Below are 113,353 nucleotides of genomic sequence, written 5' to 3' on the forward strand. Positions count from 1 at the left end.
TTCGGACTGGTCAATTGCAAGATCGCGGCCCGGACCCTCTGCGTGGACCTGACCTATTGCCGCCAACCGTATCTGGCGAACGTGCAGTTCGACGCGGACCTGGACAAGCCGCCCACCGAACTGCGGATCGATTGGCAGGGGTGCCCGGAAGGCACTGCGGTGAGCCTCATTTCGAGCTCGGCTCGCGATATCGATCCCGCGACGTTCCCCACCGGATGGCATGTGATCGGGCGGGACCGGATGCTGGGGGCGCGGTTCGCGGGGACCACGGTCGCGCAGGCGGGCCGCCCGGACACCGACATCCTCCAGGTGCAGGCCGCCGACGGTGCGGTGGCGGCGGCGGTGCTGTCCAGCGGCGCTTGGCTTTCCGATCGCGCCGAGGGCGGCATCGTGCTCAAGGACGCGGACGGCGGGTACTGGCGGCTGATGGTCGGGCCCACCGGCGTGGTGAGCGCCGCGCCGCTGGGCCGGGACAGGCCCACGAGGTGAGGCCGTGAACGCTGTCGTCGACGCCCCCGATGCACCGCGGCGTGCTCCGCGCCGGATGCGGCGTGCGCTGCTCGGTGCCGCAGCGCTGATCGCCGTCGTCGCCGCGGTGGCGGCGCTGGGCCGTCCGCTGTACGTGCGACCGCAGGTGGATCCGTTGCGGCCCGCCGACGCCATCGTCGTGCTCGGCGGGACGCCGTACGAACGCTTCGACGTGGGCCTCGATCTCGCGCAGCGCGGCTATGCCCGGCAACTGCTGATCTCGCGCTCCACCGGCGCCGACGATCCCGCCATGGACAAGTATTGCGCCGGGCACTTCGCTTTCCAGGTCAGCTGTTTCGTCCCCGACCCGTGGACCACTCAGGGCGAAGCGCAGGAAATCGGCCGCAGGGCAAAGCAATACGGCTGGCGGCACATCATCGTGGTGACCTTCACTCCGCATGTGTCGCGCGCGCGGTACATCGTGCAGAAGTGCTTCGCCGGCGAAGTGACGATGGTCGCCAGCCCCAGTCCGTCGGGGCCGGCCTTCTGGGCGTGGATGTACCTGCGCCAATCGGCCGGCTATCTCAAAGCGTTCACCGAACGCGGGTGTTGAAGGAATGAGGAACGTGCGTGACGAGTCTCGACAGCCGACGTGATTTCGCTCGTAGCAACGGCATCCAAGCGCGGTTGCACGACCTGATACCGGGTGGCGCGCACACCTATGCGCGCGGCGCCGACCAGTACCCCGACCACATGGCCCCGATTCTGGTGCGCGGCAACGGCTGCCGGGTGTGGGACAGCGACGGAAACGAGTACGTCGAGTACGGCATGGGCCTGCGCTCGGTGACGCTCGGGCACGGCTATCGGCCGGTGGTCGAGGCGGTGACCGCCGCCATCACCGACGGTGTGAACTTCTCCCGGCCCACGGAGCTGGAATTGCGTGCCGCCGAGGACTTCCTGTCCTTGGTCCCCGGGGCCGACATGGTCAAGTTCGCCAAGAACGGCTCGGACGCCACCACCGCGGCGGTCCGGCTGGCCCGCGCCGCCACCGGCCGTGTGGTGGTCGCGGTGTGTGATCAACCGTTCTTCTCCGTGGACGACTGGTTCATCGGCACCACGGAGATGGACAGCGGCACCGACGACACGGCCACGGTGAAGTTCCCGTACAACGATCTCGGCGCGCTGGCCGACGTGCTGGCCGCGGTGCCGGTGGCGTGCGTGGTCATGGAGGCGGCGACCGCACTGGCCGAACCCGGCAGCGGGTATCTGAACGGTGTTCGCGCCCTGTGTGACCGGTACGGTGCGTTGCTCGTGTTCGACGAGATGATCACCGGGTTCCGCTGGTCGGCCGGTGGGGCGCAACAGGTGTACGGTGTGCGTCCGGATCTGTCGTGCTGGGGGAAGGCGATGGGCAACGGGTTCCCGATCTCGGCGTTGGCGGGCAAGCGCGAATACATGGAGCTGGGCGGGCTGCGGACCGACCGGGACCGGGTGTTTCTGCTCTCGACCACGCACGGGCCGGAATCCGCGGGACTGGCCGCGTTCCGCGCGGTAGTCCGCGCCTACGCGGACACCGATCCGATCGGGCGGATGGAACGGGCCGGACGACGGCTCGCCGACGCGGTGAATGCCATTGCCGCCGAGCTGGGTATCGCCGATTTCCTCCAGGTCGCCGGGCGGCCGTCGTGCCTGGTCTATCTCACCAGAGACCCGCGCGGCAGGCCGTCGCAAGCGTTCCGGACGCTGTTGCTGCAGGAGTTGCTGGCCCGCGGGGTGCTGGGGCAATCGTTCGTCACCTCGGCGGCGCACACCGACGACGCTGTGGACGCGACGGTCTCCGCCTGCCGGGAAGCGGCGCTCGTCTACCGTCGCGCCCTCGAACAAGGGAGTGTCGCAGGGCTTTTGGCGGGACGACCGGTCGCGCCGGCCCTCCGGCGGACCGCTGCGCCGCGCCGGGTCGATGCCGCCGCGCAAGGCGGAGCGCAGCACTCGTGACCGCACCGCGAATCGGGCTCGTGCATGAGCGATTCACCGAATACGGCGGATCCGAAGCGGTGGTCGCGGAGTTCCTCCGCACCTGGCCGGGCGCCCCGGTGTTCGCGCCGATCGTCAGTCGTGCGGGGCGGGCGGCGCTCGCGGCGCAATGTGTTGCGGGAGAGTTGGATTCGATTCAGGGCAGCTGGCTCAGCGGGGTACATGCCGCATCGGGCGCGCACGCTCCGCTGCTGCCCTTCGTGCCCCGGGCGTTGCGTCGACTCCCACTGGCCGGGCGGTTCGACGCGGTGGTCGTCAGCCATCACGCGTTCGCCACCCAGGCCGTCTTCGCCACGGACGCACCGGTGATCGCGTATGTGCACAGTCCGGCGCGTTGGGCGTGGGACAGTGCTTTCCGCGCTCAGGAAGCCGGTGGGCGGTCCGGTCAGCTCGCCTTGGCTGCCCTCGGCCGTTTCGCCCGTCGCGCCGAATTGCGGGCCGCGCCGCGGCTGGCGCGGGTGATCGCCAACTCGCACGCGGTCGCGGCGCGCGTGCGTGATTGGTGGGGGCTGCCCGCGACTGTGATCAATCCGCCGGTGCGGATAGATCGGTTCACTCCGGACCCGTCGCTACCGCGCGAGGACTTCTTTCTGTTCGCCGGTCGTCTCGTGCCCTACAAGCGGGCAGACCTCGCGATCAGGGCGGCGCAACAGGCGGGTCGTCGGCTGGTCGTGCTCGGCGACGGCAGGCATCGCCCCTACCTCGAGTCCCTCGCCGGACCGGAGACCACATTTCTCGGCGCCGCCTCCGACGCGGTCCTGCTGGACAATTATCGACGCTGCCAGGCTCTGCTCATGCCGGGCGTCGAGGATTTCGGCATCGTCCCGGTGGAGGCGATGGCCTGCGGCACCCCCGTCCTCGCGGTCGGCGCGGGCGGCGCACTCGACACCGTCTTCCCCGGCCGCACCGGCGAGTATCTCGACCCAGGCGACGACCAGTCCGTCATCGACAGCCTCGCCCACCACCTGCGCGTTTTCGATTCCACCACTTACGACCCCGCCGCCATCCGCGCCCACGCCACCACCTTCACCCCCGAAGCCTTCCGCACCCGCCTCTCCGCCACAGTCGCCCAAACCCTCACCCAGGGCGTCCGGAGTTGACACCTGTCGATCGCTACCACTTCGGCAGGAGGTGTGGTGGCGGGATCGCGAACGTCGCGGTTGTATGGATTGTCTGATTCATCCCGTGCGTGCGTGAAACCGCTTATATGTTCTTCTAATTCGATTGTCATCGCGTTAGCAAAATTACGGAATCGGAGCTGTAATCCGCGTCACATTGTCCGATTTGCTGGTAGTCGTCCGGTTGCCGCCATGTTCGAATGTGCTGAGCGGGGCTAAGTATCAGGTTTCAGTGGGATTTGCCGGAAGATCCAGGAGATCGGATGTTCGTCTCAACGCTCGGCAGACTGCAAGTCACCGTGGACGATGGTGAGATTACACCGACGGCGCCGAAGTTGCGCAGCCTGCTCGCGCTGCTCGCGGTGCGGCGAAACCGAATCGTGCCCACCGGAGTTCTGGTCGAAGAACTCTGGAACGACGAGGCGCCGATCAGTGCGCTCGCGACTTTGCAGACCTACGTCTATCAACTGCGGAAACTGTTGCAGGCGCACGGCGCCAACGGGCGTGATGTGCTGCGCTGGCATCCGCTGGGCTATGAGATCCGGCTGGCCGACCACGAACTCGATATCGCCGCGTTCGAGCAACTCGCCGAGCGGGCACGCGATCAGCTGTCCGACGGCGCGGTGGTGGAAGCCTTGCAGTCCGCCTCGAACGCGGCCGCGTTGTGCACCGGCACGCCGCTGTACGACATCTGTGCCGGTCCGATCCTGGAACCGGAGATCAACCGGTTGCGTGAGTCGTTGTTGCAGGTCACGCAGTTGCGGGTGGAGGCGCGGATGCGTCTGGGTCATCACCGGGATCTGATCGGTGAGCTGAAACTGCTGTGCGGCGAGCACCCCTATCACGAAGGCTTGCACGGCAATCTGATGACGTGCCTGCATCGGTGCGGCCGCAGGTCCGAGGCGCTCGAGGTGTACCACCTGCTGCGCTCGAACCTGAGCGCCGAGTTGGGCATCGAACCGTCCGCCGCCATCCAGGAGTTGCAGCGCGGATTGCTCGACGGCGCACCGGAACAGGCCACCGCCGAGGTGCGCACCGCGGTAGCGCCCGCGCAATTGCCGCGCGATCTGTCCGATTTCTCCGGTCGTGCCGACGAAAAGAAACGACTCACCGAACTGCTGACCAGTGATGTGGCCGTCACCGCCGCCGTGGTCACCGTCTCCGGCGGGCCCGGTGTCGGCAAATCGGCGTTGGCGATCCACGCGGGACATTCGGTGCGCAGCCATTTTCCGGACGGTCAGCTCTATGTCGATTTTCGCGAAGGCACGCACGGTTCGTTCCGTATTCTCGGACGGTTCCTGCGCGCGGTGGGTTTCGCCGCCGGACATTTGCCCGATGAACTCGACGAGCGCGCGGAGTTGTTCCGCAGCTGGGCCGCCGGCCGCCGGGTGCTCATTGTGCTCGACAATGTCACCACCCGTGGTCAGGTGCGGCAACTGCTCGCGGGCGGTCCCGGTAGCGCGGTGCTGATCACCGGCACCTTCCGCGCGGTCGCGGGTATCGAAGGCGCGGCGCCGATCGAATTGGAAGCGCCGGACGCGGGACAGAGCAACGAGATACTCTCCGCGATCATCGGTCCGGATCGGATGAGTGCGGAAACCGATGCCGCGGAACGCATCATCGCCTACTGCGATCGAAATCCGCTGGCATTGCGCATCGTCGGCGCGAAATTGGTGACCAATCGATTGCTGTCGTTGTCCATGCTCGCTGACCGGCTCGCGGATCCGCGGCGGCGGCTGCACCAGCTGGAGTTCCTCGACTGGAGCATGACCCGCACGGTGTCGGCGGGCTATCGCGAATTGGACGCGCCCGCGCGTGCGCTGCTCAACGCCGCGGTCGCCGCGGGTACGCGCACGCTCACCATGACGCGCGCCGAACAGCTGTGCGCGCCGGGGCAGTGGTCGGCGGACAGCGCGATCGAGCAGCTGATCCAGAACGGGCTGGTGCGCTGCAACTGGGGTGTCGTCGGGGTGGACAGCTTCGATATCCCGGACCTCGTCGCCTGCTATGTGGCCGAGGTGGCGGGCCCGAACACCGAGGCTTGTTGACCGGACTCGTGCAACGCGCCCGCCAAGGCGCCGAGTGTTGTTGCCGCGAAGAACATTTCGTGCGGGATCGCGGTGTCGAGCGCGCCCTCCAGGCGAGCGTGCACCTGCACCATCTGCACCGAGGTGCGTCCCAGCGCGCTGAGGGGTGTGTGCGCCGACAGCGGCAGGCCGGTGAATCCGTCCAGCGCCCGGATCATGTGCCCGAGGGTCGCCACGGCCACCGGTGCCAGATCGGCCTGCGGTGCCGTCCCGGCCGGTTCGGTCAGCGCGAGGTCGCGGGCGTCGTCGACTAATGCGCGCACATCGGTGCCACGCCGGTCGATGCCGATCTGATAGTCGCCGGGCGGCCGGCACAGCGTCTCCGCGGTCAAGCGGACCGCGTCGTCGGGCCGCAGCGCGAGGAAACCCCGTGCGGCCGCGGCGGCTTCGTACCGATTTCCGGCGTTGACGCCGGTCTCGCGCCAGAGGCTCCAGGCGAGCCGGGTGATCGGCGTGCCGTCTCGTCGGCGCAGTTCCGCGGTGAGCGCGCGCGACAGCGCGTTCGTGGCGGCGTACGCCGCGCAGCCCGCCGCGGGAAACTCGCCCATCAGTGAGGAGCCGATGATCAACCGGGAGCCGGGGCGCTCCCGGACGAGTGCCGCGGCCACCAGCAGGCCGCGAATGTGACCGGCGGCGGTGAGGTCCCAGTCGGCGGATCGCTCGGCACGCAGCGCGCGCAGGCGGTACTCGCCGGCCAGGTGGATCACGCCGTCCAGCGGTGCACCCCATCGGTTTTCGGCGGCCGCCACCGCCGCCCGGACGGCGGCCTCATCGCGAAGATCGACGGCCGCGTAATCGGCCTGTGCGGAGGCATCCCAGAGCTTGCGCCAATTGGCCTGCAATGCTGTGTTGTTCGGTGCGTCGAGCGCGCGCCTGCCGAGTATCAGAAACTGGGCGCGCGAGGTGGCGGCAAGGTTGCGCACCAGTTCGGTGCCGATACCGCCCGCGCCGCCCAGCACGAGGTAGCGTCCATTCGCACGCAGGGGCCTCGGTTCGGTGATGGGTGCGTCGACTCGAGTCAGGGCGGGGACATACGGACGGCCCTGTCGCCAGGCGAGTTCCGGGTAGGCGGTGCTGTGATCGGCGAGCGCAATGGCCAGGTCCCTGGCGGTGCGTTCCGGTGCACTCTCGGCCAGATCGATGTGCACCGCCTCACTACCGGGATACTCCTGCCGGTACACGGCGGTGACGGCCGCGGTGGCCGCGGCCGCGACGATGCCGGACTCGGTTCCGATCAGCACGCGCGCGCCCCGGCTCACCGTGATCAGTCTCGGGCCCGCGCCGTCATGCGTGCAGCACTGGATGGCGCTGACGAGATGTTTTGCACACGAATCTATTTCGGCGGCAATGCTCCACAGGTAGACGACTGTCTGGGGCGTGCCGAGCGCGGACCGAACCGCCGCCCAATGCTCATCGAGATCCGGATCGATGACGTAGCCGTCCTCGGTACGCCGGAAGGTCGCACCCCGCCGCACGAGCAGGTAGCTACCCGGCACCTGCCTCGTGAATTCCTCCGCGACACCGGACTCGTCGGCGAACAGCACGATGGGTCCGCGCAAACCGGTGACGTGCCGCGGAGACGGCGGCACCGACCGCCACTCGGTGACATAGACACAGTCGGGCGTCGTGCCGGACACACCGCCGATGCCGTCGACGACGCGGTCGGCGAGTTCGCCGTCGGCGAGCCGTCGCGCCAGGACGGCCCGCTGGATCTTTCCGCCGGTGGTACGCGGGAATTCGGCCGTCGTGATCGCGGCGATCACGCCGACCGGCAGACCGAGCCGCTCGCCGACCGTCGCCGTGATCCGTGCCGCGGTCCGCCGTTGGTCACCGGAATCGGTTGGTACGTAACAGATACCGAGCAGTTCGGTGCCCAGCTCGGGATCGGCCACGCCTACCGCGGCGGCGTACCCGCGCCGGACGCCCTCGATCTCGTGCACCAGCTCTTCGATGGTGTGACTGTGATATTTGGCCCCGTTGACCACCACCACGTCCTTGGCGCGACCGGTGATCACGAGCTTGCCGTCGGCGAGGAACGCCAGGTCGCCGGTGTCGAGCCAGCCGTCGACGGTGAACGCGGCGGCGTTGGCCTCCGGGCTGTCGAGATACCCCGGCGTCACCCTGCTGCCGCACACCTGTAGCCGGCCGATCGTGTATTCGTCTTGCGGAAGCAGGTTTTCGTCGACGATACGCAACCGGCTGCCGGGCGCGGGGGCGCCCATGCTGATGTAGTCGATGCCCGAGTGGGTCACGATATTGTCCGCGGCGTCGAAGTATGCGCACGAGGCGGCCGTCGCGGTTTCCGCCATGCCCCACATGTGCACGAAGCTCGCTGCCGTGATGCCGAAACGCCCCAGCTCCCTGAGGAATCCGTCGACAACGGCCGGGATGCACTGCTCCCCGGCATTGAGCAGGGTGCGCAGCGCCGAGAGATCCCACCGCCGCTGCGGCGCCTGTTCGAGGGCCGCGGTGAGCATCCGGTAGCCGAAGTTGGCCGACCAGGTGTGCGCCACTCGGTGCCGCTCCAGCAGGTCGAGCCAGCGCAGCGGTGCCGCGGTGATGTAGCTGGTGCTCGCGTGCACACTCGTGCAGCCCAGCACCGCGTCGCGCAGCAGATACATCACCAGGGCGGGGGCATGGTCGAAGGGCAGCCAATTGAGGCTGGTCTCACCGGCGCGGATCAGGTCGACCTGGCGAGCCGCCAACGCGTTCTCCACGATCGCGCGATGGGTGAGTGGAATCAGCTTGGGGCGCCCGGTGCTACCGGAGGAGAGCACGAGCACCGCGACGTCGTCCGGGTCCGGCGCGTGCACCTCGGTCACGGGCAGCGCTGCCGCCGTGCACAATTCGCCGACGCTGACGGCCGGTTCCAGCGGTTCGGCGAGCGCAGGGGAGGTGAGTATCGGCGCATCCGCCAGGCGTTGCGACAGCGCGACGAGCACACCCACGTCGTCGCGCTTCGGCTCGACCGTGGTGACCGGCACGAAACCGCCGAGCAGACAACCCCAGACCGCCACGACGTAATCGGCGAGATCATGCAGCGCCAGTACGACTTTCGCACCGGGCAGCAACCCTCGCCCGGACAGTCCGGCGGCGAGGCGCAGTCCGCGTTCCAGCAATCGGTCGTAGGGCAGGTGGGTCTCGCCGTCCGGCCCGACGGTCACCACCGCATGCGCGGTGGCCGACGCCGCGCGCAGCGCCTCCGGGAGAGTGCGCGGATCGGCGCGGGTGACAACGAGTTCGGGACCTGCCGCCTGTGCGAGCCGCCGGACCGTGGGCGACGCGTGGTCCTGCGCTGGGTGGTGGAACCCGACCCGGCGGTGACCCAGCGGATAACGCACCGGCACCCAGTCCTGCGCCGCCTGTGCCTCGGGCAGTGCCGCGAGGTCGGGCTCGCCGTCGGGTAGCCGCGGAATCCGGCGTAGCACGCGGACCGCGATCTTCGGTGTCCGGCTCAGCTCCCGCTGTACTTCGATCGGATCGGCGTCGGCCGAGGGCACGACGTAGACACGGTATTCACCGGGCACCTCGGCGGGAATCGCAAGGCAGTCCAGCACATCCGGCCTGGCGAAGATCTGCTGGACGAAGGCGGTGCTCATCGGGTCGCGTCGGCGTCGGCTCCGGCGCGGGCCGGCGCCCAGTCGTCCCGGAAGCGTTGCGCCGACCATTCGGTGACCACGCGCTGCCACAACGTTTCCCGCTCGTCGCGCGCCGCGGGGACCGTCAGCTGGAAGACGGTGGCCAGGGTGTCGAAATAGTCGTCCTGGTCACCGATCGTGCGGACGGCGCGACCCGCCGCGGTGACCTTCGACAGCTGCGTGCCGATCAACTCGTCGAAACCGGACTCGTCGTGCCGCTTCACCCACCCGTAGCGGAAGAAGATCGCCATATCGGTCTCCGCCATCCGGGTGTAGATCTCGGCCAGTTCGGCGTAGGCCACCTCGGTCAGCGCGAAATCGACGCCGCGGCAGGACTCGTGCCGGTCGTAGTCGAAGCGCCACCAGCCCGGGTCGAGATCGGACGGACGCAGCCGATAGCGGAACTCGCCGCGCGCGTAGTCGCCCGCGATCAGCGGAATCGGCCGCGAAAAGCCCTCGCCCGCCCCGACATCGAGCAGCCAGCGCCCGGCCGGATGGTCCGCCGTGGGCAGGTTGTCGACGGTGAGCACGACGTGCGTGCCGGTGGGCGGCTGGGCGCCCGGGGGCGAACCGGCTCTGGGTGGCCGCCGGACGCAGCCGTGCGTCGTAGCCGAGCCGGTCCAGCAACCAGCCGAACGCGCCGTTGAGGTGGTAGCAGATGCCGCCCAGGCCCTGCTGGGCGATGCGGTCGACCGCATCGTCGACCGCGATCGACGGTGTGTGCCAAAGCGTTTCGAACGGCACCCGGGCCGCGTGGGCGGCGTGCAACTCGGCGAGCGCCGCGACCGAACGCTCGGGGATCCCGTCGAATCCGAGCCTGCGCAGGTAGGCGCCCACTCGTGGGTCGTCAGTGGCTGCGGACATGCTCCACCTCCCGTAACGCGCTCGTGCAGCGGGACAATTCGGTGAGCCACAGCTCGCGCAGCGAGTCGACGCGCTCGCGGGTCAGGATGTCGGTGCGATACCAAAGGCGGCCCTTGGGTTCCGCGCCGGACCACACCTCGAGCGTCAACTCGTACGACGACTCCTGTTTGGGCCGGTGCAGGTATTCGACCTCGGTGCCGGCGAGCGCGAGGGTGACGCTCGCGCCGGTCTGCACGACGAACCCGGCTTGGCAGAACGGCATCCGGCGGGGATCACGCTGCGGGTCGAGCCGGATGATCTGCTCGAGCGGCATGAACTGGTAGTCCATCGCGTGCAGCAGACCGGTTGTCGCGGTGGCGAGGTCGATGTGCGGATCGTCGTCTCCGGTGTAGCGGAACCGCAGCGCGATCGCCGAGGCGAAGCAGCCGACCGCGTTGATGCTCGACTCGGCCGCCCGGCCGTTCACCGGCACACCGATCGCGAAATCGGCTGCGCCGGTGAACGCGCGCAATGCCCGGGCCCACGCGGCGAGCATGATCATGCTCGGTGTGGTGCTGCCGATGTTGCGAAAAGCCGTGCCCGGCAGGGCGAACCACAACTCATCCACGGCCCCGCTGCTGAGTTCGGTGCCTGGCGAGTCCGGGTGCGGGAGCGGCAGATCCGGCACCCCCACGAGCTGGCGCCCCCAGCGCAACAGCTCGTCCTGATCGTCCGGGCCCGCCGAGCGCTCCTGTTCGGCCCAACTGGCGCGGAAATCGGTGGGTGCCGGGACCGGATCGGGCTGTCCCGCGAGCGCACGGGCGTACGCCGCGCCGAGCGCGTCGAACAGGATGATCGCCGACCAGCCGTCGAACGCGGTGTGGTGCACGCTCACGACGAACAGGTGCCGGTTGTCGTCGGTGCACAGCAGCGCGCGGATCGGCAGTTCGGCAGCCAATCGGAAGGGCGTGGCCACGAAGGCACGCACAGACGGCGAGTCGGCTTCGGGCTCGACCCGGTGCACCGTCAGCACCGAAGGCGTCGCTTCCGGTGCGATCACCTCGACCCGGGTATCCCGAGCCCCGACCCGGATTATCTTGGTGCGCAACGCGCTATGGCTCGCGATCACCCAGCGCAACGCCCGATCCAGGGCGTCGGCGGACACTTCGCCGCCGATCCGGAAGGCGAAGGTATCGATGCCGTCGCGATAGCCGGGCTGCTTCTGCTCGCGATACCAGAACCGCCACTGCGGCACGGGAAGTCCGGCCAGCCAGCGAATCCCCGAGGTGTCGGTCATCGGGGAGCTTCCGCTCGCTGGGGTGCGCCGGCGCGCGCCAGCCGCTCCAATTGTTCGACCACGGCCAGCGGAGTCGGCCGCGCCAGCATATCGTCGCGCAACTCGCCTGCCGCGGTGTGGAATTCGCTCTCGAACAGCCGATCCACAGCGGCCGCGATTTCGGCGTCGGCGAGATCCGTGCCGGGCAGATTCAACCCGGCTCCGCTGTCGCGTACACGATGACCGTGGAACACCTCGTCCGGCATCTGCGAAATGACCAGTTGCGGCAGGCCGTTCACCAGCGCGGTCAGCACGCCGCCCGCGCCGCCCTGGTCGACCAGTACCGAGCAGGTCGAGGCGAGCTGATGCAGCGGGGCCGGGCCCAGGTGCACCACATTGTCGGGGACGTGTTCGAACAGCTTGCGCTGGTCGGCCGTGACCGCGACGGCCAGTTCGACGTCGTGGCGCGCGAGCGCCCGCACCACGCGGGGCGCGAGCACCATGTGGTCGAAACCGAGGCGGCTCTGCGAAGTACCCCAGGTGATGCCCACTCGGGGCCGGGCGGGCGGTTCGAGCAGCCATGGTTCGAGTACCGCGGGGCCGTTGTAGGGGACGAAGCGAATCGGGTCGCGCACTTGGCGATCCGCGACCTGCAGGCGCGTCGGCGCGGGATCGAGGGTGCTGTCGCCGTTCACGCCGATGCGGGTCAGCCCGTAGGGCGCGGCGAGTTCCCCGATGAGATCCTCTTCGAATTCCGCGATGGGCGCGGTGAAGTCGATGCTCCACAGGTGTCGCACGGTAGGGACGTCGAGCAAGGTCCCGATCAGCGGGCCGACGAAACCGGCGGGCTCGAAGACGATCAGATCCGGCTGCCAGCGCCGCGCGAACGCGACCGCTTCGGGCGCCTGCGCCTGCGCGGCGGCCGCGGCGAGCCGGAAACCGTTGAGCCGTCGGCGTCGGGCCCGCTCCGCGGCGGCGGCCGGATCCGAGGTCGGCTCGGGCGCGGCGGGTTTCCAGGAGCGGCGCTCGAGTTCGTCCCGCAGCCGGGCATAGGAGTCGAACTCCGGGCCCGCGCCCAGCGCGGGCAGACCGGCGCCGACGATCGCGGGCACCAGATCCGGATTGCTCACCACCACGACGTCGTGACCGCTGGCGCGCAACGCCCAGCCGAGCGGCACCATCGGGTACAGATGGCCCGGCATGTTCCACGTCGCCAGCAGGACGCGCATCCTTCGCCTCCGTCCGAGAGAGAGTCGGTGCGCCCAGCGTCCACGGGCCCGCTCGAAGATCACTCCAGCACCGCTGTGCGGCTGCGTCGGCGCGAGACCGGCAGCGGCCTCGTCGAGTACGGCACGGTTGATCCTCGAGTGCCGCGGCGGATCGTTCGACCTCGCAGTACCCGGCACGACGAGGAGAAACGATGCGGCTCGCGGTGTTCCTGACCCCACGACACGCCCTCCGCCTCGCTCCCGCCGCCGAACGACTGGGGCTCGAGTACGCGCTCGCACCCGAAGGGTTTCGCGGTGACGGCGTGAGCGTGCTCGGCGCCGCCGCGGCGGTCACCTCGCGGCTCACCCTGGCCTCCGGGCTGTTCCAGGCGCCGGCCCGCAGCCCGGTGCTGACCGCGCTGACCGCGCTGACCCTCGACGAACTGTCCGGCGGGCGATTCGAGCTGGGGCTAGGCGTATCGGCCGCGGACGTGGCGCGTGGCTGGTACGCGGCCGACATCCGTCGGCCGCTCGCCTGGCTGCGCGAATACGTGGAGGTGGTGCGCTGCGCGCTGTCCGGCGCACCGGTGCGCTACGCGGGTACGCACTGGCGGTTACCACCGGACGATCCGGACGGCACCGCGGCCGTGGCCCAGTTGCGAGCCTTCGAACCACGCCCCGAACTGCCCATACTCCTGGGCGGTGTCGGCCCGCGCGCGCTCGAGCTGGCCGGGGCGATCGCCGACGGCTGGATCGGCGCGTTCTGCTCACCCGAACGCATCTCGTGGGCGCTCGAACACGTCCGGACCGGCCGGTCCCGCTCCGGCGCGAGCCTCGACGGCTTCCGGGTGCTGCCGTCGATCCCCATCGGCGTCGGACCCGATGCCGCATCCGCCGCGGTCGGGCTGCGGCCCTACTACGCGAATTTCCTTGCGCTCGGGCGTGGTACGGGCGTCTACGCGGCGGTGGCGACCGACATGGGTTACGGCGCGCAGGTCCAGCGGGTCCATCGACTGGTGGCGGCCGGTGACCGGGCCGGCGCGGCAGCGGCGGTACCACTGGAGCTGATCCGGCGTACCGCGCTCCTCGGCGACGCGAACAGCATCGGCGCGCGAATGGCCGAGTACGCGGCGGCCGGGGTGACCACTCTCGGCTTGACCGTGCTCGCCGCTGATTTCGACGACCAGCTCGACGTACTGCGCACCGCCACGCAGGCACTGGATCTCGCACAGGGGGTCAGCCGGTGACCCGAACGAATCGCGCGTTGCTGATCGGTGATTCGACCGAACCGCCCGCCGACTGGCCCCGCACCCTCCCGGCGGCGCTGGATCGGGCGGCGCGGGACCTCAGCCGGGGCATCACCTACGTCGACGACGAAGGGCTGGAACGGTTTCAGAACTATCGGCACCTGCGTCGCGCGGCCGGGGCGCTGGGCGAATACCTGGCGGAGCAGCTGCGGCCCGGAACGCCGGTCTTGATCGCCGCCGGTGACGCCCGGGTGCAGTTGACCGCGTTCTGGGGTTGCGTGCTCGCGGGGGCGGTGCCGGTCCCGGTGGGCCGGACAGGTGCGCTGGGTACGGTGAGCGCGGTCGGTGAACGTATTCGCGCGGCACACGAATTGCTCGGTCACCCAGTGGTTCTCGTGGACGACCCGGTGGCCGCCGTCGCCGTCGATAGTCAGATCGCCGTCGGCGCGGAGGGCACGGCGCGACCGCTCGGCGGTCGGCCCGCGGACCGGACGGCCGCACCACCGATGGCAGCCGACATCGCCCTCGGGCTGCTGACCTCCGGCAGCACCGGACGGCCCAAATGCGTGCTGCTGACCCATTCCGCCCTGGCCCACCGTGCTTGGGCGGCGGCCGAATTCAACAATCTGCGGGCCTCGGACGTGGCCTTGAACTGGATGCCCCTCGATCATGTCGGCGGCATCGTGATGTGGGCGACGCAGGCGGTCTTCCTCGGCTGCTCACTCGTGCAGGTGGACACCGCGCGCGTGCTCGCCGATCCGCTCGCCTGGCTGGACCTGCTCGAAGCGCACCGCGCCGGCACCACCTGGGCGCCGAACTTCGGTTTCGCGCTGGTCTGTTCGGCGCTGCGGCGCGCGCCGCACCGGCGTTGGCGGCTGCACCGGCTGCGTCATGTACTCGACGGCGGCGAGGCGGTGGTGGCGGCAGTCGCGGACGAATTCATCGATCTGCTCGCGCCGCACGGGCTTTCCCGTGCCGCGTTCCGGCCGGCGTGGGGTATGTCGGAAACCGGTTCCGGCGTGGTCTATTCGCGACCTTCCCCGGACGACCCCGGCATTCCGGCGGTGCGGGTGCGGATGACGGCCGATGAACGCGTGCGGCATGAGGCACCGGGTCGGGGCGGAGCACTGGAGCTGGCGGTGACCGGTACGCCGGTGCCGGGCGTGCGGATTCGGGTGGTGCGGCCCGATGGTTCGGTATGCGACGAAGACCAACTCGGCGCGGTACAGGTGGCCGGTGCGACGCTGTTCGCGGGTTATCTCGGCGCGGACGCGGCGCTGCGTGACGGCTGGTTCACCACCGGTGACCAAGGTTTCGTCACCGGTGGCGCGCTGGTCGTGACGGGACGCGACGACGATGTGGTGGTCATCAACGGGGGCAATATCCCGTGCCAGGAGATCGAAGCGGTGGTGGCGCAGGTCGACGGCGTGCTGGACGGCTACGCGGCGTTCACCGTGCTGGAGCACCCGGACGGCCCGCCGCGGCGTGCGGTGTTCGTGAGTGTGCGCCCCGATGCCGAGGTGGCGGACGCGATTCGGGAGCGGGTCGCGCTGCGGTTCGGCTTCGCCGTCGACGAGGTCCGGGTCCTGTCGACCGCCGATTTTCCCCGGACGGCGACCGGCAAGATCCAGCGGGCACGTCTGCGTGCCGGGCACCGTGCGCCGTACCCGGAAACGACTGTGCGCCGTCGTGTCTCGCTCGTGCGCCGCCGAGATCCGCTGGCCGCGCAGGTGTCCGAGGTCTGGGCCGATCTGCTCGGCGAGCCGCCCCGCCCGGCCACCTCGTTCTTCGCCGCGGGCGGCACCTCGATGGCGGCGGTGCGATGTGCGGCCACCCTCGGCACGCTGCTCGGTCGCCGCGTGCCGGTCGGGTTGCTCTACGAGCACCCGACTTTCGCGGAATTCATCGCGGCCCTCGAGCCTTCACCCCGTGGCGCCGAGCCGGTACCCGCGCTGGTCGAACAGGGGAGCCCCGGATGAACGCGGCGGACCCGGCGTTCCCGATGCGCCGACCGAACCCGTTCGATCTGCCCGCCGAGTATCGCGCCCTGCGCGCGGAATGCCCGGTCGGGCGGGCCACCCTGCGCGACGGCAGGCCGGTCCGGCTGGTGACCCGCTACGCCGATGTCCGGGCCGTGCTCACCGACCCCGGCCTCAGTGCCGATCGCTGCGCTCCTGGGTTTCCGTTCTTGACCGCGGAGTCGGAATACCTGCGCCGCATAAAGGTTTTCGTGGGCATGGACGGCGCGGAGCACGGCGTGCACCGGCGGATGTTCACCCCGGAGTTCAGCGCGCGAAAGGTGGCCGCGTTACGGCCCTACATCCAGCGGTGCGTGGACGAACGTCTCGACCGATTGCTCGACGCCGGCCCGCCCGCGGACCTGGTACGCACGATCGCGCTGCCGGTGCCGGCACTGGCCATCGGCCGCATTCTCGGCGTACCGGAAGCCGATACCGCGTCGTTCGAGGAACTCACCGTGCGCGTGATCACGCATGGCGGCGCAGCGCCTTTCGAAGCGCTGGTCGACTACGTGAAGCAACTGGTACGCGACAAACACGGATCGACCGCCGACGACCTGATCTCCCGCGTGCTGCGCGAGCACGTCGCACCGGGCCACCTGGACCTGCGCGCGCTGACCATCGTGCTCATCCTGATCCTGCTGGCCGGATACGAGACGACGGCGAACACCATCTCGGTCGGCCTGCTCGCGCTGCTGCGTCATCCGGACCAGTTGGCCGCGCTACGGGCGGACCCGTCCGCGATGCCGGGCGCCATCGCGGAGCTGCTGCGCTACACCTCGGTCGCCGAGTTGGCCACCTGCCGCGCCGCCACGCGGGATATCGAGGTCGCGGGCACCATCATCCCGGCCGGTGCGGGCGTGATCCCGTTGGCGGCCGCCGCCAACCGGGATCCCTCGGTGTTCCCCGATCCCGAAGTGCTCGACATCCATCGAGACGCGCAGCGGCACCTCGCCTTCGGCTACGGCGCGCACGCCTGCATGGGTGCTGCGTTGGCTCAGCTCGAGCTGGACATCGTGTTCAGCACCGTACTAGCTCGTTTGCCCGAACTGCGGCTGGACGGTGAACTACCCGATGCGGCAGTCAAATACGACTCGGTCCTGTTCGGTCTGCACGAGCTGCCGGTCACGTGGTGACGACGGCGGTCAGGCGGTCAGTCCGCCCGCGAGCGGCATGTCGTGCCATTGGTCGATGAGCGGTCGCAGGAACTCCACCAGGGCGGGCAGCTGCGGGGTGAGGGTGAGGACGGCGATCGCGCGCAGTACGCCGACGGCGTTCACGAAGCGCAGCACCTCGTCGTCCAACGGCCGCATGCCGTTACGTCGCGCACCGCGGTTGTACGCGGCTTCGAGGTCGGGGCCGAGCGCGGCGAGATCCCATTCGACCGGGCCCAGTGTGACGAGTTCGAAGTCGGAATAGAGGTCGCCGGCCGTCCCGTTGAAGATGTTCGCAGGCGGAGAGTCGCCGTGAACGGGCTGCACGTCGATCCCGGGGAACCGGGTCTCGAACGCGTCGCGGGACTGGACCAGCGGTGCCAGCACCCGCCACTCGCGGCGCGCGCGGTCCAGGTCGGACGCATCGATCAGGTCCGGCCGGTCCTGCAGCAGCGCAAGGCTTTCGGTGACGAACCGCGGTTCGGCCGAGGACAGGAACGACAGTTCTCCCGGGTAGCCGCGCATCGCGGCGTGCAGGTCGGCCGTGCGTTCCGAATTCGCCGCGTAGTCGGGCTCTTTGTCGCGATCCTCGGTGACGAACTGCCAGAACGTCATCGAAAGGCCTTCGCGCTGTATCGGTTCCAGCGGGACGAGCGGGCTGGGCGGAATCACCGGTGTCCCTTGCTCGCTCAACCACCGGGCCACGTCCAGCTCGGCCCGCTGCCGCCGCGCCAAGGTCGCGAGGTCCGTGGTGGGCGACAGCACCACCGGGATCCGCGCCACCACCGGCGCGGGCGCGAGATGCACGACTACCGAGAACAAATCGTGCAACACCACGGCATCGGTCACCGTCAGTCCCAGCTCGCGGCCCACCGCCACCGCCGCGTCGACCGCTCTGCCCGTCCTGCTCGCGATTTCGTCCACCGCGCGATCCTGCCATAGGCGCCGAGCGCGGCACCGCCTCCGGCACGCGATCAGTGCGCGCGGACCTCGGCGGCGGGGCCGGATTCCGGAACGCGCTGCTGGACCTGATCGACGATCTTGGAGAGGCGCGGGATGAAGGCGACCATGATGACGATGACCAGGACGACCATGACGATCGCTGCGCCGTTGGAGACCAGGAAGGAACGGTCCAAATCGCTGGCGGGGGAGCTGTACACGATGCCGATGCGCAGACCCGAATCGAGGAACATGGTGAGGCCGACGCCGAGGGTCATCAGCCGCTCCAGCTTGCGGAACCGCGGTTCCTCGTCCCATGCGCGGTGGTAAGCCTCGGTGCGGCGGGGTTCGCCGCCATTGGTCGCCATGGGCGTGGCGAGCAAATACATGACCGGTTTGCCGACCACGCAGGTGAAGAGGAAGAAGCCACCGGTGGTCAGCATGTAGAGCGCCGGTCGGATCGCCGCGATGCGCGGATCGTCGGTGACGAAGGCCAGCCCGAGCGAGACGACGAGCTCCACCAGCACCAGCGCGCCGATGACGTCCAGCGAGCGACGCCGGATGCTGCCGACCGTGGTGGTGACGGCGACGACGATGCCGGGGATGGCCAGCGACCAGATCTCGCTGAAGCCGATCGCGCGCAGCACGAAATACAGCACGGTCGACACGATCACGTTGCCGAACAGCGGCAACAGCGCCTTGAACCGGCTCGTCTTCTTCGGCGTCGGTGCCGTCATCGCGGTCTCCTGATCGGTGGGGGTCGGTGGCGATTTCAGGCTATTGGCCGCCCTCGGCGCGCTGTAGAGACGAAACCGCCGATTCGGCCAGGAGTTATCTCCTGTGCGGGCGGTTCTCAGACCAGCCAGCGACCACCCGACATCAGGGTGCGGTCGCCGATCTCGGCCATCGATTGCCACGCCTGGATCCGGTCGGGCCGCAGCCGCAGACCGACGCTGCCCGGCACCCGCCGACCCATCGGCAGCGTGTCCAGCAGTGCGCCGAGTTGTCCGGTGACGGCCTGCGGATCGAAGAAGGTGGTGGTGCCGTCGATGAGCACCACGTCCCGGGTGTCGCCGAGCGCGGCCCTGGCCCGGCTCGCGCCGCGCAGGCTGCGCACGGTCCTGGTGCCTGGTTTCGTCACCATCAGCAAATCGCCCTCGCCGTAGGCGAAGGCCAGCGGCACCAGGTGCGGCAGCGATTCGGCCGCGGTCGCGAGCCACAGGTGTCCCGGTCCGGCGAGCAGCTCCAGGACATGCTGTTTGCGGTCGGTCAGTGCGCGCGGGGCTGCTTGTCTCACCGTGGTCCCTTTCCGAGTTCCAGCAGGTCGGGTGCGATCTGCGCGGGGGTCGGCTGGGCCCGCAGTTCGGCGCGCAGCACTTGGGTCGCGGCGCGTTCGGGGCTGTCGCCGACGAGCCGGACCACCAGGTCGCGCACCACGGCGCGATCGAATTCGGCGACCGGCAGCACGGCCGCCGCGCCGGTGCCGCGCAACTGCTCGGCGGGCAGCATGTGATGGGGGAACTGGGGCAGCAGCAGTTGCGGTACGCCGGCGTCGACCGCGGTGAGCATGGTGCCGAAACCGCCCTGATGGATCACCAGCGCGCAGGACGGCATGAGCAGGTGCAGGGCGAGCCCGGAGACGGCGCGCACATTGCTCGGCAGCGGGCCGAGGTGTTCGATCTCGGCGGGCCGCACCGTGACGACCACGTCCAGCTCGAGGCCGTCGAGTGCGGCGAGCACCTCGGGCAGCAGGAATTCCCCGCCCTGCGCGGTCACCGTGGTGCCCCAGGTCAGGCAGATGCGCGGCACGGTGGGCGGTTCGGCGAGCCAGGCCGGGATGGTCGCGGGTCCGTTGTACGGGATATAGCGCACGGTGGTCGAGGTGGTGTCGGTCGCGATCTGCAGCGACGGCGGGCACGGGTCGACGGTGTGGCTGCCGAGCAGGTTCGGCAGCGCGATGCCGAGTTGCTCGGCCAGCGGCGCCACCAAGGCCGGCGTCGCGCCCCTGGCCCGATAGGTCATGTCCACACCGTGGATGTGCCGGATCGCGGGCACCCCGAGCAGCGCGGCGACCAGCGGTCCCGCGAAACTGGTCGGCTCGAAGAAGACCAGATCGGGTTGCCAGCGTTCGGCGAGGGCGACGGTGTCGTCCAGCATCAGCCGGGCACGTTCGGCGAACACCGCGAAAACCTGTGTCATTCTGGCGTTTTCGTCGACATTCCAGATATCGGCCACCGGCGGTGCGGCCGCCGCCGTGCGGGCCCGGATCGCGGAGTGGTCTACGTCGGCACCGGCCGGGGTGAAGGGCAGCCCGGCGTCGGTGACGATCCGTTGCAGCAGCGGCTGACTCGCCACCCGGACCTCCGCGCCCGCCGCGCGCAGCGCCGACAGCACCGGCACCAGCGGCATGAAGTGCGACGGCCACGCCCAGTTCACACAGAGAACCCGCATCTCACCACTCCACCGGGATGCCGAGGAAGCCCTCCAGCAGCGCGCCCTCTTGTCTGCGTAATTCGCTGGCGGGCACCGCGAGTCGCAGCGTCGGGAAACGGGCGAGCAGCCGCCCGATCGCGGTGGTGAGTTCGGCGCGGGCGAGTCCGGCGCCGATGCAGAAGTGCGGCCCCCGGCTCAACGTGAGGTGGTCGTTGTCGGTGCGGGTGATGTCGAAACGTTCGGGGTGATCGAATACCGCGGGGTCGAAGTTCCCGGCGTCGACGGCGGGAATCACGCTCGTGCCCGCCGCGATGGTGTAGCCGTCCAGGTCGACGTCGGCGGTGGTGTAGCGCAGCATCGACACCGAGGAGCCGACGAGTTTCCAGCGCAACGCCTCCTCGACCGCGCGGGGCACCAGGCTCGGATCGTCGCGCACCAGCGCGAGCTGATCTGGGCGCGAAAGCAGCAGCGCCACCGTGCCGCCCAGCTGACTCGCGGTGGTCTCGTAACCGACGAGCAGCAGCAGCCGGCACCACCAGTGCAATTCGTAACCGGTGAGCCTGCCGTCGTCCGCGTCGTGCGCGGCGATCATATCGCTGACCAGATCGTCGCCGGGCGCAACGCGTTTGGCTTCGATCAACGCCGCGATGTACTCGTTCAGCTCCCGCATCGCCGCGCCGATCTCGGGACCGCTGAACTGACTGACCGACAGGAAATGCTCGGTCCAGCCGCGGAAGCGCGCCTGGTCCTGCTCCGGTACCCCGAGCAGCCGGCACAGCACCCGGATCGGCAGCGGGAACGCCAGCGCTTGATTGAGATCGACCGGCCCGCCGTGGGTTTCCATCGCGTCGAGCAGTTCGTCGACCACTTCGGTGACGAACGGTTCCAGCGCCGCGACTCGGGCCGGACTGAACGCCTGCATGACCAGCCGGCGCACCCGGGTGTGCTCGGGCGGGTCGGGATCCATTTTCGAATCCTGGAACATGCTGTTGTGCTTGCTGATTCGTGCGGCATCGGGCCGGTTCAGATTGCGGCTCACGGCCGGATGCACGAGCAGCGCGCGGATGTCGGCGTGCCGGGTGACCAGCACCGCGTCGTCGCCGCTCGGCAGCCGGACCGGAACCATCGGGCAGCCGGACAAGCCGAACAGCTCGCGCGGCGGTTCCAGCGCGGCAGGCCGGGTGAACGGATAGGGGACGGGTTCTGCGGCGGTCATGCGCACCTTCCTGCTGTTCACCAGCGCACGGGAACCGTGCGGAAGCCCTGGAAGAAATGATCGTCGACGCGGTCGAGGCGCTCGGGCGCGACCGCGAGTCGCAGCGTCGGGAAGCGTTCGATCAATGCGCCGATACCGATCTGCAGCTGTGCCCGCGCCAGCGGCGCACCGGGGCAGAAGTGCCGCCCGACGCTGAACGTGAGCTGTGGCGCGTCGCGCCGGGTAAGGTCGATCCGGCCCGGGTCGGCGAAGACCGCCGGATCGTGATTGGCGCATTCGAGCGCGGGAATGATGCTGGTGCCCTGCGCAATGACGTGATCGTCGACGGTGACGTCCTCGGTGACGTAGCGCAACATGGACAGCGACGTGCCGACCACCTGGCAGCGCAGCAGTTCCTCCACCGCACCGGTGATCAACGCCGGATCCGCGCGCAGCAGCGCCAATTGGTCGCGATGGTGCAGCAGCAGCACGACACCGCCCGCGAGCTGGTTCGCCGTCGTCTCGTAGCCGGCGAGCAGCAGCAGAGTCGACCAGAAATGCAGTTCGTCGGGGGTGAGGCGGCCGTCCTCGGCATCGGTCACCGCGATGAGGGCGCTGATCAGATCCGAATCGGGTTGCCGCCGTTTGCGTTCGATGAGCTCGCGGATGTAGTCCCACGGCGGATTGCTGGTGTCGCCGAAACGATGACGCTCCTGTGCGGGGACGCCGAGCAGCTCGCAGATCACCTGGATCGACAGCGGAAACGCGAAGGCGGTGTTCAGATCCACCGGCTCCGCCGCGCCACCGGCCGCCATCCGGTCGAGCAACTCCTCGACGATGGCCGCGATCCGCGGGCGCAGGGTTTCGACTCGGGCGGCGGTGAATTCGCGCGCGATCAGCCGCCGCATCCTGGCGTGCGCGGGCGGGGACATGTCGACCCGGCGCTGAAACACCTTCTGCGGCCGGGTGGTCATCTTCGCCACGCCGGATCGATTGCGGTCCTTGCTGATTCGCGGATCGGCGAGCAATGCCCGGATGGTCTGGTAGCGGGTGGCCAGCACGGCGGCGTCGCCGCTGGGCAGGGTGACCGTGCGGAACGGGTCGCGGTGAGCCTGCAGCAGTGCGTCCGGCTGGGCCGGGCCGGCGGGCCAGGCGAACGGGAACGGGCAGCCGCTCATCGCGGCGTCCGCGGAATCGGCCTGGCCTTGATCAACCAGTGCGGCGGTGCGGTGCGCACCGTGTCGACCAGCTCGAAATCGGCCTGCGCGAACAGGTCTCGCCACTCGGCGAGTTCGCGCTCCTTGCCGCCCAGACTCACCGCCATGGCGATGTCCATCGCCTTGCTGAAATGCCATTCGCCGGCGCCGGGCACGACCGCCTCGATCACGTAGACCCGGGTGTCCTCGGTGCTGACCGCGCGGATGTTGCGCAGGATGCGGACCGAGTCGGCGTCGTTCCAATCGTGCAGGATCGCCTTGAGCAGATACGCGTCGGCCCCGGCGGGCACGCTGTCGAAGAAATCGCCGACCACGCACTCGACCCGATCGCGCACCCCGAACTCGGTGAGCACGGGATCCGCTCCGCCGATGGCGGATTCGGTATCGAAGAGCACGCCGCGCTGCTGCGGGTTGGCGGCGAGAATGGCCGACAGCAGCCGGCCCTGCCCGCCGCCGATATCGGCGATCGTCCGGTACCGGCCGAAGTCATAGCTCGCGGCCACCTCCGGCGCCCGGTTGCTCACGCCGGTCATCGCGCGGTGGAAGACCTCCGCGTACTCGGGGCTGTCGGCCATGTACTCGAACCAGCCGCGCCCGCCACGCAACGCCGGGCCCGCGGGTTTGCCGGTGCGCAGGGTGTCGGCGGCGTAGGCGAAGCAGTTCCAGACGCTCTCCTCGCCGTAGAGGTAGGCCAGGTAGCGCAGCGAACCGTCCACATCCGAGCGCAGCAGCGCGCCGGTCTCGGTGAGTCCGAACGACCGGTCCGCGTGCTCGCTGAACAGGCCGACGCCGGCGGCGGTGCGCAGGAATCGGTAGAGCATGTCCGGGTCGGTGCCGGTGGCCGTGGCCAGCTCGGACACCGGTCGGGGCCCCTCGGTGAGGTGATCGGCGAGGCCGATCCGCGCCAGCGTGCAGATGGTCGCGGAGACCATCTTCCCGGCCAGCAATCCGAGCAGCTGCTGCTGCGCCTGCCCACGCGCGGTGATCTCGGTCGACATGGCAGCGATCGTCGGTTCGCGCGCTCCACGATCACTGGTGTCGTCCTCGATCGCGCTGCGCACGCGGTGTCCTCGATCGCTCCCACAGTGCGCCTCGATCACGGGGTGCCAGAGTCCACGAATCTCATTGGGCCAGTTGAGCAACATGAGGAGAGGTCGAGATGTCGGAGCTCAGTCTGATCGTGGCGCGGATGCGACCGGGGGACAGCGAGCAGGTCGCCGAGTTGTTCGCGCGCTCGGACCAGACCGAACTCCCCGCCCTGGTGGGCGTGCGGCGGCGCACCCTGTTCACCTTCCACGACCTGTATTTCCATTTGATCGAGGCCGACGCGGCGGTGGCCGAGCGGGTCGCCGAGGTGCGGACCCATCCGCTGTTCCAGGAGATCAACGAAGGGCTACTGCCCTTCATCCAGCCCTATTCGCCGAGCTGGCGCAGCCCGGCCGACGCGATGGCCCGGCCCTTCTACCAGTGGACCCGGCCGTGACGCGGGTGGTGGCGGCGGCCGATATCGCGCCGAATGCCCGGCGCGGGGGCGACCTGCGGGTGCTGCTGAGCCCGCGCACGGTCGAGTCGACCGCGGGTTTCCTGGGCGTGTTGCGGCTCGCGCCGGGAGAGTTCGTCAGCGAGCACTATCACCCGTATTCGGAAGAGTTCCTCTATGTCGTCGCGGGCTCGCTGACCGTGCTGCTGGACGGCGCGCCGGTCGAGGTGGCCCAGGGCAGTGCGGTTTTCGTCCCGATCGGCGTCCGGCATCGGGTGCAGAACGACGGCTCGGCGCCGGCCGAGGCCGTGTTCCAGCTGGCCCCGCTGGCCCCGGAACCCGCACTCGGTCATGTCGATACCGAGCCGCTGCCCGATCCGGACGCCGCGCAGCCGAAAGTGTCCGGCTGATCATGGACGAGCGCACGCCGGTGATCACCGGACTCGGGGTGGTGGCGCCCGGCGGAATCGGCAGCAAGGACTTCTGGCAGCTGCTGGTCGACGGCCGCACCGCGACCCGGCCGATCACGCTGTTCGATGCCTCGGGCTTCCGTTCGCGGATCGCGGCCGAGGTCGATTTCGATCCCGCGGCGCACGGTCTGGACCCGCGCCGCGTTGCGGACCTGGACCGGATGACCCAGTTCGCGCTGGTCAGCGCCGCGGAGGCGGTCGCGGACAGCGGACTGGAACTCGCCGAATGCGCCGCGGAGACCGCCGTGGTGATCGGCAGCGCGGTGGGGGCGACCACCAGCCTGGAACGTGAGTTCGTCGGGATCAGCGGGTCCGGCGCGAGCTGGGTGGTCGATCCCCGGACGCTGTCCCCGCACGGCTACTCCTATCTCGTGCCGTCGGCGACGGTCGCCGAGGTCGCCCGCGCGGTCGGCGCGGGCGGACCGAGCGCGCTGATCTCGACCGGCTGCACCGCGGGCATCGACGCGGTCGCCCATGCCGCGGAACTGATCAGGGAGGGATCGGCGCAGGTCGCGGTGGTCGGCGCGACCGAGGCCCCGATCTCGCCGATCTCGTCCGCGTCGTTCGACGCCATCCTGGCCACCACCGCCGACGACGCCGATCCCGCCAGCGCCTCGCGGCCGTTCGATCGGCGCCGCAGCGGCTTCGTGCTGGCCGAGGGCGCGGCGATGTTCGTGCTGGAGACCGCGGGGCGGGCCCGGCGCCGCGGTGCCGAGATCTACTGTGCCCTGCCCGGAGAAGCGCGGCGGGCCAACGCTTTTCATATGACCGGGCTGCGGCCGGACGGGCTGGAGCTGGCCGGCGCGATCCGCGCGGCGCTCGACCACGCCCGGCTGGACCCGACCGCCGTCGACTATGTGAGCGCGCACGGTTCGGGCACCCAGCAGAACGATCGGCACGAGACCATGGCGCTCAAGCGCGCGCTCGGACCGCACGCGTACCGGGTGCCGGTCAGCTCGATCAAATCGATGGTGGGGCATTCGCTCGGCGCCATCGGCTCGATCGAGATCGCGGCCTGCGCTTTGGCTTTGCGGCATCAGGTGGTGCCGCCGACGGCGAATCTGGCCGAGCCGGACCCGTTCTGCGACCTGGACTATGTGCCGCGCACCGCCCGCGACGTGCGGCTGCGCTCGGTGCTCACCGTCGGCAGCGGTTTCGGCGGCTTCCAGTCCGCGATGGTGCTGTCGGATGTGGGGGCGCTGGCATGAACGTCGAACTGGCCGTTGCGCGCCCGCGTACCGCCGACGCGGTGGTGACCGGGATCGGTGTCATCGCACCGACCGGGATCGGCGCGGACGCGCACTGGCAGGCCTGCTTGGCGGGCGCCAGCGGGATTCAGGTCAGCACGCAGTATCGCGACGCGGGCTACTCGAGCGTGCTGCATGCGCCGGTCGCCGAATTCGTTGCCAAGCAGCATATTCCGCGCCGTCTGTCGGTGCAGACCGACCGCTGGACCGGCTTCGGGCTCGCCGCCACGGCGGCGGCGCTCGCCGACGCCGGTATCGAACCGGCCGCGACGGCGGGCGAATCCGTCGGCGTCGTCACCGGGAGTTCCTCCGGCGGCAACGAATTCGGTCAGCGCGAGATCGCGCGCCTGTGGACCGGCGGGCCCGCCGAGGTGAGCGCGTACCAGTCGATCGCCTGGTTCTACGCGGCGACCACGGGTCAGATCTCGATCCGCAACGGTGCGAAGGGACCGTGTTCGGTCGTGGTGACCGAGCAGGCGGCCGGACTGGACGCGCTCGGGCAGGCCCGCCGGGAGTTGCGCCGCGGCACCGGGCTGATGCTCGCGGGCGGCACCGAGGCGCCGCTGTCCCCCTACGCCTACTCGTGCCAGCTCGCGAGTGGATTGCTCAGTACGGCAACCGATCCCGAGCGGGGCTATCTGCCTTTCGATGCGGCGGCCGCGGGCTACGTCCCCGGTGAAGGCGGCGCGATGTTCACCGTGGAGCCCGCCGCCGCGGCGGCCGCGCGCGGCGCGACAGGCTACGGCCGGATCGCCGGTTACGCCGCCGCCTTCGACGCGACGCCCGCGACCGGCACCGGACTGCATCGAGTGCTGGTGCGCGCCATGGCCGATGCCGGTTGTGCGCCGGACGAGGTGGACGTGGTGTTCGCCGATGCGATGGCCGTGCCGGAATTGGACGCGGCCGAGGCGGCGGTGCTCACCGCGGTGTTCGGCCGGCGTGCGGTGCCGGTGACCGCGCCCAAAACCCTGACCGGGCGGCTGTACGCGGGCGGTTCGGCGCTCGATGTGGCGACCGCACTGCTCGCCCTGCGGCATCAGACGATCCCGCCGACGCCGGGTGCGATCCGTTCGGCCTACCCCGAGCTGGACCTGGTGGTGGACGGACCACGGTCGCGCCCGCTGCGGCACGCGGTGGTGCTCGCCCGCGGCCACGGCGGCTTCGCCGCGGCACTCGTGCTGGCCGGGCCGTCATGAACGGCACGGCCGCAACATATCTCGTTGCACAGCTAACAGGAGGGACGACGATGGCAGAGTTCACGATCGACGATCTGAGACCGATTCTGGTCCAGGCCTTCGGCGAACTGGACGAGGAGTTCGACACCACCGGCGACATCGCGGATGTCGAGTTCGAAGAACTCGGCCTGGATTCGCTGGCGCTGATCGAAACCCAGGCGCTGATCCGGCGCCGGTTCGGGGTGCGGCTGGAGGACGGCCAGGTCGTCGGCACCAGCACCCCGGCGGAACTGGTGGCGGCGGTCAACGCCCAGCTCGCCGCCGAACTCGTCCCGGTGCGGCCGCAATGAGCACCGACGGCGTCGAGATCGGCGCGGTCTTCGCGGACGCGGCCACCGGCGGCGTGGTCACCGAGAACGCGGTGGTCATCAACGCGCCGCTGGAGCTGGTCTGGGCCGACACCAACGACGTGTCCGCGTGGCCCGGACTGTTCAGCGAGTACGCGGCGGTCGAAATACTGGAACAGCGACCGGATTACGTGCGCTTCCGGCTGACCATGCACCCGGATCCGAACGGCGCGGTCTGGAGCTGGGTCTCCGAACGACTGCTCGACGCCGACGGCGGTGTGGTACATGCCAGGCGGGTGGAGACCGGGCCGTTCGAATTCATGTACCTGCGTTGGGAATACACGCCGGACGCGGAGGGGGTGCGGATGCGCTGGAGCCAGCGCTTCCGCCTGAAGCCGACCGCGCCGATCAGCGACGAGCAGATGGCCGAACGGATCAACGTCAACTCGCCGCGGGAGATGCGCCGGATCAAGCAGATCCTGGAGGCACGCCATACCGCGGGCGGCGCGGGCTGATGTCCGCGTCCACGGGCCCGGCGGGGGCGTTGCTGCTGGCGGCGGGGCTCGCCGCGAACGGGCTGGGGACCGGGATCATGCTCGCCACGGTGATCGGTGTCGCGCCCTACCAGGGCGTGCAGTCCTACCGGGAGTACGTCAGCGGGGTGCGGTTCATGTGGCCGCGTTTCGATCCGGCCATGCCGCTGCTGAACATCACCGCGTTGCTGGCGTATCTGGTGCACGCGGTCGTGCTGGACGAGTCCGCCATGGCGCGTTCCGGTTTCGCGATCGCGTCGGCGCTGCTGCTGTGCACCGTCGGCATCTCCGTGACGAAGAACCTGCCGGTGAATCGCTATGTGGCGGGCCTGGATCCGGCGCATCAACCCGTGGACTGGGCCGACCGCGACCCGCGCAGGCGCTGGCGGCGCTGGAATGTCGTGCGCACCGGCTCGGCCCTGACCGCTTTCGTCGTCGCGGTGCTGACCACCGCGCTCGCCGGGTGAAACCGGCCCGAGTACAAGAGGAGTCGAGATGGGGCAAGCACTGGCGAACAAGACCGCGCTGGTGACCGGTGGCGTGCGCGGTATCGGCGCGTCGATCACCAAGACCCTGGCCGAGGCCGGGGCGCAGGTCATCGCCTGCTATCACACGCCGGGAGACCACGTCGACGTGCTGGCGAAGGAACTCGCCGCGATCGGCGGCGACCATCACCTGATGCTGACCGACGTGACCGACCCCGAGCAGGTGCTCGCGCTGGCGCAGACCTGCCGGGAACGCTACGGCCGGCTCGATGTGGTGGTCAACAACGCGGGCGCGATCAGCCACGTGCCGTTCGCGGAACTGCCGCTGGCGGAATGGCATCGGGTCCTCGACACCGGCCTGACCGCCGCCTTCCACGTCACCCAGCAGGTGTTGCCGCTGCTGGATCGCGGTGCGTCGGTGATCAATATCGGCTCCCGCGTCGCCACCGTCGGCATCCCGCTGCGCGCGCACTACACCGCGGCCAAGGCCGGGCTGATCGGACTGACTCGGTCGCTGGCGAAAGAGCTGGGGCCGCAGGGTATCCGGGTGAACGTGGTGGCGCCCGGCGTCACCGCCACCGAGGTCGAACTACCTGCCGAGGTCACCGCGCGCTACGAGGGGATGACCGCGCTGCGCCGGCTCGGCACGACCGACGACATCGCGGCCGTGGTCGCCTTTCTCGCCGGTGACGGCGCCGCGTACGTCACGGGCGAGACCATTCACGTCGACGGAGGGATCTGATGACCGACACGATCGCGGGCACGGTGTTCCGGGTGATGCTGCGCATGGAGGTGATCCCCGGGCAGGAGGCCGCGTTCGAGCAGGCTTGGCTCGACGGCGCCTCGATCATCACCGATCAACCGGCCAACCTGGGGCAGTGGCTGTCCCGCAGCACCGAGGAGGCGGCGGTGTACTACATCGTCAGCGACTGGGTGGACGAGGCATCGTTCCGGGTCTACGAGCGCAGCGAACAGCATCTGCACCACCGCGCCCGGCTGCACCCGTACCGCAGCAAGGGTTCCATGGCGGTGGCCACGGTGCTGCACGCCCTGACCGGCGCCGCGTCCGCCCGGCAGGGGACCGCGCCGTGACCGGACACGTTCGAGTGCTGGTGTACCTCACTATCACCGAGGCCGACGCCGCGGCGGTCACCGACGCATACCACCGGATCAGCACCGAATTGGCGGGCACGCCGGGCTTGCTCGGCAACGAACTGCTGCGCGGCGCGGGCGACAGCGGCGCGGTGCTGAGCGAGTGGGAGTCTTTCGCCGCCTTCCGCAACTGGGAGCACGGGTTATCGCATCGCGGCGCCACCTCGCCGCTGCGGCCGTATCAGGATGCCTCGCGCGGCAAGGTGTTCGAGGTGTTCGAGGTGGCCGCCGCGCATCGAGCACCGGGAGCGGAGTAGCCGTGGCCAACGTCATCGCGTTCGCGCAGCTGGATCTCGGCGACACCGAGCGCGTCGGCCGAAAAGCCGCCGTCCTGGCCCGGTTACGACGGGCGGGCTATCCGGTGCCGGATGGTTTCGCGATCGAGTGGCAGGCGGCGACGGCGGGGGAGAGCGCCGCGGCGGTGCCCGAACTCGTCGCGGAGATCGCGACCGCGCTGGCGGAGCTGGACGCGAACGGGGTCGGCGTCGCCGTGCGGTCCTCCGGTATCGAAGAGGATCTCGCGGGCAAATCGTTTGCGGGACAGTACGAGTCGGTCCTCGGCGTCAAAGGGATCGATGCCGTGCTGGCCGCCGTGGACACCTGCTGGCGCTCGGCGCGCGCACAACGGGTCGCCGTGTACCGCGGCTCGGCCGACGCCGACGAGCTGACGCCGCGGATGGGCGTGCTGGTGCAGCGCATGGTCGAGGCGCGCGCGGCGGGCGCGGCGTTCAGCGTGAACCCGGTGACCGGCGATCCGGACGAGGCCGTGGTGAGCGCGGTGTCCGGTCTCGCCGAACAGTTGATGGACGGCTCCGCCGTCGCCGACGAATGGGCCGTGCGGGACGGGCAGGCCACGTTGCGTTCCGGCACCGGCGCAGCGAGTCTGACCCCCGACGAGGCCGCCGAGATCGCCGCACTGGCCACCAGGGTGGCGGCCGAATTCGAAGCGCCCCAGGACATCGAATGGGCCCTCGACGAGACCGGTCTGTGGCTCGTGCAGGCGCGGCCGATCACCACGTCGGCCGCGGCGGTCGCACCGGTGCCGATTCCGGTGGTGGTGCCCGAGGGGTTCTCGGTGCGCGACGCGCGGGTGAGCGCGCCGTGGACGCCCGTGCAGGAGTCTATCTTCCTGCCGGTGTTCGCGGCCGCCGCACCCGGTGTGTTCGCCTTCACCACCGGAAACCAATTGTCGGTGCACGCGATCGGCGGCTGGATCTACACCACGACGCCGCCGGACACGATGCCCGCGTTGATCGAGCGGCTGGAACGGATCGCGGATGAGCTCGCCGAGGGCGCACCGGAGCAGCTTGTCGCCCAGTGGCATTCGACGCAGCGACGCGAGTTCACCGAGCGGATCGCGGCACTGCGCACGGTGTCGTTCACCCTGCCGGAACTGGACGACGCCGCCTTCCGTGCGCATTTCGCGGCGCTACTGGAGCTGTTCACCGAATTGCACATGGCCTACTTCCGGCTCACCGGCGCGGGCGTCTGCCTCAACGGGCAACTGGGTGTGCTCGCCGGGGAACTGCTCGGCTGGTCGGCCGCCGAAACCCTGTCCCTGCGTGGCGGGTTGACCGGAGCGCATATGGCGGCGGCGGTGGGGCTCGGTGCCCTCGCCCGGCTGGCCGCCACGAAACCCGCTGTGCGCGAGGCGCTCACGGCCGGCACCCGGGAGGCCGCCGCCCGGCTGCCGCAGATCGACACCGAGTTCGCGGCGGCCTTCGCCGACTACGTCCGCGCGCACGGCCATCGCACCCTCGGATTCGAGCTCGCCGAGCCGACCTTCGCCGAACAGCCCGAGATACTGCTGAACCTGGTGCTCGCACAGATCGACGCGCCGTTCGACCTCGAGCGCGAACAAGCGGCGTTGCGCGCGCGGATCGACAAGGCGCTGGACACGGCAGCGGCGGGACTCGCCGACGCCTCGGCCGAGCAGCGTGAGCAGTTCCACCGGGCCGTGGCGGCGGCCGAAGCGGTGGCGCCGGTGCGTGACGAGAAGGTCTATCTAGCGGTGTCCGCGTGGGCTTTGGTCCGCTATGCCGTCCTGGACCTGGGCCGAAGGCTGGTCGCGCGCAGCGTGATCGAGCGTGTCGACGACGTTTTCTACTTGGACCACCACGCCGCGCTGACCTCGCTCACCGAGACCGGCGATCGCACCGCGAGCGTGCGAGACGGACGCGGCAGACACCTGTGGGCGGCCACGCACCCCGGGCCGGAACACTATGGGACACCGCCGCGGCCGCTGGTGCTCGAACCCGGCATGACGCCGCCCTCGGCGGCCGCGTCCCATGTCATGGACATCGCGACCTGGTCGATGAGCCTGTTCGGCGCGCAACGCGGCGACACGGTCGCCGCCGACGGCACGCTGGCCGGTGTCGCCGCTGCCGCGGGAAAGTACCGTGGGCCCGCTCGAATAGTGCTGGGGGCCGCGGACTTCGGCAAGATTCGCGCCGGCGATGTGCTGGTGTGCCCGGAGACCACCGCCCAGTGGTCGGTGGTGTTCCCCAGCCTCGGCGCATTGATCGCCGACAAAGGCAGCCTGCTCTCGCATCCGGCGATCATCGCCCGCGAGTACGGCATACCGGCCGTCGTGGCGGCCGCGGGCGCGACCGAGCGGCTGCGGGACGGCCAACTGGTCGAGGTCGACGGCACCGCCGGGGTGGTGCGGGTGCTCGACGCCGACGGCGGAGTCGTGCGATGACACCGGGTCGCATCGACGTCCACCATCACGCCATCGTGCCGCGGATCGCCGCGCTGATGCGCCGCATGGGCGCGCCGTTCAAGATTCCGTGGACCCTCGCCGAGACCTTCGAGGTGCTCGCCGAACAACGCATCGACTATGCAGTGATCTCCAATCCCATTCCGGTGGAATATCTTCCGGACGCCGAGACCGCGAAGTTCTTCTGCCGGGAAGCCAACGAGGCCGTCGCCGAGTTCGCCGCCGCGCACCCAGGGCGGTTCGGTCTGCTTGCCGCGCTGCCGATCCCGCACATCGACGCGGCACTGGCCGAGATCGAGTATGCGCGTGAGACGTTGGGTGCCGACGGGTTCGTGCTGATCCCGCACTCCGGGTCCGACTATCTCGGTGACGCGCTGTTCGAGCCGGTGCTCGCCGAACTCGACCGCCGCGGTGCGGTGGTCCTGGTACATCCGATGATGCCGCCGGACTCGGCCGGCTCGTCGGTGCCCGCGGTGCTCGCCGATTTCCTGCTCGACACGACGCGGGGCGCGATCGGGTTGGTGCTCTCGGATGCCCTGGACCGCTATCCGAACATCTCGTTCGTGCTCGCGCACGCGGGCGGCTTCCTGCCGTACGCGGCGTTCCGGGTGGAAGCGCTGGCGCACGGCTTCTTCGGCGCCGATCCGGTCCGGATCCGCGAACAGCTGGGGCGCTTCTACTACGACACCGCGCTGGCCGGTCCGTCGGCGCTGCCCGGCCTGTTCGCCACGGTGCCGCCCGACCGGATCCTGTTCGGGACCGACTGGTGCGCCGCACCGCACGCCGCCGTCACCGCCGCGGGCCGCGCGCTCGAAGAGCAGTACGCGCGGTTGCCCGGCGCGGCGGCAGCCGGGGAGCGGGCCGCCCGGCGGCTGTTCACCGGCTGGGCCGCCAGCGCGGCTCCGAGTCCGGATCCAGTGATGTCCGAACAGTAGCGGGCACCGTATGACCATGTCCGGCCGAGCGAAGGGAACTGGAAGCTGATGCATGTGGTGATCGCGGGCGCCGGCGTCGGCGGACTGTGCCTGGCCCAGGGGCTGCGCAAGAACGGGATCGAGGCCACCGTGCTCGAGCGCGACCCGTCCGCGCACGCGCGGTTCCAAGGTCTGCGGCTGCGCATCGACGCGCACGGGCGCGCGGCCCTGGCGGCCTGCCTGCCCGACAATCTCTACGAGCTGGCCATGGCCACCGCGAACCCGCTCTACATGTCCCGCGGCATCGGGCTGGACGAGCAACTGCACGAGATCTTCTCGGTAGAGCATCCCGGGGGACCTGTCGATCCCGCGCGGGCCAGCACCGTCGTGAATCGCAAGACCTTGCGTCAGATCCTGCTGACCGGGCTCGGCGACCACGTCCACTTCGACACCGCCGTGGTCGGATACGAGACCGGCGACCGGGTGCGGGTGCACACGGCCGACGGAACCACCTGGGTGGCCGACGTTCTGGTCGGCGCGGACGGCATCGGATCCGCGGTGCGCGGACAGTTGCTCCCCGAGGTCGGCTTGCTCGACACGGGGCTGCGCGCGATCTACGGCCAGATGAATCTGGATCTGGACAACCTCTCCTGGGTGCCGCCCGTACTGTTCGGCGGATCCCGCCCGGTACTGGCTCCGGGGCCGAAAACCTTGGCGTGCGGCATCTTTCAACCGCAGACCGAGATCGGCGAGGCGGTGCGCCGGTTCGCGCCCGGCAGCGCGATCGATCCGGTGCGCAGCTACCTGAAGTGGACGTTGGTCGCGCCGCGAGAGGTCTTCGGGGTCGACGAGTCGGCCTTCTTCGCGCTCACGCCCGCGCAGCTGCACGCGCTGGCGCTCGAACACACCACCGACTGGAGCCCCCTGCTGCGCCGGATCATGGCGGAATCGTTGGTGGAGGAGGTCTTTCCCCTCTCCATCCGGGTCACCGAACCCGGCGTGCACTGGTCGCCCAGCCGGGTGACCCTGCTCGGCGACGCCATTCACGCGACCGCGCCGGTGGGCGGGATCGGCGCCAACACCGCACTGCGCGACGCGGCGGGCTTGAGCGAGCATCTCGCGCTGGCCCTGGTCGACGGCGTGGACCCGGTCGCGGCGATCGGCCGATACGAGGCGGAAATGCGGGACTACGGCTATGCGGCCGTGCGCAATTCGCTGCACGGGTCCGAACAACTGTTCCGGACCGGACCTCTGGTGGAAGGCGGCGCCCGATGAGCCCGACAGTCAGCAAACGCTATCCCGCGCTCGCCGCGGCCGCACCGATGGCACTCGACATGGCCGCGCCTGTAGTCAGTTTCGTGGTGCTGCACCTCGTGTTCGGAGTCTCGCCGGTCATCGCGCTCTCGATCGGCGCGGTGGTGGCCGGATTGCGCACTGTGTGGCGGGTGTGCACCGAACGCCGGGTGAACGCGTTCTCGGTGATGATCCTGGTGATGCTGCTCGCCACGCTGCTGCTGGTGTTCATCACCGGCGACCCGCGGCTCGTGCTGGCCAAGTCGGCGGTGATGCCGTTCGTCGGCGGCGTGTACGGGCTGATCACCAACTACGTCGGGCGCGCAGTGGTTTTCGACGTCGTGGCGCCGTTCGTGACCAAAGGCGAACCCCGGCTGGTGGCGGCGTGGGAAGGGGGCTGGGCGCACGACGCGCAATTCCGCGGCCGGCTGCGGCTGATCAATCTGCTCTGGGGCGTCGGGTTCATCATCTCGGCGATCGCCAGGGTGGTCATCATCTACAGCACGCCGCTGGACGTCGCCGTCTTCGCCGGGCAACTGCCGACGCTGATCACGCTGCCGGCCCTCATCTGCACGACCGTGCGGTTGTCCGGACCGCTGCGTGCGGCGCTGCGCCGCGAACCGGTCGGCGGTGTCGACGTGCCGGTCCGCGAACTCAGTTTCGCGCGGACTTCGGTTGCGGCGGAGCGCGACCCGATCGCCGAAGCCTGAGAGGGGGAGTGGATGCGCGTCATCATCTGCACGTGGGCGTGGCGATCCCATCTGACTCCGCTGGTGCAACTCGGTTGGAGTCTGCGCGCGAGCGGGCACGAGGTGGTGGTGGCCAGTTCCGCCGGATTGGCGTCCGCGATCAGCGAGACGGGACTGACCGCTGTCGTCGTCGGCGAGGATGTCGACCTGCACGCCCAGGCCGGAAAGTACTTCAGCTGGCTGGTCGATCAGGACGGGCCGGTGCGCTGGCACGATATTCGGCACTGGGGTGCGGGCAACGTCGCTACCTACCGGGTGATCGCGCAGCGCGCGGTAGGGCCGCTGCTGGCCTTCGCCCGGCGCTGGCAACCGGATCTGATCGTGTTCGATCCGACCACCTACGCGGGACCGCTGGTGGCCGCGGTGCTCGGCATTCCGGCCGTCCGGCATATCTGGGGGATCGACTACACCTATCGGACAAGGGAATTCGAGCCGGAGGCACTGCGAGAACTGTGCGCCGAGCTCGGCTTGGACACCGTGGAGACGCTGGGCGCGGCCACCGTCGATCCCTGCCCGGCGTCGCTGCAATACGACACCGGGGTGCGGACGCTGCCGATTCGGTTCGCTCCCTTCAACGGACCGGTCGCGGCTGCGGATGTCGGCCTGCCGCAGCCTCGACGGCCCCGGGTCTGCGTGCTGGGCAGCAGCGCGGTCGAACAGCTTGCCGGACGGGCGATTCCGTTCGTCGACCAGGTACTGTCCGGGCTGACGGGACTCGGGGTGGAGACGTTGGTGCTGGCGAATGCCACTGCCGCACCGGCGTTCACCGAGGACGGCGAGACGGTCGCCTTCCTCGGCCCCACCCCGCTGCATCTACTGCTCGCCGACTGCGCCCTGGTCATCCATCAGGGCGGCGGCGGTGCGCTGATGACCACGCTGCACTACGGGCTGCCCCAGCTGCTCACGCCGCTGTTCACCGACCACGTGGCCAATGCCGAGCAGCTCGCGGCGGCCGGTGCCTGCCGGTGGCTGTTCGGCGGCGCCCTGGAACCCGACGCGGTACGCAAGGAGGTGCGGCAGTTGCTGGAAGACAAGGAATTCCGGGTGCGGTCCGAGCGGCTGCGCGACGAGATGCGGGCGCAGCCCCCGGTCGCGCACGTGGTCGACGCACTGGCCGAGCTGGCCGGAGCCCGCTGATGGCACGCATCGTCTTCACCACCCAACCGGCCAGCGGGCACCTGCGCCCGCTGGTGCCGATCGCCAGGGCCGCGCGCGTCCGGGGTCACGAGGTGGCCGTGCTCGCGCCGCAGCCGCAGACCGCCGAGATCGATGCCTACGGGCTGCCCCAGTTGGTCGGCGGCTACGACTGGCGCGCGGAGGTGGCGAGCTGGCTGCCCGCGAACCTGAGCGAACTGGACTTCGCCGCGGCCGCCGACGTGTTCCGGGTCCTCGGCCGCCGCATGTCTCAGGGCTTCGCGGGCCATATGGGGCAGGCCACCTGTGCGGATCTGTTGTCGCTCGCCGAGCAGTGGAAACCGGATCTGGTGATCCGCGAGTTGGACGAACTCGGCGGCTACCTGGCCGCGGAAGTGCTGGGCATTCCCCATGTTTCGATCGCCTCGTTCGGCGGCGTCGAGGCGATGACCGGTGCCGAATTGGCCGCGCCGCTGGACGAGGGGCGGCTTCGGTTCGGGTTGCCGCCCGACCCCGGCGGCGCGCGGCTGTACCACTATTTGCACGCCAACTTCCTGCCGCCGGAATACTCCGCCGCGGAGATGATCCTGCCCAACACCCGGTGCTACCGGCATCCCAATGCGGGATTCCAGAGCGACCGGTTGCCTGGCTGGCTCGCCGAACTCGACCTGGATCGCCCGTTCGTGTTCGCCGGGTTCGGCACCATCGTCTACGGCCTGCCCGGTGCGGACGCGTTCGTCCGCACCGTGATCGAGGCCCTGGGACGGGTCGACTGCACCGCGGTCCTCGCCGTCGGCTCGGGCGGGAAGACCGAGGCCTTCGGTGCGTTGCCGTCGAACGTCCGGCTGGTGGAGTTCGTGGATCAGCCGCTGATGCTCGAAGGCGCCGACCTGTTCGTCACGCACGGCGGGCTGAACAGCATGAAGGAGGCGATGCGGCTCGGCGTGCCGATGGTGAACATCCCGGTACTCGACGACCATCGGCACAACGCGGTGCAGGCGGCCGCGACAGGGACCACGACCGTCGTTCCCCTGGAACAACTCTCGGCCGACGCGATCGCGCTGGCCTGTACTCGAACCCTGACCGAGCCGGGCTTTCGCCGCTCGGCGCGCCGCCTGCAACGCCAGATCCACGCCCTGCCCGGGGTCGACGTGTTGCTCGACGATCTGGAGGCTCTTCTGTGACGACCAAACAGCGCCGCGCCGACCTCGCGATGTTCGGCGGCACACCGGCTTTCGAATCGCCCGTGGTATTCGGCAGGCCCAATATCGGCAACCGGGCCGTGCTGTTCGATCGCTTCGATCGGATGCTCGACGCCAAATGGCTGTCCAACGGCGGCGAACTCAGCCGCGAATTCGAACGCCGCGTCGCCGAACTCGCCGGCACGCGCTATTGCGTCGCCACCTGCAACGCCACCTCCGCGCTCCAACTGGCCGTGCAGGCAGCGGGATTGCGCGGCGAGGTGATCGTGCCGGCCTTCACCTTCGCCGCCACCGCGCACGCCGCCGCCTGGCTCGGGGTGACGCCGGTGTTCTGCGATGTCGACCCCTGGACCGGCAGCGCCGACCCGCGCAGCGTCGAAGAACTGATCACCGCGGACACCACCGGCATTCTGGGCGTGCACATCTGGGGACGGCCCCGGGCGCTGGAGGCGATGCAGGACGTCGCCGACCGGCACGGGCTCGCGCTGATCTACGACTCGGCGCACGCGTTCGGCTGCGGTTACGCGGGCAGGCCGATCGGTGGTTTCGGCACCGCCGAGGTGTTCTCCTTCCATTCGACCAAGTTCGTGAACACCTTCGAGGGCGGGGCATTGGTCACCGATGACCCGGAGCTAGCCGAAAAGGCGGGTCGTCTAAAGAATTTCGGCATCTCCAGCGGCGACGACGTGGTGTCGGTCGGCACCAACGCGAAGTTGAGCGAAGCCGCGGCGGCGATGGGCCTGACCTCGCTGGACTCGATGGACTACTTCGTCGCCCGGAACCGGGAGAACTACCACCGGTACCGGCAGGGGCTGCGCGGCGTCGACGGGCTGAGCCTGCTGGACATCGACGAATCCCAGCGCAGCAACTACCAGTACCTCGTGGTCGACTGCGACACCGAACGCATCGGCGTGACCCGAGACGACATCCTGGCCCTCCTGGCCGCCGAAAACGTCTACACCAGAAGGTATTTCTACCCTGGCTGCCACCGCATGGCGCCGTACCGAACCGACCGCGCCTTCCCCGGCACCGACCGCGTCGCCCGCGACACCTTCGTCCTCCCCACCGGCGCCGACCTGGAACCTCGCGACATCACCCGCATCTGTGAGCTGCTGGGTTTCATCGCCGCCAACGGTTTCGACATCCACGCGGCGATGGGTAGTAGTGGGCGGGCGGCGTAGGTGTGATCGGTCTGCGCGGCGGTTCCAGTCCTTGACTGAAAGGCCGATATTTCGGTACCGTCATTGCCGGGTGAAAACAACTGTCTGCGAGGGCAATTCGTTCCTCGGGTAGTTGTGTGCCGAGCTCTAGGGGGTACTCTATGACGAAGATACTTCGCGCTCTGGGGATCTTGGTGATCTCCGTAGCGGCGGCCATATCGGTCGGGACGCCTGTCGCGCAGGCGGAAGTGCAGGGGATCGAGTTCTCGGACTTCACGGGGAATGCGGTTGATCCCAACGATCTTCGGGTGGGTGGGAATTACATCGTCAGGGCAGTGATGGGCGGGCAGCTGACCACCTATGGGTTCGTGTTCTTCTTCAATATGTTCGACAGTACGTATGGGCAGGAGATCGGCGGGGGAGGTGCGCGGATCATCGCTGATCGTGGGCGTTACGTTGCGGACATCACCTGGAGTCCACAGTATTCCGGATCGACAAAAATCAAAGCCAAGCAGTGTGGTGAATCGGCCTGTGAGTGGTTTGTCAACGAGCGTCTTGTTCCGATAACCGTGAAGAATTGATCGGCAAGGATGGGGAGCGGGTCAGACGTCAGTTCTTCTTCAGCTCCTCGGCGAGCATTACGATGATGCCGCTGGGGCCGCGGACGTAGGTGAGTTTGTAAAGGTCCTCGTAGGTCGCTACGCCTCGGAGGGGGTGGCAGCCGTGTTTTGCGGCTGTCGCCAAAGCCTTATCGATGTCGTCGACGGAGAAGGCGACGCGGTGCATGCCGATCTCGTTGGGACGGGTGGGCTGGGTTTCGATCGCTTCGGGGTGGAGGTACTCGAAGAGTTCGAGGCTGCCGTTGCCGTCGGGGGTTTGGAGCATGGCGATGTTGGCGTGGTTGCCGTCGAGGTCGACGGCGGTGTCGGTCCACTCGCCGCTGACTGTGCCGCGGTGGACGACTGTGAGGCCGAGGTCGGTGAAGAAGGCGATTGCTGCTTCGAGGTCTCGAACGGTGATGCCGATGTTCTCGAGTTTGATGGGCATGCGTTGCATGTTACTGAGGTGGGGAGCGGCGGGGGCTCGCTCGAAGTGCTGAGTTGAGTTTTCGGTTCATGCTTGAATTGGTTGTAGCGCTGAATAATACGTGTGTGAGGATGATTTTTGGGGTGGGTAATTTGGGGTGGGATGGGGTAGAATTTGGTTATGAAATCGGAGGGGGAAGTTCCGGCGACGCGGGTGGTGCAACCGCTGCTGGATGCCGTTTCCGATTTGCTCGGTATGCGTTTGACGGCGTTGAGTGACAATGAGATTACTGATTTGCTGGGTGGCCTCGAATGCGTGACGCGTAAGCTCGAGGCGGTGAAGCATCGGGTTATCGTCGAGACTACCGAACGGTCGATACCCGCGAATGTCGGTGCGGGAGACACGAAACGATTCTTGATGCAGACGCTACGGCTGTCCAGTCGCGAGGCCGCACGCCGTTACGCTGCGGCGCGCAGTCTCGGCACTTGGCATGATCTCAACGGCGGTTCGTACGACCCGCAGCTGTTCCATACTGCGGCAGCGCAATCCGACGGTGAGATTTCCAGCGAGCACGCTACGCGTATCGCGGCCGTGATGAAGCGGATCCCGTATGGTGCTACAGGCACCGAAAGGGAAGCGGCAGAAAAGATTCTGGCGGATTTCGCACGCACCGGTTCCCCCGACGATATTCCGGCGGTGGGTGAAGCGATTCTCGCGCACCTCGACCCTGACGGAAACCTCACCGCCGACCGCGACCGCCAGCGTATGCGCGGCATCACGATAGGGTCGCAGCGCCCAGACGGCATGTCCACCATCCACGGCGAGATCACCCCGACCCTGCGCGGACTCCTCGACGCCGTCATGGCCAAATGCGCCCGCCCCGGCATGAACAACCCGGAAGATCCCGAAAGCCCCTTCGGTGACTGCGAATACGTCGACCGGAACGCGATGGTCGCCGCCGCGGCGCGGGACACCAGAACCGCCGCGCAACGCACCCACGACGGTCTGCTCGCTCTGCTCAGCCCCGGCGTGCGAGTCGACGCACTCGGCTCGCACCGCGGTCTGCCCGTCGCGGCGATCCTGACCATGAGCGTCGACGATGTCGAAAAGGCGGCCGGAGTGGCGACTACGGCCACGGGCGGCATCGTTCCGATGTCGGAAGCGCTCGCGCTGGCCGAACAAGCGCAACCATTCTTGATGGTGTTCGACCACAAGGGGATGCCGCTGCACGTGGGACGCGCGAAACGCCTTGCGACTCCGGCACAACGGATGGCGCTGATCGCGTCGGTACGCGGCTGCTCCCGTCCCGGTTGTGACGCGCCCGCCGCGCTGTGCGCGATCCACCACGTCACCGAGTATGCCAAAGGCGGCGAGACCGATATCGAAAACCTGACGCTCGCCTGCGACCGCTGCCACGCCATGGTCAACGATGGCCCGAACGGCTGGAAAACGGTTGTACTGGGCAGCGATTCGGCACACGCGGGCCGCACCGCCTGGATCGCCCCGGCCCACATCGACCCGACCCGCACCCCGCGCGTCAACCACCGCCACCACCCCGGCGAACTCCTCGCCCAAGCCCTGTCCTACCTCCACGACCGCGACACCCGCCAACGCCGCGCCCACCGCGCCTGGCTATCCCGCCGAGAGCGCCCACTCCCACCTGCCCCCACCACGTCACTACCGGCCGTGGTGTAGGCCGAAAAGTCGTGGTGAGGATCGGCGGGGGCGTGGTACTACTGGAGTCCAGATGTCACCAGAACCGGCGGAGCACCTCCGATACGCCCGCTACCTGAACGAGCTGGCACAAACGTCCGCGCAGACCGAGCTCGCGACGATGGGTGTGGTTCTCGAAGATCCGGATACTGTCATGGCGGAGTCCGCGATCGTCCACCACATCGACCGTAGGGCCGCGCGGCTGCTGACCGACGAAGCGTTTCCGGACTGGGCCGCACGCGTCGCCGAGGTCATCGCTGGCCGCGCTTTCGCGGCCCGGCGTCTTCGTGAATGGACCCTGCTGCGTGCGGTCAGTACCGGGCAGGCGTGGACCGCGGAGGAGATCCTCGACGCTTCGGACTGGTTTCAACGCAGAGCCGCCGAGATCGTCTCTTGCCCACCGATCCGTGCGCTGCTCGCCGACAGGGGACGCACCCGCCGCGTGCGGGCGGCGGCAGGCCGGCGGATCCAGAGGCGGTCAGTGGGTGAGGAGAACCTCACGCAGGCGCGCTATCGCTGATCCGCTCACCCCTAGGCCCTCGGCGACATAGTTGTCGAAACTCTGGTAGGAGACGCGGATTTGGTCGAAGGCGGCGTCGAGGTATTCGGTGCGCGCGACGATCGCGCCGTACGCCTCGTTGGACAGCAGGAATTCGCTGTCGACGGCGGGGCGGGGGACGCCGAGCAGGGTCATGAGGGTGGCGGTCGTCCAACCTGTGACGTAGGTGCCGGAATTGCAGTGGTAGAGATAGCCGGACCGCCCACTGGCCGACAGCGTGTTCAGTACCCGGCCGAAGGCTGCCCGGTTGGACGTGGAGGTCACGTAGCTGCGGAACTCGGCGAGGGTGTCCGAAGCCGGTTGGGCGAGTTTGTTCTTCAGCGGCGCGGGATCGGGATCGCCGACGGGCGCGAGAATCGGGACGGCGCCGGGCGGCAGCCGGTCGGGGCCGTGGATGGCGCGGGACTGGGTGGAGCGCAGATCGGCGACCGAATGTGGTCGCAACTCGGTCAATACCGCGAACTGCTGATCGGTCACCTGGGACAGTGCGGCGCAACGGTATACCGCACCGGTGACGATCCGCCTGCCATCGGCGCCCGAGTATCCGCCGATGTCCCGGAGATTCAGCGAAATGTCGATGAACGATTCGGGTGCCGCCCGGGCGGGTGTGCGGGTGACGGCGGTGGCGAGGCCCGCGGCAGCGAAGAGCCGCAACGCTGTTCGCCGGTTCAGTAGCGGCCCGCGGCCGTTCTCGATCATTGCTCGGCATCCTTCTGTGCGATCACCAACGTGTCCGCGCCACCGAGTGGCACCGCGGTATGTCTGGTGCACCCTGCGGCGGTGAGCCAGCCGACGGCCTCGGCCACCGGGTACTCGGAGCCGCCCTCGGTGACCAGCAACATGTTGAGGCTCACCAGCACTCGCGCCAGATCGGCGGGCTCGCCGGTATACATGGCGTCGTAGACGAGCAGCGCCCCGCCCGGCCGCACGGCCTGAAAAGCTTTGTCGACCAACTTCGCTCGCTCGGCACTCGACCAGTTGTGCAGCACGTGACCGAGAATCAGCACGTCGGCTTCCGGCAGCGGATCGGCGAAGAAGTCGCCGGCGACGAACGTCGCCCGGTCGGCGACGCCCTGCGCGGACAGGTGGGCGTCGAGTTCCGGGCCCATCGGCGCGAGGTCGAAAACCGTTGCCCGCAAATGCGGGTGGTGCGCGAGCAAGATGCCCGCGAGGTTGCCCCGGCAGCCACCGATATCGGCGACCGTCCGGTACCGCGACCAGTCCACCACGTCGGCGAGCCGGTGCGCGACCGGCGTCGACGCCGAATCCATCATGCGCAGGTATTGGGCCCGCTGTTTCGGATCGTCGAGCATGCGCAGGAAAGCGTCCGGTCCTGCGCCGGCCGCTTGGGGCGCTCCGGTGCGCAGCGCGGCGTCGAGCGATCCCCAGGTCGGATACAGCATGTGGTCGGCACGGCGCAGGAAGCCGCCGAGGTACTCGGGCGTGCCGGGCACCAGGGTCCGCGCGACGAGCGGCGAATTCCGGTATCCCGCAGGGTCTTGCACCAGCAAGCCGAGCAGTGTCAGGCCACGCAGCAGGTCACCGACGCCGCGCGGATGCAGCGCGGTGCCCGCGGCGATCCGGTCCGCGTCGGCGGGCCCGTTGGTGGCCAGCCAGTCGAACACGCCGACCTCGTGTGCGGTGAGTAGCAGTTTGGCGTGGCAGAAGGCGTTGGCGAGTTGTTTGATGGCGGCGGCGTCGCGCAGTTCGGGCAGGCTCATCGCAGGGCCACCGCGATCGCGTTGGCGAGCAGGGCGACGAGGGCGAGCACGGTGCGCAGCAGATGCAGGGTGCGCCAGCGTGCCCGCGGATCGTCCCACCCGGGCGGGATGGCGGCCGGGTCGGTGGCGCGGGTCCGCTGGTTCAGCGGCACGTTGCCGAACTGCGAGACGAGTGAGACACCCAGCTGGGTCAGCGCGGCGCCGGCGAACAGCGGCCTGGCCACTGCCGAGTCGGTGTCGACGGCGAGCAGGATGTCCGCGGCGATGCTGCACACCACCATCGGCGGCATGATCCGGTCGAAATATCGTCCGGCGAGCGTGTGCACCCGCACGTAATCCGGCGCCGGTAACGCGGCGAACATCGGGACCAACCCGATCGCCACCGCAACGAGCACGCCGGCGAGCACTCCGTTGCCGAGCACCACCACGACAGTCGCCACAACCCTGACCACGGTTTCTCCTTTCGCAGACCACACCATGACAGGGGTGTCTCGAGCGCCACTGGATTCGCGCTCCGATCGTTCTCGATCGCGGGCGGACACGATCACCGCACAGCAGAAGCGGAGGCGGCGGTGACGCGAACGGCGGTGGTGATCGGCGGCACGGGGTATCTCGGCCGGGGCATCGGTGAGTTTCTCGCCGCGCACGGGTTCCGGTCGGTGCCGCTCGGGCGCACCGAAATCGATGGGCCGGCCCAGCCGATCGCGGCGCTGACCGAGCTGCTGTCCGGCGCCGACGTCGTCGTCAACGCCGCCGGAGCGCTGTGGCAGGTGACCGACGAGCAGATGGTGGCCGCCAATACCGTGCTGGTGCAACGGCTGCTAGAGGCGGTGAGCAGGCAGACGCGCGCTGTCCGGGTCGTGCAGCTCGGCTCGGTGTACGAATACGGCCCGGGACATGCGGGGCCGGTGCACGAGTCGACGCCGGAGCGTCCGGAAACCGCTTACGGTCGAACCAAACTCGCCGCTACCGATGCCATGCGGCACTGGCTGGGTTCCGGTGTCGTGCTGCGCTGCTCAACGGTGGTCGGCCCGCGGGCGCCGCGGGCCGGTCTGCTCGGCTCGGTAGCGCACCGGCTGGCCACGCCGCCCGCAGATCCCGCCGCGCCGCATGTGCTCGAACTACCGGCGCTGCGTGGCACGGTCGACGTGCTGGATCTGCGCGATCTCGGCGCGGCGGTGCTCGCGGCCGCGAACGTGTCAATCGAGGCGCCGGGCGTCGAGGTGGTCAATATCGCTTCGGGCGCTGCGGTGCCGGTCGAGTTCGCGGTGCGCCGGTTGATCGACATCAGCGGTGTGGCGGTCCAGGTGGTGGCTACCGGCGGCGGTGGCTCGCCGCGGGCGGCGGCCGGTACGCCGCCGATCTCGATCGAGAAGGCCCGTCGGTGTTTGGGCTGGGCGCCGCGTTTCGGTCTCGACGACGCGCTGCGGGCGCTCTGGCGCTACACCAGTGAGGCTCGAACCGGTGCGAGTAACACATGAGCTGTGCCTAGTGAGCCGATACCGGCGGATGACGATGTCCTGGAACTGGTGCGCGCACTGCACCACCGTCGCAGGCCGCCGATCTTCGAGCCGGGCGTGACCCCGATCTTCAGTTCGGGGGCGGTGCTGGACGCCGACGATCGGGTCGCACTGGTGGAGCAGGCGCTGGAGCTGCGCATCGCCTCCGGGGCGACCGCGCTGCGTTTCGAGCGATTGTTCGCGAAGGCCATCGGCGTGCGCCGGGCGCATCTGACCAACTCGGGTTCGTCGGCGAACCTGCTCGCCCTCGCGACGCTCACCACCCCGGAATTGGAGGAGCGCGCGCTCAAACCCGGCGACGAGGTGATCACCGTGGCGGCCAGCTTCCCGACCACCGTGAACCCGATCCTGCAGCACGGCATGGTGCCGGTGTTCGTCGATATCGAACTGGGCACCTACAACACGACGGTGGACCGGGTGCGGGCCGCGATCGGCCCGCGCACCAAGGCGATCATGATGGCGCACACGCTCGGCAATCCGTTCCCGGTCGCGGAGATCGCCGAGCTGGCCGAGGAACACGAACTCTTCCTGATCGAGGACAATTGCGACGCGGTGCTGTCCACCTATCAGGGCCAGACCACCGGGACGTTCGGTGATTTCGCGACGGTCAGCTTCTATCCAGCGCACCACCTCACCATGGGCGAGGGCGGCTGTGTGCTCACCGACAGTCTGGTACTGGCCAAACTCGTCGAATCAATGCGGGATTGGGGCCGTGACTGCTGGTGCGAGCCGGGGGAGGACAACCGGTGCCACAAACGGTTCGACCAGGATTTCGGCACGCTGCCTTCGGGTTACGACCACAAGTATGTGTTCTCCCACATCGGCTACAACTTGAAGACCACTGATATCCAGGCGGGACTCGGCCTGAGTCAATTGCGTAAATTGCCGGAATTCGTGGCGGCGCGGCGGCGTAATTGGACCCGGTTACGTGACGGGCTCGCCGGTGTCCCCTGGCTGTTGCTGCCGCACGCGACGCCGGGCAGCGAGCCGAGCTGGTTCGGGTTCGTGCTGACGGTGGCCGAGGACGCGCCGTTCGACCGGCGCGCGATCGTGGACCACCTGCTCGCGCGCAACATCCACACCAGATTCCTGTTCGCCGGAAACCTGTTGCGCCAGCCCGCTTATCGGTACGCGCCGCATCGCATCGCGGACCGCCTGACCAACAGCGACATCGTCACCGAGCGCACCTTCTGGGTCGGCGTCTATCCCGGGCTGACGGACGAGATGATCGACTATATGGTCACCGTCATCCGGGAATTCGCCACCCGCCCGGTCCATCGGGTCCGCTGACGCCGGGTTTGTGAGCTCAGTCCTTGCGGTTCTGCTTCCGCCGCCGCTGAATGATCTGGGAAATGACGAACAAGGTGATCAGAATAATGGCCAGAATCAGCCCCTGCATCGGCCCGCTCATATCCGTACCTCCTGCTGGACAACATGATCGACTCCGGAAAGTATCGGCGGCGCGAGCGGTGCGCGACAATGGAGGAAGATCCGCAATCGGAGCGGAGTTTTCTCCTATCGGCGCTATCGGTCCCGCGCGAGGGCGATCGCGGCCGGTAGATTCGCGGTATGCGACCGATTGATCGCGCGAAAGCAGTGGTCGTCCAGGTACGCCGCCGGATCTGGAACCTGGGTGTCGGCGTGGGCGACACCGGGCCCGGCGGCATGTATGTGCTGCTGATCGCGCTCGCGTTGCCGCTGTGGGAGGCGAGCACGTGGCCGGTGGGCCGCTTGGCGGCATCCGGAGGCGCGGTCGCCGGCTTCGGCGCGCTGTTCGTCTGGAGTCAGTCGGATATGGCAGGGCGTCCGATGGGTTTCCGGGTGGGGCTGCTCGCGGCGATGGCCGCGGTGGCGGGTGCGGGTACCGCCGCGTTCGGCACGTCCTGGGTGGTCGCGTTGATGCTCACGGCGGTCGCGTGTGTCAATCTGCTACCGCTGGTGTTCGGTTCGGTGCTGGGCGTGCTCGCGGTCGGCAGCCTCACCTGGGCGGTCCTCGGCCAGGGCGGGGCGGCGCTGGTGGTCTTCGGTGCGGGCATGATCGCGGTGCTGCGCGGCAGGCTGCTGCTGGAGATCATGCAATCGCGGGCGACCCGGCAGGCGATGGCGGCGGCCGCGGTCGGCGACGAACGGTTGCGGATCGCGCGGGATCTGCACGATCTGCTCGGCAACAGCCTGGCCACCATGCTGGTGAAAGCCGAACTGGCGCAACGGCTCGCGCATATCGATCCGGATGCCGCGGCGGCGGCGTCGGCGCAGGTGCAGCAGGTGGGCCGGCAGACCATGCTCGAGGTCCAGGAGGCGGTGCGCGGCTACCGGGCCACCACCCTCGCCGACGAGGTGGCACGCGCCGAACAGAGCCTCGCCCTACTGCGCGACGGGCTCACCGTGCGCATTCCCGAACGGGTATGGGATGAACAGGTGGACACCTTGCTCGGCTGGGTGGTGCGTGAGGCGGTGACCAACGTGCTGCGGCACGCCGACGCGAGCCGGTGCGCCATCACGGTCCGGGTGCACGACGAGCCGCGCGCGGTCGAGTTGACGGTGGACAACGACGAGCTGTTCGGCCGTGCGTCCACCGGCGGCGGGCACGGTTTGCTCGGCCTGGCCGAGCGGGCCCGCGGCCTGGGCGGCACGGTGACCGCGGGACCGACGGCGAACGGCGGCTTCCGGCTCGCGGTGTCGGTGCCGCTGCCCGCGGACCGACCGGCAGAATCGTCGGCATGATTCGTGTGGCGCTGGTCGAGGACCAGGCAACGTTGCGAGGGGCCATCCGCACGCTGCTCGAGCTGGAGCCCGATCTCACGGTCGTCGCCGACCACGGCTCGTCGGCAGGCGTACCGCAGATGGTCGAGGAAACCCAGCCCGACGTCGTGCTGCTCGATATCGAGATGGGCGAGGAGAGCGGGCTCGCGCTCGCCGAGCAACTGGCCAGGCGGCCCGAACCGCCGCTGCTGATGATCCTGACCACTTTCGAGCGTCCCGGTTATGTGCGTCGCGCGCTGGAGGCGGGCGTGCGGGCCTACCTCACCAAGAACACGCCGGTCGGGGATATCGCGCAGGCGATCCGCGAGGTCGTCGCGGGCCGCATGCTCATCGAGGACCAGCAGCTGCGCGCCGCCATGTCGGTGGGGCACAACCCGCTGACCGAACGGGAACGCGACGTGCTGGTGGCCGCGCGCTCGCACGACACGGTCGCGGAGATCGCCGCGCATCTGCATCTGTCGGTCAGCACGGTCAGCAACTACATCACCGCGGCGATCTCGAAGACGGGCTCGCGCAACCGGATCGAGGCCATCCGATTCGCGGAGGACAACGGCTGGCTGTGAGCGCGGCGCTCAGTGCGTGAGCGTGCGCCAATAGTCGTGCAGCGCTTGGTCGATGCTGCGGGTCACCCGCCAACCCAGTGTCCGCGCGGCGGTTTCGGTGGCCACCTCCAGCCAGATCGAGCTGGTGCCCGGCGCGGTCGGCGCGGCCGCGGTCTCGACGATATCGACCGGCACCTCGCTGATGGTGACCAGCCGGTCGACCAGCTCCCGCACCGAGAGGGCTTGGCCGCGACCGATGTTCACCACATCGACGGTGTCGCCGGTGCGCGCCGCGGCCAGGACCGCCTCGGCCAGGTCGCGCACGTCGATGTAGTCGCGGTGGGCGGCCAGCGGCGACAGTTCGATCCGGGCTCGCCCGTCCCGGTTCGCGGCCAGTGCCGAGCCGACCTTGCCGATCAGGCTGCCCGGGTGCACGCCGGGGCCGATGCTGTTGGTCGCGCGCAGCACGACACCGTCCACCGTGCCCGCCGCGATCGCCGCGCGGACCAGCTCCGTCGCCGCCAGCTTCGTCCGCCCGTAGGCGGATTCGGGCTCGGTCGGCGCGGATTCGTCGACCGAGCCCAGCTCGGGTAGCGGACCGTACTCCATCACGCTGCCCAGGTGGACGTAGCGCGGGCGCCGGTCGGGCCGCGCGGCCAACGCGGTGAGCGCGGTTTCGGTGGCGGTGACGAACGATCGGTGCAACTGCGGTTCGTCCGCACCCCAATAGGATCCGGCCGCGTTCACCACGAGGGCCGGTTCGTGGGTGCGCAGCACCTCGATCAGGGGTTGCGCGTCACCCGTTTCGAGATCGAGCGCGCAGTGCGTGGCGCCGGTCGACGTGGGTCGGCGCGACACCGTGACGGTCCGATAGCCGTTGTCCCGCAGCGTGTTCGCGATATGACCGCCGACGAACCCGGTGCCGCCGAGCACGAGCGCGGTGCGCCGCGGCGGGTACTCGCTCATCGTGTCCCCACGCCGAGTACGGCCGCGGCGAGCTCCATCGTGCGCAATGTCGCTGCGGCGTCGGGCTGTTCGCCATCGTGGGCGGAGGTGAAGTCGGTGAGGATATTACCGAACTGGTCGTCGGGCGCCAGGTCGAGTTGCCGGATGTCACCGGCTCGATCCAGGAACACGCGCGGCGCGAGATCGTGCGGGAGGGTGAAGGCGCGCTCGACCGACAGGGAACCCGCGCTGCCCGCGAGGTGGTACTCGCAGCGGTAGGGCGCACCGATCGCGAACTCCAGATCGGCCTGCGCGCCCGCCGCGTCGCGCAACCGCGCCGAACCCGACAGATCGACACCGGGGAAACGGTCGTCCCGCCGCATCCGCGAATGTTCCACGCGCAGCTCGGATCCCAGAAAGAACTGGGCGGCGCGCAGGGCGTAGCAGCCCAGATCGGCGAGTGCGCCGCCGCCGAGGTCCGCCCGATACCGAAAGTCGTCCGGGGCGCGCTCCGGGATGGTGAAGCGCACGGTGAGCTGCCGCAGCTGGCCGATCGCGCCCGCCGCGACCAGCTCGCGCACCGCGGTGTGCTGGCGGTGCCGCGGGAAGGTCATGCACTCCATCAGCGTTCGGCCCTGGTCGGCGGCGAGCGTGAAAAGCCCGCGTGCCGTGGCGATCTCGGTTCCGTCCAGCCGGGGCGGCAGCATCGGCTTCTCGACCAGGACGTCTTTGCCCGCCCGCAGGGACTGTTCGATCCAGTCGCCGTGCAACGCGTTCGGCAGCGGCAGATAGACCGCGTCGACCGCGTCGTCGTCGAGTACCCGCTGATAGCCGCCGGAGATGCGCAACCCGTGCTGGGTGGCCCACTGCGCGGCGCGCCGCGGATCGCGGCTGCCGATCGCGACCAGTTCGGCGGCCGGGTGCCGCGACAGCGCGGGCATCATGCGCCGCTCGGCGATCTGTGCGGTACCCAGGATTCCCCAGCGCAGCATCGGGCTCACCAACTCGCCAGCAGACAGGCCATCAGGCTGCGCGCCTGCACGTTCGCGTAGTTGCTGTGGATGAGCAGGTTCGTGATCTGCGCGGGCGTCATCCAGCGAAATCCCGGCGGTTCGGCGATCGGGAAATCCGCAGGGAGCAAGCGGATCTGATAGAGATTGTCGGCGTGCTGGAAGCGGCCGCCCTCTTCGGACTGCAACCCGCTGTAGCGCACCGTGCCGAGCCCGTCGTCGAGCACGTCGCGCAGGAACGCGGGCTGCCGAGGCACGGGCAGGTCTTCATGATTGGCCGGCTGGCACTGCACCGACGGTGCGAGCTCCGCGACATCCAGCACGCCCGCTTCGAGTTTGGCGTTCACCAGCAGGTGCAGCACGCCCTCGATCGCGGTGGCGAGAAAGACGGCGACGCCCTGGCCGACCGGGGCGAGCAGCGGCTGGGTCCACGAATCCACCTCGCGCTGACCGGCACTCACCCGGGCCGCGATCACCCGGAAGTACTTGCCGCTGACATGGGCGATCTCGTCCGCGCCGCGCTGCCAGTCGGCGACCGCGGCCAGCGGTATGAGGCGCTGGCGCAGCTCGTGCCTGGCCTTCAAATCGGTGAGCCAGTGCAGGATTTCGGCGGCGCCGTGCCGCGCGGCGGCCCCGGGATCGAGGCCGCGCGCCAACGCACGGGTGAACTCGTCACCCGCGGCGGCCTGCGGCGGACTGATGCGCCACGGCACACAGGACAGCACGGTGCGCGCGTCCATGTTGACAGTGTTGTCCTGTCGCAGCAGTTCGCGCAGCACGCCGAGGGTGAGCCAGCAGAAGCCGGGCAGGGTTTCGACCGGACCGGTCGCCTCCACCACGATGTTGCGATTGCGTTTGCGCAGGAACCACGCGCCCTGCTCGGATTGCAGCACGTCGACGAGGACCGCGTCGGGCTGCGCGTCGAGGAAGTGCTCGAGGTAGGGCACGGCGCGTCCCTGGTGCACCCGCAGGTAATTGCTCCGCGTCGCCTGCACGGTCGGCGAGAGCTGCACGCCGCCGATATTTCCCGGTTCGGCCTTGGCCTGCATCAGGAAATGCAGCACGCCGTCGAACTCCTTGACGACGATGCCGAGCACGCCGATCTCGGGTTGATTGATGATGGGCTGCTGCCAGTGCTCGACGAAACCGAAATCGGTGCGCACGTCCAGCCCTTCGATGGTGAAGAACCGCCCGCTGTCGTGACGCAGATTCCCCTCGTCGTCGAACTGCCAGCCGACCAGGTCCGCGAACGGTATCCGCTCGACCGCCAGCTGATCGGCGCGGCGACAGGCGGCGAACCAGTCCCGGAAGCCCTCGACCGAGCACAGCGGCGTCGCGGTGACCGCGGCCGAGCGGGCGAACCGCCAGGCCAGCTCGTCGTCGAAGGTGGCAACCGACTGCTGCTCGACCTGTGCGGCATTCCCCATGCGGACAGGGTCCGGCCGGTCGTTCGAGAACCACTGGGACGCGGATGGGGCCAGGCGGCCCTCGGCGCGGCTGGAGCGCGCCCCGAAAGATTCTCGAGCGCGCCGCCCTAGCCTCGCCGCCATGCCCCACCGAGACGGTGACACCGCGGCGCCGCACGCCGGGCCGCGCGGCGCCGCACGACCGGCGACGATCGCCGCGACCGCGCTCGGCCTGCCGGATGTCTATCTGCTGCGGTCGCACCGGTTTCCGGACGAGCGCGGGCATTTTCAGGAACTCAGCCGCACCGATGTGCTCGAAGACATCACCGGTTATCCGGTCCGGCTGGAGCAGGTGAACATCTCCGTCTCGCACCGCGGGGTGATCCGCGGTATCCATGTGGTGGCCAGTGCACCGGGACAGTCGAAGCTGGTGACCTGTGTCCGCGGCTCGATCATCGATATCGCCGTCGATCTGCGCGTCGGCTCGCCGACCTTCGGGCAGTTCGAATTGGTTGCGCTGGACGAGCGGATGGCCGCCGGGGTCTATCTCGGGCCAGGGGTCGGCCACGCGTTCGTCGCCACGGCCGAGGACACCCGCGTGCTCTACCAGTGTTCGACGCTGTACTCGCCCGGCAGCGAACTCGCCGTGAACGTGCTCGATCCGGCCCTCGGTCTGCCGTTGACCACCGGATTCGAACCCATCCTTTCCGAGAACGACCGCGGTGCGGCGACGCTGGCCGAACTGCTGGACCAGGATCTGCTGCCGCACTACCGCCCACGCTGAGGCCGGAGGAGACCGCCGTGATGGACGCCGTCTATTGTCAGCGCCCCGACCCCGCCGACCCGCTGGCCGCGCTGCGGTTCGGGGAACGCCCGCAGCCCGCACAGCCGGTCGGGTGGACGACGGTGCGGATGCGCGCCGCATCGCTGAACATGCGCGATATCGCGACGCTGCGCGGTATCGGCGTGCCCGCGCACGCCTATCCGCTCATCCTCGGCAACGACGGCGCGGGCGTCCTCGCGGACGGCTCGGAGGTGGTGGTGCACGCGTCGGTGGGGTCGGCGGGGTGGACCGGCCCCGAGGCGCGCGACCCGGACCGGATGGTGCTCGGCTCCTACCATCAGGGCACGTTCGCGGGCAGCGCCACGATTCCCCGCCGCAACGCGGTGCCCAAACCGCCCGAACTCTCTTTCGCCGAGGCCGCGTGCCTGCCGACCGCGTGGTTGACGGCCTATCGAATGTTGTTCGTCACCGCGGGGGTGCGCGCGGGCCAGACGATCGTGGTGCGCGGCCGCCGCGGCCTGGGCAGCATCGCGACCGCGCTCATCGCGCTCGCCGACGCGGCGGGTGTCGAGGTGTGCGTCCGCGCCGACGCCGCCGATCACGCATTGGCGCGGCGCAGCGGCGCGGCCGTCGTGACGACCGCCGATCAGCCGCTGCCGAGCGGCCTGGACGCCGCGTTCGACGCGGGCATCGATGTCGCGGACTGGTGGTGGCCGATCGAGGCGCTGCGCCCCGGCGCGCCCATCGTCTGTTCCGGCTACCGGGCGGGCGCGATCACCGGCTTCGATACCGTGGCCGCCGCGCGGGCGTTGCACACCTTGATCTTCGCCGAGCATCGCCTGGTCGGGTCCGGTATGGGCACCGCGGAGGATCTGGCGGCACTGATGAGCTTTCTCGTGCGCACCGGCCTGCGCCCGAGCATCGCTCACGAGTTCACGCTGCGGGATGCCGCAGCGGGCTTCCGGGCGATGCTCGGTGCGAGTGTCGCGGGCAAGATCGTCTTCCAGATTGCTTGACCGCGAACGCTTTACGCCAGCAGATCGGTGATTTCGCGGACGATGACCTCCGGCTCGGTGAGCGGGACGACGTGGGCCGAGCGCTCGGCCACGACGTATCGGCCGTGCCGGGCGCGAGCGGCGCGATGGGCGTGCGCGGCATTGGCCTCGGCTCGCCATGTCGCGTTCATGCCGTCGCCTGCCTGCCCGCCCGAGATGACAGTGACCGGGATACTGGCGTCGTCGGGCGGGTTGTCGCGCCAGGCGGCGAGTTCGTCCAGGAAGGTGCGGGCCTGCCTGCGCATGGTGCGCGCCACGCCGGGCCCGAAGCCCTCCCGCTTCAGGTCGCGCCCCGCATCGGGTGGCAGGGCGCGGATCTGCTTGCGGTACAGCACTTCGAGCAGGCCGACCCGGGCCAGAACGGCGGCGGTGGCGATCATCCTGCGTTCGGTGCGGCGGAAGCCGGCGCCGAACAGTGATTCGGCGGCCTCGTCTGTCGGGTCGACCAGGACCAGCCCGGCGATCCGGTCGGGACGCCGGGCCGCGGCGAGCCGGACGATGGGTCCGCCCGCGCTGTGGCCGACGAGCAGGAAGGGGCCGGGCGCGAAGTGGTTCAGCACGTCGTTCAGGTCGTCGGCCATGGTGCTCAAGGTGCGGGCGCCCGGGTCCGGTGCGCTGTTGCCCAAACCGGAGCGGTCGTAGACGATCGCCCGGGCGTGCCGGGCGACCGCCGGCTGCACCAGGGCCCAGCTGGACCGGCTGGCACCGGCGCCGGCCTCGAATACGACTGTCGGCGTGGTCCGGTCGGCGGTCTCCGGGCCGGGCAGCCACATGGCGTACAGCTGCCGCCCGTCCCGGGTGGTGACCCGGTCCACGATCCCCTGCGTGTGTCGGTCGATGTCAGTCATCGGGTTGCATTCTCTCGGAAGCGGGGCCGCAGCGGGGCCCTAACTTCCCAGGGATCGCGATCGTGTCAGGAGATCTGGCAGTGCGCGCGTCGCCGGTCGGCCCCGCGGATCACCGGTGTGCGTCCGCGAATCCGCCGAACCAGCGGGCTATCACGGCCGGACGTTGCGCGGGGACCCAGTGGTTTCCGTCGATCTCGTGGGTCTGCAGGTTCGTCGCGAACGGTCGCGGCGCTTCGGTCTGGCAGGCCACCGACACGTGGATATCGTCGCGCGGCGCGAGCACCTGGACTGGGACGGTAACCGGGCGAGGCTTCGGAAACAGTACGCGGCGAGTCATATTGGCCCGATAGAGCGCGATGCCGTCGAGGGTGTCGGCCAGTGCGATGGTGTGCGGGGCGGTGGCTTCGGGTTCACCCCGCACGCTCGACGCCGCGACGATGCGCGATACGAGGCCGCGCCGCACGGCGACCTCGGGCAGGGCGGGCAGCTGGAACGGCAAGGCATAGAAGGAGTGCCGCACCTGGGTCAGCACGTCGCGTGGGTTCCGGCGGATGCCGCGCAGCCAGGTGCCGATCATGTCCAGTGACGGGCCCGAGATGCTGGTGAACGACTTTATCCGGGAGGCGATTTCAGCGTCGGCGAGCGCGTCCCAGGCGAAAATGGATCCCCAGTCGTGCGCGAGCAGATGTGCGCCGTCGCGCGCGACCGTGTCGAGCACGGCGGCGAGATCGGCCACCAGTTGCGGAATGCGGTAGGCGGCAGTCGCATTCGGGCGTCCGGAGTTGCCTGCGCCGCGCACGTCGTAGGTGACCACCCGGAAGCGATCGGCGAGCAGCGCGACGACACCGTCCCATACCCGGTGATCGTCGGGCCAGCCGTGCACGAGCAGCGCGGTGGGCAGGTCGGCGGGCCCGGATTCGTACACGGCTAGTTGCACGCCGTCGGTGGCGGTGACGATCCGGGACGGGTGGATGTTCGCGAACGTGGTCATGACGCATTGCCTCCAGCTGCATTGCTCAGAGAGCTCCGATACATGTGAGACAAAGTTCGTCTCTTTGTCTCTCGACGATATAGTGAGGTCGAGACCCGGACAAGGAGGCTTGTGCTGCGAGTGACCGAGGACACGCTGCTCAGCAAACTCACCGCGCCCGACGCGGCGGTGCTGCGCCTGCTGGACGACGCGGATCAGATCACCGAGCGGATACTCGCCGCCGCGATCGAGCAGATGCGGGTCGCGGGCTGGCGCCGCTCGACCGTCGAGGACGTGGCCAAACGCGCGGGGCTTGGGCGCGCGACGGTCTATCGGCGGTTCCCCTCGAAAGCAGCGCTCACCGAGGCGGTGCTGCACAGCGAATTCCGCAACTACCTCGCAGGCAGCACCGCGGCCGTCGCCGGGCACACCGATATCGCCGATCGCATGGCCGAAAGCACCGCCTACACAGTCGAATACCTGCGGAACCATCCGCTGGTGCGGCGGCTGCTCGAAACCGAGCCGGACGCCATCCTGCCCGCCCTCACCACCGACGCGGGCTTGCTGCTCGAAGCCTTCCGCGAATTCTGTCTCGCCCTGTGGAAACGCGAACTCTACGGTGACGCACCGATTTCGGCAGACAAGGAACAGCATTTGCGGACCGTCGCGGAACTGCACATCCGGATCACGCTGTCGCTGTTGCTGACGCCGCAAACGGTCATCGAACTCGACACCGCGGAACAGGCCAGGGCTTTCGCGCGACGCTATCTCGCGCCGATGCTCGAGCGGGACTGAGTCGGCGCGGACTGTAGCCGCGCCTTAAGAATTGCGCCGTTATTACTGAAAGTCCTTCTTAAGCACAGTAAGTGGGGCACTGCCCAACGCTCGAGCCGCTGGGAATTGTTTTACCGTGGTGCCGGTCCGGCCAGCGGAGAACAAGCACCGATCAGCACTGTAGTGAGGGGCAGACACCTGTCATGCGTTCGTCGAAACGGTATGTGACCACCACATTGGTGACCGTCGCCGTCGCCGTCGGCTCGGCGGTGGTCGCCGCACCCGGGCTCGCGCGGGCGGAGCCGATGCCCTGCGTGGCGACCATGAATCTGTTCATCCCGGGCACCTGGGAAACCGACGAGGAAGCCGACCCGGCGCGCCCGGTCGGCATGCTCGCGCCGATCGCGGAGGCCATCCAGCAACGGCAGGGCGCGAATTCGGCGATCTATTTCACGCCCTATATGGCCCGAGCCTTCGACAACGGTTACACCTACGCCGATAGTAAGAGCACCGCATTGAACAACGCGCGTTCGGTGCTGCTCGACTATGGCACACGCTGCCCCGCAGCGCGATTCACCATCAACGGCTACAGCCAGGGGGCCGACGCGGCCGGTGATATCGCGGCCGATATCGGCAACGATCGGGGCCCGATCCCGGCCGATCGGGTGCTGGCGGTCGGCCTGCTCTCCGATCCCGGCGCGGGCACCAACGGTGAGATCGCCGTCGGGCCCGGCGCGGCGGGTACGGGAATCGCCGACCCGCGGCCGCAGGGCATGGGCAAACTGACCGGGCGCGTCACCTCGATCTGCGATCCGAAGGACCTGTACTGCTCGATCCAGAAGGGGGACAACCCGCTGCTCGGCGCGTTGGGTTCGATCTTGAGCAAGGCGCTGAGCGGCACCCTGCCCGCCGACGCCGGTTTCCCGCTGGCCTCGGCGTTGACCGCCGACTTCTCGCGGGCCGATCTCCCGGGTCTGGCACCCGCGATCGCCGGACTGACCGCCGCGCTGAGCGCCCCGGCGGGTGTCGATGTGGCGCGGGTGCGCACCAGCGCGGGCACGGTGCTGCACACCCTCACCCCGCTCGTCGATCTGCTCGGCTCGGGTGCGGCGAATCCGGCTGCCACGGCCGAATTGTCGGCGGCGCCCGAGGGCACCGCGGACCGGCAGGCGGGCGAGGTGCTGTCCCGAGCGGCGCAGTCCAACCTGCCCGGTGTCGCCGCTGTGGTCGCGAAGGTCGCGGAGATCACGGACAAGATGCTGAGCCGCGGCGTGGGCGAACTCCGGCCGAGCGACCCGAAAGCGCGGGCGCTGCGGGCCGCCGCCACGGCCGTCAGCGACCGCATCACGCCGCTGGCGGCCACGCCGCCCGAGGTGCTCGGCGCGGCGACCCGACCGCTGTCGCTGCTCAAACCCACCGTGCTGGTCGATCAGGCCCTCGACGTCGCCACCGCGGTCACCGCCTTCGATCTCCCCGCGATCATCGCCAACCTGGCACTGCTGCCCCAGCGGGTGATCGCGATGGACGCCGAGGGCGTGCACCAGGTCGCCAGCGCGTTGAGCGGCCAGTTGCAGCCGCTGGTCCGGCTCGTCGGCACCGTCGATCTCGGCTGGATCTCGCAGGTACTGGCGGTGCTGCCGGACGCGCTCGGCTTCACCGGCGTCGCCGCCACGGTGACCTCGATCCTGTCCGGGGTCGATATCAAGCGGCTCGCGGAACTCGTGGGCCGGATCCAGGACGTCGCGTGGTCGGTGCTGCAACGCTTGGTTCCGGCACCCGGGCAGGCTCCCGACCTGGTGGGCGCGGGCGTCGCGCTGTCCGGCCTGCTGCCGATCGGGCAGGACTTGGCCGCGGCGGCCGCTGATCTGCTCAGGCCCAAGCCGCGGCAGCAGCCGCCGAACGTGCTGGGCCGGCGCGCCGATGTCCCGGCCCGCTCCATCGCCGCGCCGGACATCACCGCCGACGACCCGATCGCGCCGTTCACCAGACTGCTGAGTTTCCGTGACCTGAACCTGGGCACGCTCATCCGCGACGGGCTCAGTGCCGCAAGCTTTGTCGCGTCCGGGGCGCACACCAATTACGGCGCGCTGATCGTCGACGACTCCGGCCGCAACGCCGTGCAGTGGCTCGGCGACTGGATGAACCAGCGCATCGGGCGGGTCAAGTAGATGGCGGGGTCAGTCCCGTACCGGCTCGATCCGTGCGGGCACATTCTTGTGCCAGGGTGTGCCCGCGAACCGGTCGCGTCGCTCGACAGAGGTCAATTCGTTTACGGCGACACCGGTTCGGATCGACTGCCCGCTGCCGTCGGTAGTGTCGAGGCCCATGCCGTTGGGCAGCGAGATATGACCCTGCTGCATCATGGCGCTGATCTCGACGATCGCCGTCGCCCGGCCGGTTTCGGTGACGACGGCGACGCGCGCTCCGTCGTCGAGAGCGAGTTCCCGGGCGTCGGCGGGGCTTATCCGTAGTTCGCCCGCGCCGCCGCGCCGCCGCCATTCGGGATTGCGGATGATGGTGTTGGCGGTGAAGGAGCGTCGCTCACCCGCCGACAGCGTGAACGGATACTCCGCGGTGGTGAAAGCCGGTGGCGTGGTGCGCAATTGATCGAGCTCGGCGAGCAGCTCCGGAATGTGCACGGTGAACCTGCGGTCTCGCCGTTTGACGTAGGCCCAGACGTCGTCCCAGGTGTCGACGGTGAACGTGACGCCGGCGTGCTGGGTCAGGACGGCCTCGAACAGCTGCTCGCCGGGCTCGATTCCGGTGCCGGTGAATCCCGCGCGGCGCACCGCGGCGGGGTTGGCGAACGCGCACAGGTGCGCGGCTCCCCACAGTGTCGCCGCGTTGGCCGCACCCGCGGGCAGATGTGGGCCGAGCGCCTCGTGCAGCAGATAGGGCGCGAGATTCATCAGGGCGGGGTTACCCGCGACGGCACTGAAGAAGGTCAGGGCGAATTCGTCCTTACCGACCTTGCGCGCGAGGACGAGACGGTCGACCAGCGCCGGATCGACCAGTCCCAGTGCGCGAACGACGCCGGTGTAGATATCGGATTCGGCCCGCGTGCCCGGCAGCGGGGTGAGCACCGGCGGGCGCAGCTGAAAAGTGTTGTGCGGGAACTCGACATTGAAGAAGGTCGACTCCCACTTCTCGAACTGACTGCTCGCGGGCAGCACGTAGTCGGCGACCCGCGCCGTCTCTGTCATCGCCACATCGATCACCACCGACAGCTCGAGACTGCGCATCGCCTCGCGCATCCGCTCCGAATTCGCCAGCGAATGCACCGGATTGGAGCTATCGATCCAGATCGCCCGGAAGCGATCCGGGTGATCGGTGAGGATTTCCTCGGTGATCGAGTTGGCGGGTACCAGTCCGGCGATGATGCGGGCGCCGGTGACCGGCGTCGTCTTGCCGCCCGCGGCGCTGCCACCGCCCAGCCCGCCGAGCCCGGCCGCGAGCGTCGGCACGGCGGTGCGCAGCAGCGTGCGAGTGAGTCGCCGGGTCGGTGCGGCCGTCACGGGCGCCGAAGCGAGAGTGGGCAGCAGCGCGGACAGAGCGGCTGCGCCGCGTGACATCGTTTCGGACGTCACCTTTTTCAGCTGCTTGCGGACACCCGCGGCGGGCTTGCCTTTCGGTGCACCGCCGGTGCCCGCGACCGCGGCGAAAGTCGAATGCAGATACATCGTGCCGGGGCGGCCGAAGTTGCCGGTGAGAATCCACAGCAGCTTGTTCAGGTACGACACCAGGGTGCTGTGCGGGGCCTGCTGGATGCCGAGGTCCTCGTAAGTGGTGGCGCTGCGGGCGGCGGCGAAGCGTCGAGTAGCGGTGCGCAGCAGGTCTTCCGGTACGCCGCAGTGCGCGGCGAACTCGGCTACCGGGATGGTGGCCAGCGCAGCGAGCACCGGCGCGACGTCGGTGGTGTGCTCGCGCAGGAATTCGTGATCGAGCAGATCCTCTTCGACCAGCACCGCCAGCATGGCCGAGACGCACCACGCGTCGGTGCCCGGCCGCACCTGGAGATGGAAATCCGCCATCTCCGCGGTCTCGCTGCGTCGCGGATCGATGACGATCATCGCCCGCTGCGGATCGGCGACTATGGCCTTCAGGGTGGGCCGTGCCCGCGGGAAACTGTGCGACTGCCACGGATTCTTACCGAGGAAGAGCACCACCTCGGCATGCTCGAAGTCGCCCTTGGTGTGGCCGCCGTACAGCTTGCCGTCCACCCACATCTCGCCGGTCTTCTCCTGTGCCAGCGCGTTCGAGTAGTACTTCGCGCCGAGCGCCGCCATCAGTGACTTGCCGTACGCGCCGCCGAGGTGATTGCCTTGTCCGCCACCGCCGTAGAAGAAGATCTTGTCGCCGCCGTACTCGCGCCGGACCGCCAGCAGCTTCGCGGCGATCTCGGAAATCGCTGTCTCCCAAGTGATTTCCTCGTAGGTGCCGTCATCGCGGCGGCGCAGGGGAGTGGTGATCCGGTGCCTGCCGTTCTGATAGAAGTCGAGGCGCAGGGCCTTTTCGCAGGTATAGCCGCCGGAGGCGGGGTGCTCCTTGTCACCGCGGATCCGGCTCAGCTTGCGGTCGTCGAGTTGGATCTCGATACCGCAGTTGCACTCGCACAGGATGCAGGCGGACTTGTGCCACGCGTCCGCGGCGGGACCGGCGGACTGCTCGGACTCTGGGCGACGCGTCTGCTCTGCGGACACGGATTCCTCCTGCGATGGGCCTCGTACACGATTACTCGCTGCCGGAGCATGAATAGACCGATCGTACTACCAAGAATCTGCTTGTTACAAGCGGTAACGCATATGTCCGCTGGGTGGGCGCAAGAACTGATCGAGGGCGGGCAATTCCGTGCATAGTGCCCGGTGCAGTCGCGGCGATAGGTTCGAGCCGGTACCACAACTCGCGCAGGCGGAAGGAGTCTCATGAGGCAGAGCTACGATGCGACCGCGACCGCGGCCGCGCCGCCCGCCGTGGTCTGGGCCCTGCTGATCGATGCCCGGACCTGGCCCGTCTGGTCGACGGTGGACAGCTTGGAAGTCGAACGTTCCCGCGGGCTCGACCGTGACGGCCGCGATCCGGTCGGTGCGGTACGGGCGTTCCGCACCGGGCGCGTCGTGACCGGGGAACGGCTCACAGGCCTCATCGAAGAGCAACAGCTGACCTACGAGGACGCGTTCAACCCGGCCCTGCGCGACTACCGCGCGGTCATCGACCTGACCGGTACGCCCGGGGGCCACACGACCATTCACTGGCACGGCACCTACACCCCTCGGTGGGGTATGGGTTGGCTGATGAAGCGAACCATGCAGCGCGTGATGCAGCAGATGGCCGACGGCCTCGCCGCGCATGCCGCGCGGCTCGCGACGAAGTGAGCATCGCCGTTACAGCCAGGGCACGCCCGCGCGGAACAGCACGTTGGCGTAGGGGCGGGCCTCGCCGGTGCGAACCACGAAGCGGCACTGCCCGATTCGTTGTTTGAACACTTCGTGGTCGAGCAGTTCGGCGTCGAGCCGCTCGAGCAGGTCCGCCGCCTCCCGGTTGGTCGCGGTGACCTCGGCGCTGCCCCACGCCGCCTCGACGGTGACCTCGTCCAGGATCAGCTCGACCACCTGCGCGAAACGGGGCAGCCCGTAGCTGATTCCGAGATCGATGACGCGGACGCCGGGCGGCACCGGAAGTCCGGAGTCGCTCACCGCGAAGGTGTCGGTGTGGCGTAGGGCGACCAGGGCCGAGATCAGCTCGGCGTGGACCAGACCGCTTGTGCGCATGAGGGTTTCCTATCTCGGCGGAAGGGGGCTCGCGGCCGGGTCCGGCAGGTCGAGCGGAACGGGGCGCGGCACCGTGGCCAGCGCGCCGATGATCTGCGGTCGCGTCGGATAGGACGCGTGCGTTCCGGGTGATCGGACCGACAGCGCCGCGGCGGCGGTGGCGTAGGTGACGGCGGCATCGAGGTCGAGCCCGTCGGCGAGGGCGGCGCAGAGAGCGCCGACGAAGGCGTCACCGGCTCCGGTGGAGTCCACTGAGTCCACTTGTGGCGCTTCGTGATACGTGAGGGACGAACCGTCGCGTGCGGCGACGGAACCGGCCGCCCCCAAGGTCGCGACTACCGAGTGCGCGCCCCGCAGACACAGCGAGCGCGCGGCCCGGGCGGCCTGATCCCGGTCGCCGGTCGGTAGTCCGCTGATCAGCGCCAGCTCGTGCTCGTTCACCACCAGCGGGTCGCACCGGCGCAGCAACGCGTCGTCGAGTGCCGCGGCCGGCGCGGCATTGAGCACGAATCGGCGCGCGCGGCTCGCCGCCCAGGCGACCACGGCGAGCGGGATCTCCAGTTGCGCCACCACGACATCGGCGCCGGACAGCAGCGCGGCCTCCGGCATGGTGTCCAGGACGGCGGCGGGTTCCCAGTGGTAGTTGGCGGCGGGGTCCACCACGATCTGGTTCTCACCCGCCGCCACCGTGATGTAGGCCGTCCCGGTCCGGGCGCCCGGAACCGCACGCAGCGTGGCCGATTCGATGCCGGTCAGGGCGTCCCGGCAGCGCGACAGGGTCCCGTCACTGCCGATTCGCCCGACGAACTGCACCTGCGCGCCCGCCTTCGCCGCGGCCACCGCCTGGTTGGATCCCTTGCCGCCCAAGTTGGTTCGCGCGGCGACGGCCAAGACCGTCTCGCCGGGACCCGGCAGCGCGGGCACCTCGCAGACGATGTCCTGATTGATCGAGCCGATCACCGCGACCTGACCCGTCACGACACCTCCGTCTTCGTGGCGGCACTCGCCTCCAGATTGCCCTGTGCGGCACCGGTGATCAGCGCGACCAGCCGGTCGCCGTCGATCTCGCGCACCGGGTGCGCGGCCACCGAGCGGCCGCGCCGCAGCACGACGACGTTGTCGCAGATCCGCATGACCTGCGCGAGGTCGTGACTGATGATCAGCACGGTGACCCCGCGATCGCGCAGTCCGCGCACCAGCTTCTCCACCGCGGCGGTCTCCCGCACGCCGAGCGCGGCCGTCGGCTCGTCCATGATCACCATGGCCTTGCCCCAGGCGACCGCTCGCGCGATCGCGATGCTCTGGCGCTGACCGCCGCTCATCCGGCGCACCGTGGTCCGGACCGAGGGGACGTCCACGTCGAGATCGCGCAGGATGTCCCCGCTCCGCGCGATCATCGCCGTGCGATTGAGAATCTTCAGCGGCCAGATCCGGTGCACGAGTTCACGATTCAGGAACAGGTTTTGCCAGACCGTCAGATCGTCGATCAGTGCGAGGTCCTGGTAGACCGTCTCGATGCCCATCCTCCTGGCGTCCTCCGGCGATCCGAGCCGCACTGGTGCACCGCGGAACAGGATCTCCCCGGTATCGGGCGGGTGCACGCCGGTGAGACAGCGCACCAGGGTGGACTTGCCCGCGCCGTTGTCCCCGACCAACGCGGTCACCTCGCCCTCGGGGATGGTCAGGCTGACGCCGTCGAGTGCACGGACGGAATCGAACGACTTGGTGAGGCCGTGCGCCTCCAACATCGGCTTGGTCATCACATCAACTACTTTCGGAAGCGCGAGATCGCCGCTGCGAGCAGCAGTACCGCGCCCACCGCGACCGGTTGGTAGTACTGCGAGATCCCGAGAATGGTGAACCCGTTGATCAGCGACGTGAAAAGGACCGCGCCGCAGACGGTACCGAGGACCGAGGCCTTGCCGCCGCTGAGCGAGGATCCGCCGAGCACCACGGCCGCAATGGAACTCAGCAGGTAGGTGGTCTGCAGCGAGGGGTCCGCGCCGCCGTTGCGCGCGACCAGCATGACACCGGCGACGCCGCACAGCAGCCCGCACGCGAGGTAGGCGATCAACCGGATGCGTTGCACCGGAATGCCGGTCTCGCGCGCGGAGTCGATATTGCCGCCGGTGGCGAGCAGGTGGGTGCCCAGCCGCGTCCGGAACAGGATGCCCGCCACGCCGAGCGCCGCGACCAGTGCCAGCAGCCAGAACCAGCGGAACGGGCCCGCCCCGTCGAGCGCGAGGCTTTGCAGGAAGGGCGAATTCACGGCGACGCTGTTGCCGCTGGTGAGCAGGAGGGTGCAGCCGCTGAGCACGCTCAGTGTGCCGAGCGTGACCACGAAATCGGTCATCTGGAACCGGCCGATCAGCACGCCGTTGACCACCCCGACGACCAGCCCGCCCGCGATCGCGGCCACGATGCCGACGGTCACCGGATACCCGTGGCTGGTCAGATAGCCGAGCAGGGCCGCCGACCACGGCAGCGTGGCGCCGACCGAAAGATCGATGCCGCCGACGACCACGGCGAACTGCTGGCCGAGCGCGAGCACCGTCAGAATCGTCGAGGCGACGAGCAGGTCGTCGATGTTACTGGCGGTCAAGAAGTTCGGGGTGGCGATGAAGAACGCCACCCACACCAGGACCAGGGCGATGGGCGCGGCGAACTCGGCGAGGCGGGCGGAGACGCGCCGGTCGCCACCCCGGTCGGCGGCGACGGCGGCGACACCGCTCACTTGTTCACCAGTCCGGCGAGCGGATTGTCGAATGCGGTGATGGGCCGGGGGAATGCGGCGATCTGCTGCTCGACGTTGTCTTTGCCGATGAACGCGATCGGGGCGACCACGCGCGCCGGAATATCCTTCCCCTGGTGCTCGGCGAGGCACGCCTGCACCGCGAGTTCGCCTTCCGCATAAGGATATTGGGTGACCGTGCCGTACAGCGTGCCCGCCTTGACCGCCTCGAGGGCGGCTTGGATGCCGTCCACCGAGATCACCTTGATCTGGCCGGTGCGGCCGGCGTTCTTGATCGCCTGGGCGGCGCCGAGGCCCATCGTGTCGTTGGCGGCGAAGATGCCGGTGATATCGGGGTGCGCCTTCAGGATCGCCTCGGTGACCGTGAGGCCCTTGTCCTGCTCGTAGTCGGCGGGGGTGCGCTGCACGATCTCCAGCTTGCCCGCGACCGCGTCGGTGAAGCCCTTGTCCCGGTTGATGCCGTTCTGCTCCCCGGCGATGCCCTGCAGCACAACCACTTTCCCGGTGCCGCCCAGCGCCTCCAGCATCTTCTCCGCCGCGATCCGGCCCGCGGCCAGATTGTCGGAGCCGATGAAGCTCGCGTACTCGACACCCGCTTGTTTCGAGGCTTCGGCGTCGATCTGGGTGTCCAGGTTGAGGATCGGAATGTTCTTGCGGGCCACCGGGACCAGCGGCGTGATCACGTTGGTGCCGTTGACCGGTACGACCGCGAAACAGTCGTAGCCCTGGGCCGCGAGGGTGGAGATCTGAGCGTTCTCGCCGTCGGCGTCGGTCTCGGACTGTCCGGCCTGCACCGCGACGTCGACCCCGAGCCGCGCGCCCTCGGCCTTCGCGCCGTCGCGCAGCGCGGCCCAGTAGGGGTTGGTGAAGTTGCGCGTGACGACCGCGATCTTGAAATCGGACGACGCGTCCTCGCCCCGGCCGCAGCCTGCGGTGAGCGCGACCGCGCTGACGAGGGCCATGCCGGCGACCGCGTACCTGAATCGTGAGTTCATCTGGTGTTCGACCTATCCTGGGCTCATTCTCAACTCGTGTTGACAACACGTGTTGATGTGTAGTGTGTGACCTGTGTCACGAGCTGTCAAGGGTCTTCCGGCCAGTTCGCGAGAATGGCAAGGCAGACAGGAGAAATCGCGATGGCAGTCACCCGAGCCGATGTCGCCCGGCGCGCGGGCACCTCACCCGCCTTGGTCAGCTATGTGATCAACGGCGGTCCGCGCCAGGTCGCGCCCGCCACCCGCGCGCGGATCGAGGCCGCCATCGAGGAACTGGGCTACCGGCCCAACCTGTCCGCGCGCAGCCTGCGGATGAACCGCGGGCACGCGCTCGGGATGGTCATCCCCGACGGCGCGAACCCGTTCTTCGCCGAACTGTCCGCCGTGATCGAGGCGGCGGCGTTCGCCCGGGGCTACCCGCTCATCGTCGGCAACGCCGCGGGCGACGAGGCGCGCGAGCGCGCGTACGTGAGCTCGTTCATCGACCGCAGAGTCGAAGGGCTGCTGGCGATTTCGTCGTCCTGGAAATCCGGCGTCGCCGAGGCGTGCGCGGCGGCGGACATGGCGCTGATCGCGGTGGACCGGATCATCGACCCGCTCCGGTGCGCGCACGTCATGTGCGATTCGGTCGCCGGCGCGCGCACCGCGGTCGAGCATCTGATCGCGCACGGGCACCGCGACATCGCGTGTCTCAGTGGACCGCACGTGTCCACCGCGGAGGAGCGCGTCGCGGGCTATCGGGAGGCATTGCATCGGGCGGGGTTGCCCGAAAGTGTCATCGTGCGTACCGAATTCGGTGGCGCGGCGGGCTACCACGCGCTCGGCAGGCTGATGGCGGGCACACCCGCGCCCACGGCGGTCTTCGTGACGAGCGATCTGCAGGCGATGGGCATGCTGCGTGCGGCCTACGACGCCGGTCTGCGCGTCCCGGACGACCTGGCCGTCGTCGCCTTCGACGGCATCGAGTACTCCCGATACACCAGGCCGGGCTTGACCACCATGGTGCAGCCGACCAGGAAGATGGGCGAACTCGCGGTCGAACTGCTGCTGCGCCAGATCGACACCGGGGCGGCCGAGCCCGGCGTCGTGAGCCTGGCCGCCGAACTCGAGACCCGTGGCTCGTGCGGCTGCCCCGACGCGTTCTAGCAGATCAGCCCGTGCGGACACGCCTAGCGTCCGGCGACAAAAGCGCGAACCGCCTTGCGCGCGGCGTTGTCGGACTACCGTGGTTGCGCATGGCAACCAGGGATATCACGGTGACCGTGGACAAGAGCGAGTGGCGCGCTCTGAAGTATGCGGCCGAGTGTGCGGGGATGAGCCTGGAGGCGTACGTCTGCTGGGGTGTGCGGCTGCTGGCGCTGGAATCCAGGCCGGAGGGCGGTGCGCGGCACCACTCCGCGGTGCGCGCGCCTGCGGTACGGCGCACGCCGCGCGTGACCGACGAATTGGAATCGGTGGCATGGTCGGAAACATTCGCTGAACGGCTGTCGCATCGTGCGGAAGGCTTCCGCAACGACTGAACGTCCGTCGCTCGGCTCGAACGAGAGGGTGTGCGGATGCCATTGTCGCGGCGGCGATTCCTCGGTGCGGCAGGAGCCGGGGCCGGGGGGATCGTGGTCGGCGGCGCGCCGGCGGGTGCCGCGCCCACCCAAGCGGCTGGGCTCGAGGTCGTCGTGCCCGGCGATGCGGAATACGCACGGCTCACCTTGCGCGGATACAACCGCCGATTCGTCGCCGCGCCGCGCAAGATCTTCGTACCGGTCGATGCGGCGCAGGTGCGCGACGCGGTGCAGCAGGCGGTCGCCGAAGGGCTGCGGATCGCGGTGCGCTCGGGCGGTCATTGCTTCGACGGCTTGGTCGACAATCCGGGAACCCAGGCGATCATCGATCTGAGCCGGCTCGACGCCGTGACGTTCGACGAGCGGCACCGAGCCTATTCCGTCGGGGCCGGTGTGGAACTCGGCACGATGTACGAGCGCTTGGCGCGCGGCTGGGAGGTGACCGTGCCGGCCGGGATCTGCCTCGGCGTCGGCGCCGGCGGGTTTCTGTGCGGCGGCGGGTACGGCCCGCTGTCGCGGCGGCTCGGGCTCACCGCCGATCACCTCTACGGTATCGAGGTGGTGACGGTCGACGCGTCGGGGACGGCGTCGGTGCGCACCGCCACCGCGGACGGCCCGAACCAGGAGCTGTGGTGGGCGCACACCGGTGCTGGGGGCGGCAATTTCGGTGTGGTGACGCGGTTTCTGCTGCGCTCACCCGATGCGGATCCGGATCGGCCGCTGCCCCGGCCGCCCGCGAGCATGCTGCACGCCCGGCTGGTGCTACCGATCACGAGCGAGGGGTCGTTCGTGCGGTTCGTCGGCAACTATCTGGACTTCTTCGCGCGAAACAGCGAGCCGGACAGTCCATTCACGGGGCTCTACGCGCCGCTGCACGTCAAACCCGGTGGTGCGTGCGACATTCTGGTGCTGCTCGACGGCGAGCAGGGTGATGCGGCGGCGCGCTACGACGAGTTCGCCGCGGCCGTCGGAGACGGGGTGTGGCCGGCGCCGCTCGTTCCACCACTCGAGCGAAAGTCGTACTTGGACACGGTATCTCAGGTCTACTACGCCAGGGGTCCGCTGCCGCCGCGCGTGAAGGCGAAAGCGGCATACCTGCGTCGGCCCTACACTCCCGAGCAGGTGCGGATGCTGTACCGCTACCTCACCGACCTGCGCTTCCTCGGCGAATCCCAGCTGGAATTCCTGCCTTTCGGCGGCGCGATCAACGCCAGACCCGCCGACGCCACCGCCATGCCGGTGCGCGACTCGTTCATGAAGATGCTCATCCACGCTGCCTGGCGCAACGAGGCCGACGATGCCGCCTACCTGCGCTGGGCCCGCGAAATGTACCGTGACGTCTACGCCGCGACCGGCGGCGTCCCGGTGCCCGGCGAAACCCACGGCGGCGCCTACATCAACTACCCGGACCCGGACTTGCGCGACCCCCGCTGGAACACCTCCGACACCCCCTGGCACACGCTCTACTACCGTGACAACTACCCCCGCCTGCAACGCGCCAAAGCAGAGTGGGACCCCCACAACATCTTTCATCACCCTTTGTCCGTCGAGCCGTAGTGCGCTCAGCGGGGTGGGCGGAGTAGGCGCATCGCGGCTTGGACTATGGGCTGGGGGACACGGTCTTTCAGGTTCAGGGCGGCTGCTGCGGCTTTGGTTCTGGTCGCGGTGCCGCGGCCGAAGACCTTGCTGAGTGGTCCGCCGGACGGGGCCAGGTCGACGTGCAGCGGTGGCCGGCCTTCGGCCGCGCCGAGTGCGTGCGAGATCACGATCCGCTGGATCTCGCTGGTGCCCTCGAAGATGGTGTACAGCTTGGCATCCCGGTACCACTTCTCCACCGGATGGTCGGTGATGTAGCCCCACCCGCCGAGGGTCTGGATCGCGCGTTCGGTGGCGCGCACCGCGACCTCGCTGGCCGCGAGCTTCGACATCGATCCTTCGCCGCGTTCGAACGCCACCCCGTTGGCCGCCATCCAGGAGGCGCGCCAGGTCAGCAGTCGCGCGGCGTCGAGCTGGGTGGCCAGATCGGCGATCGGGAAGGCGATGCCCTGATTGTCGATGATCGGCGCACCGAAGGCCTCCCGTTCTTTCGCGTACCCCGTCATGTATTCCAAAGCCGCCCTGGCGATGCCCAGCGCCTGCGCCGCCACCATCGGGCGGGTCTGCTCGAACGTCCCCAGCGTGACCGAGCCGGAACGTCCGTTGCCCCGGGCCGCGGCCCGGCGCGCGGCCAAGGTGTGTTCGAGCTTGTCCGCGCCGCCGAGCAGATGGTCCCCGGGGATCCGCACCCGATCGAATCTCAGCTCCGCCGTGTGCGAGGCCCGGCAACCGAGTTTGTCGAGCTTGCGAACCAGCTCCAATCCCGGTGTGCCGCCGGGGATCACGAACAGCGCCTGGCCGCGATGCCCGAGTTCCTCGTCCACCACCGCGTTGACCACGTGCACGTCGGCGATGCCGCCGTTGCCGATCCACATCTTGTGGCCGTCGATGATCCAGTCGTCGCCGTCGCGGGTCGCCCGGGTGCGCAGATTACGTACGTCGCTGCCGCCCTCCGGTTCCGAGATCGCGAGCGCCGCCAGCTTCAGATCCCCGGGCGTACCGAAACACTCGGGCGCCCATCGCAACATCTGCTCGGGCGTGGCGGCCTTGCCGATCGCCGACAGGGCCAGCGCCGGCATCACCACCGCGAGCCCGATCCCGGCGCAACCCCAGAACACCTCCTCCATGAACATCGGGAGGGACAGCCCTGTGGGGTCGCCGATCAGGTCGCGGTAGAACAGCGGGCTGTAGAACCCGCGTTCGGCGGCCTCTTCGAGCACCGGCCACGGGAACTCTTGGGCCTTGTCATAGTGCGCGGCCACCGGCCTGATGCAGTCACGCGCGAACTCGTGTGCACGTTTGGCCAGGTCGTGCTGGGCGGCCGTGGGCGTCAGGTCGAAGGTCACGAGGGGGTGATACCCAGCCGACGCCCGTCGACTCGCGCGGCGACGACCCGGCGCGCTATCCGGCCGTCTTGAGCTGCCCGGTATAGGCGTCGACCTGAACTTCGTAGTCCTCGTCGGTGTCGCCGGGGGCCTGGATGTCGAATTCGTACTGGGCCGCGTTGTCCTTGCCCTCGATCTTCCACTTCTCGACCCGGCCGGACCGGGCCTTCGTCGCGGTGGCCATGGCGTCGTGCAACGGCACGGCGGCGTCGAGATTGATCGCCTCGCGCGTGCGTTCGGTGCGCTGCTCGTCCGCGTCGAGGTTCTCCCGGTGTTCGGTCACGACCGTGCCCGCGTCGGCGGTCAGCTGCACGGTGTACTTCTCGGTGTCGGAGGTCAGTTTCACCTTGTACACGTAGGTGTCGCGGGTGTTGACGCCCTCGGGTTCCAGCTCCAGGCCTGTCAACGTGCCGTCGAACTTCTTGCGGGCCGCCTCCAGGGCGTTCTGCGCGCTGATCGGGAACGTGTGGTTCGCGAGGTCCACGCGCGCGGTATCGGTGCCCGCGGGCGCCGAGCTGCTCACGGCCGGTACTGCCGTCGTCGTACCGGTCGCGGCCGGCGACCCGTCATCGTCGCAGGCCACGGTCGCCACGGCCACGGCGGCCGCGAACGGGATGATCAGTACTGCTTTCATTCGCTATTCCTCCTGCTCGAACAAGTCAACATCGGAATGCGCCGAGAATCGGTGGCGGTGGCGCCACGACAGAACTCGATTGCCCGGCTGATGCGGTGGTAAACCCGCAGGCGAGGGATCCCGCACCAGCCAGTCGGCTGGTCGAAACACCCGGTCGACGGGTGTGGGGGAGTGCGTGCGGGCCCTACTGTGGGAGCCAGTGATCGGCCGGGACCCTGCATATCAGGGCGGCGAAACCAGCTATCCCCCCTCGGGTTTCGCCGTGCGCGGCACGGCCGGTCACTTCCGTCCGCCGGCCTCGGATGCCACAGCGCTGCCTCGGTGGCGACGTACCGGGCCGGCCGATGCCGGTCGAGGCCGGCGGACGCCCTCCCCGACACCGAAAGTGAGTGTGGCATGGCATATCGCAGGTTCTGGCTGCTCGCCGGCGTCGCCGCGGTGGCATTGTCCGGCTGCTCGGCGCCCACCGCGGATCGGTTCGCCGCGGAGATCCGGGCCGACAGCAATCGGGACGGGGTCGTCGACGCCAAGGACACCGGTGCCGAGTCGAACGGCGCGATCATCCTGCCGAATATCGGCGACGTCACGCGGCGTTGCCCGTCGAGCGCGAGCCGGCTCCCCGATGCGGAGCTGGCGGCCTGCCATGACGCCGCCGACGACGTCGCGCGCGCACCGGAATACCTGGCGCCGCTGGTGACGATGCCGATCGGCGGCACGGCCGACGCGACGGGACAGGTGGCGGCAGTGGGCGCCGGAGCGGACAAGATCCGGATATTCGCCAAACGACAGGACGCGTGGGTACCGCTGCGACCCGACACGAACCTGACCGAGATCGAGCTGCGAGACGGTGCCACCCTCGGTGTCGATGCCCGAGACGTGGTGCGCGACAAGGCGATCTGGGACGGCGCGGTCACGGTCCGGTTCACCGTCCGGCGGGGCGCCCGCACCGAGGCCGACGATGTCGTGCTCCGCGTGGCGCCCGTCGTCGCGCACAACCACACCCAGCCCGCGCAGTCGGTGCTGGTGCCCGAGAGCGGCGACGATCGATCGCACGAGCAGTTCGTGAGTGAATTCGCCGCGGCCGCAAAGGCTTCGGGCATCGACACACCGCTGATCCGGATGCGCACCACCGACACCTGGGGACAGGACTTCGTGGAGATCGGCTACGTGTCGATGCCCGGGCCCGGCGGCAAGAACGTCTCGTTGCGCATCGCGATCCGTTCGCCGCAGCCAGAGCGCGAGGGCGGCCGCGCCGTGTTCGACCTCAAAGGCCCGGGCGTGGGCGCGATTCAGCTCGGCGGCTTCGGCGACCGGCTGGTGGACGCGTTCGGAAACGTCGAAACGGTCCCGCCGCATACCCACAACGGGCGCGAGTTTCCCACCGGCCGGGTGATCATCGGCACCGGCAACGCGGACGACCCCGCCGTACGCAGCGAGGAATTGGAGAAGTTCTTTGCCGCGCAGCAGGTTCAGGCGCCGGTACTGCTGGACGCCGGGTGGCTGGTGGTCGGTCACGTCGACGAGTTCGTCCAGTTCCTGCCGACGACCGGCGGTCGCGGTTGGCGGCCCGCCGTCTCCGATCCCCGGCGTGGGCTGGAGATCCTGCGTGAACAGCAGCGCGGTGGGCACGGCGGCGAGCGGGCGCTGTCGCGCCCGGGTGTCTCCGATCGCACCATCGATGAGGTGCTGGCGGAGGAAAAGTTCGTCACACGAAACGAAGTCGCCGCCCGCAAGATCGACGAGAACGTCGAGCGCCTGGTCCGCGAGGTCGGCTTGCGGCCGGAGGAGTTCGTCCGGATCCCGGGGCTCTTCGAATCCGGTGGTGTCCCGGAAGCGCCGGAGGGGTTGGTTGCCTTCTACCCGGGCGCCGTCAACGGCGTGCTGCTGAACGCCTCGAACTATGTCGCTCCCCGCCAGTGGGGCCCGATCGTCGACGGTCGCGATGTCTTCGAAGCGGCGGTCACCGAGGTCTACCGATCGGTGGGACTGACGGTGCGCTATGTGGACGACTGGGCGGCGCTCCACCTGGGCGGCGGCGAAATCCATTGCGGGTCCAATGTTCTGCGCCAGATCGAGCAGCGGTGGACAGCGCCGTAGTGACGACCGGTCAACCGCCCTGCCGCCGGACCATCTCGGCGATCCAGATCGGGGCGAACGGCGACGTGCAGTTCGGGGGTGTCGGGTAGTCCGCGAGCACCTGCAGGCGCTCGCCGATGTCGATCGCCCGGGCGCGGTGTTCGGCGTGCTCGATGCCGATCTGGGCCAGGCAGTGGTTCATCGCCCACTGCAGGCGTTCGGGTGCGTCCTTCATGTCCGCCTCGATCACGTCGAGCAGTCCCGAAAGGTCCAGACCATCGGGTTTTTTCGCGACGCGGTCGGTGGTCAGTGCCCAGCCCGCGCTCGCGACCACCGGGTCCGGGTCGGCGAGCCAGGACCGGCGTAGTTCTTCGGCGTGCGGGTTCTTCTTCACCACGTAGTTCACCAACCAGTCGTGCACCTTGGGAGCGCGCGCCCCGCGCAGCATGCGGTCCAGCTCGTCGCGCTCGAACGCTGTGGGACGGCAGATGAGGGTCGCCAGCAGCCGGGCGGTGGCATCGCCGGTGGCCCACAGCTCGCGGGCGAGATCCTGTTGCGTCTTCAGCCGCTTCGCCACGGCGCGCAACTGGGTGAGGTTCACCCCGTGCTCGTCGCCGTGCTTCTCGTTGACGGACCGGATCTTCGGATCTTCCAGGCCGGCCAACTCGGCCAGCACGTCGGCCACCGCTGTCTCGCCCACCTCGGCCTCCCGTTCGTCCAGGGGATCAGTCGCGGTCGAAGATACCCACGATCGCGCACGGGTCGCCCGCGGGTGCCCGGTCTCCCCGTACTGCTGTCACGCTCGGCGACCGGAAACCAATCCTTTCATCCAGAATTAACCTGGTGGAGGTGTGATTCGACCCGGGGTGTGCAGCGGGGTTTGCGGAAATGTCCAAATAGTCGCAAGGGTCCGGCATATCCGAATGAGCTGAAACATTGCTGAAAAATGGTTTCGAATGCGTTTCCGCAGGGCAAACGGGTGACGCGCATCACGCTGCTGGGCCGTCGGATCGTGCTATATCCTCATCGAGCGGTACCAAGAATTGCATTTCACGCGTGATCATCTCTGAATCTGCCACCCTCCTCGGCCCGGCGAAGTTGTCCGAGGATGATCGATAGATGAGGGCGAAATGGAATATACCTGCCTGTCCGATTTCCCCATCCGATCGGGAAATCTCACCCTGTGGCATACGGAGGCGGAAACCGCCGAGGCCTGGGAATTGGATAATCGGCCGCTGACGAGTCAGCACGAGAAGTATTGCGGGGAATTCGATTCGCTCGACGAACGGCCCGGTCGCGGCAAGTGGATCGGGACGATATTCGAGATGGACGCGCCGTTGGACCGGCGGGCGGTACGCGATCTCATCTGGGTCTGGCACGCCAGGCACGAGGGCCTGCGCACCACGGCGAGGGTGGCGGCGCCCGGCGCCCGGCCGCAGCGGTTCACCTGTTCGGCGTTGGGGGTCAAGGTCATTCGTGAAGTGGTCGACACGGTCTCCGACGGCGAGGAGCTCGGCCCGTACCTGTCGGCCGAGTTCGAACGGCGGCTGTCCCCGGCGGCTTGGCCGCACTGCCTGGTCGCGACCATCGAGCACCGCGACACCGACGATTTCACGGTGCTGGTCGCCGCCGACCACTCGGTCATGGACGCCTACGGACAGGCGCTGATCATCAACGAGTTCCGCGCGTTGTACCGAGCATTGCTCGACGGCTCGCGCATCGAAGCCCTCACCACGTGCGCGAGTTCCGCGGATTACGCGGTGCTCGAGCGTCAGGCCGCGGCGACGGTGACCGCGGACTGCCCGGCGACGCTGGCGTGGCGGAATTTCTTCGATTCCTGCGACGGAAAGTTCCCGAGTTTCCCGCCCTTGCCTTCGGTGGTGCACGACACGGCCCGGGAAACCGAGCAGAACAGCTTTTCTCGCTGGTTGCTCGACAATCCCGAATCCGACCTGATCGAGGCGGCGGCGACCGCCCGCGGCTACCGGCTCACCGCCGTGATATTCGCGGCACTGGCCTATGCCTCGTATCGCGTTTCGGGCAACAGCGAATTCCGGACGATCATGCCGGTGGCCACCCGCCCGAGCGCGCAGTGGGCGGAGTCGATGGGCTGGTTCGTCAACATCGTGCCGCTCTCGATCACGGTGGGCCCGGACCAGAGTTTCGACTCCGCACTCCACGATGCCGCGGCTGCGCTGAAGGTGGTCCGGCCGCTGACGATGGTGCCCGCCGGACCGGTCTGTGAACTGCTGGAGATCGCCGACACCCCACGCTTCGGTGTGTCGTTCGTCGACATGCGCCGGGTGCCGGGCGTCGACACGATCGGCAGCCTGCGTCACCGCCTGCTGCGGGCCGAGTCGTACTCGCCGGACGAGGTCTATTTCTGGGTCGGGCGCACCGTGGACGGACTGAACATCTCGACGCGTTTCCCGGCCGCGTTCCCGCTCGCCGAGATGGACCGGTTCATCGGCGAATTCGTCGGCAGCTTACGCGAATTCGCCGGCGGCGCGGTCCCGGCACCCGAGGTGATCGACGCCGCGGTCGGCTGCGGGGCCGCGTGATCCGCATCGGCGGCGTGGATTTCGCGCTGCGGCCGACCCGCCGCCCGATCATCGTGGCGCCCACCGCCGCGACCGCCCGAGCCGCGAAATCCGCGCCGACCTCCGCGGTGCCGCCGTCATTTTTGCAGCAGGACCACCTGGACGGTGTGCTGGGCGGCGTATCCGACGGTGTCTACCTGGGCATGGTCACGCGGACTCTCCGGTGCCTTGGACCTGGCGGCGCTCACGGTGGTGATCACCGATTTCGTGCGGGCGCACGACGGCCTGCGCACCTGGTTCGAGCCGACCGCGCTGGGCTGCGTCCGCCACATCCTCGCACCGGAGGATGTGCACTTCGGGACGCGGGAACTGGCTGGGGCCGAGGGCGATTGGGCCGTGGCGCTGACCGACTACTTCGACGCCGTGTCCTCGCCGCTGCAATGGCCGAGCGCGGCGTTCGCCGTGCTGCCGGGCGAGGACGGGTTCGAGGTGGTCTTCGCCGTCGATCACGCCTTCAGCGACGGCATGTCGCAGGCCTTGGCGGCACTCGAACTCACCGAGCGGTATCGGGCCAGGACCGCGGGCCGCGCCGCGGCCTGGCCCGGCCCGGGCGGGTCGAGCACCGACTACGCGACCGACGAACGCGCCCGCGCCTCGGACGCGCTCGCGGCGGATCTGTATCCGTACTGGCAGGACGTGCTGGCGGAGAACGACTTTCGGCTGCCGGTCTCGCCGATCGAGCGCGGCGGTCCCGCGCCGAAACGGCATCGCCGCCGGGTCGAAGGCTCGGTGCTGCTCGACGCCGAACTGGTTCAGGCGTTCGATCAGGCGCTCGCGCGCACGGGTGCGAGCGTCGCCACGGCCATGTTCAGCGTGCTGGCGCTGGCCGATTTCGAAACGACCGGCAGCGAGTTCTACTGGTCGCTGAACGTGCTGTCCACCCGCTTCGGTGCGCGCTTTCGCACCGCGCAGGGTTGGTTCTGCAACTTCGTCCCGGTCTCCTTCGAGTTGCCGCCGGTGCCGAGCTTCGCGGCGACGCTGCCGTTCGCGCGGGACGCGCTCGAGCGCGGCAGGCAGATGTCGCGGTTGCCCGCACACGGTGCGATCGCGCAGTTGTTCGCCCGCGGGTACGGCGCCGACCTGGTCACCCGGGAGCCGAGTTTCGTCACCCTGCTCGACCTGCGCACCGTGGACGAGGCGCTGGGCGCGGAGGCCGACACCCGCATCCTGACCGCCGACGGCACCACCTCGACGGTGTCGATCTGGTTGGGGCGCAACACCACCGAATACTTCGTCTGCATCGGAGCGCCGGATCTGCCGGAAACCTGGGAACAGGCCGGGGAGTACGTGCAGCGGTTGCGCCGGATCCTGGTCTCGATCGCCGAGACCGGGGATTACCGCAGTGCGTGCCCGCTCGCCGCGATATCCGGCATCTGGCAGTGACGCGGGCACATCGATCGGAAGGAGGGCCGAGATGGTCGGAGTGATCGTGCCGCACCGCATGGCGGATCTGGACTGTGCCAGCGCACGCACACAGGTGCGCTCGGACACCGTGTCGATCCACGCGATCTGGTTGTTCGACACCGCGCTCAGCGATGCGACGCTCGACCGGTTCCACCGGCTCTTGCAGCGCGGCGTGCTCGGCCGGGTCGCCGCCACACCGTTCATCGGCACTGCGGGCGACCGCTGGGTGCGCGCGCACGCGTTCGCGCCGGTGGAGCGTTATGCCGGTGCGCTGCCCAGAGAGCACGTGACCGACTGGATCGCGGAGCGGGCCCGCGGCGAGCTGGACACCTACGGCGGCCCGGCTTGGCGGCTGTCGGTGACGACCCTGGACGACGGCGGATCCGCTGTTTCCCTGCTGGTTTCGCACACCCTGACCGACGGGCTGGCACTGATTCGGGCGCTCGAGGAAGCCGCTGCGTCCTCGCCGCGGGCGTGGTCGTTCGAAGCGGACCGGGTCGGCCGGTTCCGGCTGTTCGTCTCCGACCTGTTCGCCGCGGTACGCAGGCTGGCGGCCCTGGCGCCCGCCGTGCCCACGGTCGCGCGGTTCATCCGGGAGTCCAGGCAGCAGCCGCACCACGGGTCGGCGGCACCCCCGCCGGCGTCGCTGACCGCAACGCCGCACACCGATTTCACCTTGCCGTTCGTGCTTGCGGTGGTGCCCGCCGAGCAGTGGCGCAAACAAGCCGAGGCGCGCGGCGGAAACGACGCGTCGCTGGCGGTCGCGGTGATGGCCGAGCTGGCGACGCGGGTCGGTCGCACCGACGAACAGGGTCGGGCCCGGATCGCGATGCCGGTCAGCATCCGGCAGCCGCAGCACGACACCCGCGGAAACGCACTCGGCGCCATCGATCTCGTCGTCGACCGGACCGGCGCGAACGACGACCTCACCGAAATCAGGGCCGAGGTCAAACGAAAGCTGCAGCGTCGAGAGTCGGATGGGCGAGCATACGACGCGCTCCTGAAACTGGCGTTGGTACTGCCGCCTTCGGTGTTCCGCAAGCTCGCGCGTGACCTGACGAAGGATCAGGTCACCACCGGCTGTTCGTATGTCACCTGCCCGGATCCGTCCGTGCGCACCGTCGCCGGCGTCCCGGCGAGCATCTTCAGCCTCGGGTTGATCACCCAGCGGCTCGAGGCGCTCGACGAGGTCCACCGGTGCGGCGGATACCTGTTCGGCGGCTTCGTCGCGTCCGACGACGCCATCTGCCTGCGGATCCAAGGGCTGCATCCGCCGCACCCGCTCGACCGGCAACAGCTCTCGGCTGCGGTCGGATCGGTTTTGGACGGCTACGGGCTCGCCCCGGTCTTCCTGTAACGGGCCATGCCCAGAACATGAGGTGAGTCGATGAAAGCACTGCTGGCCTTCGGCGGCAGCCGGGGTGACGCGCAGCCCGGTATCGCGTTGGCGCGCGAGCTGATCGGGCGCGGACACGACGTGCGGCTCACCGTGTCGCCCAACCTGGTCCGGCTCGCGGCCGAGAGCGGGGTGCCCGCAACGCCTTTCGGCTTGGACACCGACGAGTTGCTGCGGGCGCAGTTCGACAACGCCGGGCAGGGCGGGCCGATCGCCCGGGTGCGCGCGTTGCGGGCGGTGAACCGGCAGGGCTTCGCCGAGATGGCCGATGACCTGCTGACCGCCGCGGCCGACGTGGACGTGATCGTCGGGGCGATGGCGAATGAGGAGGTGGCGCGCGGTGTGGCCGCGCGCGCCGGGGTCCCGTTCGCGGCGGTGCACTACTTTCCGATCCGGCCCAACCGCGCGGTTCCCGTGGTGCCGAACGGGTTCGGCGCGAAGCTGCCCGGCGCACTGAATCGACGCTGCTGGTCGGCGTTGGGTGCGGCGCGGGCGTGGGCGATCGCGCCGGATGTCGAGCAGCTGTACGGCGCGACCCCGCGAGGATCGGCACTGCCCGACATCGCGATTCAGGCCTACGACGATCGCCTGTTCCCCGGTTTGCGCGACGAGTGGGGCCCCGAGCGGCCGTTCACCGGCTTCTTCACCCAACCGCCCGGCGACGCGGCCGCGGACGATCCGCATTTGGCGAATTGGCTTGCGGCCGGGCCTGCTCCGGTTTACGTGGGTTTCGGTTCGATGCCGGTTCCGGATATCGACGCGACGATCGAACAGGTGCGGGTCGCGTGCCGCGAGGTCGGCCGCCGGTTGCTGTTCGTCTCGGGCGCCACCGCTGCCCAGAGCGAGTACTCCGCGGAGTACGCCCTGCTCCGCAGCGTCGACCATGCGACGGTGCTGCCGCGCTGCGCCGCGGTGGTGCACCACGGCGGGGCGGGCACCACGGCGGCGGCGCTGCGGGCGGGCGTGCCCGCGGTGGTGTGCTCGTTCATGGCCGATCAGCCGTACTGGGGCCAGCGGGTGCAGGCGCTGGGCCTCGGTGTGGCATTGCCGTTTTCGCGCCTGTCCACGGCGAAGCTCGCGGCCGCGCTGGATCAGGTGACGGGTCCCGGAGTAACAGCGCGTGCCGCTCGGTTCGCCACCGGATTTCGCGGCGCGGGTGTGCACGAGGCGGCGGATCTGCTCGAGGCGCTATCCGCTCGATCGGCAGGCGCCGCGAACGCAGGGGGACTTCGATGACCGCCACCACCGATATCGCGATCGAGACACAGGGGCTCGGCAAGTCTTTCGGCGGCGTGCGCGCGGTCGACGCGATCGATCTGCGGGTGCCCAGTGGCACGGTGTTCGCGCTGCTCGGTCCCAACGGCGCGGGTAAGACGACCATCGTGCGGATGCTGGCCACCCAGCTGCGGCCCGACCGGGGCAGCGCCCGCATCTTCGGCTACGACGTGGCCACGGACGCGACCGCGGTGCGGTCCATGATCGGGCTCACCGGGCAGTACGCCTCGGTGGACGAAAGCCTTTCCGCCACAGAGAATCTCCAGATCTTCGGCCGCTTGCTCGGCCTGTCCCGGCGGGCGGCGAACGCGCGGGCCGCGGAACTGATCGACCAGTTCCAGCTGACGGCGGCGCAGAACCGGCCCGCGCGCACACTGTCCGGCGGCACCCGGCGCAGGCTGGATCTGGCTGCCTCTCTGATCATTCCGCCGCCGCTGCTGTTTCTCGACGAGCCCACCACCGGGCTCGACCCGCACACCAGGATGCGGATGTGGGACACCATCCGCGCGTTGGTCGCCGAGGGTGTGACGGTGCTGCTCACCACGCAGTACCTCGAGGAAGCCGACATGCTGTCGGACCGGATCGCCGTCATCGACAACGGCACCGTGGTCGCCGAGGGCAGTGCCGACGATCTCAAGGCGGCCGTCGGCGAGGACGTGCTCCGGCTCGACCTGCTCGACCAAGCGGGCGTGCAGACCGCGGTCCTGATCGCGGAACGCCTGGCGGGGAACGCGGTACGGATCAGCCCGGAGGGCGCGACGATCTCGGTGCCGCTGCGCGATGTCGACACCGCGACCGTGGTGCTGACCGAATTGCGCCGCGCGGGTGTCGGTTTACGCGGCTTCGGGGTCGATCGGCCGGAACTCAATGAAGTGTTTCTCACCTTGACCAACCGGGCGCAAGCACCGCACGGAGCGCCGGTCTGATGGCGCGGGCACTGGAACCTCAGGAATCGAGGATGCGATGGCGGTAGTGACGGCAGGCGCGGCGGCCGACCAGGCGCGCGAGAAACCGGTGATCGATCGACGGCCGCGGGTCCGCCACCTCAGCACCCGCGCGGCGGTCTATCAGTCGCTGATCATGGCATTGCGCGGTCTGCTGATCTTCCGGCGCAGCCCGCAACTGCTGTTCGATGCGGCGCTGCTGCCCATTCTCGGACCGGTGTTGTTCGGCAACATCTTCGGCATCGCGGTGGCCGGAAGTCTGCAGGCGTACCTGCCGACCCTCATCCCCGGCGTGCTGGTGCAGATCGTGCTCACCTCCTCGGTCGCGACCGGTGTCCAGTTGTGTGAGGACATGAGTTCCGGTGTGCACGAGCGCTTTTCCGCGATGCCGCTGGCGCGGCTGGCGCCGATCATCGGTGCGCTGCTGGCCGGGATCGTCCGCTACGGCATGGCGGCGGTCATCGTGGTGCTCGTCGGGACGGTGATGGGCTACCGGCCCGAGCACCCGATCGGATGTGCGGTGGCGGTGCTGCTCGTCGTGCTGGTGACCGTGGCACTGAGCTGGATCTTCGCCTACGTGGGCGTGACCGTCGCCAGACCGACAGCGGTGCAGGGTATTTCGACGCTGATCCTGCTGGGGCTCACCTTGGTGTCCAACGCGCTGGTGCCGACGGCGGCGATGCCGGAGTGGCTGCGCCGAGTCTCGGCGGTGAACCCGGTCTCGCGGCTGGTATCGGCGGTGCGCACGCTGGCCGACACCGGCCGGTTCGGTGCCGACGCGTGGTGGTCGTTGATCGGGGCACTGATCGTGGTGGTGGTGCTCGCGCCGCTGACCTACAAAGCGCTGCGTCCACGTTGATCGCGGAAGGAACACCGATGCCCACACCGATGAATCGCCTCACCCCGGACGACGACCTGTTTCGCAGAGTGGACCGGCTTTTCGGCTCCGTCATCGTCAACCAGTTCGCGCTGCTGTTCGATCGACCCGTGGATCGCGCGGTGGTGCAGGCCTTCCACGCCCATCTCGCCGCCGGGTTCCTCGCACGGCGCGTGGTCACCTCGCGCATTCCGCTGGCGCGTCCCTGGTGGCAGCCGGCCCACGCCTCGATTCCGCTGGTCTGGCAGCAAGATCGGGTCGAGGACAGTTCGCTGGTCGATTGGCTGGCGGATCAGGCGGAGGTCGAGTTCGACCCGGCGACCGGCCGGCTCTGGCGGCTTTCGGTCGCGCCGTACGGCACCGGACACGTGCTGTCCCTGGTGATCTCGCATATCGCCGCGGACGGCAGCGGCGCGGTCGGCGCGATCGGGGACGCGCTCGCGCGCGTCGCCGCCGAGCTGCCGGTGAGCCGGGCGGACAGCTCGGGCGCACTGGTCGGCGATGCACCCGAAAACGGGGTGTGGCGACGCAATCTGGCCGACGCGGCAGGACAGCTGCGGGCGATCGGCACCGGAATCGTGCGCGCGTTCCGGGCACGCGGGATCACCGAGCCGCCCCGCCCGCCCCGGCCGGACGACCTCGTGGTGCCCCTGGGGGAGCGCTACCACCCGGCCGAAGTGATCCTGAATATTCCACTGGCGCAATGGGAGAAAGCTGCCGCCGCGCACGGTGGCACCGCCAACGGGTTGATGCTCGGCGCGGCCCTCGGCGTGCTCGGGCGCAGCGGCCGGATCCGCGACGGCGACCTGGCGCGCATCGAGATCCCGCGGTCGCTGCGCGTGCCCGGCGATCCGCGCGGTAACGCGACGACCGGCATCCCGATCAGCGTGCCCTATCGCAAAGGCGAACTCGCCGATCTGGGCGCGATCCGGTCCGCGACCAAGGCCGCGATCACCGCGTATGACGATCCCGATCGGGTACCGCCGCTGCAGCACCTGCAACCGTTGCAGATGGTGATCCCGGACGCGGTGGCACGCAAACTCGCACGCACGTCCAAAGCGCCGCTGTGCCTGTGCACCAACCTGGGTGGCGCAGCGGGACCGCTGCTGAACCTGGGCGCGAACCGGGCCCGCGCGGTGTTGCTGCGACCCATGCTGAAGGAAGCCGAGACCGAGCTGTACCGGCGCACCGAGGCCGGGCTGAACATGTCCTGGTGCAGCGACGGTGACCAGGTGTTCCTCGCGGTCACCGCGGCCGACCCCGACCACTTTCCGTCCCGGGAAGTGTTGCGCGGCTTCGTCGAGGAGGAGTTCGCCGCCTGGGGCCTGCACCCGGCCTTCTGGTAGGTCAGCCGCAGGTCGAACCCTGCACCGGGCGGTTCGCGAAGCGGTCGGCCAGCCAGGGCTGCCACTGGTCGCCCCCGGATTCGAAGCCGTTGTGATCGCCGGGCAGCACCACGTCGCGCAACGGGATTCCCTTGCGGCACATGTTCGCCGCCGCGGCGTCGGACCAGGCCGTCTCGACGAGTACGTCCCGGTTCGCGCGCAGCAGCAGCGTGGGCACCGTGCTCTGGGACTGCGGCAGCTCGGTGCGGTTCTGGAAGTCGACGACGACGGCGCGCGCGGCGGCGTCGGTGAACCGGGCCTGCTCCGGGGTCAGCGTGGCGGCCACGCCGCTGTCGAGCACGTCGCCGGTGCAGCGGGCGGCCAAAGCCGGTGCGGCGGCCAGCAACTGGCCGTGCAGTACCTGGTCGAAGCCGAAGTCCGGTCGCTGCGCGCGGATTCCGGACACGACATACGGCAGGACCATGTATTGGTCCGTGCTCAGGGTTCCGGCATCGATGTTCGACGCGATCGACAGCCGCAGCGCGGGGGAGATCAGCACGTTGGCGACGAGCTTCAGCTCCGGGGCGTAGCTCGGGGCCGACTCCGCGGCCGCCTCGGTCGCGCGACCGCCCTGCGAAACACCCAGCAGGGCAACCTGATCCGAGAGCGGCAGCTTCAGGTGTCCCGCCGCACGAATCGCGTCGAGCACGTTGTAACCCGAACTCGCTGAGTCCAGATACGGTGCGGCGCCCGGACCGTCGAGGCCCTGGAAGTTGGTCATGGCGACCGCGTATCCCGCACGCAGCAACTCCGTCACGGTGGTGGCGGCGCCGAACAGGTTCGGCGAGCCGGTCGGGGCGCACCGCGGCGTGACGCCCGCCGTGCCGTGGCCGAAACCGACGAGTGGCCAGCCGCCCGGCGGCGCCTGTCCCGCGGGCAGGAAGACCGCGCCGGACACCTCGATCGGCTGTCCGGAGGCCGCCGTAGAGAGGTAGCGCAGGTATGTGGCGGTACCGGCGGCGGCGAGCGCGTCGCCGACCATCAGCGGCCGGGTCTCGATCACCTGCCCGGGCCGAGGCGCCGCAGGCTCGCTCTTCTCGCTCCCGCAGCCCGCGACCAGCATCAGTGCCGCCAGCACCAGCGCGGCGAGCGGTCGCACACATCCAACGGTCATCCGGGCTCCTCGCCGGGATTGCCGTCCGCGCCGGGACAACTCCGTCCCGGCTGCCGATCCGGCAGCTGCCTACAGGTCAGAAGATCACTGAGCTATCCGCAGGCTACCCGGTGCGCATGTGTTCGGTCGGCCGACCCGTGCCCGGACTCCGCTGGCTCGCGTCGACTACGGGCGTGAACCGGGATGCCGGGTCTGCGGCCACTGCTGCTGGGGGACGGGGTCGTGGCGGCGACGGCGTTCGGCGCGGCTCTGCGGATCCATGGCCCGCGCGGTCGCGGCGAGCAGCAGCAGCACGATGAGCGCGGCGCCTGCGATGGTTGCCCACAAGAGCATTGTCGTTCCCTCGAATTCTCGGCTGTACAACGATGCGGTCCCGGTCCCCGCACTCCGGCAGCCAACTGGCGCAGATGTTTTCACGGCACGCCCGGGTGCGCGAGCCGACTGTCCACAAAGTGGGAAACCTTTGGCGCCGACACAACCCGGCCGCACCGATGCTGGTGGTGGTCACAAAAGGATTTGCCCGCACTGACACACTCGGTGACATGGCTGCTGTCCACCGCGAACTCGGTAACCGGCAATGGATATTGCGACGTCGTCCCGTAGATGTGGTGCGCGACAGCGACTTCGAGCTGCTGCACGCACCCGTGCCGGCGATCGGCCCGGCCGAAGCGCTGGTGCGGGTGCACTGGCTCGGCATCGACCCGACCCAGCGGGGCTGGCTCAACGACGGCGACAACTACATCGATCCCGTGCCGCTCGACACGGTGATGCGCGGCAGTGGCGTGGGCGAGATCGTCGCGTCGAACCATCCGGACTATCCGGTCGGTGTGTGGGTCGCGGGCATGGTCGGATGGCAGGACTACGCCGTGGCTTCGGGGCAGGGACTGTTCGGGTCGAACATCGTGCCCGGCGGTGTCGACCCCAAGCTGATGTTGAGCCTGTTCGGGGTCACCGGATTGACCGCGTACTTCGGCATGGTCGACATCGGCCGGGCGGGGGCGGGCGACACGGTGGTGGTCAGCGCCGCAGCCGGGGCCACCGGCTCTGTCGCGGGACAGATCGCGAAGGCCTTGGGCTGCAAGGTGATCGGGATCGCAGGTGGGCCGCGCAAGTGTGCCTGGCTCATCGAGCACGCCGGTTTCGACGTCGCCATCGACTACAAGCGCGAGAACGTGCGGAAACGCTTGGCCGACACCGCTTCCGCGGGCATCGACGTGTTCTTCGACAGCGTCGGCGGCAGCATCCTCGACGATGGACTGGCGAATCTCGCGATGCGGGCCCGGGTGGTGCTGTGCGGCGGCATCGCCTCGGGCTACACCGCCGGCGGCGAGGCGTACGCGTTGCGCAACTACTCGGAGTTGATGATGAAGCGCGCGCGGATGGAAGGTTTCATCGTCCTGGACTACGTGGACCGTTTCCCCGAGGCCTTCGGCGCACTGTCCGGGTGGCATGCGGCGGGGAAGATCGTCGTGGCCGAGCACATCGTAGACGGTCTCGAATCCGCGCCCGCGGCACTGCGTGGTCTGTTCGAAGGGAGCAACATCGGCAAGCAACTCGTGCGGGTCGAATCGGCCTGAACCCGGACCTGCATGATGGGCGCATGCTTCCTACCGACGACCTGGCTCAGGTAGACCGTCGACCCGCCGTGGTCGACACGCCGCTCGGCACCGTCGAGTTCTCCGTGCGGATCGGGTCGGAAGCACTGCCCGCGGAATCGAATGCGCTGTGGCGCTTACCCAATGGCACGCATCTACATCGGTGGCAACAGGCGGCCGCCACGATCGATCTGCTGCTCGGCAGTGTCGACGTGACGCCTTGGGACGGTGGCGCGCCGATACCGGTGTGGGCCGGTATCTGGCAGGTGCAGGCGCACGCGACAGTGCCGGGGCTGGTGGTCGTGGCCGAACTGACCGACCTGCCCGCCGACGCGTACGGCGGCCCGGACTCCGGCGAATGCCTCGCGGCGGTGAGTGTCGAGAACGAGCATTTCATGGTGTCGATCGGCGGTCCCGACACCGAGCTGCTCGCCATGCAGGCGAAGGACGGCCGGCTGTTTCCCTACCGATGGGCGCGCCTGCTGCCGAAAGACGACAGCAGCGCCGACTACGGCGTGCGGTACGCGGACCCGGCCCGCGTGGCCTGGCACCTTCCCGACCTGAGCCCCGCCGAAGCGGCCCGCCTGTGCATCGCCACCGCATGGTGCCCCCGCGACGACGACCGCCCCGCCGCCTGGTTCGCCGTCGACATGCCCCTGGACACCGCCTACCTCCACCTCATCACCGACCCGGCCTGATACCGGGCAGGCCGGCCGATCAGCAGTCCGGCTGAAAGGGGAAGCAGCCCTGCGGGGTACGTGGTGCCGGCGCTTCGGTGATGGGCTCCGAGGTGGGCGGCGGGACCTCGATCGGCAGCTGCGGCGGCGGCTCGGTCACACTGTGATCGCCGGTGCCGGGCGGACCGACGGCCGGACCCGATTTCGCGAAAAGCCAGATGGCGCCGCCGAGGATCAGCACTGCCACCACGGCCCCGATCGCCAGGAGTAGCGGGCCGCGGTTCGGGCGAGGTTTGGCGGAGCCGGTCTTGGCGGACTTGGGTTTGTCGACGGGGCGTTTGGCGCGCGCCGCGCCGGTGGTCGACAGCGGCGCCGGGATCGGTTCCGCGGGCGGCGGGGCGTCGGCGGAGCCGGGCAGGGTCGGCGGCGGGCCCGGGGAGACCGGGGGAGCCTGCGTCGGTGCGGGCGGTTTGTCCGCTTCGGCGCTGCGGAATCCCTCGGCGGCCAACTGGGCGACGGTGACCGCATCGGCGAAGTGCAACGCCGCCAACGCGGCTCGCACCTGTTCGGCGGTCCAGGCGATCTCGCGGCGGGCGGTGGTGCGGAACCAGCCGCGCAGTTCCCGGAGTTCCCCGGCGAGCACCTCGATCCCCGCGGGCAACGGTCCGCCTGGGTCTGCCGTGACGGCGGTGCCTACCTGTGGCAGCACCAGCACCAGCCCGGTGACGTTCGTGTCGATATCCGCCGCACTGGCCAAATGCTGTGCCAGGCTGTCCATCGCGGCGCGTACCCGCGGTAGCGGGTTCGGGTCGCCCGCTGGCACCCGCACCGGGTCACCGTCGAAACCGGTCAGCTGCCAGCGCTCTTCGGCGGGGCAGCGCAGTACGCCGCTCTCCTTCAGCAGCATTCCCTCGACGGCGATGACGATGCACGCGTTCGGCGTGATCACCAGCAGGCCGGTCGCCGGGCCCTCGGGTAGCGAGTAGTCCGAGATCGCCACGCCGGGAATCAGATACGGCCCGGTCCAGGTGTGCAGCCAGTCGATGACGAGCCGTTGTGGCTCCGGCATGTCGTCCCGAGCGCCGTTGAGCACCAGCATGGCGTTGGATCTCCTCGTACCGAGCCCCGAATCACTACCGTCTGAACAGTAACCCGTCCAGCGGCTTTCAATCGGGTCGAGCCGGTTCGATCAGGAGATGTTCCGCCGGGCGGACCTGGTCGACGTCTCGGCCGGGCTGCGCCGCTTCGGCCTGCCGCGGCGAGGACGCAGGCGGCGGTTGCTACCAGGATGAGTGGATAGCAGCCGGAATAGAGCGGTACCAGGGCGTGGATCCACCATTCGGGGGCGTCGCGGGGGAGCATGAAGAATCCGATGCCGATGGGGTGCGGTGCTTCCAATTGGGCTGGGCCGCCCCAATAGTTCCACCACCAGCAGAAGCTGGGTATCAGCACCGCGACGGCGGGCAGGAAACGCCATTTCGTCCGCGCGGTGCGGGCGTGGTGCAAGGTCAGGACGAACAGCGGCACCAACCAGACCCAATGGTGTCCCCAAGAGAAAGGGGAAACGCAGGCCGAGGTCATTCCGGTCAGGGTGATCGCGAGTAGTTCGTTGCGCCGGCGGAAAGCGGTTACTGCCGCCGCCATTCCGAGTGCGGCCACCGGAACGGTCACCGCGAGCCACATCCACAGCGGCGGCTGATAGACCGTCGTGGTGCCCAGCGGCGACGAGAAACGTTGCACGTCATAAAATCTCAGCATTTGCGCGAGAAACCCGTTCACGGATTGATTGGCCGGTGAATCGACCAGTCCGACGCGACCCGACCGGGTGAACTGCTGACCCCAGTAACTCCACGAATCGGCCGGCCGCACGAGAAAACCGATCGCGACGGTAGCCAGCAGGGTCGCGGCGGTGACTCGCCAGGTGCGCCACTGACGGGTGCACGCGAGGTAGACCAGAAAGAAGGCCGGGGTCAGCTTGATTCCGGCAGCGATGCCCACGCCGATGCCGCGCGACGCGGATCGCGGGCGCGTGAGGTCCCAGAGAACCAGTAACACCAGGAAGATGTTGATCTGGCCCAGCCAGATGGTGGTCCGCACCGGCTCGAACGAGGTGCACACCACCGCGAGCAGTACGGCGAAAACCCAGGTACGCCGGGTATTCGGATAGCCGAGGGTGCGCAGGCAGCAGCCGACGATGCCGACCAGGGCCGCGAATATCGCGATCCACCAGAGAATTTCGGTCACGCCGAAACTCAGGAAGGTGAGCGGCACGAACGCGAGCGCGGCGAAGGGGGTGTAGGTGAACTCCATTTCGAAGAACACCGGCCCGGCGTAGAGTCCGTTGCCGTGTAACAGGGCGTCACCGCCCGCTCGGTATACCCACAGGTCGACGTTGTTGCCGAAAAGTCCGTAATATCCGTTCCCGATCGGCAGCGCGTAGACATGCCAGACCAGAACGGCAACGGCGGCAAGCGCGCAGAGCGCCAACGTCACGGTGCCGACGCCATTGTCCGCGCGGGAAACCTTCTCCTCGACGGCCAACGGTCTAGGGACGCGGAGTGCGGCGGAACGGATGCGCTATCGCGGGGAACTGACCTGCCTGCAACAATTCGAGCTCCTATTCCTACGGTGACACACGCTGGGTATTCGTAGTAGAGCCCCGATACTTTAACCGCATCTTTCGCAAGCCGGCTGGACCGGTACTCGAGCAGCGCTCGGCCCTAGCGCGCCACACGCGAAACAGCCCCCTCCGACGAGGTCGGAGGGGGCTGCTCGGCCGGCTACCCAGTCGCCGGCCGTGTGGGTCAGCGGGCGGACGCCGACCCGTCGCTCAGCGGTGTCAGGTCGGTGACCAATCGCTCGGTCAGCGGAGCGGGCACCGCGTGCCGCGCGGCGATGCGCAGCAGTGCGCCGCCGATGGCGTCGAGCTCCAAGGGCCGACCGGCCTCGGCGTCGCGCTGCATCGATGACTTGGCCTCCGGCGGGAAGGTGTCGTAGAACCGCAGGGCCGCCTCGACGTCGGCGGGCACGCCCGCCGCCTGGCTCACCGCGGCGATCTCGGTGACGACGTCGACCAGTTCGCCGCGATGCGCGGTGCGCAGCTCGCCGACCGGACACCGGTGGCGCGTACTCAGCAGGGCGAACGGTGCGAGGAAGAACAACTTGCCCCAGAGCATCGCGGCTTCGTCCGGGCGGACCGTGGCCTGCACCCCGGCCTCGTCCAGCATGGCGGCGAGTGCGGCGAGACGCTCGGAAGGCGTTGCTGCGCTTGCCAGATCGATCTCCACGAACGGGCTGCCGTGCTCGATGACACCGGGGGCGACCCGGGTCGAGGCCACTCGGATCACCCCGGGCACCACGAGTTCCGGCCGGTACCGCCCACGCAGGGCGGCCGGGTGTTCGATGCCGTTGAGCAGCGGCACCACCAGGCCGTCGCCGAGCAGTGTGGGGGAGACCCGCTCGACGGCGTCGCCGAGCACATTCTGTTTCACCGTCACCAGGCACAGGTCGACAGGTTCACGCAGCTCGGTATCCGCGTCGGCTTTCGCGGTGAAGTCGCCGAAGAGCTTGCTGCGCACCTGGATTCCGTGTTCGCGCACGGCGGCGGTGGTCGCCTCGCCACCGAGGAAGAGCACGCGGTGCCCGGTCCGCGCCAGTAGCGCGCCCACCAGTCCGCCGACGCCGCCGGGGCCGAGTACCGCCACCCGCCATGGCGACATTGTGTTCATGGTGCCTGGCTGCACTGCGTTCATGGGATCCTTTCGTCGGTCGCGGAGAACCAGATGTCCTCGGCCGCCACGTCGGTGACCCGGTATTTCCCGAGGGCGCTGATCAGCAGCCGGAGTTCCAATTCGAACGCGGACAGCAGGTTCGTCAGTCCATGATCGGCGTTCTCGTCGGCGGCCACCAGGGCGGCCCGCCCCAGGCCGACCGCGGAGGCGCCGAGCGCCAGGCATTTGACGACTCGGGTTCCCTCCCAGCACCTTCCGGAGACCAGCAGACTGTGGCCCTGCCGATCACGCCCGGCGACCCGGTGCAGGCATTCGGCCAAGGGCAGGCCGACATGGTCGAGGAAGCCGTGCGGCGCCCACCCGGTGCCCGCTTCCGCGCCGTCGACCGTCACGGCGTCGGCGCCCGCCGCCCACGCGACCTCCGCCGCCTCGCCCACGTCCCGGGCGGGCGGTAGCTTCACCCAGACGCGGCAGCGCGGATAGTTGTTGCGCATCAACCGGATCTGCTGTCGCAGGATCTCCGGCGTGAAGGTGCCGGGGGTGGCGCAGCGCAGCATCGGGGCGTCGGCGGTGTCGTAGACATTCACGATGTCGTACTGGGCCGAAAGATCGGCAGCACGTGTTCTGGGGACGAGGGTCATACCGCCCAACCCCGGTTTCGCGCCTTGACCGACCTTCAATTCGAACGCCAAACGCCCACTGGCCAGCAGTGGTTCGCTCGACGGGTCGCTGTACACCAGGTTCCACACCTCGGCGTCGGCGTCCTCGGTGCTCTGCTGCACGATCACGCCACCGGCGTCGTCGGCCGCGCGTTTGGTGTATTCGGTGAGCCGGCGCAGCAGCGAGCTCGGCGCTTCCTCCATCATCCGGCCGTAACCCGATACGGGAACGATGTTTTCGCCGATCACCATCGGCACCCCGGCCGCGCCGGCCTGTGCGGCCACCGCCACGCCCAGATCGCCGTCGGCCACCGCGGTCGAGCCGAAGGCCGATACATACACCGGCAACGCCGAGCGCAGGCCGCCGATGGTGGTGCTCAGGTCGACGTCGCCGGCCAGCGGCTCGCGGCCGAGGTCGAACAGCTTCTCCTCGCGCAGGGGCACGAAGACCGGCGGCACCAGCCGAGCCTGGTCGATCGCATCGACGCGGCCCGGCCGCGGCGCCTGGTCCCTGCCTTGCCCGAACAGCCGGGAGCCGTAGTGCGCGTCGTCGGGAAAAACCGCGCCCGCCGCCGTCCGCGCCCGCGCCCGCACCTCGTGCTCGGGAAAACCGGGCGCCGACAGCACACTCATGGTCGGGGCTCCCCGGGCACCTTGGGGTAGGCGGTGGCCTGCCAGACCGCGTCCAACCCGGCCAGGAAGCGAGTGAACCGCTCTACGCCGAGCCCGAAACCCGCACTGGGCGAAAGACCTTCGCGGGCGAGGGTGAGGTACCACTCGTATTTCGCCGGATTCTCGCCGGTTTCGCGCATCCGGGTGAGCAGCGTGCGGTAGTCCGACTCGCGCTCGCTGCCGCTCATCATCTCGCCGAATCCGCCCGGGAAGATCAGGTCGAAATTGCGCAGCATGCCGGGCTCGTCGGGGTTCTCGCTGTCGTAGAAGCCGCGCGAGCCCTTCGGATAGTCGGTGATGAAGAACGGGCGGGTGGCCGCCGCGGAGATGATTTCCTCACCCGCCCAATCGATTTCGGTGTGATCGCGCTGGTCGTAGCCGAGCCCGCGCAGTTGCTGCACGGCGGCGGTGTGGCGCGTGCGACCGTAGGGTCCCGCGAGCACCTGCTTCAACTGTTCGAGATCGCGGCCGAGCGCCTCCAGCTCGGTTTGGGCGTTGCTGAGCACGTATTCCACCGCGTACTTCGTCACGCGCTCGGCCACGTCCATGGCGTCCTCGCGGGATCCGTTCGCGATCTCCACGTCGAGCTGATGGAACTCCGCGAGGTGGCGGTGGGTCACCGCGGTCTCCAGTGGTTCCAGACGTACGTTCGGCGCCACGTGGAAGATCTTCTCGAAGGCGAGCAGCGACGACTGTTTGTAGAGGATGCCGCTGGTCATCAGCTTGTAGCGGTGACCGTAGTAGTCGATGTCCACCTGTTTCGCGCCGCGGGCGCCCGGATCGGTCACCGGACCGATGATGGGCGGCAGCAGTTCGGTGAAGCCCTCGGCGGTCAAGAATTCCCGCGCGGCCGCCAGGAAACGGGCCTGCACCGTCAGCGCGGCGATAGTTCGTTTCGACGTGAGATGCGTGCGCGGTAGTGGTAGTGCCGATCTCGCTGGTTCCGTGGTTTCAGGCAAAGTTCGATCCGTTCAATAGTCCGTGCGGGTATAGCGGAATAATCGGGGAAGCGTGCTCGAGCCCCAGCGTCGAGCCGTCGATCCGCGATTGCGCCTTTATTTTCGCCCGTGCCCTCGTATGCAATTGGTCCGCTGTGCGATAACGTATATCCGATTACGCGGTAGCTGGCGGGAAACTATTGCTTGGAAACTTTCATAGAACCCCCCGTTCCCTGTGGACTGGCTACATATGCACTGGTCACTGGCCCATTCTCCCCCTGGGAGGCCGCCCTGTCCACCCCCCGTCCGGGGGGTCTGATGCGCAAGATCATTTCCGCTCGAATTGCGGAATGCGAGGTGGCCGGGGTTTCCTGCTTCCCTTTGACAGCCGGTGAGGGCCGAGGTAACTTGGCTTTAACAGGGCCGGGGAGTTGGAATGGGGTGCGACTTCGCTTCGGGAGCATCTGGGGGTGCAGCTCCGGGTGTGTGAATTCTGAGAGGGTGGATTTGGATCAGTCGTTGTCTGAATCGATGCTGAGCACCTTCTCCACCCTCCGCTGCGATACCGGAAGTGAATCCCGATAAAAATGAACTACGACCGTACGAACTTTGCTCCGCTGTCTCATACACGTGAGACCGACCGGGGCGAGTTGAGGTTCCACTGGTGTGCGCCGCTGGACAGCGGGCAGCAAAAAGCCACCGAGAAGTATCGAGTCGGCGAACTCGACTTCGACGGCATGGTCTCCTTCGTGCAGGAGGCCGACGCGCTCGGCGTCGACTCCCTGCTGATGGGCATCGCCGACTACATGCCCGATCCGCTGCCGATGATCGGCGCGCTGGTCCGGGAGACCGAGAACGTCACGTTCATCCTCGCCTACCGGCCCGGCCTGCTGTCGCCGACGCTGTTCACCCAGGTGGTGAACACGATCTCGTGGATGTCGAACGGGCGGATCTCGCTGAACCTGGTCGCCGGCATCTCCCCGGCCGAGCAGGCCGGTTACGGCGATTTCGTCGCCCACGACGGGCGCTACGCCCGCACCCAGGAGTTCCTCGAGATCTGCCATCGGTTCTGGCGCGGCGAGAAGCCGCTGACCTACGAGGGTGACCACTACGTCATCAAAGAGGCGGCGCTAGGCCTCGGCTACAAGAACGGCGGCCGGCCCGAGATCTATCTGAGCGGCGCGTCGGGGGTCGCGCAGGAGACGGCCGCCATGTTCGGCGACTGCTGGTTGCGCTACGGCGACACCCCCGAGGGAATGGGCGCCGCGGCAAGGCCGGTGCTGGACAAAGGCATTCGGGTAGGCACCCGGATGCACGTGCTGGCCAGGGAGACCCGGGAACAGGCGCTCACCGATCTCGCCGCCATGCAGGAGAACCCGGACGAGGCGCACAAAGCATGGGGCGAAGGTTGTCGCGGCCTCGGACTCCGAGGCCGTCAAGACCTCCTTCCGGCTGGCCGAACAGGCCGACGGCGACTGGCTCTCGCCGATGATCTATTCCGGTTTCGTGCCCTATCGCGGCGGACCCGCGCTGTGTGTGGTCGGCAGTTATCAGGAGGTCGCCGACTACCTCTATCAATACAAGGCGCACGGGGTCAGCGAGTTCATCTTCTCCGGCTGGCCGACCAGGGACGAGATGCGGATCTTCTACACCCACGTGCTGCCCCTGATCCGGGAACACGAGAGACGGCTGGCATGACGCCGCGAGCGGTGCCGCGGCACAGCGCGCTGTTCGGTACCGGCGTTCTGCTCGGCCTGGTCGCCGAACAAGTGGTGCTGTTCGCGGTGCCGCTGTTGATCTTTCACGACACCAAGCAGGTGTCCACCCTCGGCTTCGCGTTCGCGCTGGAATGGGCGCCCGCCCTCATCGCCTACCCGTTCGCCGGTCTGCTCGCCGACCGTGACGGCGGGGCCAGGCTGTTCACCCGGGTCGCGGTGCTGCGGGCGCTGATCCTGCTGACCGTCGTGTTCGTCTGCGTCGTGCAGCCCGACTGGATGGTGCCCGCACTGATGGCGGGTGGTGCGTTCCTGTCGCTGTGTGTGGCGCCGATCCGGATGTCGATCGAGCGGATGGTGCCCCAGCTGGCCAAGGACTCCCAGATCGCCACGGTGCAGTCGCTGGTGCAGAACATGGAGTTGCTCGCCATGGCGCTCGGGCCCGCGCTGGCGATCGTGGCCGCGGCGTTCCTCGGCAAGCTGTGGCTGCTGCTCGTCGCGGCCGCCGCCTTCGGCATCAGCGCGCTGACCTGGTTGCCGCTGCCCCGCCCGCAGACCCGGCAGCGGGTCGAGTGGGCGGCTCGGAAAGTGCTGGCGGAGTTGGGCATCGGGTGGCAGCTGATGGTGCGCATCCGGCCGGTCCTGCTGCTCGGCATCCTCAACTTCACCATCAATCTGGTGGTGGGAGTGTTGATCGTGTCGAACGCGGCCCTGGTCACCGATGTCTTCAAGGCGCCCGACTCCGCGTACGGCCTGCTGAACGCTGCGGTCGGCGTCACCGGCCTGCTGAACCTGCTGCTGATGCCCGCGCTGCTGCGCCGCGTCGGCGTGGAACCCATTGGCGCTACCGGCTTCTGGCTGATGTGCGGCGCGTTCCTGATCGCGGCGCTCGCCCCGTCCTACTGGATCTACGCGCCCGCCTTCGTCGCGATGCTCGTCGGCGACGCGCTCTACAACATCTACAACCGCACCCAGCGGGTGAAGGTGATACCCGGCCAACATCTCGGCAAGGTGATGGGGCCGTTCTATCTGCTCAACCTTTTGTCCTATCCGATCGCGGGTCTGCTGATCGGTGGCCTGGGCGCCACCATCGGACCCCAACGACTTGCGCTGTGGCTGGGCTGCCTGCTCTGCCTGTTCGGCGCGGTATTCCTGCCGTTGACGATGGCCAGCTTCCGTAAAGCACTCCTGGCCCGCGAGAACGCTAACGTCGAGGTCGTGACATGAACGCCACTTTCCGGTGCGTGCTGAGCACCGTCGAATCCGATTCCCATCTCTGGAATCTGGTCTATCTGCAGAAGTTGCTCGAGGAGCACGGCGCCGAGGTGCGCAACCTCGGGACGTGCACACCGGTGCAGAGCGTGGCCGAAGCGATCCGTGCCGATCGCCCCGACCTGCTGGTCGTGTCGAGCGTCAACGGTCACGGGTTCCACGGCGCCCGGGTGCTGCTGTCCGCACTGCGCGAACGCGGACTCGAGGTGCCGTGCGCGATCGGCGGCAAGCTGACCACCGCGGTGTCCGACGACGACCGGGTGCGGCGCGAACTGCTCGAGCTGGGCTACACCGATGTGTTCCTCGGCGACGATGCCATCGATCGCTTCCGCGGATTCCTGCGTTTCGGTATGGCCCAGGGGTTTTCGGCATGGCGTGCGGATCGTGCCGTGATCACGCCGTGGGACAGCGAGAACGCGGAAACGCGAGAGGTCTGCTGATGCATATCGTCATCGTCAACCGGTGGCCACGGTTCTTCGACGGGATTCGCTGGGACAACGAACTCACCCGCTACGAGGAGTTCATCGATCATGAAGCGAACCGGGTGAGCTATGTCGTGGATGGTCCCGGTGCCGATGGCGTGCTGATGGATCCGAGCAAGATCGCGTGGCAGGTGCGGGTCCCCGACGTCAACGACGTGGTGGCGCTCGGTGCGGCCGTGCGGGAGATCATCGAGCGGGTCGGGCCGGTGGACGAGCTGATCGCGCTGTCGGAGTTCACGCTGGAGATCGCGGCCGAAGTCCGTGCGCAACTGGGCATTCCGGGGCCGTCGCTGGACGAGGTGGCGGTCTACCGGGACAAGGTCCGGATGAAACAGGTGCTGGAGAAGGCGGGAATCCCGGTGCCGCGCTTCGCTTCCTGCGTGAGCGCCGAGCAGGTGCGCACGTTCGCGGCCGACTGCGGCTATCCGCTGATCCTCAAGCCGCTGGCCGCCGCCGCCAGCATCGGCGTGCGCCGGGTGGACGACGACGCGGAACTCGATGCGGCACTGGACGTTCTGGACCTGTCCGGCTACGAGGTCGAGGAGTTCGTCGCAGGCGAGATCTACCATATCGACGGTTTCGTCGACGACCACGCGCACGTGGTGTTCCAGGCTGTCTCCCGGTACATCAACGACTGCTTGTCCTTCGCGCACGGCGAGCCGTTGGGCTCGGTCCTGCTGCGGTCCTCGCCGCGACGGACCATGCTCGAGGATTTCTGCCAGCAGGTGGTATCCGCACTCGATTTGCGCCGCTTGCCCTTTCACCTCGAGGTGTTCATCACCCCCGCGGGTGACCCGGTGTTCCTCGAGATCGGCGGGCGGGTGGGCGGCGCGGAGGTCCCGCACCTGCTGTACCGGGTGTTCGGGGTGAACCTGTACGAGATGTTCCTGCGGACACTGGCCGGTGACCCGGTCCCGCAGGTTCCCGACTACGCCGACGCCTCCGGGGGTTGGCTGATCATGCCCAAATCCGAGAAGCACGCCGAGCGGGTGGTGCGTGCGTCCTCGATGCGAGAGCAGGTGCCGGCGCTCTGGCGGGAACTGTTGCCCGCGCCGGGGCAGGTGCTGGCGCCCGGTGGCGCCTACGACGCATTGCATCGTGGGCGATTCATCTTGCTGCACGAGGACGAGCACGTCGTCGAGGCGGGCATCCGGAAGATCATCGAGAACTTCGACTTCGAGGCGGAATCACTGTGAACAGTGCACATGGTATCGACGATCGGACACGCTACGAGCAGCTGATCGGATTCCTCACCGAGGAGGAGAAGCTCGGCGTCGCGGCGGTCGGCGACCAACTGGTCGAGGCCGCGGGCGGGGTGGATCACCTCGATGGCTACAAGGTGATGGTCGCCTACGGCGGCGGCAAGGACAGCACCTACGTCGTCGCGTTCGTGCGTGCCGTGCAGCTGCATCTGCAACTCGCGCACGGCAGCACGTTCCTGATGCGGGTGGCCAACATGCGCCATGCCGGCGTGGTCGGCGCGGTCATGGAGAACATCGATCGGGTGTATTCGGCGCTGGGTCTGCTGACCGACGAACGGGCCGAACTGCTCACCATCGACCACACCGAGATCCGCCGCTTCCGAGTAGATCTGCCGCTGCCGGACCAGCTGGTGGCGATCAACCGGCTCGACGTGCTGATGAACGGGCACCGCTCGGCGGGCGACGGCCGCCCCACCTTCTGCAACAGCTGCAACCTGGCGGTCGCCGACTTCTACGGTCGCGCGGCCTGGTGGCAGGGCGGGGTCGACGCGATCATGACCGGCGACTCCCGCCGCGAACAGGCGTTGTACGCGGCATGGATTCTGCGGCTGGCCAAAGGCATCGGCATCGACGTGCAGCGCAAGGGCATGACGTTCCAGGATCTGCTGCAGGCGCTGCGCGGGGTCGGCGACGCCTACTTCCACGAGCTGTTCGGCGCCGCCGAGCAGGAATCGGCCGAGCGCGAGGTCGCGGTGGGTGATCGCTCGGTGCAGCCGACCTTCGTCTCCATCTACGACCTGGTGAGCTATCGGGTGCACGACCATTGGGACCTGATCGTCGATTTCCTCGGTTTCCGGTTCGACGACCTGGCTTTCAGTTTCACCGAATCCGATTGCGCCAACCCGACTCTCATGGCGCACCTGCGCGGCCTGCGGGTGCAGTACGTGCAGGGCCGCACCTATCAGGCGGGCATCACCGAGTATCTGGAATTCGCCGAGACGATGATGCGCAAGAAGGAAATGCCCGACCAGCTCATCGAGCTGGCCCTCGCCCGCTACGACTCGCCGGACAAGATCGTGGAACGGCGGGAGGTGGCCGCGGCGTTCGCGGAGAAGGCCTTCGGGCTGGACGAGGCCGCATTGGTCGCGCTGGTCTTCTCGCCGTTCACGAACGAGGGTGCGCGCCTTGCCGAATTCGTCGAACGCTGCCATCCCGAGCGGCTCGGCGACGTGCCCGCCCTGCACGCCGTGCTGCGCGGGGAGTCCGGTGACGACCGCGCCGCCGCGTGGCTGACCGAGGTGTCCGGGTTGTCCATCGCCCATCTGCGCACGCTCTATCGCAGTGCCCTGGTCGATTTCGCGGCCGGAGATACCGTGATGGCCAAGGTGCGCGCGGGTGATCCGCACAAGTCCCAGGTGCACACGGTGGACCCGCGGTCCGGATTGCCGACGCTAGAGCTGATCTCGGGCCGGTGACGTGGGCGGCTACTTCGATCGATTCGTGGCGGACCGGGCCGCGGCCGGGCAGCTGGTGGTCCAGCCGCGGATGGGGTTCGGCAGCCTGTCGGCGATGCGGTCCGGTCTCGCTCGGGTGGCCTACCTCGATTTTCCGGTGATAGGCACGCTCACGCTGGACAGCTACACCCGCGTCGGCGACTACCGGACGCCGCTGGAACGGCTGGCCGCGGGCGAGGAGTTGAACGGGTACCCGCTCGTCTCGCATCCGGTCGCGGAGACCAGGAAGCTGCTCGCCGGGCTGTACGGGCCGAACTTCCCGGTCCAGGTGCGCCACGGCACCGCCCTGCCGCTGCGGGTCTTCGAGCGGCTGGTCGAGGTGGGTCTGGACGCGACCGAGGGCGGGCCGGTCTCGTACTGCCTGCCCTACAGCAGGCTGCCGCTGCGCGAGGCCATCGACGCCTGGGCGGAGAGCACCCGGTTCCTCGCGGGCGCAACTGAATTCGGCCATATCGAGAGTTTCGGGGGTTGTCTGCTCGGTCAGCTCTGCCCACCCTCGCTGCTGGTGGCGATGGGCGTGCTGGAGGGCTGTTTCTTTCGGCAGCACGGGTTGCGGTACATGTCGTTCAGCTACGCGCAGGGGACGTTGGCCGAACAGGATCGTGGCGCGCTACGCGCGCTGCGGACCCTGGCCGACGCCTACCTCGGCGATGTGACCTGGCACGTGGTGTTCTACACCTATATGGGACTGTTCCCGCGCACACCCGACGGCGCGAGCCGGTTGATCCGCGACAGCGCCCGGCTGGCCATCGCCACCGGTTGCGAGCGGATGATCGTGAAGACGGTGTCGGAGGCCTGGCAGATTCCGTCGGTGCCGGAGAACATCGCGGCCTTGCGCATGGCCGCGGAAGAGGCTGCCGGACCACTCGATCCGGCCTCCGCGGCCGCGGACATGTACTTCGCGGAGGTGCTCGCCGAGGCGCGCCTGCTCATCGACACGGTGCTCGATCTGCACGCCGACGTCGGCGAGGCGCTGCTGCGGGCTTTCGCCACCGGGCTGCTCGACGTCCCGTTCTGCCTGCACAACGACAACCTCGGCGCCGCGACCACCGTGATCGATGAGCAGGGCGCGTTGCGCTGGGGCGAGCTGGGCCGACTTCCGTTGCCGCCCAGTGCCGGTCGTGCCGACCTGGCCCGACTCGGCTCGGACGCGCTGTACGGGATGCTCGACCATGTCGCGAACAGCTATGACAGCCGCCTGATTCCGTGAACACCCAGATGGGAAGCTCGATGTCCGAAGACAATCCGTCCACTGTGGTCCTGGTGGACGCGTTCTCCACGGGCGCGCTGCTGGCCCTGCAAGCCTGGCATCGGTACCGGCTGATCCACGTCCGGTCCCGGGCCCGGCTGCCCGCGACCTTCTCGGCGAGCCTGCCCGCCGAGCTGTTCGCCGAGGATTTCGCCTACACCGACCATGCCGACGACGTCATGCGCAGGCTCGCCGAACTCGCCCCGATCGCGGTTATCGCGGCCAGCGAGTTCGGGGTCGAGGTGGCCGACGAGATCGCCGCGAAACTGGGCCTGCGCGGCAACGATCCGGCGCTGTCGCATGTGCGGCGGGACAAGTTCCACATGCTGGAGGCGGTCGGCGCCGCTGGGTTGCGCACCGCGCGGCAGCGGCGTACCAGCGAGGTGGCCGACCTGCTGGCCTGGCGGCGCGCGGCCGGGCTCGAACGCATGGTGGTCAAGCCGCTCGACAGCGCGGGCTCCGACGACGTGTTCATCAGCGATACCGAGGCGCAGGTGCGCACCGCGGTCCGCACGATCATCGGCAAGACGAACCTGATGCTGCGGACCAACGCGGCGGTGCTGGCCCAGGAGTATCTGGTGGGGGAGGAGTACATCGTCAATTCCGTCAGCCGCGACGGGATGCACTGGTTCACCGATGCCTGGATCAGCCACAAGAAGACCGTGCGGGACAACCGCAGGATCTACGACTACGAGGATCTGCTCTCGCGGTCGGACCCGCGGTTCGACGAGATTCTCGACTACGTCGCCGGCGTACTGGACGCGCTGGGTATCGTGAACGGGCCCGCGCACACCGAATTGATCTATACCGCAGCAGGTCCGGTGCTGCTGGAGACCGGGGCGCGATTATCCGGCCTGGCCAATCCGCGCGCCCTCGATCGGTGCACCGGGGTGAATCAGGTGGACCTGACGATGGACTGCTACCTCGGTGGCGGGAACGCGCTGGCCACCCAGCCGGCCGTGTACACCCGGCGCGAGCACGCGCGCTGCGTGAATCTCATTGCACACCGCGAGGTTCCGCTGCCCGCGCCCGTGCTCCGGGAAGAACTCGAACGGCTGCCCGCCGTGGAGAGCGTGCGCTTCCGGATCGGTGATCAGACGTTGACCAGGCCGACGGTCGATCTCAACTCCTCGCCCGGTGTCGTGTTCCTCGTGCACACGGACGACGCCGAGATCGAGCGGTGCTATCAGGCGCTACGCCAACTCGAGCACGCGTTGCTGTAGCCGCGTCGCCACAGACCAGGAAAGCCGCAGGTTTCGATGACGAATCCGCAACTCGGGCAGGTCCTGCTGGCCGTCCTGGTGCTGCTGCTGGCGGCCAATCTGCTCGGACAGCTGTTCCGCAAGCTGCGCCAGCCCAAGGTCGTCGGCGAGATCCTGGCCGGAATACTCCTCGGGCCAACGGTGCTCGGACAGCTCGCGCCCGGTTTTGCGACCGAGCTGTTCGGCACCGACGACGCGGCCAGCCGGGCGGTGCCGCTGGGCTTCCTGTACCACCTCGGTCTACTCCTGCTGATGTTCGTATCGGGTTGTGCCGCAAAGCATCTGCTGGGGTCGCAGAACCGCAGGGCCACCGCCTGGATTCTGGGGATCGGCACCCCGCTGCCGTTCTTGCTCGCACTCGGTGCCGCACCGCTGCTGCCGCTCGGCGCGTTCACCGGCACCGCGGGCAGTACGCACGCCGTGGTGCTCGTCTTCGCGGCCGCCACGGCGGTGACCTCGATTCCGGTGATCACCAAGATCTTCTACGACCTGGGCATCCTGCACACCCGGTTCGCGAGCCTGCAACTCGGCTCAGCCGTGCTCGAGGACATCGCCCTGTGGGGCGTGCTGTCCGTGGCCACCGCGATCGCCTCGGCGAGTTCGATCGCCGCGGGCAGCGACCTGACCGCCGCCATCGGCGAGCACATGGCGGTGAACGCCTGCTTCGTGGTGCTGGCGCTCACCGTCATGCCCGCGGTGTTGCGCAAGCTCTCGCGCGCCGGATGGAATGTGGTGGCGCGCAATTCGCCCATCGCGTGGATGCTCGTCGTGTTCCTGGGCTACGTCTCGCTCGCGGCGGCGCTGGACGTGACGCTCGCCTTCGCCGCCCTGCTGGCCGGGTTCGGCGTCATGGGCGGGATGAAAGGCACCGAGCAGGAACGGTTTCAGGCACCTATGCACGCGCTCGGCGAGGTGGCGGGACACTTTTTCGTCCCGCTCTACTTCGCCATCGTCGGCTATCGGCTCGACCTGACCGAGACCTTCGATCCGTTCATGCTCGCGGGGTTCCTGCTCGGCACCTCGCTGGTGGTGTTCCTGTCCGTCGGACTCGGGGCCAAGCTGGCCGGGATGAACCGGCTCGACATCGTCAATCTCGCGGTCACGCAGAACGCACGCGGGGGACCGGGCATCGTCATGGCCTCGGTCGCCTTCGACGCGGGCATCATCAACGCCACCTTCTATACGACGCTGGTCCTCACCGCCGTCCTCACCTCCCAGGCATGCGGTTTCTGGCTGGACTACGTCCTGCGTAAAGGCTGGCCGCTGCTCTCGGGCGACGACCTGCGCCGCCGCGGCATCGAACCCGAACGTGAGGAACTGCCGCAGCGTGCTGGGGCCGGAGGCGGCTAACCGATCGTTCCTTTCCTCAATCCGGCGGCTCCTGCGCGTCCTCGGGGACCGCGCCCGGGATATTGGCCGGAAGATCGTCGGTGCCGTCGTAACTGCCGGGGCCGAGATCGGCGGCCGCGCGCCGGGGCGCGTCGGACGGTTGCGGTGCGGCGCCGGTACCGGCGAGACCGCCGGTGGCGGCGTTCCCGTCGCCGGAATCGGTGTTGTCCAATGCGTCGATCGCGTCGCTCAGTTCCGCGCGCAGGCGATCGGTGGCGGCTTGATCACCGGAGTTCTCCGCGGTCGTGATGTCCTGGCGGAGCTGGGCGATGACGTCGTGGCTGACCATGATCCTCCTCGCTTGTCGGGTTGGGCACAGTCACGCGCTACCCGGCCTAGGTCCGCGCAATCAGTCGATCCGGCCGAAGCCGATGTGATTGCGATCATGCGCACGGCCACCGCCCCCTGTTTGACAGCAGCCCACCGGGTAGTGCCCGAACAGGCAGTCGATTCGACAGGAGGTGAGCACGGTGCGGACCGAGGACGTCGAGAAGCGCTGGACCGACGAGGGCACGTTCCGCCAGGCCGCGGCCTATGTGCTGGCGGTGCTGGGGGTGGCCGCGGCGGTGTTCGTGGCGACGACGGTGTGGGCGGCGAATCGGGAGGCCTGTGCGGCCGCGCAGAGCACGTTGTGTGACACCACCGCCAAGACCGCGGTGCTGGCCGGTCCCGCCGTGGTAGTTCTGCTCGGCGGCATCGGCGCATTCATCCGGACGTATCAGCAGTGGCGGCGCGGCCGGAACTGGCCGATCTGGCAGGGCGCGGGGTGGTTCCTGTTCGTGCTCATGACCGTTTTCCTGAGCATCGGCGGCGGTGCGGTCGCGAACTGAGCGGCCCGCTCAGCAGTGCACGCGCGCCGCGACCGCGAGCCGAACATTCGCGCGCTGCAAGGCCGCTCGGGCTTCGCAATCCGAGCGATCATCGGTCAGCCGCTGGGCCGCATCGGTCTGCGCGGTACGCGCGCGGACCACATCGATCCGCTCCGCGAACTCCAATCCCTGTGCCGTCAAACGGATCTCGTCGTCGACCGCGCGTAGCTCGCCGCCGTGCAGCGCCGCCAGCCACTCCCGAGCACCCGCCCGCACCGTGAGCACTCCGATGTCGAGGGCCACGTCCATCCGGTCGTGGCCCGGCTCGAGCACCTGGACGCCGTCGACGGTGGGCACCCGCACCCGGTCGGCACTGAACACGAATTCCCGATAGCCGGGCACCGCCAGGACGACCGCCAGACCACGGGCGGTGCGTAACCGCGTGTCGCGGCCGGAACTCCGTTGCATTGCTGACCTCCTATCGATGTCCGACGGCAGTGCTGTCGACGGGGGTGCGGATCAGGTTCCAGCGCTGCGCCGCGTCGTCGTAGGCGATGTGCCCGGCGGCGGCGAAGCCGTCGAGCCAGCCCCGCATCGGCCAGCGCGCCCAGCGGCGATGGAAAGTTGTTGCGTTGACGAGTATTTCGTCGAGGTGCTCGATCGGCGGATCCGAGACCGGGTGGTGTTGATGATAGGCGTCCGCCCCGCCCACCCAGCGCAGGCGCGCGCCCACGGCCGCCGCCTTGTAGGCGAAGTCGGTGTCTTCGCCGCCGTAACCCCGATAACGGGTGCAGAAGCCGCCCACCCGGCGCCAGGTCTCGGCGGTGACGGCGAACGAGAGCGACCAGAACAGGTCGAAATCCGTGCTGTCGGCGTGGGTCCGCGCCGGCGGGTCCGGTCGCGCCGGATGCGGATCGCGCTGCCGGTGCAGCGCGGACAGGTCGTAGCCGCCGGGCGGGGCGGGCGGAAGGTAGGTCACGGGCCCGCACAGCAGTCGCGGCTCGGCGTCCGCCGCGGCCTGGTAGCGGGCGAGCAGGCCGGGGCTCGGAATACAGTCCACGTCGAGGAAGATCAGCAGTTCCGCGCCCTGCGCGAGCGCCGTCCTGGCGCCCAGATTGCGTGCCCGGGCCAGGGGCAGCCGGGGCGACCCCCCGTCCAGCCAGACGCCGTGCGCGCCGTGTCGCCGGGCGAGGTCGAGGACGGCGGGATCGCCCATGGCCACCACGATGTGCTCGTCCGGCGGTACGGTGCTCGCGGCGAGGCCACGAAACTGGCTGCGCAGGTGGTTGATTCGTCCCGCCGCCAAGGTGATGACGGCGGTCGGGGGAGTCATGCCGCGGCCCGGGTGGCGCTGCGGGCCACCCGGTCGATGACGGCGGCCGCGCGCGCCGCCGCACCGTGGGTGCGCCACTCCCGCCAGCGTCCGGCGTCCGTGCGCCGAGCCGCCTCGATCAGCGCGGGCCACCGGTCCGGTGCGGGCCACGCGTCGGCGACGACGGCGAGTCCGGCATCGGCGAGCGCCGTCGCGGTGGCGTGCTGTTCGCCGAACGGGCGCTCCGCGGGGATGAGCACGGCGGGTTTGGCGGCGGCGGCGATATCGGCGACCGCACCCTGTCCGGCGTGTGCGACGACGACGTCCGCGTCGCACAGCAGCGGCCAGAGATCGTCCACCCAGTCACCCAAACCCGCTGTGCGCCAGCGGTATTGCGGGTGCTGTGCGGCGCACTCGCGGATGGTCGCCGCGGTGAACCGGCTGCCGCCGGCACCGGCGAGCACGAGCACGGTCGGTCGGGCTGCGATCTCGCGACGGGCGGCCGGCGGCTGCCCCGCGAAGCGGCTGACCCCGCCGACGTAATGGGTCTTGTCCGCGTAGGCCCGCAACCAAGGCGGGTCGTAGCGCGCCTGCGGCCAGGTGGCGAGGAGCGCGTCGGCCAGATCGTGCACCAGGTTGTGCGGTGCGTCGACCCGGGTGCCGGGTAGCACCACGGCGACGACGGGCACGCCGTGCAGCCTGGCCAGCAGCGCGACCTCGACCGAGACGTCGACCACGAGGGCCGCGGGCCGTTCGGTGGCGATCCAGCTCGCGATCCGCGCCATCCGGTCCCGCAGTCCCGCATCGGTTTTGGGCACCCAGTGCAGGCGACCCGAAGCGGTGGGATCGAGCACGGCCGGAGCCGAGTCGTCCGGTGGCAGCCGCACACTGTCCGCGAACACCGGGTCCGCGACGGGCAGCGACGTGAGAGCGGTGACGGGCGTGGCGAGTTCGGCGCAGATGGTGCGCGCCCGGATCAGGTGACCCGCGCCGTGATGATGAATGTAGTAGCCGATCATGCTGCCCCCTTCCAGGTTTCGGAGTAGGTCGCGGTGGTGATGAGGCGGCGGTAGTGCTGCAGATAGTTGTCGACCATGGTGGTGATGCCGCACGCCGCCACTGCCCGGGCTCGCGCGGCGGCCCGCGAGAGTCGCGCGGCGGGTGCGACCGCGGCGGCCATGGCGTCGATGTCACCCGGCGCGACGAGCCTGCCGCACGCCGGATCCACGATCTCCGGGATCCCGCCGCGCTCGAACGCGACGACGGGGGTGCCACAGGCCAGGGCTTCCGCGACGACCAGGCCGTACGGTTCGTCCCAGAGCGGGGTGATCAGTGCGGCCGTGCACGAGCCGACCAGGCCGGCGAGCGCGGTCTGATCGAGATGGCCGTGGTAGACCGTGTTTTCGTCGAGTCGCGGCGCAATGCTCTCGTGGAAGTAGCCTGCGTCGCTGATCGGGCCGGCCAGGTGCAGCCGTCGTCCCGCGCGTCGCGCGGCGGCGATCGCGAGATGCGCGCCCTTCTCGGGCGTCAGTCGCCCGAACCAGACCAGGTCGGCGCCGCCGGGCCCCTGCGGCCACGCACGCAGGTCGATCCCGTTCGCGACGACACCGACCCGGCGCACGACGTGTCGCCAGGACTGCGCGGTGTGCCTGCTGACGGCGACGAAGGCCGAGCCGAGGCCCTTGCTGACGTCGAGGGCCGACTCGAGCCAGGGCGTCGGCGGTGTGTGCAGCGTGGTCAGCATCGGGACGCCCAGCGCGGGCGCCATGGCGACCGGCAGGTAGTGCAGGCTGTGATTGTGGATCACGTCGAACGAGGTGGGCCCGATGGCGCCGAGGTCGGTCATCACCGTCAGGTAGGCGTGATGGTCGGCGAGGAATTGCCGCGGCTGCATCGAGGCGTCGGCGGCTGCCGTGGTGCTCGGGCTGAAGGCGCGCACCCGCAAGGCCGCGCTCGCCGCCGTTCGATCACTGCCGTCGGCGGCGAACAGCGTCACCCGATGACCGCGCGCTTGCAGGGCGCGGGCCAGATGCCACACGTGCGCTTCGAGCCCGCCGGCGAACGGTTGCCTGATCGGATGCCGGTTGGAGGCGAGTAACGCGATGGACAAACGACTTTCGTTCGTGATCATCGGGACAACGCCTGCTCGTAGATGCCGCGGTGCGCCGCCGCCAGCGCGGTGCGCTCGAGCCGGCGTGTGGTCCAGTCCGCGCGATCGGCGCGACGCTCGTACACCGCGCGCACCGCGCGGTCCAGGGCAGCGGCGTCGAAGTGGGTCTCGTCGAAACCGAAGACCGCGCACCGGCGTTGGTCGGCGTAGCAGCCGCAACTCGGCGCGATGACCGCGGTACCCAGGTCGTAGCAGGCCTCCAGCCAGCCCGAATGCGTGCCGAACCGGTATGGCAGCAGCGAGACCGTCAGCGACGAAAGGTACTGCCACAGTTGGTCGTCGGTGAAATATTCGTGCACCCGCACCGACACCCCGGGCCTGCGGCCGAAGTCCACCAGGGCCGCGCCCGCGGTCGGGTTGTACCAATGGTTTTCGGGATCGAACAGTTCGTCGTGCAGGTCGATGCGCAACCGTGCGTCGGGCAGTGTCGCGATCGTCTCGGCGAGCACCTCGAGGATCGGCAGCGGATCCATGTTGGCGCGCAGGCTTTTCGCGTGCACCCCGAGTACGAACGGCCCGGTTCGACGCGGCGCCTCGATCAGCTCGCGTTCCACCACATGCGGGTGGCTCAGTACGTGCGGCGTGCGGCCCCACTGCCGCTCGATCTGTGCCGCGGCCGACGGGGTGAGCGTGATGATCTCGTCGGCGGCCGGAATCAGCACGTCCAGCTGTTCGCGATGCGAGCGCGGATCGGGCTGGTGCGGGTTGCGCAGGTCGTGCGCGGTGTAGACCAGCGGCTTGTTGTGCTCGCGCAGCTCACCGACGATATCGGCGAGCACCTCGGTCGGTACGGAGTCGAAGCCGAAGTGCACATGGAAGACATCGAAGCGCTGGTGGTTGCGCCGGATCCACTGCGGATCGAGCATGACCGGGGGCCACCAGCCGCCCGGCACCGTGCGGCCGTCGGCGGGTCGCGGATCCGGTAGTCGCACAACCCCGTCGGCCCCGTCGAGCGGGGACAGGTGCCGGACATAGACGTGCGAGGCAGGCACCGACGCGACGCGCAGTGTCGCGTTCCGTGCCTGTGTTCGCGCGTCGGCGACGGCGGTCATGCCGAGGTCCCGGCGTAATGAACCGCCTCGAAGCCGAACTGGACACCGATGCCGACATCGTGGTGAACGGGCGGCCTACCTGTGTCGATCTGCATGGCATTGCACCCCTTTCCAAACGATCATGTGGCTGAGTCGATGCCGATCTACCCGGGGTCTTCTCGAGCAAACCGGGATGGTCGGCGGGACACATCGTTTACCGACCGGTTGCGCGGGTAGCTCTGCGATGTTCAGCGTGCAGAGTTCGAATGCCCCAGACCCCGGCATTGTGTGTCGACGGGTCGGTCACTCCCCGCACCGGTGCAGATTCGCCGGCACCGGTCGGGTAAGTTTGGCGGCCGGTTCACGGATTGGTTGGGGTGTTGAGAGCGCGGTTGCAAGCTTCGGTCGAATGGTGGGCAGGCTTGCGGCAGCGAGGGGGCTGGTCGTGGTGGGCCGCGGTGGCGGCGATTGCGGGCGGTGCCCTGGTACTGGGCTGGCGGGCGAGCAAATACGGCAGCTGGATGGTCGACGACGCGGGCATCACCTTCGCCTACGCCCGCAGCGTCGCCGCGGGTCTGGGACCGGTGTTGCAGCCGGGCGCGCCACCCGTGGAAGGGTTCTCCAATCCCACTTGGCTTTTCGTGCTGGTGGTGGGGTCCTGGTGCGGACTCTTCGACCGCGGCAGCATCTTCGGCGTACCCGACTACGTGCTCTACCCGAAAGCGGTTGCGCTGCTGTGCTGTGCGGGCATTCTCACCGCCTGCTACTTCGCGGCCCGGCGGGTTTCGCGCTGGCCGGCGCTGGTCACCTTCGCGGCGGGGGTGCTGCTGGCCGCGATCCCATCGTTTGTGATCTGGTGTTTCTCCGGGCTGGAGAACTCGTTGTTCGCGTTGGCGGCGTGCGCGTTGGCGGTGCACCTGTTTCTCGCCGTGCTGGACGGGCGGTTGTGGACGCCCAAGGTGGCCGTGCTCGCCGGGGCGATAGCGGCGTTCGCCGCCTTGACCCGCCCGGACGGCCTCATCTATCTCGTTGCCTACCCGGCGATTTCGCTGCTGCTGGTGCGGCGCGCGACGTGGCCGGCCGCGCTGCGCGGGGTGCTCTACTCGGGGCTGGCGTTCGCGCTTCCGTTCGGCGCTTACCTCGGGTGGCGCTACAGCGAGTTCGGAAGGCTCGTCGCGAACACCGCGGTCGCGAAGAACCAGGAAATGCCCAGCGTGGGGGACCTGAGCAGGATCGGCGACCTGGTGCAGTACGCCGGCGCCCCCGCCGTCATCCTGGCGGTCGGCGCGGTCGGGCTCGCCCTGGCATCGCCGGGTAAGTGGCGCGACGGCGCGGTCGCGCTACTGGTGCCGCTGGCCCTGGCGATGGTCGCCTACTGTGTGCTGGAGCCGGATTGGATGGCGCAGTTCCGCTTCGCCACCCCGGTGTGGGCGCTCGGAGCCGTCGTCTTCGCGATCTCGGCGGGCGAGCTGCTGGCGAAGCTGCACCTGTACCGCCGGGTTCTGGTGGTGCTCGCCCTTGTCGGCGCACTGATCCCGTCGGGTGTCGCGTTCGCCGACGCATCCGGCTTGTATCGCGCGAATTCCGATGTGCCGCTGTGCTGGATCGTCCTGCGTTTCGGGGAGGTCTTCAACGGCTACGCCGACATCCTGGAGCTCGACCAAGGATCGTTGTTCACCCCCGACATGGGCGGCAGCTCGCTGACGTCGCGGTTGCGGCTGATCGATATGGCCGGGCTGGTCGAGGCCCGGATCGCGGACATCTACGCGGGCAAAGACCACACCGATCTCAGCGACTACATCTTCGACGAGATCAAACCCACCTTCGTGCACACGCACGGCGCCTGGATGGGCAACCTGATCACCGTCGACCCGCGCATCGACCGTGACTACTACCGGATCCACCGCTCGCCGGACCCGGATCGACCGGACGAGGACTGGGTCCGCAAAGACGTTGTCCGCGAGGAGAACCAGCTGCAACAGCTGCGCGACTACGCGGGCCGAGTATTGCCGCCCCTGTGGCCCGGCTTCCGCGCCGCCGATTCCTGCGGCCCGGCCCTGCGGCCGGGACAGACCCCGGGAAGCTGATCGACCGGACCACCGCGGGCGGCGTTGCTCACAATGTCCGGGCGATGATCTCCTTCATGATCTCGTTGGTGCCCGCGTAGATCATCTGCACCCGGTTGTCCACCCACATGCGCGAGATCGGGTACTCGGTCATGTAGCCGTAACCGCCGTGCAGCTGCAGACATTCACTGGCGACCGACATCGCACGCTCGGTGGTCCACCACTTGGCCATCGCGACGGTGGCGATATCGAGTTCGCCCGCAATGTGTTTGACGATGCAGTCGTCGGTGAACACGCGCGCGATCTTGGTCTCGGTGGCGACCTCGGCGAGCTTGAACTTGGTGTTCTGGAAGCCGAAGATGGTGCGGCCGAACGCTTCGCGCTCCTTGGTGTAGCGGATCGTGTGCGCCAGCGCGGTTTCCATGCCCGCCACCGCGCCGACCGCGATGATCAGGCGCTCCTGCGGCAGCTGCTGCATCAGCTGGACGAAGCCCTGGCCTTCGGCGGTGCCGAGCAGATTGGTCACGGGAACGCGAACGTCCTCGAAGAACAGCTCCGAGGTGTCCTGGCCCTTCTGGCCGATCTTGTCGAGCACCCGGCCGCGCCGGAACCCGGCCCGTTCGGCCTCGACGAGGACCAGGCTGACGCCCGCGGCGCCCTGCGTGGCATCGGTCTTGACGACCACGATGATGAGGTCGGCCTGTGCGCCGTTGGTGATGAAGGTCTTCGATCCGTTGACGACGTACTCGTCGCCCTCGCGGACCGCCTTGGTCTTGATGTTCTGCAGGTCGGAGCCGGTGCCGGGCTCGGTCATCGCGATCGCGCCGACCACCTCGCCGGTGGCCATCTTCGGCAGCCACTGCCGCTTCTGCTCCTCGGTGCCGTAGGCCAGCAGGTAGTGCGCGACGATGCCGTTGTGCAGGCTGGCGCCCCACGCGGTGTCGAGGGCCTTGGCCTGCTCTTCGATCAGCACCGCCTCGTGCGCGAAAGTGCCACCGCCGCCGCCGTATTCCTCGGGAATGGACAGGCACAGCAGGCCGAGTTCGCCCGCCTTGGTCCACAGGTCGCGGTCGACATGGTGCTGGCCGATGAACTTCTCGATGTTCGGCGTGACCTCTTTTGCGAAGAAGGCTTGGGCGAGCTCGCGCAGCGCGTCGAGGTCGTCGTTCATCCAACTCGACCGGTAGGCGGCCATCGAGTCTCCTTTGGTTCGGGCGCCACGCTGGAGATGTATGTAACCAGCATTCGCGGGTACAGCATGTACCCGGCGGGTACAGTGTGTACCACCTATGCGGTGCGGGCAAGAGTTCCTGCGCGTCGAGCTGCCCGCATTCCGTTAACGTGAGACCTCGTGGCAGAACGACGCTGGACCGACACCGCCGAGGTGCGGCGCTCGACGAGCCGCGCGCCGGGCCGGGACGAGCGGCGGCGGATCATCGTGGACGCGGCGATCGCGGCCATCGAAGAGCACGGGCCCGACGCGTTGACGGGCCAGATCGCGGATCGGGCCGGTTTGGCGCGCAGTCACGTCTACCGGCATTTCGCCAGCAAAGAAGAGCTGGATCTGGCCGTGGCCCGGCGTGCGTACGACGATCTGAAGCGCCAGATCCGGGCGGCGCTCGAGATCGAGGGCTCGCCGTACGCGATCATCCGGGCGCCGATCGCCGAGCATGTCAGCTGGGCCGATGAACACCCGAACCTGTACCGGTTCCTGCTGGAGCGCAACTACCGGCACGGCAGTGACGAGCCGCGGGTGGGCGGTAGTGCGTTCGCCGCCGAGATCTCCGCTGCCGCAACGCGTTACCTGCCGGAATTCGGCGCCGATCCACTGGCGGCCGATCGCTTGGTCGTCGCCCTGCTCGGTCTGATCGATGCGTCGGTGCGCTGGTGGCTGGTGCACCGCGGCATGACCCGGAACGAGCTGATCGAGCAACTCGCCACCGAAGCGTGGCTGCTGCTCGATCATCGGCTCCGCGGACTCGGCATCGAGCTGAACCTGCACGGGGAGTTGCCCGACGAGGTCTGACCTCGGCCCGAGTGCTCACGTCCGGCAGTTGTTCCGACTCCATCGAAATCATGGCCGATGCGCCCGATCGAGTGTTAAGCTACCGATCAGCAACATTCGGTAATCTGAATTTTAGGATGTGAGCCCCATGAAGAAACTCGTCACGAGGGCGGTGCCGGGCGCGCTGCTCGCGATCCTGGCCTGCGCCGCGCCCTCGCACGCGGCACCCGTCGATGCGCAGCAAGCGCGCGATACCTGTCTCGACTATCTTCTGCAGACCATCCGCGCCATGCCCGAAGGCACCTACCTCGAGGCGGCGCCCGACGTTTCGCTGCCGCCTGGGCATGTCATGCAGACGGGTACCGGCAGCGCGTTCTTGCCGCGCGCCGAGCATTATTCGCTGGGGTACCGGTTGCTGGGCGACAGTTCGTCGGCGGTCTACGCGAGCGCCGAAGCGGCGTGGGAATCCTTCGGCTGGGAACTCGTCCGCAAACCCCCGTACCCGAACGGCGCCACCGAGACACAGGCCCGCCCGGCCGACGGCTACCTGCTCGATGTGCTGCTGGGGGTGGGTCGCGAAGACACCGCCGTCACCCTCGGCTGCTCCACCACCGAGCCTTTCCCGGGCGGCGGACCCGCCCCCACTCCGGTTCCGTCGACCCTCGTCCAATAGGTCGCTCTACGATTGCTTTTCGGGTGAACGAAATCCTCGGCGCGTCAGGGTTGCTGAAAGCCCATGCCGCGCATGACGGTGGTGACGTGGCTGTGCCACAGTGCGTCGGTGTCGGGGATGAGATCGGTGAGGCTGCCGAAGATTTCGGCGGAGATGAAGCCGATGATCGAGGCCCAAGCGTTGGCCACGATGCCGGGTAGGGGAGTGTCGGGCAGTGTCTCGCCGTCCAGCAGGGCGTTCATCAGTGGGCCGACCGCCAAGGGGGGCACCGCTGTTCGTTCGGGGTCGGCGGCGCCGGAGCCGACCGCGGACAGGTAGGCCGCGCCCACAGCGATGACGGTCCGCCCGGCGGCGGGCCCGGTTTCCTCGGGCAGGGCCTGGTGGCCGGGGATCGGCGTGCCGTTGATCAGGGCGAAATCGGCCCGATTGTGCAGCGACCACTGCCGGGCGGCGTCGCAGCAGGCGCGCCACTGCGCCGCCGGTTCGGTGCCGGCGTCCTGCTGCGCCGCGATGATGGCATCGGCCATGCTGTCGTACGCGTCCACGCACAGCGCGGTGATCAGCGCCGACTGGTTGTCGAAGTAGCGGAAGATCGCCGC

The 113,353-nt window shown here is 68.9% G+C and carries 104 protein-coding genes and 2 pseudogenes (1 of these 106 cut by a window edge); 61 read left to right on the forward strand and 45 right to left on the reverse strand.

Annotated features, from left to right (window positions below; genetic code table 11):
• The 5 genes and pseudogenes from NBRGI_RS01400 to NBRGI_RS01420 form a co-directional block, all read left to right on the forward strand.
• Positions 1 to 489: pseudogene (locus NBRGI_RS01400) on the forward strand (glycosyl hydrolase family 28-related protein); the annotation flags it as partial.
• Between the two features lie 55 nt (positions 490 to 544).
• Complete coding sequence (locus tag NBRGI_RS01405) at positions 545 to 1,081, forward strand: YdcF family protein (protein WP_235210821.1); 537 nt, start codon at positions 545 to 547, stop codon at positions 1,079 to 1,081.
• Between the two features lie 17 nt (positions 1,082 to 1,098).
• Positions 1,099 to 2,463, forward strand: a complete 1,365-nt coding sequence (locus NBRGI_RS01410; protein ID WP_029892422.1) for a glutamate-1-semialdehyde 2,1-aminomutase — start codon at positions 1,099 to 1,101, stop codon at positions 2,461 to 2,463.
• Positions 2,460 to 3,602 (forward strand): glycosyltransferase, encoded by a 1,143-nt coding sequence (locus tag NBRGI_RS01415; protein WP_029892423.1) that lies wholly within the window; start codon positions 2,460 to 2,462, stop codon positions 3,600 to 3,602. The genes NBRGI_RS01410 and NBRGI_RS01415 overlap by 4 nt, the downstream gene beginning before the upstream one ends.
• A 281-nt stretch (positions 3,603 to 3,883) precedes the next feature.
• Entirely contained in the window at positions 3,884 to 5,668 is a 1,785-nt protein-coding gene (locus NBRGI_RS01420; RefSeq protein ID WP_051727409.1) for an AfsR/SARP family transcriptional regulator, read from the forward strand.
• Here the strand turns inward: NBRGI_RS01420 and NBRGI_RS01425 are convergent.
• From NBRGI_RS01425 to NBRGI_RS01440, 5 genes and pseudogenes are all read right to left on the reverse strand, one after another.
• The gene (locus NBRGI_RS01425) at positions 5,626 to 9,306 is read right to left on the reverse strand and encodes an SDR family NAD(P)-dependent oxidoreductase (RefSeq protein WP_029892425.1); all 3,681 of its coding nucleotides are present in this window, start codon (positions 9,304 to 9,306) and stop codon (positions 5,626 to 5,628) included. The two genes, NBRGI_RS01420 and NBRGI_RS01425, sit on opposite strands and share 43 nt — an antisense overlap.
• Complete coding sequence (locus NBRGI_RS47935) at positions 9,303 to 9,875, reverse strand: arylamine N-acetyltransferase (protein ID WP_051727410.1); 573 nt, start codon at positions 9,873 to 9,875, stop codon at positions 9,303 to 9,305. Before NBRGI_RS47935 ends, NBRGI_RS01425 begins: the two co-directional genes overlap by 4 nt.
• A 40-nt stretch (positions 9,876 to 9,915) precedes the next feature.
• Positions 9,916 to 10,209, reverse strand: a pseudogene (locus NBRGI_RS49795) (arylamine N-acetyltransferase); the annotation flags it as partial.
• Entirely contained in the window at positions 10,193 to 11,485 is a 1,293-nt protein-coding gene (locus NBRGI_RS01435) for a condensation domain-containing protein (protein ID WP_029892426.1), read from the reverse strand. The pseudogene NBRGI_RS49795 and the gene NBRGI_RS01435, both read right to left, overlap by 17 nt.
• Positions 11,482 to 12,693, reverse strand: coding sequence for a nucleotide disphospho-sugar-binding domain-containing protein (locus NBRGI_RS01440; RefSeq protein ID WP_051727411.1), 1,212 nt, complete (start codon positions 12,691 to 12,693; stop codon positions 11,482 to 11,484). Before NBRGI_RS01440 ends, NBRGI_RS01435 begins: the two co-directional genes overlap by 4 nt.
• Positions 12,694 to 12,884: 191 nt before the next feature.
• Between NBRGI_RS01440 and NBRGI_RS01445 the strand changes: the two genes are divergently transcribed.
• The 3 genes from NBRGI_RS01445 to NBRGI_RS01455 are packed head-to-tail and all read left to right on the forward strand — an operon-like array spanning position 12,885 to position 17,073.
• Positions 12,885 to 13,919 carry an LLM class flavin-dependent oxidoreductase gene (locus NBRGI_RS01445; protein ID WP_029892428.1) on the forward strand — a complete coding sequence of 345 codons (1,035 nt, stop codon included), beginning with the start codon at positions 12,885 to 12,887 and terminating at the stop codon, positions 13,917 to 13,919.
• Positions 13,916 to 15,898, forward strand: coding sequence for a non-ribosomal peptide synthetase (locus tag NBRGI_RS43290; protein WP_029892429.1), 1,983 nt, complete (start codon positions 13,916 to 13,918; stop codon positions 15,896 to 15,898). Before NBRGI_RS01445 ends, NBRGI_RS43290 begins: the two co-directional genes overlap by 4 nt.
• Positions 15,895 to 17,073, forward strand: a complete 1,179-nt coding sequence (locus NBRGI_RS01455; protein WP_029892430.1) for a cytochrome P450 — start codon at positions 15,895 to 15,897, stop codon at positions 17,071 to 17,073. Before NBRGI_RS43290 ends, NBRGI_RS01455 begins: the two co-directional genes overlap by 4 nt.
• 9 nt (positions 17,074 to 17,082) lie before the next feature.
• Here the strand turns inward: NBRGI_RS01455 and NBRGI_RS01460 are convergent, their stop codons facing one another.
• The 7 genes from NBRGI_RS01460 to NBRGI_RS01490 form a co-directional block, all read right to left on the reverse strand.
• Entirely contained in the window at positions 17,083 to 18,015 is a 933-nt protein-coding gene (locus NBRGI_RS01460; protein ID WP_029892431.1) for a phosphotransferase, read from the reverse strand.
• 50 nt (positions 18,016 to 18,065) lie between these two features.
• The gene (locus tag NBRGI_RS01465) at positions 18,066 to 18,767 is read right to left on the reverse strand and encodes a VC0807 family protein (protein ID WP_029892432.1); all 702 of its coding nucleotides are present in this window, start codon (positions 18,765 to 18,767) and stop codon (positions 18,066 to 18,068) included.
• A 116-nt stretch (positions 18,768 to 18,883) separates the two neighbouring features.
• Positions 18,884 to 19,327: a pyridoxamine 5'-phosphate oxidase family protein gene (locus NBRGI_RS47940; RefSeq protein ID WP_029892433.1), complete on the reverse strand. Its 444-nt coding sequence runs from the start codon at positions 19,325 to 19,327 to the stop codon at positions 18,884 to 18,886.
• The gene (locus NBRGI_RS01475) at positions 19,324 to 20,481 is read right to left on the reverse strand and encodes a glycosyltransferase (protein ID WP_029892434.1); all 1,158 of its coding nucleotides are present in this window, start codon (positions 20,479 to 20,481) and stop codon (positions 19,324 to 19,326) included. The genes NBRGI_RS47940 and NBRGI_RS01475 overlap by 4 nt, the downstream gene beginning before the upstream one ends.
• A gap of 1 nt (position 20,482) precedes the next feature.
• Positions 20,483 to 21,679, reverse strand: coding sequence for a cytochrome P450 (locus NBRGI_RS01480; protein ID WP_029892435.1), 1,197 nt, complete (start codon positions 21,677 to 21,679; stop codon positions 20,483 to 20,485).
• A gap of 17 nt (positions 21,680 to 21,696) precedes the next feature.
• Positions 21,697 to 22,836 carry a cytochrome P450 gene (locus NBRGI_RS01485; protein ID WP_029892436.1) on the reverse strand — a complete coding sequence of 380 codons (1,140 nt, stop codon included), beginning with the start codon at positions 22,834 to 22,836 and terminating at the stop codon, positions 21,697 to 21,699.
• The gene (locus tag NBRGI_RS01490; RefSeq protein WP_063726214.1) at positions 22,833 to 23,873 is read right to left on the reverse strand and encodes a methyltransferase; all 1,041 of its coding nucleotides are present in this window, start codon (positions 23,871 to 23,873) and stop codon (positions 22,833 to 22,835) included. Before NBRGI_RS01490 ends, NBRGI_RS01485 begins: the two co-directional genes overlap by 4 nt.
• A 161-nt stretch (positions 23,874 to 24,034) precedes the next feature.
• Between NBRGI_RS01490 and NBRGI_RS01495 the strand changes: the two genes are divergently transcribed.
• The 18 genes from NBRGI_RS01495 to NBRGI_RS01580 all read left to right on the forward strand — a co-directional run bounded on the left by NBRGI_RS01495 (position 24,035) and on the right by NBRGI_RS01580 (position 39,516).
• The gene (locus tag NBRGI_RS01495) at positions 24,035 to 24,358 is read left to right on the forward strand and encodes a TcmI family type II polyketide cyclase (protein WP_029892438.1); all 324 of its coding nucleotides are present in this window, start codon (positions 24,035 to 24,037) and stop codon (positions 24,356 to 24,358) included.
• Positions 24,355 to 24,765: a cupin domain-containing protein gene (locus NBRGI_RS01500; protein ID WP_226887399.1), complete on the forward strand. Its 411-nt coding sequence runs from the start codon at positions 24,355 to 24,357 to the stop codon at positions 24,763 to 24,765. Before NBRGI_RS01495 ends, NBRGI_RS01500 begins: the two co-directional genes overlap by 4 nt.
• A gap of 2 nt (positions 24,766 to 24,767) precedes the next feature.
• A complete protein-coding gene (locus tag NBRGI_RS01505) occupies positions 24,768 to 26,033 on the forward strand; it encodes a beta-ketoacyl-[acyl-carrier-protein] synthase family protein (RefSeq protein ID WP_029892440.1) in 1,266 nt (421 codons plus the stop codon).
• On the forward strand, positions 26,030 to 27,268 hold the full coding sequence (locus NBRGI_RS01510; RefSeq protein ID WP_029892441.1) for a beta-ketoacyl synthase N-terminal-like domain-containing protein: 1,239 nt from the start codon (positions 26,030 to 26,032) through the stop codon (positions 27,266 to 27,268). The genes NBRGI_RS01505 and NBRGI_RS01510 overlap by 4 nt, the downstream gene beginning before the upstream one ends.
• A gap of 50 nt (positions 27,269 to 27,318) precedes the next feature.
• Positions 27,319 to 27,597 carry an acyl carrier protein gene (locus tag NBRGI_RS01515; RefSeq protein ID WP_029892442.1) on the forward strand — a complete coding sequence of 93 codons (279 nt, stop codon included), beginning with the start codon at positions 27,319 to 27,321 and terminating at the stop codon, positions 27,595 to 27,597.
• Positions 27,594 to 28,109, forward strand: coding sequence for an SRPBCC family protein (locus NBRGI_RS01520; RefSeq protein ID WP_200882103.1), 516 nt, complete (start codon positions 27,594 to 27,596; stop codon positions 28,107 to 28,109). Before NBRGI_RS01515 ends, NBRGI_RS01520 begins: the two co-directional genes overlap by 4 nt.
• Complete coding sequence (locus NBRGI_RS01525; RefSeq protein WP_029892444.1) at positions 28,109 to 28,594, forward strand: DUF1772 domain-containing protein; 486 nt, start codon at positions 28,109 to 28,111, stop codon at positions 28,592 to 28,594. Before NBRGI_RS01520 ends, NBRGI_RS01525 begins: the two co-directional genes overlap by 1 nt.
• A gap of 28 nt (positions 28,595 to 28,622) precedes the next feature.
• Positions 28,623 to 29,354, forward strand: coding sequence for an SDR family NAD(P)-dependent oxidoreductase (locus tag NBRGI_RS01530; protein ID WP_029892445.1), 732 nt, complete (start codon positions 28,623 to 28,625; stop codon positions 29,352 to 29,354).
• Positions 29,354 to 29,704, forward strand: a complete 351-nt coding sequence (locus NBRGI_RS01535) for an antibiotic biosynthesis monooxygenase family protein (RefSeq protein ID WP_029892446.1) — start codon at positions 29,354 to 29,356, stop codon at positions 29,702 to 29,704. Before NBRGI_RS01530 ends, NBRGI_RS01535 begins: the two co-directional genes overlap by 1 nt.
• Complete coding sequence (locus NBRGI_RS01540; RefSeq protein WP_029892447.1) at positions 29,701 to 30,021, forward strand: antibiotic biosynthesis monooxygenase family protein; 321 nt, start codon at positions 29,701 to 29,703, stop codon at positions 30,019 to 30,021. Before NBRGI_RS01535 ends, NBRGI_RS01540 begins: the two co-directional genes overlap by 4 nt.
• 2 nt (positions 30,022 to 30,023) lie before the next feature.
• Complete coding sequence (locus NBRGI_RS01545) at positions 30,024 to 32,465, forward strand: PEP/pyruvate-binding domain-containing protein (RefSeq protein ID WP_051727413.1); 2,442 nt, start codon at positions 30,024 to 30,026, stop codon at positions 32,463 to 32,465.
• Entirely contained in the window at positions 32,462 to 33,418 is a 957-nt protein-coding gene (locus NBRGI_RS01550; protein WP_029892449.1) for an amidohydrolase family protein, read from the forward strand. The genes NBRGI_RS01545 and NBRGI_RS01550 overlap by 4 nt, the downstream gene beginning before the upstream one ends.
• 48 nt (positions 33,419 to 33,466) lie before the next feature.
• On the forward strand, positions 33,467 to 34,672 hold the full coding sequence (locus NBRGI_RS01555) for an FAD-dependent oxidoreductase (RefSeq protein WP_029892450.1): 1,206 nt from the start codon (positions 33,467 to 33,469) through the stop codon (positions 34,670 to 34,672).
• A complete protein-coding gene (locus NBRGI_RS01560) occupies positions 34,669 to 35,400 on the forward strand; it encodes a VC0807 family protein (RefSeq protein WP_029892451.1) in 732 nt (243 codons plus the stop codon). The genes NBRGI_RS01555 and NBRGI_RS01560 overlap by 4 nt, the downstream gene beginning before the upstream one ends.
• Positions 35,401 to 35,412: 12 nt before the next feature.
• A complete protein-coding gene (locus tag NBRGI_RS01565) occupies positions 35,413 to 36,576 on the forward strand; it encodes a nucleotide disphospho-sugar-binding domain-containing protein (protein WP_029892452.1) in 1,164 nt (387 codons plus the stop codon).
• Positions 36,576 to 37,757 (forward strand): glycosyltransferase, encoded by a 1,182-nt coding sequence (locus tag NBRGI_RS01570; RefSeq protein ID WP_029892453.1) that lies wholly within the window; start codon positions 36,576 to 36,578, stop codon positions 37,755 to 37,757. The genes NBRGI_RS01565 and NBRGI_RS01570 overlap by 1 nt, the downstream gene beginning before the upstream one ends.
• Entirely contained in the window at positions 37,754 to 38,956 is a 1,203-nt protein-coding gene (locus tag NBRGI_RS01575) for an aminotransferase class I/II-fold pyridoxal phosphate-dependent enzyme (RefSeq protein WP_081877876.1), read from the forward strand. The genes NBRGI_RS01570 and NBRGI_RS01575 overlap by 4 nt, the downstream gene beginning before the upstream one ends.
• 140 nt (positions 38,957 to 39,096) lie before the next feature.
• The gene (locus tag NBRGI_RS01580) at positions 39,097 to 39,516 is read left to right on the forward strand and encodes a hypothetical protein (RefSeq protein ID WP_029892455.1); all 420 of its coding nucleotides are present in this window, start codon (positions 39,097 to 39,099) and stop codon (positions 39,514 to 39,516) included.
• 28 nt (positions 39,517 to 39,544) lie between these two features.
• Here the strand turns inward: NBRGI_RS01580 and NBRGI_RS01585 are convergent, their stop codons facing one another.
• Positions 39,545 to 39,982 (reverse strand): VOC family protein, encoded by a 438-nt coding sequence (locus NBRGI_RS01585; RefSeq protein ID WP_029892456.1) that lies wholly within the window; start codon positions 39,980 to 39,982, stop codon positions 39,545 to 39,547.
• A 159-nt stretch (positions 39,983 to 40,141) separates the two neighbouring features.
• Here NBRGI_RS01585 and NBRGI_RS43295 point away from each other — a divergent pair, with 159 nt between their 5' ends.
• Positions 40,142 to 41,656, forward strand: coding sequence for an HNH endonuclease signature motif containing protein (locus NBRGI_RS43295; RefSeq protein WP_063726213.1), 1,515 nt, complete (start codon positions 40,142 to 40,144; stop codon positions 41,654 to 41,656).
• A 52-nt stretch (positions 41,657 to 41,708) separates the two neighbouring features.
• Positions 41,709 to 42,194 carry a hypothetical protein gene (locus NBRGI_RS01595; RefSeq protein ID WP_036557007.1) on the forward strand — a complete coding sequence of 162 codons (486 nt, stop codon included), beginning with the start codon at positions 41,709 to 41,711 and terminating at the stop codon, positions 42,192 to 42,194.
• On the opposite strand, the gene NBRGI_RS01600 is transcribed toward NBRGI_RS01595, so the two are convergent.
• Genes NBRGI_RS01600 through NBRGI_RS01610 form a run of 3 tightly spaced genes read right to left on the reverse strand, consistent with a single transcriptional unit; the run spans position 42,153 to position 44,406 of the window.
• Positions 42,153 to 42,932 carry a tyrosine-protein phosphatase gene (locus NBRGI_RS01600; RefSeq protein WP_051727414.1) on the reverse strand — a complete coding sequence of 260 codons (780 nt, stop codon included), beginning with the start codon at positions 42,930 to 42,932 and terminating at the stop codon, positions 42,153 to 42,155. The two genes, NBRGI_RS01595 and NBRGI_RS01600, sit on opposite strands and share 42 nt — an antisense overlap.
• Positions 42,929 to 43,954 (reverse strand): methyltransferase, encoded by a 1,026-nt coding sequence (locus NBRGI_RS01605; protein ID WP_029892460.1) that lies wholly within the window; start codon positions 43,952 to 43,954, stop codon positions 42,929 to 42,931. Before NBRGI_RS01605 ends, NBRGI_RS01600 begins: the two co-directional genes overlap by 4 nt.
• Positions 43,951 to 44,406, reverse strand: coding sequence for a DUF1772 domain-containing protein (locus tag NBRGI_RS01610; protein ID WP_235210817.1), 456 nt, complete (start codon positions 44,404 to 44,406; stop codon positions 43,951 to 43,953). The genes NBRGI_RS01605 and NBRGI_RS01610 overlap by 4 nt, the downstream gene beginning before the upstream one ends.
• A gap of 120 nt (positions 44,407 to 44,526) precedes the next feature.
• Here NBRGI_RS01610 and NBRGI_RS01615 point away from each other — a divergent pair, with 120 nt between their 5' ends.
• The 4 genes from NBRGI_RS01615 (at position 44,527) to NBRGI_RS01635 (ending at position 48,800) form a co-directional block, all read left to right on the forward strand.
• Positions 44,527 to 45,435 (forward strand): NAD-dependent epimerase/dehydratase family protein, encoded by a 909-nt coding sequence (locus NBRGI_RS01615; protein ID WP_051727416.1) that lies wholly within the window; start codon positions 44,527 to 44,529, stop codon positions 45,433 to 45,435.
• 3 nt (positions 45,436 to 45,438) lie between these two features.
• Positions 45,439 to 46,764, forward strand: a complete 1,326-nt coding sequence (gene rfbH / locus NBRGI_RS01620) for a lipopolysaccharide biosynthesis protein RfbH (protein WP_051727417.1) — start codon at positions 45,439 to 45,441, stop codon at positions 46,762 to 46,764.
• Positions 46,765 to 47,043: 279 nt separating this feature from the next.
• Complete coding sequence (locus NBRGI_RS01630; protein WP_081877878.1) at positions 47,044 to 48,198, forward strand: sensor histidine kinase; 1,155 nt, start codon at positions 47,044 to 47,046, stop codon at positions 48,196 to 48,198.
• Positions 48,195 to 48,800 (forward strand): response regulator transcription factor, encoded by a 606-nt coding sequence (locus NBRGI_RS01635; protein ID WP_029892465.1) that lies wholly within the window; start codon positions 48,195 to 48,197, stop codon positions 48,798 to 48,800. Before NBRGI_RS01630 ends, NBRGI_RS01635 begins: the two co-directional genes overlap by 4 nt.
• Positions 48,801 to 48,809: 9 nt before the next feature.
• Here NBRGI_RS01635 and NBRGI_RS01640 read toward each other — a convergent pair whose 3' ends face one another.
• The 3 genes from NBRGI_RS01640 to NBRGI_RS01650 are packed head-to-tail and all read right to left on the reverse strand — an operon-like array spanning position 48,810 to position 52,161.
• Complete coding sequence (locus tag NBRGI_RS01640) at positions 48,810 to 49,745, reverse strand: NAD-dependent epimerase/dehydratase family protein (RefSeq protein ID WP_029892466.1); 936 nt, start codon at positions 49,743 to 49,745, stop codon at positions 48,810 to 48,812.
• Positions 49,742 to 50,716 (reverse strand): Gfo/Idh/MocA family protein, encoded by a 975-nt coding sequence (locus tag NBRGI_RS01645; protein ID WP_029892467.1) that lies wholly within the window; start codon positions 50,714 to 50,716, stop codon positions 49,742 to 49,744. Before NBRGI_RS01645 ends, NBRGI_RS01640 begins: the two co-directional genes overlap by 4 nt.
• Positions 50,717 to 50,721: 5 nt before the next feature.
• Positions 50,722 to 52,161: an NDP-hexose 2,3-dehydratase family protein gene (locus NBRGI_RS01650; RefSeq protein WP_029892468.1), complete on the reverse strand. Its 1,440-nt coding sequence runs from the start codon at positions 52,159 to 52,161 to the stop codon at positions 50,722 to 50,724.
• A gap of 121 nt (positions 52,162 to 52,282) precedes the next feature.
• Here NBRGI_RS01650 and NBRGI_RS01655 point away from each other — a divergent pair, with 121 nt between their 5' ends.
• Positions 52,283 to 52,924 carry a dTDP-4-dehydrorhamnose 3,5-epimerase family protein gene (locus tag NBRGI_RS01655; RefSeq protein ID WP_081877879.1) on the forward strand — a complete coding sequence of 214 codons (642 nt, stop codon included), beginning with the start codon at positions 52,283 to 52,285 and terminating at the stop codon, positions 52,922 to 52,924.
• Between the two features lie 20 nt (positions 52,925 to 52,944).
• Positions 52,945 to 53,940, forward strand: coding sequence for a quinone oxidoreductase family protein (locus NBRGI_RS01660; RefSeq protein WP_029892470.1), 996 nt, complete (start codon positions 52,945 to 52,947; stop codon positions 53,938 to 53,940).
• Positions 53,941 to 53,951: 11 nt separating this feature from the next.
• On the opposite strand, the gene NBRGI_RS01665 is transcribed toward NBRGI_RS01660, so the two are convergent.
• Complete coding sequence (locus NBRGI_RS01665; protein ID WP_029892471.1) at positions 53,952 to 54,827, reverse strand: alpha/beta fold hydrolase; 876 nt, start codon at positions 54,825 to 54,827, stop codon at positions 53,952 to 53,954.
• A 109-nt stretch (positions 54,828 to 54,936) separates the two neighbouring features.
• Positions 54,937 to 55,818 (reverse strand): alpha/beta fold hydrolase, encoded by an 882-nt coding sequence (locus NBRGI_RS01670; protein WP_029892472.1) that lies wholly within the window; start codon positions 55,816 to 55,818, stop codon positions 54,937 to 54,939.
• A gap of 120 nt (positions 55,819 to 55,938) precedes the next feature.
• Between NBRGI_RS01670 and NBRGI_RS01675 the strand changes: the two genes are divergently transcribed.
• Complete coding sequence (locus NBRGI_RS01675) at positions 55,939 to 56,592, forward strand: TetR/AcrR family transcriptional regulator (RefSeq protein ID WP_081877880.1); 654 nt, start codon at positions 55,939 to 55,941, stop codon at positions 56,590 to 56,592.
• A gap of 182 nt (positions 56,593 to 56,774) precedes the next feature.
• Positions 56,775 to 58,739 (forward strand): cutinase family protein, encoded by a 1,965-nt coding sequence (locus NBRGI_RS01680; RefSeq protein WP_029892474.1) that lies wholly within the window; start codon positions 56,775 to 56,777, stop codon positions 58,737 to 58,739.
• A 9-nt stretch (positions 58,740 to 58,748) separates the two neighbouring features.
• Here the strand turns inward: NBRGI_RS01680 and NBRGI_RS01685 are convergent, their stop codons facing one another.
• On the reverse strand, positions 58,749 to 61,271 hold the full coding sequence (locus NBRGI_RS01685) for a molybdopterin-dependent oxidoreductase (protein WP_029892475.1): 2,523 nt from the start codon (positions 61,269 to 61,271) through the stop codon (positions 58,749 to 58,751).
• Between the two features lie 222 nt (positions 61,272 to 61,493).
• On the opposite strand from NBRGI_RS01685, the gene NBRGI_RS01690 reads away from it, so the two are divergent.
• Positions 61,494 to 61,943 carry an SRPBCC family protein gene (locus tag NBRGI_RS01690; protein ID WP_029892476.1) on the forward strand — a complete coding sequence of 150 codons (450 nt, stop codon included), beginning with the start codon at positions 61,494 to 61,496 and terminating at the stop codon, positions 61,941 to 61,943.
• Between the two features lie 9 nt (positions 61,944 to 61,952).
• On the opposite strand, the gene rbsD is transcribed toward NBRGI_RS01690, so the two are convergent.
• Genes rbsD through NBRGI_RS01715 form a run of 5 tightly spaced genes read right to left on the reverse strand, consistent with a single transcriptional unit; the run spans position 61,953 to position 66,086 of the window.
• Positions 61,953 to 62,339 carry a D-ribose pyranase gene (gene rbsD, locus NBRGI_RS01695; RefSeq protein WP_029892477.1) on the reverse strand — a complete coding sequence of 129 codons (387 nt, stop codon included), beginning with the start codon at positions 62,337 to 62,339 and terminating at the stop codon, positions 61,953 to 61,955.
• Positions 62,340 to 62,348: 9 nt separating this feature from the next.
• Entirely contained in the window at positions 62,349 to 63,317 is a 969-nt protein-coding gene (locus tag NBRGI_RS01700; RefSeq protein ID WP_051727419.1) for a ribokinase, read from the reverse strand.
• Complete coding sequence (locus tag NBRGI_RS01705) at positions 63,314 to 64,099, reverse strand: ATP-binding cassette domain-containing protein (protein ID WP_029892479.1); 786 nt, start codon at positions 64,097 to 64,099, stop codon at positions 63,314 to 63,316. Before NBRGI_RS01705 ends, NBRGI_RS01700 begins: the two co-directional genes overlap by 4 nt.
• 8 nt (positions 64,100 to 64,107) lie before the next feature.
• Positions 64,108 to 65,073 (reverse strand): ABC transporter permease, encoded by a 966-nt coding sequence (locus NBRGI_RS01710; RefSeq protein WP_029892480.1) that lies wholly within the window; start codon positions 65,071 to 65,073, stop codon positions 64,108 to 64,110.
• Entirely contained in the window at positions 65,070 to 66,086 is a 1,017-nt protein-coding gene (locus tag NBRGI_RS01715) for a sugar ABC transporter substrate-binding protein (RefSeq protein ID WP_029892481.1), read from the reverse strand. The genes NBRGI_RS01710 and NBRGI_RS01715 overlap by 4 nt, the downstream gene beginning before the upstream one ends.
• A 141-nt stretch (positions 66,087 to 66,227) precedes the next feature.
• Here NBRGI_RS01715 and NBRGI_RS01720 point away from each other — a divergent pair, with 141 nt between their 5' ends.
• The 3 genes from NBRGI_RS01720 (at position 66,228) to NBRGI_RS01730 (ending at position 69,202) form a co-directional block, all read left to right on the forward strand.
• Positions 66,228 to 67,232, forward strand: coding sequence for a LacI family DNA-binding transcriptional regulator (locus tag NBRGI_RS01720; RefSeq protein ID WP_051727421.1), 1,005 nt, complete (start codon positions 66,228 to 66,230; stop codon positions 67,230 to 67,232).
• A gap of 89 nt (positions 67,233 to 67,321) precedes the next feature.
• Positions 67,322 to 67,606: a hypothetical protein gene (locus NBRGI_RS01725; RefSeq protein ID WP_029892483.1), complete on the forward strand. Its 285-nt coding sequence runs from the start codon at positions 67,322 to 67,324 to the stop codon at positions 67,604 to 67,606.
• A gap of 36 nt (positions 67,607 to 67,642) precedes the next feature.
• A complete protein-coding gene (locus tag NBRGI_RS01730) occupies positions 67,643 to 69,202 on the forward strand; it encodes an FAD-binding oxidoreductase (RefSeq protein WP_029892484.1) in 1,560 nt (519 codons plus the stop codon).
• Between the two features lie 5 nt (positions 69,203 to 69,207).
• Here NBRGI_RS01730 and NBRGI_RS01735 read toward each other — a convergent pair whose 3' ends face one another.
• Together NBRGI_RS01735 and NBRGI_RS01740 are read right to left on the reverse strand one after the other, a co-directional pair.
• Positions 69,208 to 70,587 (reverse strand): acyl-CoA dehydrogenase family protein, encoded by a 1,380-nt coding sequence (locus NBRGI_RS01735; RefSeq protein WP_029892485.1) that lies wholly within the window; start codon positions 70,585 to 70,587, stop codon positions 69,208 to 69,210.
• 55 nt (positions 70,588 to 70,642) lie between these two features.
• The gene (locus NBRGI_RS01740) at positions 70,643 to 71,260 is read right to left on the reverse strand and encodes a PepSY domain-containing protein (protein ID WP_029892486.1); all 618 of its coding nucleotides are present in this window, start codon (positions 71,258 to 71,260) and stop codon (positions 70,643 to 70,645) included.
• 396 nt (positions 71,261 to 71,656) lie between these two features.
• Between NBRGI_RS01740 and NBRGI_RS01745 the strand changes: the two genes are divergently transcribed.
• Positions 71,657 to 73,357, forward strand: a complete 1,701-nt coding sequence (locus NBRGI_RS01745; RefSeq protein ID WP_051727422.1) for a protein-arginine deiminase domain-containing protein — start codon at positions 71,657 to 71,659, stop codon at positions 73,355 to 73,357.
• Between the two features lie 10 nt (positions 73,358 to 73,367).
• On the opposite strand, the gene NBRGI_RS01750 is transcribed toward NBRGI_RS01745, so the two are convergent.
• Positions 73,368 to 74,036, reverse strand: a complete 669-nt coding sequence (locus NBRGI_RS01750; protein ID WP_029892488.1) for a DNA alkylation repair protein — start codon at positions 74,034 to 74,036, stop codon at positions 73,368 to 73,370.
• A 430-nt stretch (positions 74,037 to 74,466) separates the two neighbouring features.
• On the opposite strand from NBRGI_RS01750, the gene NBRGI_RS01755 reads away from it, so the two are divergent.
• The 7 genes from NBRGI_RS01755 (at position 74,467) to NBRGI_RS01785 (ending at position 83,178) form a co-directional block, all read left to right on the forward strand.
• Complete coding sequence (locus tag NBRGI_RS01755; RefSeq protein WP_029892489.1) at positions 74,467 to 75,897, forward strand: condensation domain-containing protein; 1,431 nt, start codon at positions 74,467 to 74,469, stop codon at positions 75,895 to 75,897.
• Between the two features lie 168 nt (positions 75,898 to 76,065).
• On the forward strand, positions 76,066 to 77,319 hold the full coding sequence (locus NBRGI_RS01760) for a condensation domain-containing protein (protein WP_158439741.1): 1,254 nt from the start codon (positions 76,066 to 76,068) through the stop codon (positions 77,317 to 77,319).
• Between the two features lie 31 nt (positions 77,320 to 77,350).
• Entirely contained in the window at positions 77,351 to 78,697 is a 1,347-nt protein-coding gene (locus NBRGI_RS01765; RefSeq protein ID WP_029892491.1) for a hypothetical protein, read from the forward strand.
• Between the two features lie 30 nt (positions 78,698 to 78,727).
• On the forward strand, positions 78,728 to 79,972 hold the full coding sequence (locus tag NBRGI_RS01770; RefSeq protein WP_051727423.1) for a glycosyltransferase: 1,245 nt from the start codon (positions 78,728 to 78,730) through the stop codon (positions 79,970 to 79,972).
• Positions 79,969 to 80,937, forward strand: a complete 969-nt coding sequence (locus tag NBRGI_RS01775; protein WP_029892493.1) for a daunorubicin resistance protein DrrA family ABC transporter ATP-binding protein — start codon at positions 79,969 to 79,971, stop codon at positions 80,935 to 80,937. The genes NBRGI_RS01770 and NBRGI_RS01775 overlap by 4 nt, the downstream gene beginning before the upstream one ends.
• A 37-nt stretch (positions 80,938 to 80,974) precedes the next feature.
• On the forward strand, positions 80,975 to 81,814 hold the full coding sequence (locus NBRGI_RS01780) for an ABC transporter permease (RefSeq protein WP_029892494.1): 840 nt from the start codon (positions 80,975 to 80,977) through the stop codon (positions 81,812 to 81,814).
• A gap of 17 nt (positions 81,815 to 81,831) precedes the next feature.
• On the forward strand, positions 81,832 to 83,178 hold the full coding sequence (locus tag NBRGI_RS01785; protein WP_029892495.1) for a hypothetical protein: 1,347 nt from the start codon (positions 81,832 to 81,834) through the stop codon (positions 83,176 to 83,178).
• Position 83,179: 1 nt separating this feature from the next.
• On the opposite strand, the gene NBRGI_RS01790 is transcribed toward NBRGI_RS01785, so the two are convergent.
• Both NBRGI_RS01790 and NBRGI_RS47945 read right to left on the reverse strand, forming a co-directional pair.
• The gene (locus NBRGI_RS01790; protein ID WP_235210818.1) at positions 83,180 to 84,331 is read right to left on the reverse strand and encodes a lipase family protein; all 1,152 of its coding nucleotides are present in this window, start codon (positions 84,329 to 84,331) and stop codon (positions 83,180 to 83,182) included.
• Positions 84,332 to 84,496: 165 nt separating this feature from the next.
• Positions 84,497 to 84,664, reverse strand: coding sequence for a hypothetical protein (locus NBRGI_RS47945; RefSeq protein ID WP_158439743.1), 168 nt, complete (start codon positions 84,662 to 84,664; stop codon positions 84,497 to 84,499).
• Between the two features lie 209 nt (positions 84,665 to 84,873).
• Between NBRGI_RS47945 and NBRGI_RS01800 the strand changes: the two genes are divergently transcribed.
• Both NBRGI_RS01800 and NBRGI_RS01805 read left to right on the forward strand, forming a co-directional pair.
• The gene (locus NBRGI_RS01800; RefSeq protein WP_029892497.1) at positions 84,874 to 85,908 is read left to right on the forward strand and encodes an NADP-dependent oxidoreductase; all 1,035 of its coding nucleotides are present in this window, start codon (positions 84,874 to 84,876) and stop codon (positions 85,906 to 85,908) included.
• Positions 85,909 to 85,931: 23 nt separating this feature from the next.
• Positions 85,932 to 86,624, forward strand: coding sequence for a hypothetical protein (locus tag NBRGI_RS01805; RefSeq protein WP_029892498.1), 693 nt, complete (start codon positions 85,932 to 85,934; stop codon positions 86,622 to 86,624).
• A gap of 19 nt (positions 86,625 to 86,643) precedes the next feature.
• On the opposite strand, the gene NBRGI_RS43300 is transcribed toward NBRGI_RS01805, so the two are convergent.
• From NBRGI_RS43300 to NBRGI_RS01830, 5 genes are all read right to left on the reverse strand, one after another.
• The gene (locus NBRGI_RS43300; protein ID WP_036557014.1) at positions 86,644 to 87,702 is read right to left on the reverse strand and encodes a hypothetical protein; all 1,059 of its coding nucleotides are present in this window, start codon (positions 87,700 to 87,702) and stop codon (positions 86,644 to 86,646) included.
• Entirely contained in the window at positions 87,612 to 89,144 is a 1,533-nt protein-coding gene (locus NBRGI_RS01815; protein WP_051727424.1) for a glycosyltransferase 87 family protein, read from the reverse strand. The genes NBRGI_RS43300 and NBRGI_RS01815 overlap by 91 nt, the downstream gene beginning before the upstream one ends.
• A 263-nt stretch (positions 89,145 to 89,407) precedes the next feature.
• A complete protein-coding gene (locus tag NBRGI_RS01820; protein WP_029892500.1) occupies positions 89,408 to 90,322 on the reverse strand; it encodes a ketopantoate reductase family protein in 915 nt (304 codons plus the stop codon).
• A 29-nt stretch (positions 90,323 to 90,351) separates the two neighbouring features.
• Positions 90,352 to 91,626, reverse strand: coding sequence for a glutamate synthase-related protein (locus NBRGI_RS01825; RefSeq protein WP_029892501.1), 1,275 nt, complete (start codon positions 91,624 to 91,626; stop codon positions 90,352 to 90,354).
• Positions 91,623 to 92,624 (reverse strand): asparagine synthetase A, encoded by a 1,002-nt coding sequence (locus NBRGI_RS01830; protein ID WP_029892502.1) that lies wholly within the window; start codon positions 92,622 to 92,624, stop codon positions 91,623 to 91,625. The genes NBRGI_RS01825 and NBRGI_RS01830 overlap by 4 nt, the downstream gene beginning before the upstream one ends.
• Positions 92,625 to 93,253: 629 nt before the next feature.
• Between NBRGI_RS01830 and NBRGI_RS48595 the strand changes: the two genes are divergently transcribed.
• Genes NBRGI_RS48595 through NBRGI_RS01870 form a run of 7 tightly spaced genes read left to right on the forward strand, consistent with a single transcriptional unit; the run spans position 93,254 to position 102,649 of the window.
• A complete protein-coding gene (locus NBRGI_RS48595; RefSeq protein ID WP_200882104.1) occupies positions 93,254 to 95,545 on the forward strand; it encodes an LLM class flavin-dependent oxidoreductase in 2,292 nt (763 codons plus the stop codon).
• Positions 95,542 to 96,030: a cobalamin B12-binding domain-containing protein gene (locus NBRGI_RS01845; RefSeq protein ID WP_029892504.1), complete on the forward strand. Its 489-nt coding sequence runs from the start codon at positions 95,542 to 95,544 to the stop codon at positions 96,028 to 96,030. The genes NBRGI_RS48595 and NBRGI_RS01845 overlap by 4 nt, the downstream gene beginning before the upstream one ends.
• Positions 96,030 to 97,268: an ATP-grasp domain-containing protein gene (locus tag NBRGI_RS01850; RefSeq protein WP_029892505.1), complete on the forward strand. Its 1,239-nt coding sequence runs from the start codon at positions 96,030 to 96,032 to the stop codon at positions 97,266 to 97,268. The genes NBRGI_RS01845 and NBRGI_RS01850 overlap by 1 nt, the downstream gene beginning before the upstream one ends.
• Entirely contained in the window at positions 97,265 to 98,749 is a 1,485-nt protein-coding gene (locus NBRGI_RS01855; RefSeq protein ID WP_051727425.1) for a hypothetical protein, read from the forward strand. Before NBRGI_RS01850 ends, NBRGI_RS01855 begins: the two co-directional genes overlap by 4 nt.
• A gap of 25 nt (positions 98,750 to 98,774) precedes the next feature.
• The gene (locus NBRGI_RS01860; protein WP_235210819.1) at positions 98,775 to 99,998 is read left to right on the forward strand and encodes a methylaspartate mutase; all 1,224 of its coding nucleotides are present in this window, start codon (positions 98,775 to 98,777) and stop codon (positions 99,996 to 99,998) included.
• Between the two features lie 20 nt (positions 99,999 to 100,018).
• On the forward strand, positions 100,019 to 101,260 hold the full coding sequence (locus NBRGI_RS01865) for an ATP-grasp domain-containing protein (protein WP_158439745.1): 1,242 nt from the start codon (positions 100,019 to 100,021) through the stop codon (positions 101,258 to 101,260).
• A 36-nt stretch (positions 101,261 to 101,296) separates the two neighbouring features.
• Positions 101,297 to 102,649 (forward strand): cation:proton antiporter, encoded by a 1,353-nt coding sequence (locus tag NBRGI_RS01870; protein ID WP_051727426.1) that lies wholly within the window; start codon positions 101,297 to 101,299, stop codon positions 102,647 to 102,649.
• 16 nt (positions 102,650 to 102,665) lie between these two features.
• Here NBRGI_RS01870 and NBRGI_RS01875 read toward each other — a convergent pair whose 3' ends face one another.
• A complete protein-coding gene (locus NBRGI_RS01875) occupies positions 102,666 to 102,977 on the reverse strand; it encodes a hypothetical protein (protein ID WP_029892510.1) in 312 nt (103 codons plus the stop codon).
• A 181-nt stretch (positions 102,978 to 103,158) separates the two neighbouring features.
• On the opposite strand from NBRGI_RS01875, the gene NBRGI_RS01880 reads away from it, so the two are divergent.
• The gene (locus tag NBRGI_RS01880; RefSeq protein ID WP_029892511.1) at positions 103,159 to 103,518 is read left to right on the forward strand and encodes a hypothetical protein; all 360 of its coding nucleotides are present in this window, start codon (positions 103,159 to 103,161) and stop codon (positions 103,516 to 103,518) included.
• Positions 103,519 to 103,527: 9 nt separating this feature from the next.
• Here the strand turns inward: NBRGI_RS01880 and NBRGI_RS01885 are convergent, their stop codons facing one another.
• From NBRGI_RS01885 to NBRGI_RS01905, 5 genes are read right to left on the reverse strand one after another with little or no spacing between them, the layout of a single operon-like run.
• The gene (locus tag NBRGI_RS01885; protein ID WP_051727427.1) at positions 103,528 to 103,965 is read right to left on the reverse strand and encodes a F0F1 ATP synthase subunit epsilon; all 438 of its coding nucleotides are present in this window, start codon (positions 103,963 to 103,965) and stop codon (positions 103,528 to 103,530) included.
• 10 nt (positions 103,966 to 103,975) lie between these two features.
• The gene (locus NBRGI_RS01890; RefSeq protein WP_029892513.1) at positions 103,976 to 104,830 is read right to left on the reverse strand and encodes a glycosyltransferase family 2 protein; all 855 of its coding nucleotides are present in this window, start codon (positions 104,828 to 104,830) and stop codon (positions 103,976 to 103,978) included.
• Complete coding sequence (locus NBRGI_RS01895) at positions 104,827 to 105,828, reverse strand: glycosyltransferase (protein ID WP_029892514.1); 1,002 nt, start codon at positions 105,826 to 105,828, stop codon at positions 104,827 to 104,829. Before NBRGI_RS01895 ends, NBRGI_RS01890 begins: the two co-directional genes overlap by 4 nt.
• Positions 105,825 to 106,940 (reverse strand): glycosyltransferase, encoded by a 1,116-nt coding sequence (locus NBRGI_RS01900; protein WP_029892515.1) that lies wholly within the window; start codon positions 106,938 to 106,940, stop codon positions 105,825 to 105,827. The genes NBRGI_RS01895 and NBRGI_RS01900 overlap by 4 nt, the downstream gene beginning before the upstream one ends.
• Positions 106,937 to 108,031, reverse strand: coding sequence for a glycosyltransferase (locus NBRGI_RS01905; protein ID WP_051727428.1), 1,095 nt, complete (start codon positions 108,029 to 108,031; stop codon positions 106,937 to 106,939). The genes NBRGI_RS01900 and NBRGI_RS01905 overlap by 4 nt, the downstream gene beginning before the upstream one ends.
• A 401-nt stretch (positions 108,032 to 108,432) precedes the next feature.
• Here NBRGI_RS01905 and NBRGI_RS01915 point away from each other — a divergent pair, with 401 nt between their 5' ends.
• A complete protein-coding gene (locus NBRGI_RS01915) occupies positions 108,433 to 110,097 on the forward strand; it encodes a hypothetical protein (RefSeq protein ID WP_235210820.1) in 1,665 nt (554 codons plus the stop codon).
• A gap of 28 nt (positions 110,098 to 110,125) precedes the next feature.
• Here the strand turns inward: NBRGI_RS01915 and NBRGI_RS01920 are convergent, their stop codons facing one another.
• A complete protein-coding gene (locus tag NBRGI_RS01920) occupies positions 110,126 to 111,271 on the reverse strand; it encodes an acyl-CoA dehydrogenase family protein (protein WP_029892518.1) in 1,146 nt (381 codons plus the stop codon).
• A gap of 156 nt (positions 111,272 to 111,427) precedes the next feature.
• Between NBRGI_RS01920 and NBRGI_RS01925 the strand changes: the two genes are divergently transcribed.
• Together NBRGI_RS01925 and NBRGI_RS01930 are read left to right on the forward strand one after the other, a co-directional pair.
• Positions 111,428 to 112,102, forward strand: coding sequence for a TetR/AcrR family transcriptional regulator (locus tag NBRGI_RS01925; protein WP_051727429.1), 675 nt, complete (start codon positions 111,428 to 111,430; stop codon positions 112,100 to 112,102).
• Between the two features lie 127 nt (positions 112,103 to 112,229).
• Positions 112,230 to 112,754 (forward strand): hypothetical protein, encoded by a 525-nt coding sequence (locus NBRGI_RS01930; RefSeq protein WP_029892520.1) that lies wholly within the window; start codon positions 112,230 to 112,232, stop codon positions 112,752 to 112,754.
• 44 nt (positions 112,755 to 112,798) lie between these two features.
• Here NBRGI_RS01930 and NBRGI_RS01935 read toward each other — a convergent pair whose 3' ends face one another.
• Positions 112,799 to 113,353, reverse strand: the 3' portion of a protein-coding gene (locus NBRGI_RS01935) for a TetR/AcrR family transcriptional regulator (protein ID WP_029892521.1). It continues 165 nt past the right edge of the window; the window shows 555 of its 720 coding nt (coding positions 166-720); the start codon falls outside the window, past its right edge; the stop codon is at positions 112,799 to 112,801.

The sequence above is a fragment of the Nocardia brasiliensis IFM 10847 genome (assembly GCF_000710915.1).
Lineage (GTDB): Bacteria > Actinomycetota > Actinomycetes > Mycobacteriales > Mycobacteriaceae > Nocardia > Nocardia brasiliensis_A.

Excerpts from the sequence above, each read along its gene's own strand:
- NBRGI_RS01405 (WP_235210821.1), top strand. The coding sequence starts at position 545 with ATGCGGCGTGCGCTGCTCGGTGCCGCAGCGCTGATCGCCGTCGTCGCC.
- NBRGI_RS01420 (WP_051727409.1), top strand. The coding sequence starts at position 3,884 with ATGTTCGTCTCAACGCTCGGCAGACTGCAAGTCACCGTGGACGATGGT.
- NBRGI_RS01425 (WP_029892425.1), bottom strand. The coding sequence starts at position 9,306 with ATGAGCACCGCCTTCGTCCAGCAGATCTTCGCCAGGCCGGATGTGCTG.
- NBRGI_RS01435 (WP_029892426.1), bottom strand. The coding sequence starts at position 11,485 with ATGACCGACACCTCGGGGATTCGCTGGCTGGCCGGACTTCCCGTGCCG.
- NBRGI_RS01440 (WP_051727411.1), bottom strand. The coding sequence starts at position 12,693 with ATGCGCGTCCTGCTGGCGACGTGGAACATGCCGGGCCATCTGTACCCG.
- NBRGI_RS01445 (WP_029892428.1), top strand. The coding sequence starts at position 12,885 with ATGCGGCTCGCGGTGTTCCTGACCCCACGACACGCCCTCCGCCTCGCT.
- NBRGI_RS01455 (WP_029892430.1), top strand. The coding sequence starts at position 15,895 with ATGAACGCGGCGGACCCGGCGTTCCCGATGCGCCGACCGAACCCGTTC.
- NBRGI_RS01465 (WP_029892432.1), bottom strand. The coding sequence starts at position 18,767 with ATGACGGCACCGACGCCGAAGAAGACGAGCCGGTTCAAGGCGCTGTTG.
- NBRGI_RS01475 (WP_029892434.1), bottom strand. The coding sequence starts at position 20,481 with ATGCGGGTTCTCTGTGTGAACTGGGCGTGGCCGTCGCACTTCATGCCG.
- NBRGI_RS01480 (WP_029892435.1), bottom strand. The coding sequence starts at position 21,679 with ATGACCGCCGCAGAACCCGTCCCCTATCCGTTCACCCGGCCTGCCGCG.
- NBRGI_RS01485 (WP_029892436.1), bottom strand. The coding sequence starts at position 22,836 with ATGAGCGGCTGCCCGTTCCCGTTCGCCTGGCCCGCCGGCCCGGCCCAG.
- NBRGI_RS01490 (WP_063726214.1), bottom strand. The coding sequence starts at position 23,873 with ATGTCGACCGAGATCACCGCGCGTGGGCAGGCGCAGCAGCAGCTGCTC.
- NBRGI_RS01495 (WP_029892438.1), top strand. The coding sequence starts at position 24,035 with ATGTCGGAGCTCAGTCTGATCGTGGCGCGGATGCGACCGGGGGACAGC.
- NBRGI_RS01505 (WP_029892440.1), top strand. The coding sequence starts at position 24,768 with ATGGACGAGCGCACGCCGGTGATCACCGGACTCGGGGTGGTGGCGCCC.
- NBRGI_RS01510 (WP_029892441.1), top strand. The coding sequence starts at position 26,030 with ATGAACGTCGAACTGGCCGTTGCGCGCCCGCGTACCGCCGACGCGGTG.
- NBRGI_RS01515 (WP_029892442.1), top strand. The coding sequence starts at position 27,319 with ATGGCAGAGTTCACGATCGACGATCTGAGACCGATTCTGGTCCAGGCC.
- NBRGI_RS01520 (WP_200882103.1), top strand. The coding sequence starts at position 27,594 with ATGAGCACCGACGGCGTCGAGATCGGCGCGGTCTTCGCGGACGCGGCC.
- NBRGI_RS01525 (WP_029892444.1), top strand. The coding sequence starts at position 28,109 with ATGTCCGCGTCCACGGGCCCGGCGGGGGCGTTGCTGCTGGCGGCGGGG.
- NBRGI_RS01530 (WP_029892445.1), top strand. The coding sequence starts at position 28,623 with ATGGGGCAAGCACTGGCGAACAAGACCGCGCTGGTGACCGGTGGCGTG.
- NBRGI_RS01535 (WP_029892446.1), top strand. The coding sequence starts at position 29,354 with ATGACCGACACGATCGCGGGCACGGTGTTCCGGGTGATGCTGCGCATG.
- NBRGI_RS01550 (WP_029892449.1), top strand. The coding sequence starts at position 32,462 with ATGACACCGGGTCGCATCGACGTCCACCATCACGCCATCGTGCCGCGG.
- NBRGI_RS01555 (WP_029892450.1), top strand. The coding sequence starts at position 33,467 with ATGCATGTGGTGATCGCGGGCGCCGGCGTCGGCGGACTGTGCCTGGCC.
- NBRGI_RS01560 (WP_029892451.1), top strand. The coding sequence starts at position 34,669 with ATGAGCCCGACAGTCAGCAAACGCTATCCCGCGCTCGCCGCGGCCGCA.
- NBRGI_RS01565 (WP_029892452.1), top strand. The coding sequence starts at position 35,413 with ATGCGCGTCATCATCTGCACGTGGGCGTGGCGATCCCATCTGACTCCG.
- NBRGI_RS01570 (WP_029892453.1), top strand. The coding sequence starts at position 36,576 with ATGGCACGCATCGTCTTCACCACCCAACCGGCCAGCGGGCACCTGCGC.
- NBRGI_RS01580 (WP_029892455.1), top strand. The coding sequence starts at position 39,097 with ATGACGAAGATACTTCGCGCTCTGGGGATCTTGGTGATCTCCGTAGCG.
- NBRGI_RS01585 (WP_029892456.1), bottom strand. The coding sequence starts at position 39,982 with ATGCCCATCAAACTCGAGAACATCGGCATCACCGTTCGAGACCTCGAA.
- NBRGI_RS43295 (WP_063726213.1), top strand. The coding sequence starts at position 40,142 with ATGAAATCGGAGGGGGAAGTTCCGGCGACGCGGGTGGTGCAACCGCTG.
- NBRGI_RS01595 (WP_036557007.1), top strand. The coding sequence starts at position 41,709 with ATGTCACCAGAACCGGCGGAGCACCTCCGATACGCCCGCTACCTGAAC.
- NBRGI_RS01600 (WP_051727414.1), bottom strand. The coding sequence starts at position 42,932 with ATGATCGAGAACGGCCGCGGGCCGCTACTGAACCGGCGAACAGCGTTG.
- NBRGI_RS01605 (WP_029892460.1), bottom strand. The coding sequence starts at position 43,954 with ATGAGCCTGCCCGAACTGCGCGACGCCGCCGCCATCAAACAACTCGCC.
- NBRGI_RS01630 (WP_081877878.1), top strand. The coding sequence starts at position 47,044 with ATGCGACCGATTGATCGCGCGAAAGCAGTGGTCGTCCAGGTACGCCGC.
- NBRGI_RS01635 (WP_029892465.1), top strand. The coding sequence starts at position 48,195 with ATGATTCGTGTGGCGCTGGTCGAGGACCAGGCAACGTTGCGAGGGGCC.
- NBRGI_RS01640 (WP_029892466.1), bottom strand. The coding sequence starts at position 49,745 with ATGAGCGAGTACCCGCCGCGGCGCACCGCGCTCGTGCTCGGCGGCACC.
- NBRGI_RS01645 (WP_029892467.1), bottom strand. The coding sequence starts at position 50,716 with ATGCTGCGCTGGGGAATCCTGGGTACCGCACAGATCGCCGAGCGGCGC.
- NBRGI_RS01650 (WP_029892468.1), bottom strand. The coding sequence starts at position 52,161 with ATGGGGAATGCCGCACAGGTCGAGCAGCAGTCGGTTGCCACCTTCGAC.
- NBRGI_RS01655 (WP_081877879.1), top strand. The coding sequence starts at position 52,283 with ATGCCCCACCGAGACGGTGACACCGCGGCGCCGCACGCCGGGCCGCGC.
- NBRGI_RS01660 (WP_029892470.1), top strand. The coding sequence starts at position 52,945 with ATGGACGCCGTCTATTGTCAGCGCCCCGACCCCGCCGACCCGCTGGCC.
- NBRGI_RS01665 (WP_029892471.1), bottom strand. The coding sequence starts at position 54,827 with ATGACTGACATCGACCGACACACGCAGGGGATCGTGGACCGGGTCACC.
- NBRGI_RS01670 (WP_029892472.1), bottom strand. The coding sequence starts at position 55,818 with ATGACCACGTTCGCGAACATCCACCCGTCCCGGATCGTCACCGCCACC.
- NBRGI_RS01680 (WP_029892474.1), top strand. The coding sequence starts at position 56,775 with ATGCGTTCGTCGAAACGGTATGTGACCACCACATTGGTGACCGTCGCC.
- NBRGI_RS01690 (WP_029892476.1), top strand. The coding sequence starts at position 61,494 with ATGAGGCAGAGCTACGATGCGACCGCGACCGCGGCCGCGCCGCCCGCC.
- rbsD (WP_029892477.1), bottom strand. The coding sequence starts at position 62,339 with ATGCGCACAAGCGGTCTGGTCCACGCCGAGCTGATCTCGGCCCTGGTC.
- NBRGI_RS01705 (WP_029892479.1), bottom strand. The coding sequence starts at position 64,099 with ATGACCAAGCCGATGTTGGAGGCGCACGGCCTCACCAAGTCGTTCGAT.
- NBRGI_RS01715 (WP_029892481.1), bottom strand. The coding sequence starts at position 66,086 with ATGAACTCACGATTCAGGTACGCGGTCGCCGGCATGGCCCTCGTCAGC.
- NBRGI_RS01720 (WP_051727421.1), top strand. The coding sequence starts at position 66,228 with ATGGCAGTCACCCGAGCCGATGTCGCCCGGCGCGCGGGCACCTCACCC.
- NBRGI_RS01725 (WP_029892483.1), top strand. The coding sequence starts at position 67,322 with ATGGCAACCAGGGATATCACGGTGACCGTGGACAAGAGCGAGTGGCGC.
- NBRGI_RS01730 (WP_029892484.1), top strand. The coding sequence starts at position 67,643 with ATGCCATTGTCGCGGCGGCGATTCCTCGGTGCGGCAGGAGCCGGGGCC.
- NBRGI_RS01740 (WP_029892486.1), bottom strand. The coding sequence starts at position 71,260 with ATGAAAGCAGTACTGATCATCCCGTTCGCGGCCGCCGTGGCCGTGGCG.
- NBRGI_RS01745 (WP_051727422.1), top strand. The coding sequence starts at position 71,657 with ATGGCATATCGCAGGTTCTGGCTGCTCGCCGGCGTCGCCGCGGTGGCA.
- NBRGI_RS01755 (WP_029892489.1), top strand. The coding sequence starts at position 74,467 with ATGGAATATACCTGCCTGTCCGATTTCCCCATCCGATCGGGAAATCTC.
- NBRGI_RS01765 (WP_029892491.1), top strand. The coding sequence starts at position 77,351 with ATGGTCGGAGTGATCGTGCCGCACCGCATGGCGGATCTGGACTGTGCC.
- NBRGI_RS01770 (WP_051727423.1), top strand. The coding sequence starts at position 78,728 with ATGAAAGCACTGCTGGCCTTCGGCGGCAGCCGGGGTGACGCGCAGCCC.
- NBRGI_RS01775 (WP_029892493.1), top strand. The coding sequence starts at position 79,969 with ATGACCGCCACCACCGATATCGCGATCGAGACACAGGGGCTCGGCAAG.
- NBRGI_RS01780 (WP_029892494.1), top strand. The coding sequence starts at position 80,975 with ATGGCGGTAGTGACGGCAGGCGCGGCGGCCGACCAGGCGCGCGAGAAA.
- NBRGI_RS01785 (WP_029892495.1), top strand. The coding sequence starts at position 81,832 with ATGCCCACACCGATGAATCGCCTCACCCCGGACGACGACCTGTTTCGC.
- NBRGI_RS01790 (WP_235210818.1), bottom strand. The coding sequence starts at position 84,331 with ATGACCGTTGGATGTGTGCGACCGCTCGCCGCGCTGGTGCTGGCGGCA.
- NBRGI_RS47945 (WP_158439743.1), bottom strand. The coding sequence starts at position 84,664 with ATGCTCTTGTGGGCAACCATCGCAGGCGCCGCGCTCATCGTGCTGCTG.
- NBRGI_RS01800 (WP_029892497.1), top strand. The coding sequence starts at position 84,874 with ATGGCTGCTGTCCACCGCGAACTCGGTAACCGGCAATGGATATTGCGA.
- NBRGI_RS01805 (WP_029892498.1), top strand. The coding sequence starts at position 85,932 with ATGCTTCCTACCGACGACCTGGCTCAGGTAGACCGTCGACCCGCCGTG.
- NBRGI_RS43300 (WP_036557014.1), bottom strand. The coding sequence starts at position 87,702 with ATGCTGGTGCTCAACGGCGCTCGGGACGACATGCCGGAGCCACAACGG.
- NBRGI_RS01820 (WP_029892500.1), bottom strand. The coding sequence starts at position 90,322 with ATGTCGCCATGGCGGGTGGCGGTACTCGGCCCCGGCGGCGTCGGCGGA.
- NBRGI_RS01825 (WP_029892501.1), bottom strand. The coding sequence starts at position 91,626 with ATGAGTGTGCTGTCGGCGCCCGGTTTTCCCGAGCACGAGGTGCGGGCG.
- NBRGI_RS01845 (WP_029892504.1), top strand. The coding sequence starts at position 95,542 with ATGAACGCCACTTTCCGGTGCGTGCTGAGCACCGTCGAATCCGATTCC.
- NBRGI_RS01850 (WP_029892505.1), top strand. The coding sequence starts at position 96,030 with ATGCATATCGTCATCGTCAACCGGTGGCCACGGTTCTTCGACGGGATT.
- NBRGI_RS01865 (WP_158439745.1), top strand. The coding sequence starts at position 100,019 with ATGTCCGAAGACAATCCGTCCACTGTGGTCCTGGTGGACGCGTTCTCC.
- NBRGI_RS01870 (WP_051727426.1), top strand. The coding sequence starts at position 101,297 with ATGACGAATCCGCAACTCGGGCAGGTCCTGCTGGCCGTCCTGGTGCTG.
- NBRGI_RS01875 (WP_029892510.1), bottom strand. The coding sequence starts at position 102,977 with ATGGTCAGCCACGACGTCATCGCCCAGCTCCGCCAGGACATCACGACC.
- NBRGI_RS01885 (WP_051727427.1), bottom strand. The coding sequence starts at position 103,965 with ATGCAACGGAGTTCCGGCCGCGACACGCGGTTACGCACCGCCCGTGGT.
- NBRGI_RS01890 (WP_029892513.1), bottom strand. The coding sequence starts at position 104,830 with ATGACTCCCCCGACCGCCGTCATCACCTTGGCGGCGGGACGAATCAAC.
- NBRGI_RS01895 (WP_029892514.1), bottom strand. The coding sequence starts at position 105,828 with ATGATCGGCTACTACATTCATCATCACGGCGCGGGTCACCTGATCCGG.
- NBRGI_RS01900 (WP_029892515.1), bottom strand. The coding sequence starts at position 106,940 with ATGATCACGAACGAAAGTCGTTTGTCCATCGCGTTACTCGCCTCCAAC.
- NBRGI_RS01905 (WP_051727428.1), bottom strand. The coding sequence starts at position 108,031 with ATGACCGCCGTCGCCGACGCGCGAACACAGGCACGGAACGCGACACTG.
- NBRGI_RS01920 (WP_029892518.1), bottom strand. The coding sequence starts at position 111,271 with ATGGCCGCCTACCGGTCGAGTTGGATGAACGACGACCTCGACGCGCTG.
- NBRGI_RS01930 (WP_029892520.1), top strand. The coding sequence starts at position 112,230 with ATGAAGAAACTCGTCACGAGGGCGGTGCCGGGCGCGCTGCTCGCGATC.